A 113,808-nucleotide genomic window follows, 5' to 3' on the forward strand; every position below is an offset into this window, starting at 1 on the left:
ACGGGAACAGGCAGCGGAGCGGGCCAGGATCCGCCGGCTCCAGAGCGCCAAGGCAGCCGCCGTAGGAAAGGCCGCGCACCAGGCCGTGGCCTTCCTCGACGTCTCAGTCAACCGTGCCGGCCGCGCCCGGAACGCTGCTGACGAGGTACGGTCCGCGTGGGAGGCCGAGCTCGCCGGAGTCCGCGCTCGCAACGAGTCGCTGATGGAAGAGCTGGCGGAGTTGACCGATTCCGTGCACCGGGATGAATTGGCCCGCGCCCAGCAGCGGCTGAGGATCGAGGCACTTCAGAACCGGGCTATCGATGAGCTGGGGCTCACTGCGGATCACCTGGTCGCCGAATTCGGACCGGACCAACCCGTTCCGGCCCCCGCGCAGCCGGCGGACAAGTGGGCGGAGCTGCACGTGGCCGTGGACGACGACGGCAATGCCATCCGTGAGGGCGTGCCGTATGTCCGCGGAGAGCAGGAGAAGCGCCTCAAGCGGGCCGAGCGGGATCTTTCGGCGCTCGGCAAGGTGAATCCGCTGGCGCTGGAGGAGTTTGCGGCGCTCGAGGAGCGTCACCAGTTCCTCAGCACCCAGCTGGAGGACCTCAAAGCCACCCGTAAGGACTTGCTGGACATCATCCGCGAGGTCGACGAGCGCGTGGAACAGGTGTTCACCGCCGCCTACCGGGACACTGCGGAGCAGTTCGAGCGCGTGTTCGGTCGTTTGTTCCCAGGCGGCGAGGGCCGGTTGGTCCTGACCGATCCGGAGGACATGCTGACCACTGGCATCGAGGTCGAGGCGAGGCCGGCGGGCAAGAAGATCAAGAGGCTCTCACTGCTGTCCGGCGGCGAAAGGTCACTCACCGCCGTCGCACTCCTGGTGGCGATCTTCAAGGCCCGCCCCTCCCCGTTCTATGTGATGGACGAGGTGGAGGCGGCACTCGATGACACCAACCTTGGCCGGCTCATCACCATCTTCGAGGAACTGCGGGAGTCAAGCCAGCTCATCGTCATCACCCACCAGAAACGCACCATGGAGGTGGCGGACGCGCTCTACGGCGTGACGATGCGCGGCGATGGCGTGTCTACGGTGATCAGCCAGCGGCTGGTGGACGCCTGACGGACAGGTCCGTATCGACCAGCGTCTCGCGTGCCGCCGTCCACATCAGGAAAGCGGCCAGGGCCGTCACGCCGGTGAGCCCGAAGGCCCAGCCGTAGGAGAAGGCATCGACGAGCAGCCCGGCCAGGATCGGCCCGAAGATGGCTCCGGTATCGGTGCTCATCTGGAAGGCGGCCAGCACCTTGCCGCCGCTCCTGTCGTTGCCGATGACGTCGGCGACAGCCGCCTGCTGTGCCGGGTTGAGGATGCCTGCGCCGATGCCCGCGACCACTGAGACGGCGAGGAATGTCGTCACATCCGTGGTGAGGCCAAGGCATGCCATCGCGGCGCCGTTGACGGCCAATCCGGTGAGTACGAGCGGTTTCCGGCCGAGTGAATCGGCCAGCCTGCCGGAGACTGTCAGAGCGAGTGCAGTCCCGCCGGCGAAGAAGGCGAGGGCGATTCCGGCCACCTCCGGGCCTGCTCCGAGCACTGCCGCTGCGAACAGCGGCACGAGCGCCATGCGCACGCCGAAGGACGCCCAACCGTTTGCGAAGCCGGACACGAGCGCGGCCCGGTACGCCGAATCCCGGACGGCTTTTCGCACGGTGAGGGCCGGCTGGGCGGCAGCTGCCGTGCGGGTGCCCAGCGTGGAGTCCTTGAGCTGGAAGAAGACGACGGCGGCCGCAATCAGCAGCGCGCCCGCATACACAAGAAACGGAACCCTCAGGCCGAACCCGGCCAGCAATCCGCCCAGGAACGGGCCGGCAATGCTTCCGAGGAGAAACGCCGAGGCATAGGCGCCCGTCACCCGTCCCCGCATCCCAGCCGGCGCAATACGGACAATGAGACCCATCGCCGAGATTGTGAACATGGTCGAGCCGATGCCGCCAAGGCCGCGGAAGACCAGCAACTGCCCGTAGTCAGCTGCGAACGCGCATGCCGCCGTCGACAGCGCGACAATCAGCAGGCCGGCCACATACACCGGACGCTCACCGAGGCGTTCGACCAACTTGCCGCCGGCGGGCGCAAAGACAAGCCGGGTGAACGCGAAGGCGCTGACGATCACGGCAGCCGCTGTCGCCTCCACGCCGAAGCTCTGGGCGAACTGCGGGAGCACCGGCGCAACGAGCCCGAAGCCGATCGCGATGACGAAGGCCGCGGCGATGAGTACCTTGATCTCGCGCGGCAGGCGCGGGCGTTCTTCAGCGGCGGAGCCGGGTTTCGTGCGCCGGGGAAAGTTTCTGAAAGCAACCACGATTCATGATTCTCCCAGTTTCTGCGCGCCCCAACTGCCGGGCGGCCGTGTGAGAAGCTTGGAAGCGTGAACGAGATCCTCCCGATAGTTATTTACATAGTCGTCGCCCTGGCTGTTCTGGGTTCGCTTGCAGCCCTGTTGGTGCGTTCCCGCCGCACCCCGCCGGGTACCTACTCCACCACGCGGGACCCGGATGACGACGGCGGTACCGCCGCACGCGGCGTCGGAACCGACACTCTGGAGAGGCCCTCCGGCCTCGATACCGGGCCGGACGTCGTCGTGCCTGATGACCTCAGGGATCTTGAGGACACCCCCACCGGCGTCGAGACCGTACCGGTCGAGACTCCAGATCCTGTGCAGGGCCGCCTGGCCAGACTGCGCGCCAGACTGGCGAAGTCCAACAATGCGCTCGGTAAGGGACTTCTGGCGCTGTTGTCCCGCGACCGCATCGATGAGGACGTCTGGGACGAGATCGAGGAAACGCTGCTCCTGGCGGACCTCGGAACTGAACCGACCACCGAACTTGTCGATGCTCTTCGCGAACGCGTGAAAATCGCGGGCAGCCGCAGTCCGGAGGAGGTCAAGGGGATGCTCCGGGAGGAGCTGATCAAGCTCGTTGACCCCACGATGGACCGGTCGCTTGCCACCGACCGCCACGCTGACCGCCCCGCCATTGTGATGGTTGTCGGAGTGAACGGCGTGGGAAAGACCACCACGGTCGGCAAGCTCGCCCGTGTGCTCGTGGCAGAGGACAAGGACGTGCTGCTCGGTGCAGCAGACACCTTTCGCGCAGCCGCTGCGGAGCAGCTGGCCACCTGGGGACAGCGGGTCGGGGTGCCCACGGTGAAATCAGATGTCGACGGCGCAGATCCTGCCTCCGTGGCCTTTGAGGCGGTCAAGGCTGGAATCGAAGGTGAGGTCGACGTCGTCATGATCGATACCGCCGGCCGCCTGCAGAACAAGGTTGGCTTGATGGACGAACTCGGCAAAGTCAAGCGCGTCATTGAGAAGCAGGGCACCGTCGACGAGGTGCTGCTCGTTCTTGACGCCACTACCGGTCAGAACGGTCTGAACCAGGCCAAGGTGTTCTCAGAGGTTGTCAACATCACGGGAATCGTCCTGACCAAACTGGACGGTACCGCCAAGGGCGGCATCGTCGTCGCAATCCAGCGCTCGCTGGGGGTACCGGTCAAGCTGATCGGTCTGGGTGAGGGCGCTGATGACCTCGCGCCGTTCGAAGCCGAGGAATTTGTCGACGCGCTCCTGAACTGACCCAAGGACGGCGGTTCAAGGTTCCGCTCCACCCGCGAAACACGGCGGAAACACCGGGGACACGCACTCTTTACGTCAGTGCGTCCGGCGTAACCTCCCGGCAACACAGTTCCCAACGTGCTGAAACACGTCGTTGCAAGACTTCTCTGCAGCGGGAAGTGCCCGCCACTCGCGAGAGGACGTAACGATGGATCTGACAGCAGGTCACGTCTGGGTCATGGTTTCCGCCGCCCTGGTATTGCTGATGACCCCCGGACTGGCATTTTTCTACGGCGGCATGACCCGTGCCAAAGCAGCACTGAACATGATGATGATGAGCTTCATCGCCGTCGGACTGGTGGGTATCGTCTGGGTGCTGTGGGGCTACTCGATGACGGGGGGCGACGGCGTTGCCCAGCTCTTCGGGAATCCGTTTTCCTCCTTCGGGCTTGAGGGCCTCATCGGAACAGAGGACATGATCGGCGCAGGCTACGGCGTTACGTTTGCGATCATCACGGTGGCCCTGATCAGCGGCGCAATCGCGGACCGCGCCAAGTTCGGCGCCTGGTCGCTCTTCGTGCCCATCTGGGTCACAGCGGTCTACTGCCCGCTGGCCTTCATGGTCTGGGGCGGCGGACTGCTCAGTGCCGAGGGTGCTATCGGAAGCACCGTCGGTGAGGCCATTGACTTCGCGGGCGGCACCGTCGTCCACATCAGCGCCGGCGTCGCGGCACTGGTACTGGCCATCATCCTCGGCAAGCGGCAGGGATTCGGCAAGGACCCGGCACACCGGCCGCACAACGTCCCGCTGGTCATGCTTGGCGCCGCCCTGCTGTGGTTCGGCTGGTTCGGTTTCAACGGCGGTGCCGCAAGTACTGCCGAAGAAGCAGGGCTGATCTGGGTCAACACCATGGCCGCGCCCGCAGCAGCAATGGTCGGCTGGCTCGTCCTCGAGCGTTTCCGCGACGGCCGGCCCACATCCCTCGGAGCAGCCTCGGGCATCGTCGCCGGCCTCGTTGCCATCACGCCGGCCTGTGCAAGTGTCAGTCCCATCGGAGCGGTCGGGCTGGGTCTGGTATCGGGTGCCGTGTGTGCGCTGGCAGTCGGTTTGAAGTACAAGCTCGGCTTTGATGACTCACTCGATGTGGTCGCAGTGCACCTGGTGGCGGGCACCCTGGGAACCATCGCGATCGGCTTCATTGCCCTGCCTGTCGACGGCGAAGGCGGCGGGTTGTTTTATGGCGGCGGCAGCGGTCAGCTTGTCGCGCAGATCGTCTCTGTCCTGGTAGCCGTAACGCTGTCTGCGGTGATGACGGCCGTGATCGGGCTGGCGATCCACAAGACCATCGGATTCCGGGTTACTGCAGACAACGAAGTCTCCGGCGTCGACCTTTCCGAACACGCAGAAACTGCCTACGAATTCGGAGGGCTCGGCGTTGGAGGACAGTTCCACCCATTCCACGCAACTGCCAAGGTCTCCGTTGCCGATCCCGGCCAGCAGAAGGTGACGTCATGAAACTGGTTACTGCCATTGTTCGTCCGGACAAACTGGACAGCGTGAGGGGAGCCCTGGAGAACTACGGCGTTCAGGGCCTTACCGTCAGCCAGGCGAGCGGTTACGGCCGCCAGCGCGGGCACACGGAGGTTTACAGGGGAGCGGAGTACACCGTCGACCTCCTCCAGAAAGCCCGCGTAGAGGTGCTCGTGTCGGACGCCTCGGTCACCGACATCGTGGACGTGCTGGTCTCAACAGCAAACACGGGCCGGGCTGGCGACGGGAAGGTGTGGGTCCTCCCGGTGGAAGATGCCGTCCGCGTCCGTACGGGCGAACGCGGGGAAGCGGCGCTCTAGCGTTCCAAGGATGTTTTGTGCAGCTGTGGCGGGATGGGATCGGCCTATCCCGCCATAGCTGCACTATTTTTCGCCTCCCACTTCGGCTGTGCTCCAGTTCGACGGACCGGCCGATCCCGCTGGATATTCGTCCATCGGTACATCGTTTGCTTTCCAGGCCTCCAGCACCGGTTCCACGATGCGCCAGCAATCCTCAGCCGTGTCGCCGCGTACGGACAGCGTGGGGTCACCGGACAGCACGCCGTCAAGAACTTCACCGTAGGGCAGGAGTTCCGAGGCATTCAGTTCCGCCTGCAGGGTTGCCCGGTCCAGGCAGAACACGTCGCCGGGACCGTTCACATCAAGGTCCAACTCAAGGGTGTCCGGACCGAAGCCGATGCGCAGCCGCGTAGGGGAGTCCACTCCTGTGAAGCCGTCCGGAAGGTGGTTAACCGGCTTGAAGGTGATCACTGCTTCCTTGCGGGTCCGGCCGAGGGACTTCCCTGACCGCAAGCGGAATGGAACTCCCGCCCACCGCTCGTTGTTGATTGACACTACAATTTCGGCGAGCGTCTCGGTGCCACGGGAGGGATCGACGCCGCTCTCATCCACATAATTTGGAACCTCGCGCCCGTCGATGCTTCCCGCGGTGTAGCGGGCGCGTCGGGTACTGGAACGGAAATCCGGGTGCACCGAGCTGGCCCTCAGCACGGTTCCGATATGGTCCCTCAGGTCCCGCTCGTGCAGCGTCGAGGGCGCATTCATTGCGATGAGAGCCATCACCTGCAGCAGGTGGCTTTGGATCATATCCTTCAACGCACCAGCGCCGTCGTAATAGCGCGCACGGTTTTCGAGCGTCAGCTTCTCGTCGAAGACAATGTCTACCGAATCGATGTGGAGGCTGTTCCACACCGGTTCCAGCAGGCGGTTCGCGAACCGCAGTCCAAGGATGTTCAGCACCGTCGCCTTACCGAGGAAATGGTCCACCCGGTGGATGTGGTCTTCAGGCACCAACCGGCCCAGAATCGTGTTCAATCGGGTTGCCGATTCCCTGTCGGTGCCGAACGGTTTCTCCATCACCAGGCGTGATCCGTCCGGGAGGTCCTCAGGTTCGAGTGTGGCGCAGGCCTTCTCGCTGACGGCCGGCGGCAGTGCGAAATAGATCGCGACCGGCGGCTGGAGGCCGGCAATCAGCTCTGCCAGTGAACCCTCCGCTGTGACATCAACCTGATGATAAGTACTGCCCGCGCAGATCTGTTCAAGGGCGCCGTCATCGTTGCGGGTACCGGTATCCGGCGATGCAGCGGCGAAGGACGTGGCGAGGCGCTCCTGCCAATCCTCAGTGCTCCAGGCGTCCGAGCCGGCTCCGACCAGGGTTATCCCTTCGGCTTTCCCGTGTCTCACTAGCCGCGCCAGCCCGGGCAACAGCAGGCGGCCGGTGAGGTCGCCAGAGGCGCCGAGGATCAGCAACGTCTTGATGGCCTGCCCCTGGAATTGGTGTCCGGAAGCCTGTTCGTCAATCGCATGAGTAGTCACCCTTAACACCCTGCCACTGCAAGGGGGTAGCTGTCTGCTGCCTGTTGGAGCGAACCCAGTTGCTACCCTAGATAGTTGAATCCACTTGAGTTCGAGGAAAGCAGTTCACGCACCGTGTTCAATTCACTTTCAGACCGGTTGACAGCGACCTTCAAGAACCTGCGCGGAAAGGGCCGGCTGTCGGAGGCAGACGTCGACGCAACGGTTCGCGAAATCCGTCGCGCCCTGCTTGACGCGGACGTTGCTGTGCCGGTGGTTCGCGCCTTCACAGCGCAGGTCAAGGAACGCGCCCTTGGTCTTGAGGTCTCACAGGCCCTCAACCCCGGACAGCAGATCGTCAAGATTGTGAACGAGGAGCTGGTGGGCATCCTCGGCGGCGAGACCCGACGCCTTCGACTCGCCAAGAACCCGCCCACGGTCATCATGCTTGCCGGTCTTCAGGGTGCCGGCAAAACCACCTTGGCGGGCAAGCTCGCCAAGTGGCTCAAGGGCCAGGGCCATAGTCCTCTGCTGGTTGCCTGTGATCTCCAGCGTCCCAACGCGGTCAAGCAGCTGCAGGTCAACGGGCAGCGCGCAGGCGTTCCCGTGTTCGCTCCACATCCCGGTGTGAGTTCCGAATTCGAGGCGTCGACCGGCAATCCTGTGGATGTTGCCCGACAGGGCGTCGCCGAGGCACGAACCAAGCTCCACGACATCGTCATTGTCGACACCGCCGGCCGTCTCGGCATCGATGCCGAGCTCATGCAGCAGGCGTCGGACATCCGTGATGCCGTCAACCCGGATGAAGTGCTCTTCGTTATTGACGCGATGATCGGCCAGGATGCGGTGAATACCGCACAGGCCTTCAACGAGGGCGTCAACTTCACCGGTGTGGTTCTGACCAAGCTGGACGGCGACGCCCGCGGCGGCGCCGCCCTTTCTGTGGCGTCGGTGACCGGCAAGCCGGTTATGTTTGCTTCCACAGGCGAGGCCCTCACCGACTTCGAGGTCTTCCATCCGGACCGTATGGCATCCCGCATCCTCGACATGGGAGACATCCTCACCCTGATCGAGCAGGCCGAGAAGGCATGGGACAAGGACGAGGCCGCCCGGATGGCGAAGAAATTCGCCGACCAGGAGGATTTCACCCTCGATGACTTCCTTGCGCAAATGCAGCAGATCCGCAATATGGGCTCCATGAAGAAGATGCTCATGATGATGCCGGGCGCCGCGAACATGCGTGAGCAGCTGGAGAACTTCGACGAGCGCGAGATTGACCGCGTAGAAGCGATCGTGCGTTCAATGACCCCTCATGAGCGGGTCGCGCCCAAAATCATCAACGGCTCGAGGCGCGCCCGCATCGCCCGCGGCTCCGGCGTCCACGTCTCTGAGGTCAACGGGCTGCTCGACCGTTTCGGGCAGGCACAGAAGATGATGCGCAAGATGGCTGCCGGTGGCGGCATTCCCGGCATGCCCGGTATGCCAGGTCCCGGCGGCTTCAATGGCGGTGCACGGAAGGGCAAGGCAAACGCCAAGGGAAAGAAAAAGCCCCGCTCGGGCAACCCGGCCAAGGCTGCCCAGGAGGCTGCTGCCGCAGAAGCGCGTCGGAACGGTCAGCGCACATCCGTGCCCACCGGTGCCGCTTTCGGCCAGCAGGAAAACTTCGATCCCTCGTCACTGAACTTGCCCAAAGGTTTCGAGAAGTTCCTCGGGAAATAGTTCGATCGGGACGGTGGAACGCCAACCGGACGGGTTTGTCGGAGGCGGCAGCTAGGTTGAGGTCATGAAAAGTGATCGCGTTGTCTTCGTACATGGTGCCGGGACTTTTGGTGCAGCTGCCTGGCCCAGACAGCACGGAATGGCACGTGAGTTCGACTGCCTGTTTGTACGCCGTCATGGGTTTGATCCTGTTGCTGCTCCGCTCCCGACAGATTTCGAGGCGGACCAGCAGATCGTCGAGGAGGCACTGGGGCGAGGCGGTCATCTCGTAGCGGCGTCGCAAGGAGCCGTGTCGGCAATGATGTTGGCCGTCGAGAGGCCGGATCTTGTCCGGTCCCTGGTTCTGGCTGAGCCGGCCTGCCTGTCCCTTACCAAAGAACTGCCGGCAACAGCAGCACACCGGGAGCGGGTGGAGCCGCTTTTCATGCGCGCTGCCGAGCTGACTGATGAGGACTTCAACAGGGAGTTTGCCCGGGCGGTTTTCGGTTCTGAACCCCGGCCCCTGAACACCGCCGAAGATCGTGACCGCGCCCGGCGTCTCAGGATGCAGGCGCCTCCGTGGACGGCTCCGCTCGCTATAGTTCCCGGCGTGCCCACCCTCGTCCTGACCGGTGGTTGGGAGCCGCTCTACGAAGAGGTCGCTGAGTACCTCGCCGGGACTGGGGCGGTGCATCGCGTTGTTGGCGGAGGGCATCGTCCGCAGGACACTGAGGAAGGGAACACCATCCTTCGCCGGTTCATCCGAGACCATGCGGAAAAAGGCCCTGAACTGGGAGTTGATGCTTGACCGTACAGTGTTGCTGGGAATAACTTTAAGCTTCAAGTAGTTGGATCGAGTGAACCACACACTTGGAGGAATCATGATGACCGACGACCTGCTTCCCGCGGATACTGCAATGGGCACTGTGATGCTGAAGGTCGGAGATCTTGACCGGATGGCGAACTACTACCGGAGCGCACTTGGCCTGGTCGACACCGCAGAATCCGACGGCGGGCTGTACCTGGGACGAGCCGGCGAACGGCTGATTCACCTTGCTCCAGCCGCCGGCTTGAAGTTGCCCGATCCTACTGAAGCGGGGCTGTTCCATACCGCACTGCTTTTCAGGGACCGCGCCGATCTTGCCGCAACCGTGGCATCCGCGGCTCATGTCGCGCAGTCCGCAGAAGGCCGGTACGTGGGAAGCGCAGACCATCTGGTCAGTGAGGCGTTCTACTTCTCTGATCCCGAAGGCAACGGGATCGAACTGTATTTCGATAAGCCGCGGGAAACCTGGGACTGGACCATCAGCCAAGGAAAGCGGACCGTCGTCATGGACAATGCTCCACTTCCTGCGAGGCAATACCTGGAAAGTAACCTGACAGAGGAGTCGGTGACCAAACAGCAGCAGGCGGCCGCCGACGTCGGGCACGTCCATCTGCAGGTGGGGGATGTGCAGACGGCAGAGCAGTTCTATGTGAGTACCCTCGGGTTCGAGCGCACTGCCGGCTGGCATGGGCAGGCGCTGTTCGTCTCCGCCGGAGGTTACCACCATCACATGGCGATGAACGTCTGGAACAGTCGTGGCGCAGGCCCGCGCAAGGACACACTGGGGCTCGGGGAAGTCCTTATCCGCGTACCTACTGCGGATGAAGTCGGGGCACTGGCTGAGCGCTTGAAAAGTGCAGGTATCGAGCACCATCACACCGGCCAGGAACTGCGGTTCGACGACCCGTGGCGAAACAAGCTCAGGGTTTCAGCGAGCTGAACGTGTGCCAGGTCGCCGGGAAGCATCAACTTCTGGCACAATGGATTCGTACCCAATCTGCGCAGCCCCTCTCTCTGCGTGCGTTGTGTCCTTCAGAGCTCCCAAACGTATGGCCCGCCCCACGGGTGCAGAAACCGGAGTTCGCCCTTTTGATCAACAAGGAGTGACCACACAAGTGGCCGTAAAGATTCGTCTGAAGCGCTTCGGCAAGATGCGCGCACCGTACTACCGCATTGTCGTCATGGACTCCCGCGCCAAGCGTGATGGCCGTGCCATTGAGGAAATCGGCAAGTACCACCCCACCGAGGAGCCCTCGTTCATCGAGGTCAAGTCGGATCGTGCACAGTACTGGCTCGGCGTGGGCGCACAGCCTTCCGAGCAGGTCGCCGCGATCCTGAAGATCACCGGTGACTGGCAGAAGTTCAAGGGTATCGAGGGCCAGGAAGGCACCTTGAAGACCAAGGCTCCCAAGGAGACCTTCACGGCTCCTGAAAAGGGTTCCGTCATTGTTCCCGAGGCAATCACGCCGAAGAGCAAGAAGGCCGACGAGCCTGAGGCTGAAGCTACCGAGGCTGAGTAAGTTGCTTGCTGAAGCGCTGGAGCACCTCGTCCGCGGAATCGTGGACAGCCCTGATGATGTGCAGGTTTCCTCCAAGTCGAACCGTCGCGGTGAGACTCTGGAGGTTCGTGTGCATCAGGAAGACCTCGGCCGTGTCATCGGTCGGCAGGGACGCACGGCACGCGCATTGCGCACCGTCATTTCCGCTCTTGCGGATGGCGAGCCGGTGCGGGTAGATGTCGTGGATACCGATCGCCGCCGCTGATCAGCAGCACCTATGCCTGAAGTCCGGCCCCAACTCTCAAGGCGTTGGGGCCGGACTTTTTACTGTTTCGACACGCTCTCTACCTACCGGAGAATCCATGGATCTGCAGGTCGCCCGCATTGGAAAGCCCCACGGTATTCGGGGTGAAGTAACCGTTCAGCTCTTCACGGACGCCCCTGAGGAGCGGTTCGAGCCCGGCGCCGTCTTCCGGGTGGAGCCGGAAGCTCAGGGACCGCTCACCTGTTCCAGCGCCCGTTGGAACAAGGACATCCTGATCCTCGGATTCGAGGAGGTTCCGGACCGCAACGCTGCCGAGCTGCTGAGAGGTGCGAAGCTCTTCATCGAATCCGGTGGCACTTCAGACGACGACGGCGATGCCTGGTATGAGCACGAGCTGGTGGGACTCGAGGTGCGTGTAGGAGACGCCGTCGTCGGCCGGGTCAGCGCTCTGCGCACCCTGATGGTCCAGGACCTGCTCATCATCGAAGGCTCCGATGGTGAAGAGATTCTGGTGCCGTTCGTTGAGGAGATTGTTCCCGAGGTCGATGTCGAGGGTGGCTTTGTTGTCCTGACCCCTCCAGAAGGCCTGCTTGAGCTGAACCTCCCTGGATCGAACCAGGCAGAGTCCGATTCTGCGGAGGGCGGCAACGCTGAAGGAAAGGCAGACCGCAACTAGTGCGTATCGACGTCGTCAGCATTTTTCCGGAGTACCTGGAAGCACTCAATCTTTCACTGATCGGGAAGGCCCGGAATGACGGTCTGCTGACGCTCGAGGTCCATAATCTTCGAGACTTCACCACCGACCGCCACCGGACCGTCGATGACACACCGTATGGCGGTGGGGCCGGTATGGTGATGAAACCGGAACCGTGGGCACAGGCTCTTGAGACAGTGCGGGAAAATAAACGACCGGTCCTCATCGTCCCATCACCGGCTGGAACGGTCTTCACTCAAGCGATGGCATCGACACTGGCTCAGGAAGACCACCTGGTGTTTGCCTGCGGACGCTATGAAGGAATCGACGAGAGGGTGCTCGACTGGGCCGAAGGTTCGTTCGACGTGCTTCCGCTCAGCCTGGGCGACTACGTGTTGAACGGCGGCGAGGTTGCTGTGCTCGCGATAGTGGAGGCAGTGGCCCGGCTCTTGCCCGGAGTTGTTGGCAACCCGGAATCCCTCGTCGAAGAATCGCACTCGGATGGCTTGCTGGAGTACCCGGTGTACACGAAGCCCTCCTCCTGGCGGAACCTGAATATTCCTGAAGTTCTCCTCAGCGGAAACCATGCGCGCATTGCGCGTCACCGGCGTGACGAGCAGCTGCGCAGGACGGCGCTGCGACGGCCGGACCTCCTCGAGAAGCTCGACCCGGCAGGCCTGGACGCGGCAGACCGCGCCGTACTCACGATGCACGGTTTCGCCGTCGTGGAGGGGAAAGTGGCACGTGCCGCCACGTCCTCGCCGCACTAGTCGCCGGATTCCGGCTGTCCCCGTCGTTGTGGCATAATTGAAGCTTGTGTCAACTGGTACGCACCTGCCACAGGGGGAGCGTAGCCAACAGTATGGCACTCCGGAATGCGCCAAAGGGCATGACGGTATCTAATCTTCAACGGCAACTGCCTGCATGCAGGTCTTGGTCGTTGTGACCAACGTGAGGGACCTGTGGCGTTCACCAGGAGCAATTTCATGCATATTCTCGACAATGTGGACGCAGCATCGCTGCGTAATGACGTTCCCGACTTCCGTGCGGGTGACACGCTCAAAGTTCACGTCAACATCATTGAAGGCAAGAACACGCGTGTTCAGGTCTTCCAGGGCTTCGTTCTCGGCCGCCAGGGCGACGGCGTTCGTGAAACCTTCACGGTCCGCAAAGTCAGCTTCGGGGTCGGCGTGGAGCGTACCTTCCCGGTGCACTCCCCGGTTATCGACAAGATCGAGGTAGTCAGCAAGGGTGACGTGCGCCGCGCGAAGCTGTACTACATGCGCAATCTTCGCGGCAAGGCTGCCAAGATCAAGGAAAAGCGCGATCCAAAGACCGCCAAGTAACTTTCTTCCTGTCTATGCCTGAATTTTCCGACGGACGGAAGCCCTCCAGGCAGCCGCCGAAGCGCTGGCCCGGTATCACGGGCCGGCGCTTCGCCTTTTGTGCCGTGGCTTTCGTCTGTGTTGCCGTAGTCGCCGTCAGGGCACTGCTCGCCGATATCTTCTACATACCCTCCGGTTCAATGGAGCCGCTGCTCGAAGAAAATGATCGTGTCCTGGTTTCAAAAACCGACTACGTCTTCGGCGATATCAAGCGAGGCGACGTCGTCGTCTTTGACGGCAGGGGATCGTTCGCACCGCTAGGCGAGGGCGGACTCCAGCAGGCAATATCGGATGCAGCGCACTTCTTCGGTGTCGGCGTCTCCGGGACAAACTACGTGAAGCGTGTGATCGGCACGAGTGGAGATACCGTGGTGTGCTGCGATTCTGCAGGGCGACTGTCCGTCAACGGGAACGCCATTGCGGAGCCTTACGTTTTCCCCATGGACGAGCCGAGTGATACGCAGTTCGAGGTCGCAGTTCCAGAGGGTAAATTATGGCTCATGGGTGATCACCGTTCGGAGTCCTTTGACTCGCGCGGGCTGTTGGGCGCACCAGGCGGCGGGCTTGTCTCCCAGGAACGGGTTATTGGCCGTGCAACCCACGTGCTGTGGCCTTTCGACCGTTTCACCGCAATACCGCGCCCTGCGGATTCTTCATCGTCGGCCCGACTTTCTCCGAACGCACAGCAGAGGAACAGCAAATAATGGCTAAAGCCCACTCGGGGGCGCCGAACGACGGCGCGGGAGACCCCGCAGAGACTTCCCGTTCCACCTCCCCGGACAAAGAGGTTGCTTCCGGTGGGTCAGCCGCCCGCAGCCTCGGCAGCTGGGCGAAGGAAGTACTCATCATCGTCGCAGTTGCTTTGCTGCTTTCGTTCCTCATCAAGACGTTCCTCTTTCGCGCGTTCTTCATTCCGTCAGGGTCGATGGAAAACACCCTTGAAATCGACGATCGCATCTTTGTGAACCAGCTTGTGCCTGAGCCTTTCGAGCTCAAGCGCGGCGACATCGTCGTCTTTCGCGATACCCAGGGCTGGCTGCCCGAACCTGCGGCTGGAACGACGGACAGCAACTGGTTCAAGGATGCGCTCATCTTCGTCGGCCTCGTGCCCGATGAGTCCCAACAGCATCTCGTCAAGCGTGTCATCGGTCTGGAGGGTGACCGTGTAATCTGCTGCGATGCCGAAGGAAGGATCACGGTCAACGGGGAAGCCCTAGACGAGCCGTACCTGTTCCCGGGTGCCAGCCCGTCGGACGTGCCGTTCGACGTCACAGTGCCTGAAGGAAAGATCTGGGTCATGGGTGATCATCGGAACGCTTCGGCGGATTCACGAGCCAACACGGACAAGCCCGGTGGTGGTTTCATCGATGTGGATGACATCGAAGGTAAGGCTTCCGTGATTGCATGGCCGCTGGACCGAATGGGCTTCCTGGGAAACTACCCCGACGTGTTCGCTGACGTTCCTGAGGCACCCCAGAGCAGCACCGGGCGGGAACAGTCGGCGCCGTGACCGGAAAGGCTCCAACGCTGCGCTACGAACGCTCCTTCCTGGCCGAGGGCCACCGCTTCCTCGCCGGCTGCGACGAAGTGGGGCGAGGCGCACTGGCCGGGCCGGTGACTGTTGGCCTGGTGGTGGTCGACCTGACGACTGTGAAAGGCCTGCGGGGGGTGCGGGACAGCAAGCTTCTGAGTGCGCCTGACCGCGAAGCGCTGGTGCCAAAGATCCAACGCTGGGCGGCCTCATACGGGGTTGGGCATGCTACAGCTGCGGAGATCGACGCTACGGGTCTTATGGCGGCGCTCCGCGCCGCAGGCAACCGCGCCTGGTCGCAGGTGATACGCGAAGTACGCCCGGACGCCGTCATCCTGGACGGAAACCACAACTGGCTGGCGCCTGTTTCACAGGGATCACTTTTTGGTGACGCAGAAACTTCTTCCGAAGTCAGTTGCGATGCCCCTGTGCACACCCGGATCAAAGCCGACCTGCAGTGCTTGAGCGTCGCTGCTGCGAGTGTCCTTGCCAAGGTGGAACGGGATCGGCTGATGATCGACTTCGCGCAGGATTATCCGGGGTACGGCTGGGACGTCAACAAGGGATATGCAACGTCTGCTCACCGCGCCGCGATTGACGGGCTGGGTCCATGCGTCGAACATCGTCGGACGTGGCGTCTTGGCACCGCTATTGCGGGTCCCGGCGTGGCTGCCGGCGATATTGGGAGATGATGGGGTCATGAGTGCCGAAGATCTCGAAAACTACGAAACCGACATGGAATTGCAGCTCTACCGTGAGTACCGCGATGTCGTCAGCCTCTTCAACTACGTGGTCGAAACGGAGCGCCGGTTCTACCTTGCTAACCACGTTGACCTTCAGGCCCGTTCGGCGGAGGGGGAAATCTACTTCGATCTCACGCTGAATGACGCATGGGTGTGGGACGTTTACCGCTCGGCCCGGTTCGTCAAGACCGTGCGTGTCATCACGTTCAAGGACGTAAACGTCGAGGAGCTGGCCAAGACCGATGACATCCCACTTCCGAAGGACGGATCACTGGGGGCCTGACTCCTGCTCCACAACCGGGCAGGTTTAGTGCAGTTGCCCACATAGGAATGTAGCCGAGCGCCACCGGTAGTCAGTTGATCCACGCTGGTACCGGAGGTGTTTTCATGAGACACAAGGACGAGCTCGGCAAACGGGGAGAAGCCCTCGCGGCGCGCTATCTTGAGGACGCAGGGCTGCGGATTATTGATCGCAACTGGCGCTGTACGCTCGGCGAAATTGACCTTGTAGCGGTGGACGGCGCCACTCTGGTGGTTGTTGAGGTCAAGACCAGGTCCTCTGAGGCATACGGTCATCCGTTAGAGGCAATCACCCCGGGCAAACTGGAACGGCTGTATCTTCTGGCATCGCGCTGGGCGCGGGCACACGACCTCCGGTTCTCCGGCTTCCGGGTGGACGCCGTAGCGATCGTGGATGGCGGCGTGGAAGAACCGGTCATCGAGCACCTGCGGGCGGTGAGCTGATGCCGCTCGGCCGCTCCTATGCTGTTTCCCTGGTGGGATTGAACGGCTACATCGTTGAAGTTGAGTCTGATATTGGTCAGACACTTCCAGCTTTCGTTCTGCTCGGGCTCCCGGATGCTTCACTGTCTGAAGCCAGAGAGCGAATTCGTGCAGCGGCGCGCAATGCCGGCCTGCCCCTCACCCGCCGGAAGATCACAGTCAACCTGGTTCCGGCGTCGTTGCCGAAGCGAGGCTCAGGTTTCGATCTCGCAATCGTCATGTCCGCTTTGGCAGCGGCGGGGGATGTGCGCAATTGTGGGCGAACCGTGTTTCTTTCCGAACTCGGCCTGGACGGCAGGCTTCGGCCCATTCGTGGAGTGCTCCCGGCAGTCATGGCTGCCGTGGAGGCCGGCTTTACGAGCGTCGTCGTCTCCAGTGGGAACGCCGCAGAAGCGGCCCTCGTCCCGAGTGCCGAGGTGAGAAGTTATGACTCACTCGCTGAGGTCGCGTTGGCGTTCGGCGCGGATCCGGCGTGTGTCGAACTTCCTGCCCCGCAGCTGTCCGAGGCTTCAGCGCGGGCAGACCAGCCCGGCGCCGTAGTCATACCGAAGGACATGTCTGACGTAGCCGGCCAGTCCGAGGCTCGTTTCGCGGTGGAAGTGGCTGCCGCCGGAGCACACAACCTGATGATGGTGGGCCCGCCAGGAGCCGGGAAGACCATGCTGGCCGAGCGCATGCCCGGCATCCTCCCGGACCTCACCGACAAGCAGGCTATGGAGGTTACCGCCATACATTCCCTGGGCAGCAGTGAATTCTGTCGGGAGCTGCAACGGCGGCCGCCGTTCGAAAGTCCGCATCACACCGCCAGCGCGGCATCGATCATCGGTGGAGGCAGCGGCATACCCCGTCCGGGTGCGGCCTCCCGCGCCCATCGCGGGGTTCTGTTTCTTGACGAAGCACCGGAATACCAGCGCCGCATTCTGGATGCGCTTCGCGAACCGCTGGAGAGCGGCGAACTGGTCCTCCACCGCGCGGCAGGAACTGCCACCTATCCGGCACGCTTTCAGCTGATTCTCGCCGCAAATCCCTGCCCCTGCGGACAAGCTACAGGTAAGGGAATCGGCTGCAACTGCTCAGCTCAGCAACGCCGGCGCTACTTCGACCGCATGTCCGCTCCGCTCCTCGACCGCGTCGACCTGCAATTGGCTGTACACCGGGTCGCCCTGCAGGATTTCTCCGGCACAGCCACAGCGGATTCATCCGCTGCGGTGGCCACACGCGTTGCGGCTGCTCGAGCCGCTCAACACGAGCGGCTCAGCAAGTGGGAGCTTTCGACCAACGCGGAAGTTCCCGCGCCACTGCTGCACAACGACCTCCGGCTCACCCGAAAGGCGACTGTCTCGGTGGATAAGAAGATAGAGAAGGCAGCCATCACCAAGCGTGGCTATGACCGTGTGCTCCGCGTTGCGTGGACAATCGCTGATTTGGCGGGAAGGTCCTCGCCCAATGCAGACGACGTCACCACGGCACTGCTCTTTCGAACCCAGGAGGAGCCGGCATGACCGGCTCCGTGTGGAGCGACGAGCAGATTGCCCGCGCCGCACTGGCTCGGCTCCTCGAACCATTGGACAATGTCGGTCTGGCCCTCGTGGCCGCGGCAGGACCCGTGGAAGCACTGCAGATTGCCACGGGCGCGACAACGTGTGGTCCCCAGGTACACCGCGCGTTCCTCGAGGTGCTGGACGCAAGCGGACACCGGGTGAGGACGGATGTCCTCATCCAGGCGATCGCCCGCTGGCAAACTCGCGTCGGCGCACTCGCACCCCTCAGGGATCTGGAAACGGTTCGCAGATTTGGAGGCACCCTGCTCATCCCCGAGTCGGACTGGTGGCCGAAAGCCCTCGCGGATCTTCAGCTTGAAGAACCAATGTGCCTGTGGGTACGCGGAGACAACCCCGCGCCGATCCCTTCGCAGGAACGCGTAGTGGCGGTCGTCGGGTCACGGGACAGCACCAGTTACGGATTGGAGGTGACCGGAGATCTGGCAGCCGGTCTTGTCGCGCGCGGGTACACCGTCGTTTCCGGGGGTGCCTATGGGATTGACGCGCGAGCTCACCGTGGAGCGCTGAAGGCAGCACGGGAGGATCACCCGCTGCCGACCCTGAGCGTCCTTGCCTGCGGCATCGACCGATACTACCCCGCCGGAAATGAGGATCTGCTGCGTGAAGTAGCTCGTGAGGGACTGCTCGTGTCGGAGGTCCCACCGGGGTCCTCGCCCACGCGTTACAGGTTCCTCCAACGGAATCGGATCATCGCTGCGCTCAGCTCGGTCACAGTGGTGGTCGAGGCACGATGGCGTTCGGGAGCGCTCAGCACAGCTCATCACGCGGCCGGCCTGGGCCGCTCGGTCGGAGCGGTGCCCGGTTCTGTCCATTCCGTCAATTCAGCTGGATGTCATCGGCTCCTCCGGGAGGGTAGCGCCATCTGTGTCACAGACGCCGCGGAGGTGGCGGAGCTGACTGGCCCCCTGCTCGCCGAGCTTGAGGAAAAACGTGAGGACAAGCCGGCGCTGCACGACGGACTGGTGGTCGAGGACCTGCTGCTTCTGGACGCTCTCCCGGTTCGCTCGTCCTCAACAGTGGACAAGCTTGCGACGGTCGCCGGTCTCAGTGTTCCCGGCGTTCTTGCGGGGCTCGGCCGCCTGGAGACCGACGGGCTCGCCCAGCGAACTGACGACGGCGGATGGCGGAAGCGCTCCCGGTGAATCGTCAGCGATTCCCGCCGCAAAGCATCGCAACCCTGCAGTAATGAATCATCAAGAGAGGAAACAACCATGAACATCTTCACGATCATCGACAGTCCGATCGGGGGACTGGTCCTCGTGGCCGGGAACGACTCGCTCGTTGGGGTCTACCACGAGTATCATTCGCCGGAGCCCTCTCCGGTTCTGCTTGGATTGCCCATCCAGGCGGACTCCCAGCACCGCTCTTCCTTGAAACCTGCTCCGGAGGAGCCGCCCGCCATCAATGAAGAAGCTGCGTCCGAGGTGTTCCTTAGGACGAGTGACTGGCTTCGCGGGTACTTCAGTGGAACCGTTGCCGAGCCTTTGTCGTATGGTCTGCCCGCCGGGACGGAGTTCCAGCGTGCCGTCTGGGGAGCCGTTGCTGATATTCCGTACGGAGAAACCCGCACCTACAAAGACATCGCAGAAGGTCTGGGCAATGAACTGATGGGGCGGGCAGTTGGTGCTGCGGTACGCGCCAATCCGTTGTCCCTGGTCATACCAGGGCATCGTGTAGTGGGCGCCGGCGGAGCAATCACAGGCTATGCGGCGGGCGTCGCCGTCAAACGTGCGCTGCTCGAACTGGAAGCTACGGTTGCAGCCGGAGCGGCCGCCTGAATTCCTGCCGCGAAGGTAACGGAGCAACCAGCAGCGCCGCTTCTTTGTTCTGGGCAATTGCACTCCGCGGCGGAGAGCCTCCTTGAGAGCCGACGCATCCTGGCGCAGACTGAACCCGCTGGATCATGCGTCGCAGACGGAGCACGTCACAGACAGAACGGAGAGGGAGGCCATGAGCGGACTCTCTGGAGATAGCCTTCCACCTCCTTTCACCCGTGAAGCGGAGGGATTCATCGGCTACCTCTCCAGGGAGCGGAATCGTTCAATCCACACTGTGCGCGCTTACCGGGGAGACCTTGCGGAATTTGCATCTTTCGCGGCCGAGCGGGGTATCGCGGATCTCACGGAGGTGGATTTGAGTTGCCTGCGGGCATGGCTTGGTTCACTCGATCAGCACGGGCTCTCCAGGGCAACCATTGCCCGCCGTGCAGCAACGGTCCGCAATTTTCTCGCCTGGGCTACCCGTGAAGGTTACTTGCAAGACAACCCCGCACTCCGGCTGAAAGCGCCTCGCCGTCAGAACGGTCTACCTGACGTCCTGTCGGAATCCCAGCTGCAGCCCTTGCTGGCATCCACGCTAGAGGCGGCGCTGGAAGGCGACCCCGCAGCGCTACGCTCCCGTGCTGTGCTTGAGTTGCTGTACGGGTCCGGCATCCGTGTCGGTGAATTGGTTGGCCTGGACATCGACGACCTCGACCACGATCGACGCACTGTCCGTGTGCTCGGCAAGGGCAACAAGGAGCGCACCGTGCCGTATGGCGTGCCGGCGGCTCACGCACTCAACGACTGGCTCACACGCGGAAGAAGGCTCTGGATCGGTCCCGACAGCGGGACCGCTCTGTTCCTCGGACCAAGGGGGCGCCGCCTCGACCAGCGTCAGGCCCGGTCCATCGTGGAAAGATTGCTCGCGTCGGTCGATGGCACCGGCGCCAGAGGCCCGCACGCTCTGCGGCATACGGCCGCTACCCATCTGCTCGACGGCGGCGCGGATTTACGAGCAGTGCAGGAACTTCTCGGGCACCAAAGCCTGGCAACCACTCAGTTGTATACCCATGTCTCAGTAGACCGGCTTCGCCGAAGTTACGAGCAGGCTCACCCTCGGGCATGACCGCAGGCAATTTTTCCCATGGCGCGCTATGGATACTGCGGAGGTAAGTACAGTGGCGCCGTTCGCTTTCATAGGGCAGAATGATGCTAGTTCAATACTCGTGGACTGAGAGCCCCAGTGAAACGTCACTGAAAATCATCGCCACGCTGCAACTCAGGCGCTACCACCTGTAACTGAAGGTCGTTGGGGAAGACGTACCTACAGCTATGGAGGATGGAATGTCTGTTGTGATGGCGCGCGGTGTTTTGTATCTACACTCAGCCCCTTCTGCGTTGTGCCCTCATATCGAGTGGGCCGTCGGATCGGTCATTGACCAGCGCGTGGATTTGCAGTGGTCTCCGCAGCCTGCTGCGCCCGGAATGTTCCGCGCGGAACTCTCCTGGGTTGCGGCGCAAGGGTCCGGGGCTAAGCTGGCTTCTGCCCTGCGGGGGTGGGCGCACCTCCGTTACGAGGTAACCGAAGAGCAGAGCGCCGGCGCTGACGGCGGCCGCTGGTCGCATACCCCGGAGTTGGGCATCTTCCACGCGACCACCGATGTCCACGGCAATGTCATGGTCACCGAAGATCGCATCAGGTATGCATACGAGGCTGGTGCCGGTGATCCGGCGGCCGTCTACCACGAACTTTCGCTTGCACTGGGTGAATCATGGGATGAGGAACTGGAACCGTTCCGGCATGCCGGAGAGGGAGCTCCAGTCCGCTGGCTGCATCAAGTCGGCTAACTGATTCGCTTGCGCTTCGAGGCAATGCGGCCCGGGTACCAGTTGGTACCCGGGCCGCATTCCTGCTCTGCGTCACTTCCCGCAGGTTAGACGTTCTTCACCACGATGACCGCATTGTGGCCGCCGAAACCAAAGGAGTTGCTGAGCGCCACGACATCACCCGAGGGCAGATCGCGTGCGGAGGTGACCACGTCCAGCGGAATCTGCGGGTCCTGGTTCTCGAGGTTGATGGTAACCGGTGCCCGTCGCTCATAGACGGCGAGCACGGTCATAACCGCCTCAACAGCACCGGATGCTCCAAGCAGGTGCCCTGTCTGCGACTTGGTAGCCGAAACAGCCACTGACTCCACCTGGTTGCCCAGCGCGGTCTTGAGGGCGACATACTCCGGCTGGTCCCCGACAGGCGTGGATGTGGCGTGTGCATTGACATGCACAATATCGGACGGCTGAACACGCGCGTCGAACATCGCTGCCTTCAGAGCCCGGGTAGCACCGAGCCCCCCGGGATCCGGCGCAGTGATGTGATACGCATCCGCGGTGACGGATGTTCCCGCCAGTTCCCCATAGATTTTTGCGCCGCGCGCAAGAGCATGCTCCTCCGCCTCGAGTAGCAATGCTCCTGCGCCCTCGCCCATGACAAAGCCGTCGCGGTCCACATCATAGGGGCGGGAGGCGTGCTCGGGATCATCATTGCGGCGAGACAGAGCCTGCATGGAAGCAAACGCCGCAATCGGCATCGGGTGGATAGCGGCTTCCGCGCCACCGCACATGACCACGTCGGCTTTTCCGGACCGGATCAGTTCAAGTCCCTGATGAAGGGCTTCGGTTCCGGATGCGCACGCGGACACGGGAGTATGTGCCCCCGCGCGGGCCCCCAAATCAAGACTGACTGCTGCTGCCGGGCCGTTGGGCATGAGCATGGGAACCGTCATCGGCAGGACTCGCCGCGGTCCCTTGGCCCGGAGGGTATCCCAAGCATCCAGGAGGGTCCACACGCCTCCGATTCCGGTAGCGAAAGCCACGGCGAAGCGATCGTGGTCAACCTCTTCGATCCCGGAGTCGCGCCATGCTTCACGCGCAGCAATGACCGCGAACTGGGTGGAGGGGTCCATTCGCTTGGCCTCCACGCGGGAAAGGACTTCGCTTGCCGGAGTCGAAACCTGGGCGGCGAAAGTGACCGGTAGCTCGTACTCGGCGACCCAGTCGGCCTCGATGGTGCGCGCGCCGGAGACGCCCTTCAGCGCGTTTGCCCACATGGTGGGAACATCGCCGCCGATGGGGGTGGTGGCGCCCAAGCCGGTGATGACTACTTTGCGTGCCATGGTTCACTCTCTGATGCGTCGTTGTTTCCGTGTGGAAAATGTGCCTGATGAGGCGGCGATGGCGACTTCAGGAAGCCACCGCCGCACGCCACTAGGACTGTGCGTTGGCGATGAAATTCACTGCATCGCCGACGGTCTTGAGGTTCTTGACTTCCTCGTCCGGAATGCGCACGCCGAACTTCTCCTCGGCGTTGACAACGATGGTCATCATGGAAATTGAGTCAATGTCCAGGTCGTCGGTGAAGGACTTGTCCGTCTCCACGGACTCGGGCGCCAAACCGGTCTCTTCGTTGACGATTTCTGCCAGTCCTGCGAGGATCTCTTCGTTGCTAGCCATGATGGCTCCTTTTCTTTGAGTCCGGTGTATCCGGATCGATTCGATCAGACCGCACGGTGCGGGCTGAAGTGGAAAACTACGGGAGCACAACCACCTGGGCTCCAAAGACGAGCCCGGCCCCGAACCCAATCTGCAGGGCAAGACCTCCGCTAAGGTCTGGGTTCTCGGACAACAGGCGATGCATTGCAAGGGGAATCGAAGCAGCGGAGGTGTTGCCGGCATCGACAATATCCCGAGCGACAGCCACATGCTCGGGCAGTCCCAACTGTTTCACCATCTCGTCAATGATCCGGATGTTCGCCTGGTGCGGGACGAAGGCAACGAGGTCCTCTGCTCGGATTCCGGCGGCGTCGAGCGCCTGCTGCGCCACTTTCGCCATTTCCCAGACCGCCCACCGGAAAACGGTCGGGCCGTCCTGGCGCATGGTGGGCCAGATTGCGGATTCCGCGGCTGAGGCCAGCGCTTCCGGGCCGCCCGAAAGCGCCGCAGAAGAGAGTTCACGCACATCGAGCAGCGAATGCGTCATACGAATCGATTCGTGCTTGCTGCCGTCCGAGCCCCATACAGAAGGGCCGATGCCGGGCGAGTCCGAGGGACCAATGACAACTGCTCCGGCTCCATCACCAAGCAGGAAGGAAATAGTGCGTTCCGTGTTGTCAATGAAATCGGAGAGCTTCTCCACGCCAACCACGAGTACGTAATCGGCAGTTCCCGCGTGCACCAGAGCATCGGCCTGGGCAATGCCGTAGCAGTAACCGGCGCAGGCCGCCGAGATGTCATACGCCGGCGCAGGGGTAGCCCCCAGGCGGTCAGCCAGTTGCGCGGCTGCGGACGGGGTTGCGTACGGATGTGTGACGGTCGAGACCAGCACAGCGCCCAGCTGCGAGGCTTCGATACCTGCATCCGTGAGAGCGGCCCGCGCTGCTGCTTCTCCCATATCGATGACACTGGTGTCCTTGTCAGCCCGGTGACGCGTGACGATCCCCGTTCGTTGACGGATCCATTCGTCGGACGAATCGATCCACTGGCAGATGTCCTCGTTTGTGACAATTACCTCGGGACGGTAGATGCCCAGGCCGTGAATGCGGGTGTGCTCGCGCAGTGTGGACTGTTTGAGGGTAGGTGTAGTCACGCGTTTCCTTTGACGATGGGGGCGTCCGCCGGGGGAGCGGTGCGCGAATGCTCTTCCATAAAGTCCCGCGCGTTGTCGATGTCCTCAGGCGTTTTGACTGCGAGGCTGGCTGTGCCGCGCATCCCGCGTTTCGCCAGCCCTGTCAGCGTACCCGCGGGCGGAAGCTCAAGCACTCCCGAGACGCCCATGTCCTGAAGCCGCTGCATGCACAGGTCCCATCGAACGGGACGGGAGATCTGCGCGATCAGGCTATCAAGGTTCAGCTCCCCGGAGGCGACTGGTTCGCCGTCGTAGTTGGAAAGCAGCGTGGCGAGGGGAGCCGTGGGTGAAAGTGAGGGCCGAAGAGCTTCAAGGGCTTCTACCGCGGGAGCCATGTGGTGGGTATGGAAGGCACCCGCCACCTTGAGTGGGATTACGCGCGCTCTCTGTGGCGGGTCGGCAGCAAGTGAAGCCAGCTGATCGAGTGTGCCGGCCGCAACAATCTGGCCGCCGCCATTGGCGTTCGCAGCGGTAAGTCCGTGCCGTTGCAAAGTGTCAGCGACATCGGCGGGCTCCCCGCCCAGAACAGCGCTCATACCGGTCGGCGTGGCGGCGGCTGCCGCCGCCATTGATTGCGCACGGGTGCGTACCAGCGCGACTGCGTCCTGCTCGGTCAGTGCGCCCGCGACGGCGGAGGCGGTCAATTCACCCACCGAGTGCCCGGCCACGACTGTGGCGGAGGTCAACGGTGTAGTACCGAGAAGCACACGGACAGCGACCAGGCCAGCAGCAACGATGAGCGGTTGTGCCACTGCCGTATCCCGGATGGTTTCTTCGTCAGAAACAGTGCCGTGCCGCACCAGGTCGACACCGGCGGATTCGCTGAGAGCCGCCAGATGCTCGCGTACACCCGGGAGATCGAGCCAGGGATTGAGGAATCCGGGGGACTGGGAGCCTTGTCCAGGGCAGAGAATTGCAAGCACGTATCAAGCTTTCCAAATGGGCGGTCAGAAGCAGGGTGTTCGGGTGCACGAAGCTCCCCGAGCCACTTTGTAGGAAGTCTACAACGATGCCGTCCGATCCATTCGTGTCGACGGACGCTCCGCTGCACCTCTGGGCGGCGGAGAGAGACGGCCGATGACGAGGGCCGTCTGGAGAACAAAAGCCTCGCGTGGAAGCAGCGGATCCCACCCCGTGATGTCGCACACGCGCCGCAGGCGGTAACGCACCGTATTGGCATGGACGAACAGTTCGCGGGAGGTAGCTTCCAGGGAATGTCCGAGGGCGATGTACGCCGAGAGCGTCTCCTCAAGACCGTTCTGCGCACTGGCAAGAGGGCGGTAGATGTTTCGCAGCAGCGCCTTGCGGGCCGTTTCGTCGCCGGAAATGACGCGTTCCGGCCATAGATCGTCGGCAGCTACCGGACGTGGGGCCGACGGCCACGCGCGCGCGGCCGTGAGCCCCGCGAAGGCGGCCTGGGCGGAACCGCTGGCGGCAACGAGGGAAGCTGATTCAGGCCCATAGACTACTGGGCCCGGTCCGAAAAGCTCGCTCAGCCTGGAATAGGAGTTATCGCGGTCCTGGACGCCTCCGAGGACAAGGATGAGGCGATCCCCCTGGATACCTACCAGGGTGTCTTCCGCCAGCCGGCCTGTTGTGCGGCGTAGCTCATTAAGGAACATGGCGTTCGGTTCAGCGGGAGAGCTGCCAACCATGACCGTGATCGGTGCCTGGGACTTCCAGCCCACCGCAGCGATCCGGGAGCGCAGTGCGTCGGAGCTTTCTCCCCGCAGAATGGCGTCCACCACCAACGCTTCAAGCCGCGTATCCCATGAACCGCGCGTTTCGGCCGCCCGGGCATAGACATCGGCTGCCGCAAAAGCGACCTCTCGGGAGTACCTGAGCACGGCCTCCCGAAGCGGCCACTGGTCGGCGTCCGCGGCAAGGTCAGGAACCTGATCCTCCACTACCTGCACGACGACGCGAATGAGCTGGAGAGCTTTCTGGAGACTGATGGAACGCGTGAGTTCGGTGGGGGCAGTCCCGAATACATCACTGAGGACCCAGGCAGGGGAGACCGGCTTCTGATACCAGTTGACGAAGGATGCGATGCCCTTCTGGGCGACCAGGCCAAGCGCGGACCGCTCGTCGGGACGCAGATTGCGGTACCAGGGAAGGGAAGAATCCAATTGTTTCAGGGTGGCCGTCGAAAGCGCGCCGATCTGTGTCCGCAGCCGGTCTACCGTCGCCGGATCCGGAATGGGCAGGGATGTTCCGCGCGGCGGAGTGGGCGATGCCATTGAACGAGCATACGGCTCTGCCACCCAAGGCTCCATTTTGTACGAAGGCTACAAAGGAACGGCTTAAAATACGAGCAGGATCCGCCGGGCTCACATGGATGCCGGCGGACCCTGCTCGAACAGAAAGGGTTAGGAGTCTCCGCCCGCGTTGCCCGTTGTTCCCGCGTTGACGTCAAGGAGCGCGTACTTCTCGATTGCCTGGCGCGGAGCGTCTGCGTCTACCTCTCCCCGCTTCGCGAGGAGCTCAAGAGTGCGTACGACGACGGAGTGGGAGTCGATCTTGAAGTACCGCCTGGCTGCGGCGCGTGTGTCTGAAAAGCCGAACCCGTCCGCTCCGAGTGTGGCGAAGTCCTGCGGCAGGAACTGGCGGATTTGATCCGGAACAGCCTTCATGTAGTCGGTGACGGCCACGATCGGTCCGGGTGCGTCGCCGAGCCGCTTGGTGACGAAGGGAACGCGGGCCTCTGCATCGGGGTTGAGGAACGCCTCCTCCTCGGCGGCGAGTGCGTCACGCCGCAGCTCCGTCCACGAGGTCACCGACCACACATCGGCGGAGACATTCCACTCCTCGGCAAGAATGCGCTGCGCCTCGAGCGCCCACGGGACGGCCACGCCGGAGGCCAGGATCTGTGACCTCGGAGTATTCTCCGCGGAATGCCCGTCCTTGAGCTTATAGATGCCGCGGAGCAGCCCGTCCACATCGAGGTTCTCCGGCTCTACCGGCTGGATGATGGGCTCGTTGTAGACAGTGAGGTAGTACATGACGTTGGGATCGGCCCCGGAGACTGCGTTGCCGTTACCGTACATCCGCTCGAGGCCATCGTGGACAATGTGCCCGATCTCGTATCCGTAGGCCGGGTCGTAGGTGATGACGGCGGGGTTGGTGGAGGCAAGGATGGGTGAGTGTCCGTCGGCGTGTTGGAGGCCTTCGCCGGTGAGGGTGGTGCGGCCTGCGGTGGCGCCGATGATGAACCCGCGGGTCATCTGGTCTCCTGCTGCCCAGAAGGAATCTCCCGTGCGCTGGAATCCGAACATTGAGTAGAACACGTAGATCGGAATCAGCGGCTCGCCCTGCGTGGCGTACGCCGTGCCAGCCGCGGTGAACGCAGCAACTGATCCGGCTTCATTGATGCCGGCGTGGAGGATTTGGCCTTGAATCGATTCCTTGTACGCGAGGACCAGGTCGCGGTCTACCGAGAGGTAGTTCTGGCCCTTGGGGTTGTAGATCTTCGCTGTCGGGAAAAAGGCATCAATGCCGAACGTCCGGGCCTCGTCCGGAATGATTGGCACCACCCGCTTGCCGAACTCCTTGTCCCGCATGAGGTCCTTGAGGAGGCGGACGAAGGCCATCGTGGTGGCGGCCTGCTGCTTCCCCGAGCCGCGCTTGGCCACTTCATAGGTCTTGTCTCCCGGGAGGGCGACCTCTGAATGCTTGGTACGGCGTTCCGGTAGGTACCCTCCGAGGGCCTTGCGGCGTTCGTGGAGGTATTTGATTTCGGGGGAGTCGGGTCCGGGGTGGTAGTAGGGCGCGTTGTAGAGGTCGGCTTCGAGTGCTTCGTCGGGGATGGGGATGCGCAGGTGGTCGCGGAAGTCCTTGAGGTCCTGAAGGGTGAGTTTCTTCATCTGGTGGGTCGCGTTACGGCCCTCGAAGTGTGAACCCAACCCGTATCCCTTGACCGTTTTGGCCAGAATCACGGTTGGTTTGCCCTTGAACTCGGTGGCGGCCTTGTACGCCGCGTACACCTTCCGGTAATCATGCCCGCCGCGCTTGAGTCCCCACACCTGCGCATCTTCCATATCCGCCACGAGGTCCTTGGTGGCCGGGGTCTTCCCGAAGAAGTGATCGCGCACAAACCCACCGGATTCTGCCTTGTAGGTCTGGTAGTCCCCGTCAGCGGTCTCGTTCATGATCTTCACCAGATCCCCGGTGGTGTCTTTGGCGAGCAGGTCATCCCACTCCCGGCCCCACACCACCTTGATCACGTTCCACCCGGCACCGCGGAAGAACGCCTCGAGTTCCTGCATGATCTTCCCGTTACCACGCACTGGCCCGTCCAGGCGCTGCAGGTTGCAGTTGATCACGAAGTTCAGGTTGTCCAGATTTTCATTGGCCGCCAACTGCAACAACCCGCGCGATTCGGGCTCATCCATCTCCCCGTCCCCCAGGAACGCCCACACCTGCTGATCACTGGTGTCTTTCAGCCCGCGGTTCTGCAGATACCGGTTGGACTGCGCCTGATAGATCGCGTTCATCGGCCCGATCCCCATCGACACCGTCGGGAACTCCCAGAACTCCGGCATCAACCTGGGGTGCGGATACGAGGACAACGCATGACCGGCCTTGGACTTCTCCTGCCGGAACCCGTCCAGATCCTCCTCGGTCAGCCGGCCCTCCAGGAACGCCCGCGCATACATCCCCGGCGACGCGTGGCCCTGGAAGAACACCTGATCTCCACCACTGGGGTGGTCCTTACCCTTGAAGAAATGATTGAACCCCACCTCATACAGGGTCGCCGCACCCGCATACGTGGAAATATGGCCGCCCACACCGATCTCCGGACGCTGCGCCCGATGCACCATCACCGCAGCATTCCACCGCATCCACGCCCGGTACTTCCGCTCGATCTCCTCATCCCCGGGGAACTCAGGCTCCTCATCGACCGGAATCGAGTTCACATAATCAGTAGTCACAACACTGGGAAGACCCACCGACCGGCCACCAGCACGCGCCAGCAAACGCCCCAAAACATCACGGGCACGATCAGAACCACGCTGATCAATCAACTGATCAAAGGACTCAATCCACTCAGCCGTCTCCTCAGGATCCGAATCCCCACCAACACCCGAACCCACAATCCCCTGATCAGCAACCATGCCAAACCCTCCCAATCCGCAGATTATGTCTGCGACGTCTACGACTTCGTGCTTCGGGCCGTTGCTCGTCGAAGCGGTCAGAATCCGGTCGGCGTTCGCCGCACCTATGGATTCACTGTGACACTCTAGCCCCGCGGGCTGTTTGATGCGTAGCTGAACGGGTACCGGTGGGGCCAGGTTACGCCCTCACCGAACACCCCTCTCTTTCCTCTGCTCACCGGCTGTTTCCGGCTGGCGAAGGTCCGGGCGCGGGCGGACGGGCCGTCGTCGTTGTGCTGGCGGCGCGGAAAGCGCGGGTTGAAGCGTGGCGCTTAAGGGTGTTGGCTGGTAATAATGCATATCAACGTACTGTGGATCCGGGGCCAGAGGCACCACCGAGACAATCGCAGTGACAATCGCAGCCTTTCGGAAGGAAAAAAGTGAGCGAGGCCGAAGCCGCCACAGCAGGAAGCGTGGCGGGCAAACTGGGTTTCAAGGACGGCGACCTTGTTCAGGAACTTGGGTACGACGAGGATGTTGATTTCGACTTCCGTGCGGATCTGGAAGATGAGATCGGATCGGAACTGCTGACGGAGGACGATCAGGATGTTGTCGACGGCGTAGTCCTATGGTGGCGTACTGATGACGGCGATCTGGTGGATGCGCTGGTGGATTCACTGACTTCGCTCGATGATGGCGGCGTGGTCTGGCTGCTGACACCGAAGTCGGGCCGGGACGGGTATGTCCCGCCGTCTGAAATCCAGGAGGCAGCGCCTACTGCCGGACTTCATGCCACGTCTTCAGCCGGAGTCTCCCGGGACTGGGCGGCAACCCGGCTAGTGGCCCGTCGCAAACAGTAGGTGACAATGCAGCCGGCGCCCGGCCACCTTGCTCCGGGGTTTGAACTCCCCAACCAACACGGGGAGCCGGTCAGTCTGAGCGCGCTGCGCGGTACCGCCGTCGTGCTGGTGTTCTACCCGTTCGCGTTCTCCCGCGTCTGCACCGATGAACTGGATGAACTACAGGCGAATCTGGGGGAGTTCCGGAGCCGCAGCGCGAGAGTGCTGGCCGTCTCGATCGATCACCGGTATGCCCTGCGCACTTACGCAGAGCAGAGGGGATACGGGTTCGACCTCCTCTCTGACTTCTGGCCGCACGGTGAGGTGGCTGAACAGTATCGTGTGCTGAATTTGTCAGAGGGATATGCGCGTCGAAGTACTTTCTTCATCGATCCTGCCGGACTCATCAATTCGCGCGTGGACGCTCCTCTGGGAGAGGGCCGGGCCTTCGAGACCTACCGTTCCGCTCTCCTCAGTCTTTCCCAACACACCGCAGAATCTCCGCGATGACATCTTCGCCGCTGCCGCACGCATCGTCGCTCCCAGGATTCGGAACAACAGGATTCGTCCGGGGTGAGCCTGCCGCGGCAAGCTCTCTGACGGCTTCGCAGCTGACGAGCCTGCGTGGGGTGGCTGATCTTCTTGCGCATCTGCGCCTCACTGTTCTGACTGGCGCAGGTTTGAGCACGGATTCCGGTATCCCGGATTACCGCGGACCGAATTCCGTCCCCCGGAATCCCATGACGTACCAACAGTTCGTGGGCGACGACGCACTAAGGCGGCGCTATTGGGCACGTAACCATATCGGCTGGCACCACCTGCGTCGGGCGCACCCGAACGACGGCCACCGTGCCCTGGTGCGGATGGAGCAGCGGGGGCTGCTGACCGGCTTGATCACACAGAATGTGGACCGGCTGCATTCGTCGGCCGGCAGCACGAAGGTTGTGGATCTGCACGGAACGTATGATCGCGTGGTGTGTCTGAGCTGTCGTACCTTGTTCAGCCGCCAGGACATCGCGGGGCTGCTTGAGCGGCTCAATCCCGGGTACCTCGAGCGCACCGGCAACGCCGGTGACGTTGCACCTGATGCAGATGCCGATGTTGACGACACCTCCGACTTCATGGTTGCGCCTTGCCCGGTGTGCGGCGGCATGCTCAAGCCGGACTTCGTCTACTTCGGTGAAAACGTACCCAAGGATCGCGTGGATCGGGCGTATGCGATGGTGGATGACGCCGGCGCCCTCCTGGTTGCGGGCTCGTCACTGACAGTCATGAGCGGCCTGCGATTTGTGCGCCATGCGGCCAAGCAGGCAAAACCGGTTGTCATCATCAACCGGGGTGCAACCCGAGGAGACGACTTCGCGTCGTTGAAGCTTGAACTCGGCGTCTCGGAATCGTTGGCGTACCTCGCGGACGCCTTACCCGGGGCTACGACCGAGGAGGTGGGACCAGCGAGACGCTGATTGGCATTGCAGAGCGTCGATCCGGTACAGTAATTCCTCGTGGTGGAGAGCAGGTCAGTCCAGCCCCGCCGTGTCAAGGGTCTTTAGCTCAGCTGGTAGAGCGCCACGTTTACACCGTGGATGTCATCGGTTCGATCCCGGTAGGACCCACCAAGAAAAACCCCGTTGTTCCCGGCCCTGCGGCCTGGGCAGCGGGGTTTTTCGCGTGTCTGTTCTTGTTCGTATCCGGTGCTTTCTGCTCGACGCTTCCATGCACGAATGTTTCGACGGATTACCTCAGCGCGGAAGCGCCGTCTGGCTTCGAACATGACGCCGGTAATAGGGTGGGAGAGCCAAGGCGCACAGGGGCGTCGCTAAGTGATGTGTCCCTGACCACGGGGGCAACCTGCAGATGGAGACTTGATGAGTGCACAAATCGGCGTGACCGGCCTTGCCGTCATGGGAGCAAACCTGGCACGGAACCTCGCACGCAACGGGTACACCGTAGCCCTTCACAACCGCTCGGTTGAGAAGACCGATGCTTTGCTTGAGAAGCACGGAAGCGAGGGCGATTTCATCCGGACGGAGTCCCTCCAGGAACTGGTTGACTCGCTGGAGAAGCCGCGCCGGGTGCTCATCATGGTAAAGGCGGGCGCTCCGGTGGACTCCGTCATCGAGCAGCTCGAACCGCTGCTGGAAGCGGGGGACATCATCATTGATGCCGGCAACTCACACTATGAAGACACGCGCCGGCGGGAAGCGGCGCTTGCGGAGAAGAATCTTCACTTCGTTGGGGTCGGTGTTTCCGGTGGCGAGGAGGGAGCGCTGCTCGGACCCTCCATCATGCCCGGTGGCTCACGTGAGTCCTATGACTCGCTTGGTCCCATGCTGGAGAAGATCTCTGCCAAGTACAACGGCGAGGCGTGCTGCCGGTGGATCGGCACCGACGGCGCCGGGCACTTCGTCAAGATGGTGCACAACGGCATTGAGTATGCCGACATGCAGGTTATTGGCGAGGCCTATGATGTCCTTCGCACTGCTGCTGGGATTGAGCCGGCAGACCAGGCAAAGATCTTCAGCGAATGGAACACCGGAACACTCTCGTCCTTCCTGATCGAGATCACGGCTGAAGTCCTCGCCCACACCGACGAGCGCACCGGCAAGCCGTTCGTCGACGTCGTCGTCGATTCAGCGGGCCAGAAGGGTACCGGCCGCTGGACTGTCGTTTCGGCACTTGAACTCGGTAGCCCCACCTCAGGCATCGCGGAATCCGTGTTCGCACGCGGCCTCTCCTCACAGCGGGGTCAGCGTGAGCTTGCACAGGGCATTCTTGAGGGTCACGAGGGCACAGTTGAATTGCCCGAGGGTTTCGTTGAAGACGTTCGTCTCGCGCTGTACGCGTCGAAGCTGGTCAGCTACGCCCAGGGCATTGACATGCTGACAGCGGCTGCAACGGAGTACGGCTGGGACCTGAAGCTCGACGAGATCGCTTCACTCTGGAGGGCCGGTTGCATCATTCGCGCCGAGCTGCTCGACGACATCATGAAGGCTTACGCGGGAGATGAGAGGCCGGCTAACCTGCTCCTGGCTCCGGCGTTCGCTGAATCCATTGCAGGTGCGGTTCCCGCATGGCGCCGCGTCGTTGCAACTGCGGTCCAGCTGGGCATCCCGGTTCCGGTGTTCTCCTCGTCCCTGGCCTACTACGATGGCCTCCGCCGCAAACGACTGCCTGCCGCACTCACCCAGGGCCTCCGCGATCTCTTCGGAGCCCACACCTATAACCGCGTGGACGCTGAGGGCACATTCCACACGCTCTGGGGCGAAGACCGCTCGGAAGTCGAAGCCGTCGACACACACTAGGAAACCTGAAGCACGAAATAGCGCCCCAGCGGAACAATCCGATCCGCCGGGGCGCTATTTGTCGTTCTCGCCAGCTTTGGCTAGATATACAGGGCCGGGTCAATGTACTCGGCTGGATCCACCGCAGGCAGCGTTTCGCGTGCGGAGTCCCGGTGACGGAAAGTCGCGGGAATGCCGGTGATGATGGAGTCGGGCGGCGTATCCTTCACAACGACGGCGTTGGCACCCACCGCGCTGCCCGCACCGATGGTGATCGGACCAAGAACCTTGGCGCCGGCCCCGATCGTGACGCGGTCGCCGATGGTTGGGTGCCGCTTGACCTTCTCCAGGGACCGCCCGCCGAGGGTCACTCCCTGATACATCATGACGTCGTCGCCGATTTCAGCGGTGCCGCCGATCACCACACCCATACCGTGGTCTATGAAGAAGCGCCGGCCGATAGTAGCCTGCGGGTGTATCTCGATACCCGTCAGGAACCGGGCCGTCTGGGCGAGGATCCGGGCCGGAAACCGTAGCGGTGGAACCCGCCACATACGATGCGTCAGGCGGTGTACCCAGATGGCGTGCAGCCCTGAGTACACGATTCCGTTCTCGACGTCCCCTCGGGCTGCCGGATCATGGGCGCGGGCGGCCTCGAGGTCTTCTCGCATTCTCGCTAGGAAGCTCACAAACCACCCTCTGTTGAAGAAATGACTAACCCCGGATGTCGTCGAACAGTACGGTGGAAATGTAGCGCTCTCCGAAATCGCAGACGACGGCGACAATGAGCTTACCTGCGTTTTCAGGACGTTTGGCCAACTCCAGTGCTGCCCAGACGATGGCTCCGGAGGAGATACCGCCGAGGATGCCTTCCTGGGTACCCAGTGCACGTGCTACACGGACGGAATCTTCGACGCTGGCATCCATGACCTCGTCGTAGATGGAGGTATCGAGAATCTCGGGAACGAAATTGGCCCCAAGCCCCTGGATCTTGTGGGGACCGGGCGCGCCACCATTGAGGATTGCGGAATCCGCCGGCTCCACGGCCACAATCTGTACGCCCGGCTTCCGGTCCTTGAGTACCTGCCCGACGCCGGTGACGGTCCCGCCGGTCCCGACTCCGGCGACGAAGATGTCCACCTTGCCGTCGGTGTCATTCCACACTTCCTCGGCAGTGGTTTCGCGATGAACTGCCGGGTTTGCTTCGTTAGCGAACTGACGGGCCCAGATGGCATTGTCGCTGGCGGCTACGATTTCCTTCGCGCGATCTACAGCTCCACGCATGCCCTCGGAGCCGGGGGTGAGAACGATCTCCGCACCATAGGCCCGCAGCATCACCCGGCGCTCGGTGGACATGGTCTCCGGCATGGTGAGGACAACCTTGTAGCCGCGGGCAGCGCCCACCATGGCCAGTGCGATACCTGTATTACCCGAAGTGCCCTCGACGATCGTGCCGCCCGGCTTCAAAGCCCCCGCTTTCTCGGCGGCATCGATGATTGCGACGCCGATGCGGTCCTTGACGCTGTTGGCGGGGTTATAGAACTCAAGCTTGACCGCTACTTCCGCATCCAGCCCTTCGGTCAGGCGGTTCAGGCGCACCAGCGGAGTGCGTCCTACCAACTGGGTGACGTCGTCGTAAATCGGTGCCATGAGATTCCTGTCTGGGTTAGGTGAAGGAGTTGAAGCAAAACTGTGCTCAGCCTAGTCAGCGGCCGGAAGCAGAACTATGCCATGAGCCATTCAGCGTAATATTTCCGGGCTTTGGCAAGCTTCGGATTGATAATCACCTGGCAGTAGCCCTGCTCCGGGTGCTTGGCGTAGAAGTTCTGGTGATACTCCTCCGCTACGTAGAACCGCGGAAGGCGGACCACCTCGGTCACGATCGGGTTTGCCCAGTCCTCCTGATGCCGCTCGATGGCGCGCTCGAACAGCTCCTTTTGCTCAGCGTCCTGGTAGAACATTGATGAGCGGTACTGCGTGCCGACGTCGTAACCCTGGCGGTTGAGCGTTGTCGGATCATGTGAAGCAAAGAAGATGCCGAAGATCACTTCGACGGGCACCACCGTCTCATCGAAAGTGACGGCAACGACCTCCGCGTGACCGGTGATGCCGGAGCACACGGAATCGTAGTTGGGTTCGGGGTCGTGGCCACCGGTATAGCCGGACACGACCTCTGTTACACCCTGGGTTTTTTGGTAGACGGCATCGAGGCACCAAAAGCAGCCCCCGCCCAGCACGAAAGTCATCATGGTGTTAACAATGCTTCGATCAGCGCGATGATTCCCGTCGCACCGCACCAGGGAACAGCGAGTTGGCGCCGAAGCCTGACCGGGCTTTTGGAAGCTGGTAGAACTAGGGCTATGGAAGCTGACGAAGAACACTCCCCAGCAGTGGACGAGGCGAGTGACTCGAGACCCACTGTCGGCGACGTCCTGCTCGCAATCGAAGAATTGTGGCCCGAGTCGCTGGCGGAGGGATGGGACGCCGTCGGCCTTGTTGTCGGTCGTCCGGATCGGGAGGTTTCGACGATTGTCTTCGCTGTGGATCCCTCGGAGGCTGTCGTCGGCGATGCCAGGAAACTTGGAGCGGATCTCATCGTTGCGCATCATCCGCTCATGTTGAAGCCGGTGAATTCGGTGGCGGCCACCCATGCCAAGGGCGCGGCCGTCCACGGGCTCATCGAGGCAGGCTGCGCGCTGGTTACTGTGCACACAAATGGGGACAGCGCGGTTGGCGGCGTTTCGGACGTCCTCGCTGACGCATTCGGACTGACCAATGTGGAACCGCTCGCAGGTTCAGCCGATGGGCTGCCTGAAGAAGGTATCGGCCGCGTCGGCGATCTGGCAGAGGTGACTTCGCTTGGAGAATTTGCGGAGCTGGTCTTCGGTCTGCTGCCCGCTGTTGCCGGCGGAATGCGGGTGGCCGGTGATCGTCACGGTCTTGTCCGGCGGGTAGCTGTCTGCGGCGGGGCGGGGGACAACCTGTTCGATCAGGTGCGTGCAAGCCAGGCTGATGTCTACGTGACCGCGGACCTCCGGCACCACCCGGCACTGGAAGCGCGGGAAGCCGCAGTGAACGGGCGCCCGTACCTTATTGATGTGTCCCACTTCGGCAGTGAGTGGCTCTGGCTGACGCCCGCGGCGAACGCGCTGTCCAACGTCCTGTCCGATCAGGGATTCACCGTTGACGTCCGGGTCAGTGCCGTTAATTCGGACCCCTGGGATTTTGTGCTCACGCCCGGTGAAGGCTAGCAGGCCGCACAAAATTGCCGACGCGCGGTGTGCTCAAGCGCGTGCCATAAGGTAGACGGACAACGAAATTCGGCGACGGCGGAGGACTATCGGTGGCAAAAGCACCTCAGGCGGAACAACTACGGCTTCTTGACCTGCAGGCCAGTGATTCCAAACTCAATCAGTTGCAGCGGCAAGCGGCCACCGTCAGCGCTAATCCTGAGTTGGTCGCGCTGGCAGCGCAGGTAGCGGACGCCGAGTCCGCACTGGTGTCTGCAGCCACAAACCTCGGGGATGCCGAGCGGGATCTCACCCGCGCGGAGGATGACGTGCAGGCAGTCGTCACAAGGCTGGAGCGTGATGAGCAGCGCTTGAACAGCGGCTCCGGCACGTCGAAGGACCTCACGGCGCTTCAAAGTGAGGTCACCTCGCTCACCCGGCGCCGCTCGGACCTTGAGGATATCGAGCTCGAGGTGATGGAGCGGGTCGAAGCCGCGAGGGCAGCACGGGATGATGCCCGCAAAAGGTCGGAGACAGTCCGGAGTCAGCTCGGGGAACTTGAGCGGGCTCGGGACGAGGAACTGGGCCGGATCGATGCCGAGCGCGCCGAGGTCCAGGCCGCACGCGATCAACTGGCGGCTTCTTTTGAGCCGGCCCTTCTCGCAATCTACGAGAGGACACTGGCCAAGCGCGGAGTCGGCGCGGCTCGTCTCTTCCACGGCCGGTCCGAGGGATCAGGCATGGAGCTCAGCCCCGGTGATCTCGCCGACATCTCACGCGCCGCGGCAGACGACGTCGTCTTCTGCCCCGACTCTGGCTGCATCCTTGTGCGTTCGTCCGAGTGGGGAAGCTGAGAAAGTGCAGGACTCCGCCGGAACACTGTTCGACGACGCATTTCCCTCCGCCACCGACGAGAGCCCTGACGGCCCTGCCCGTGACCTCCTGATCGTTGAAGCTGACGGCGGCTCCCGGGGAAATCCGGGCCATGCGGGCTACGGTGCGCTGGTACGTGATCCAAAGACGGGCGCGATCCTCGTGGAGAAAGCCGGCTACATCGGTATTGCATCCAATAACGTGGCGGAATACTCGGGGCTCCTCGCGGGCCTCACATTGGCGGATGAAATTGACTCCGGCTGTCGAATCCTTGTCAAGATGGATTCGAAGCTTGTCGTCGAGCAGATGAGCGGACGCTGGAAGATCAAGCATGCGGACATGCAGAAGCTGGCCGGGCGGGCCCGCCGCATCGTGGATTCCCGCCGCGTCCAGTACGAGTGGATTCCCCGCGAGAAGAACAAGGACGCAGACAGGCTCTCGAACGAGGCTATGGATGCAGGAATGGCAGGGGTTGAGTGGAAGCCCAAGAGCTCCCCGAGCCCGCAGGAAGATTCTAGGCCGGGCGAGAATGCCGACGTCGGTGGTCCACGGATAGCGTCAGGGACCCTGCATCATGTCGAGATCTGGATTCAGGATCTTAATGCCGCGCGCAGCAGTATGGGGTGGCTATTCGAACGGTTAGGGTTCCTTCCCAAGGACAGCTGGGAGAACGGCGCAAGCTGGGCAGGCAACGGTACCTACCTCGTGCTCGAGGCCGGCCCTGATGTCCTGTCGGGGCCACACGAGCGGCGCCGGCAAGGCGTCAATCACCTCGCCTTCAACGCCGGTACGCGAGCGCAGGTGGACCTGCTCGCGCGCCGGGCTGGAAGCCATGGATGGACCCTCCTGTTCCGTGATCGGCACCCCTACGCGGGTGGGCGGGAGCATTACGCAGCCTACCTGGAGAACGCAGAGGGGTTTGAGGTTGAACTCGTTGCGGACCAGAACGCGCAATAGCCCCGGACCAGGACGAGTCAGGCGGAGTGTGCCAGGACAACGTTCAGTTGAGCCGCTTTCCTACTGGTTGCAGGCACGAGGTCGCACGTCCATCGCTCCGATGCGGCCCGGAGTAATTGCTCTGGTGTCGCCGGCGGTTTTCCCCTGCGGGTGAGTAGGTGACGAGCCAGTTCGCCGCGGGTCTGTTTGGCGAAGTGGGAGACGGCCGTCCTCACTCCCTTGCGTTGCTGGAACACGTTCACTGCGACCGTTCGCTCCGGCACTCCGGACCACACGGTGGCGTAGGTGCTTGAGCGGCAGTCGACGATGAGTGAATCGCCGGCCCGCTCATCGAGGACGGACCGGAGCCGTTGCCGCCAGAAGGATGCCAGCCTGCCCGTGCCAGGCAGGTCAACTGACATCGAGAGCCGGTAGGCCGGCACTGCATCGGTGAACCCGACGGCACCCCACAGTGCAGAAACGACGACGACGGCGGAATCCGCCTTTCGCTTTTGCGTGGGGGTCATGCTGCGGTATCCCAGGGCATCATAGAGCACTCCGGAGTAGATGGAGTGGGCCGGCGCGGCGGGAACGTGGCGCAATTCGGTATTGCGGCGTACTTCCGCCGCGAGGGAATTCCCCACTCCGAGAACAGCATGTGCGTCATGGTGGGCGCTGGTCTTCGCAAGTGCGGCCAGCACTTCCGACCGGGCATCAGTCAACCCCGGAAATGCAAGCGAAGCCAGATCGAGGGGGCGCCCTTTGACTGCAGCCGTTTTTCCTTCAGAGGGCGGGAGCAGAATAAGCACCTCAACACTCTACCGTCGAGGGATCAGCGAAATGCTGCACACCAGGTCCGCGGCACATACGGCGTCTCCCGGCGCGTAGAATCGGAATGGATGGGTTGGCCAGGCGGCCGCGTGTGAAGCGCTTTTCGTGCTTCTCCCGAGGAACGTCCGGGCTCCGCAGGGCAGGGTGGTGGGTAACGCCCACTCGGGGTAACCCGCAGGCAAGTGCCACAGAGAATAGACCGCCCCGCTGGTTCGCCCAGAGGGGGTAAGGGTGAAACGGTGGTGTAAGAGACCACCAGCGCACCGGGTGACCGGAGCGGCTAGGTAAACCCCACCCGGAGCAAGGCCAGACAGGACACGGTTGAGGGCTGCCCGCCCGAGTGTCCGGGTAGGCCGCTGGAGGGCGCCGGCAACGGCGTTCGTAGATGGATGGCCGCCACTGCAGCTCCTCACGGATCCGCAGGACAGAACCCGGCGTATCGGCCAGCCCATCCACTTTCCGCAGGTTTTGCTCCACCGGCTCTGCATAATCCGTGGGAAGCGGTGTTTCGTCAAGAGTGCGGGCCCGTTCCCGACCAGTCATCCACAACCGGGCTTATCACCAGAGACGTTCCATTACGCTAAGGGAATGGCCGAGACGACTGCACCCAGAGCTTCCCTGGTGAGTCGCAATCCTAAGTTCAGGGCTCTGTGGTTATCGGCTACGGTAGGCGTTTTCGGCACTGCCGTTGCAGCTGTCGCCCTGCCGATCATTGCGGCGGTTGAGCTCGCGGCCAGCGACTTTGCGGTGGCGGCCCTTGCCGGCATGGCGTTCCTGCCCTGGCTGCTTTTCGGCCTGCCTATCGGAGTATGGGTTGACCGCTGGAAGCGCAAGCCTGTCATTGTCTGGTCCCTCGTGGCACGGATAGCGTCGCTCGCGACACTTCCGGTTGCGTACTGGTTTGGAATGCTTACGGTCACCCACCTGTTCGTTGTCGCATTCATAGCCGGTTTGTCATCGGTTTTCTTCAGCCTCGCCGATCAGGCGTTGGTGCAGCAGGCGCTCTCGGGGGATGAGCTGGTCGAGGGGAACGGCATCATCACCGCGTCCGGCGCCTCCGCAGACGCGGCGGGCAGGGGTATCGCGGGGTGGCTCACCGTGGTGATGGGAGCCTCCAACACACTTCTTGTGCAGGTGGGGGCGTCGCTCGCCTCTCTCGCTGCAATCTCGTCGTTGCGCATCGAAGAAAAGCCGGTCGCTGTTCGGGAGCGGCGCATCTTCGTGGAGATGATGGACGGGCTGCGGTACACCTTCAGCACGGCGCCGCTCCGGGCAATCCTCTTCAACGCTGCACTGTGGAACCTGGGCGGCAGCATGGTCGCCTCGCTGATGGTGCTGTTGGTTGTCCGGGTGCTGCAGGAGTCGGAAATCTGGCTCGGTCTGTTGATGGCTGCAACGTCGGTGGGAGGGGCTGTAGGCGGGCTAAGCGCCAAACGGCTTACCGAACGACTGGGTTCCGGACCGGTGTGGCGGTGGTCCATGGTTCCGGGCGTGCTTGGGTACGCGTCGCTCCTCATCATGACTCCGGGTCCAGGAATGGTGATCGGACTGGTCGGGATGTTCGTTATGGGTGTATCGATCGCGCTGAATATCGTTGTCGGCACAAGCTTCCGCCAACGTGTCTGTCCGCCGGCAATGATGGGAAGGCTGGGAGCTGCAACGAGGATGGTCAGTTGGGGGATGCTCGGCATCGCCAGCATCCTCGGCGGAGTCCTCGCCGAAGTGTTCGGCATTACCTCAGCCGTGCTGGTGGGTGTACTGCTGGCTGCTACAGCTCCAATGGTGGCGCTGTTCGGATCGCTTCGTTCGGTGGACCGTCTCGAAGACCTCGCGCGCGAGCCGCTGCCGGCTGACTAGTGGCCGAATGGGTCCGGATCGACACCCGGCATCCAGGTCAATCCCGGCTGACCCCACCCGTTGACCTTGGCGGCTTTCCTTGCTTTCCGCGAGTACTGCGCATTCAGCCGGTCAACATACAGCGTGCCGTTCAGATGATCGAACTCGTGCTGCATGCAGCGCGCAAACCACCCGGTTGCCTCGAACTCGACCGCGTTGCCCTCGCCGTCATACCCGTTGACCTTCGCCCACTCTGCGCGCTTGAGCGGGAAGGACTCTCCCGGGAATGAGAGGCACCCCTCCGACTCTTCCTCGTCCGGTTCGGCGCCGGAAACCTTCGTGGTGACCAGTGTGGGATTGACCAGGACTCCACGAGGGGGAACGTCGTCGTCATTCGCCATTCCGTAAACAAAGATGCGCAGACCCACCCCGATCTGCGGTGCCGCGAGGCCAACACCGTTCGCCTCGTCCATCGTCTCGTACATGTCTGCAATGAGGGAGCGCAGCTCATCGTCGAATTGTTCGACGTCGACAGCGCGCCGGTGCAGCACGGGTTCGCCGGCGATGGTGATGGGACGGACAGGCATAGGGACTCTTCCTTGCTCCGGTGGCTAGCGGGCGATATGGCGGCCGACGGTTTCGCGCATGATCTCACTCGTGCCGCCGAAAATGCTCAGGAGACGGACAGCGAGGAAGGCCTGCGCGATCGGGTATTCGAGGATATAGCCGTAGCCACCGTGGAGTTGCAGGCAACGATCCGTAACCCACTTCACCCGTTCGCTGGCCCATAGTTTGACCCGGGCGGCGCTGACGGCGTCCAGCGCTCCTTCATTGAACGCCACGACGGCCCGATCAACATAGGTTTCCAGAACCTCGACCTCGGTCTGGATGTCCGCAAGTTCAAACCGGGTGTTCTGGAAGTCGATGATCCGCTCGCCGAAGGCATTGCGTTCCTTCGCGTAGTGCACGGTTGTCTCATACATGGTCCGCGCCACGGCCGAGGATGCAACGGCAATCGCCAGACGCCCCTGCGGCAACTGTTCGGCCACGTACCGCAGCCCGTGCCCGGCCTCGCCGACGAGGTTCGCCTCCGGTACTCGCACGCTGTCGAAGAAGAGCTCGGACGTATCGGAGGCCTTCAGCCCCATCTTGTCCAACTGCTTCCCGGTCTCATATCCGGGACCCTTCTCGACCATGAACAGGGAGAAGGACTCGCTGCCGCCGCGTCCGGTGGAGCCATCCGTGCGGGCGAGGACCAGCGAGGCATCACCGCTGATCCCGTTTCCAATGAAAGTCTTCTGTCCGTTGATCAGCCAGCCGTCGCCGTCGCGCACGGCCTTGGTCCGGACGCCCCGCAAGTCACTGCCGGCGCCAGGCTCAGTCCATGCCACGGACGTGATCTTTTCGCCGGTGACCATGCCGGGCAGCCACTGCTGCTTGAGCTCGTCCGAGCCGTAGGCGAGCAGGTGGGGAAGGACCATGTCGTCGTGCAGGTGAAGAGCCAGCGCTGCGCCAAGGTGGTTGGCCCGGGCAAACTCTTCGTCGAGGACTACCCGGAAGCGGTAATCGGGCATGCCGGCTCCACCAAATTCCTCGGGCACGGCCAGGCCAAGCAGCCCCTGTTGACCGGCGGCGCTCCACATGCTGCGCGGCATAATGCGTTCCCGGTCCCACTGCGCGTAGTGCGGGGCAATCTCCCGTGCGTTGAACTCCTGCGCCACGTCCCGGAACAGTTCGTGGTCCTCCTCGAACAACGCCCGTTTCATACAGTTTTCCCTTCTGCTGATCCCCGTTTCGCGCAGCTCTAAACGAAGCGAGGAAATGCCAATGGCCGCCCCGAAATTACAGGACGGCCACGGAAGCCTGCGGCTACTGCCGGCGGGCGAAATGGGGTGAGTAACGGGGTTTGAACCCGCGACCTCCTGGACCACAACCAGGCGCTCTGCCAACTGAGCTATACCCACCATGCGACTCGGTAAGCAACCCGAGCGTGCACCGCACGGGGGGCGGGCTTGCTGGGGCTGAACGAGGCAGCGCAAACAATTCTACACACTTTTCGGACCACTTTTTCCAGGCACTCGGAACCCCAGCGCCCTGGACCGGTGACGCCTAGCTTCCGGCGGTGAGATTCCGCGCTGCCGTGCGGCTGGTCTCCGAATCGGGTCCGGGACCAGGAACAAAGATGGTGCTCCGGTAGTACTGCAGTTCCCGGATCGAATCCCTGATGTCGCCCAGCGCCCTGTGGTTGCCGATCTTCTCCGGAGCTTGGAAGTAGGCGCGTGGATACCAACGACGAGCCAACTCCTTGATGGTGGACACGTCCACCACCCGGTAATGGAGGTGTTCAACCACCAGAGGCATGTCGCGGGCAAGGAACACCCTGTCGGTTCCCACGGAGTTGCCACCCAGTTGTGCGCGGCGCGGTTCCGGCACATGCGCGGTGATGTACTTGAGTACGCGGTCCTGGGCTTCCTGCATGGTGACTCCGGACGGCAGCTCTTCCAGCAGGCCTGAAGCGGTATGCATGTTGCGCACGAAGTCGCCCATGGACTCCAGTGCGCCGGGAGGCGGTGCAATGACGACGTCGACCCCCTCACCGAGAATATTCAGTTCAGCGTCGGTGACGATGACTGCCACCTCAATCAGGGCATCCGCGACGGAGTCCAGGCCCGTCATCTCGCAGTCGATCCAGACGATGGGCTCACTAGTTATCGGCACCCGACAAATGTACCGGGTTATCGGTTGACCCCGGTCTATGTGTACAACCGTTCGGCGGCGTCCGGGCAGGTGAATGCTAAAATCGAGCGACCTCGATTCCTCCTCGCCGCCCTGTCAGACTGACGATCGGACCCTCCCGCAATGACCGCCCCTGCGCCTGCTTCCGTTGCGACCGCGCACATCGGGCGCCCCAGGATTGCGATCATTCAGGGCTTCATTGGCTCAATGCTCATGCTTGTCGGATCGTTCGGCGTAGGCTGGCTCTCGCTCGCTTCCAGGGAACTCCGGCAGGTGCAGGTGATCATCTGGCTGCGGTTCGAACCTGCCGGCGCTGTCCTTTCCGTCATTCTGCTTGCGTTGGGAGGGATGCTCCTGGTCAGGTCATGGCTGAGGCTCGGTCAACGTCTGCAGGGGTGGGGACCGGAGACGCATCGGACAATCCTGACCGCAATCCTCGCCTGGGCTGCCCCTATGTGCTTCGCGCTGCCCCTGTTCAGCAGGGATGTTTTCGCTTATATCGCTCAGGGCCAGGTCATGGTCGCCGGGCTTAACCCGTACGAAGACGGCTATTCCCAGATCTCCAACTATCTGCAGATCGGAGCGGATGATCTGTGGGCACAGAGCCCAACTCCGTACGGTCCTATTTTTCTCTGGATGGAAGAGCTGATAGTCCGTGCGACCGGAGGGCAGCCTGACCTGTCCATCCTGCTCTTTCGCCTGCTGGCGCTCGTGGGCGTTGCCTTGTGCATCTATTACGTGCCGCGACTCGCAGAACTGCATGGAGTGAATCCACATCGAGCGCTGTGGCTCACCGTTGCCAACCCGCTCTTCCTGACCAATTTCGTAGCGAGCATCCATAACGACTCCCTTATGGTGGGCCTTGCAGTGGCCGGACTCTATTTCGCAGCGAAGGGACGTTATGTCACGTCGGTTCTCCTGGTCACACTGTCCATCGGTATCAAGCCGATCACGCTGATTTTCCTCCCGTTCATCGGCCTGATGTGGGCAGGCCGGGATGCAAGTTGGCCGCGCAAGATCCTCTACTGGGCCATCACGGCGGGGATGTCCCTCGGAATCCTTTGGATTCTGGGAATCATGAACGGTTTCGGCTTCGGGTGGGTCGGCGCGCTCAGCACACCCGGCAGCGTGTGGATCTGGTATGCACCGGTCGGGTTCCTGGGCATGGTCGTGGCAGTGACCGGAGACGCCCTCGGTTTCGACGGCTGGTCATGGGCGAATGTTGTCCACACGATCGGCACTTTGGTGTCGCTGGTACTGATCACCTGGCTCATTTTCAAGGGGGACCATGCGCACCTCGTCCGCCGGCTGGCGCTGGCGCTCACCGCCGTCGTACTCCTAGCGCCAATGATCCAGGCCTGGTATGTCGTATGGCTGATTCCGTTGTTTGCCGTGACCGGGATCAGGGATGACTGGCAGGTGAAGGTGCTGTACTTTCTGGTGTCCTTTTTCATGATTTATGCGATCTCCGACCAACTGGACATATTCCCCTATATCGAACTTGACCTTGGAACTGCCCGCCAGATTGCCGCAGTGGTCGGGGTGGCGTTTGCGACCTATCTCGTGCTGTTGGATCCGCGAACGAAGACCCTCTTTCGAGGGTCGCGATCAACGGATCAGCTCCCTCTTAGCCGATAAGCACCGGTCCAGCGAACATGCGAAGCGTGCCTGATGACGCAATACTGGAAGGATGAGCGAACTGCAGGAACAGGTTGTCCGGGCCGCATTTGATATCTCGCAGTGGGAACCTGAGTCATATTCGGTGGAAGGCGCTGACAGTGAACTGACGCGTGTTCGCGCGACGAAAGAGTTCGCCGGAGACATCGAAGGTTCTTCGGTTGCTGAACTGCTCATGGCCGGCAATAACAGGGGAGCCGGTTATGTGGCATCAGAAGTCTTCACGGGTAGCGTTCTTGGGCGGCGCGGTAGCGTGATCGTCCAGCATTGGGGGCTGGCTGAAGGAAACGCAGCGGCGAGTTCCGGACACATCATTCCCGGGTCAGGGACTGATGAACTGGAGGGTATCGCTGGCCGGGCAGAGTACTCGCAGGACGTTGCGGGCCAGCACTATCTCGAACTGAGAGTGACCTTTCCCGAATGATTCGGTGCCCCCGGCGCGACTCGAACGCGCAACCTACGGATTAGAAGGCCGTTGCTCTATCCATTGAGCTACGGGGGCCTGGCGGGCGAACTGCCCACATGAGTTTAGCGGTTCCTAGTCTGCGTTATCTCCTCCACAGCGGACAAATTGCACTGCACTTTCGCACATAGCCGCATCCACAGGCCACTGGGCAAGCGATCCCGTCACAGACTGGAATCAGCCGACGCACCGGTGTCGGTTCTCGTTTTCTTGAAGGGACGCATGATGAGCAACTATGTGACAATCCGCGGTTTTGTGGGTACCGAGATCAAGTGCGCTGTAGCAGGTAGTGGGCTGCCGATCGCCAAATTCAGGCTGGGTAGTTCTGATCGCTACTTCGACAAGAAGACCAACGCGTGGGTGGATGGCGACACCAACTGGTATTCAGTGTCAATGTTCCGGCAGTTGGCCACCAACGCCGGCGTAAGCCTGCAGAAAGGCGACCGCATCATTGTCACGGGCAAACTAAGGGTTCGCACCTGGATCACTGACGAGGGTAAAAGCGGCACCACCGTTGAAATTGATGCGGATTCAGCCGGGCATGACCTCGTGTTCGGCACAGCCAGTTTCCGGAGATCAAGTGCAGATCGGAATGACTCTGCGGTGCAGGAAGGTGCAGATGAGGGTTTCGATGGCGTGAACTACGCCACCGGCGAGATTTCCACACCCGGTTACGGGGCGCCCGGTACAGCCGTTGAGGAGTCGCCCGAGCCATCGGATGACCCGGCGGAGACGGAGGTCGGCGGGGACCGGGAATTGGCGTCGGCGCCCTTCTAGACGAATTCCCGGCAGCGCCATGACAGAATTGCTGCATACGGAGACCGGTGAGGGGCAAGGATGGACATCAGGACAGTACGATCGGCTGCGCTGTCGTGCATCCTGTGTGTGGGCATCGGAATCGGCGCCAGCGGCTGCGGGACGGGCGCTGCCGGAAGTGAACCCCGGGCTATCCGAATGGCACCGGCAGCGCAAAGCCCCGGTACTGCAGTATCGACCGCCCCCAATCCCTCCGATATCGGCGCACTTACCTCCAGTCTCAAGGACTCCTTGAGTTCGTTGGCAGCTGAGACAGATGACCCGGATGCAGAAGCGCTGCTGGCTGCCTTCGAGGCGGCGGGAGCGGACCAGCGTTCCGTCGAGGTGTCCATTGATACCACTCCAACCGGTCTCGAAGTAGACGCGATGACCGCCGGCGTGCCGCTTGGAGACACCTGCGTCTTCGGGCACATCCGTGATGGCTCTTCAACAGTCACTCAACTTCCCGTCCTCGCCAGCGGCAGGTGCTTCGTCGGGGACCAGCGGTAAAAGCCCACAGCCGGGCGCACCAACGGGACGCCGTCGAATATGTTCTAGGCGTCCTCACGCCGTAGCCTTGGACTATGGCGGAATTTATCTACACAATGACCAAGGCCCGTAAGGCCGTTGGGGACAAAGTAATTCTCGACGACGTAAGTATGTCGTTCTACCCGGGCGCCAAAATCGGTGTCGTGGGGCCCAACGGCGCGGGAAAGTCCACCATCCTGAAAATCATGGCTGGTTTGGATACTCCCTCGAATGGCGAGGCACGGCTTAGCCCTGGATACACAGTTGGCATCCTCCTCCAGGAACCGCCCCTGAACGAGGAAAAGACGGTTCTCGGCAACGTGCAGGAGGGCGTCGGAGAAATCTATGGCAAGATCCAGCGCTTCAACGAGATCTCCGAAGAAATGGCCAACCCTGACGCCGATTACGATCGGCTGCTCGATGAAATGGGCAAGCTCCAGGAAGCCATTGACGCCGCAGACGCCTGGGACATCGATTCCCAGCTCGAGCAGGCGATGGATGCCCTGCGCTGCCCACCGCCCGAGGCTGACGTGTCGATACTCTCCGGTGGAGAGCGGCGCCGCGTTGCGCTGTGCAAGCTGCTGCTCCAGAAGCCGGACCTGCTGTTGCTGGACGAACCGACCAACCACCTTGACGCTGAAAGCGTGCTGTGGCTCGAGCAGCATCTGTCTGCCTACCCCGGCGCAGTTCTCGCCGTCACTCACGACCGCTACTTCCTTGACCATGTCGCTGAGTGGATTGCGGAGGTTGACCGCGGACATCTCTACCCCTATGAAGGCAACTACTCCACGTATCTGGAGAAGAAGCGTGCGCGGCTCGAGATTCAGGGCAAGAAGGACCAGAAGCTTTCCAAGAGGCTTACTGAGGAGCTTGAATGGGTGCGGTCAAACGCGAAGGGTCGCCAGACCAAATCCAAGGCGCGTCTTGCCCGCTATGAGGAGATGGCATCGGAAGCAGAGCGGACCAGAAAGCTGGACTTCGAAGAAATCCAGATTCCACCCGGCCCGCGCCTCGGCAGCCAGGTGATTGAAGCACATGATCTCCGGAAGGGTTATGACGATCGCATCCTCATCGATGGACTGTCCTTCTCTCTGCCCCGGAACGGTATCGTCGGAGTAATCGGCCCGAACGGCGTCGGAAAGACCACCCTGTTCAAGACCATCGTCGGTCTGGAACCGCTCGACGGCGGAGAACTGAGGATCGGCGAGTCCGTCAAGATTTCCTATGTGGACCAGTCCCGTGGCGGGATCGATCCCAATAAGTCGCTGTGGGAAGTAGTGTCGGACGGCCTTGACTACATTCAGGTCGGCCAGGTCGAAATGCCGTCCCGTGCTTACGTGTCCGCGTTTGGTTTCAAGGGACCCGACCAGCAGAAGAAGGCGGGAGTGTTGTCCGGCGGCGAGCGTAACCGGCTGAACCTCGCGCTGACGCTGAAGCAGGGTGGAAATCTGCTCCTCCTCGACGAGCCCACCAACGACCTCGATGTCGAGACTCTTTCCAGCCTGGAAAACGCGCTGCTCGAATTCCCAGGCTGCGCCGTTGTGGTCTCGCACGACCGGTGGTTTCTGGACCGGGTAGCTACCCACATCCTGTCTTACGAGGGCACTGAGGAAGACCCGGCGAACTGGTACTGGTTCGAGGGTAACTTCGAGGCGTATGAGGAAAACAAGGTTGAGCGGCTTGGCCCTGATGCCGCCAAACCTCACCGTGTGACACACCGGCGTCTCACCCGCGACTAGAAAAGCGAGCTGACATTGACTGAGGGAGCGTGCGGACCGCGCGCTCCCTCAGTCAGTTAAGCACGGATCTCAATTCTTCCAGCGACGCATCTTCTGGTCCATCAGCTTTTTCTGCACGGCACCCTTCAGCTTGCTGCCTGCGTCGTCAGGCACGCGGATCATGCCCTCCTGCGCGACTGTGGCAACGAGATGGCCGGAGCGGTTATAGATTTTTCCTAACGCCAGCCCGCGGGCACCGGAAGCGCTGGGTGATGCCTGGATGTACAGCAGCCATTCATCGACCCGAACCGGGCGATGCCACCACATGGCATGGTCTAGACTCGCCACGCTCATCCCCGGGTGAATCCAGGTAAGGCCGTGCGGGCGCAGGATCGATTCGAGCAGCGTGTAGTCGCTCGCGTACGCAAGAGCCGCCTGATGCATCGCGGGATCTGCGGGCATCGCTCCGAATGTTTTCATCCAGACGGCGTTCACAGGTTCATCCGATCCGGTGTTCTCGACATAGAGCGGGGAGTCGATATGGCGGATGTCGAACGGGCGATCATAGGCCCACGCTTTCGCGACCGGATGATCGAAGCGTCCCAGGAGATCCGCCGTCGAGGGGAGCGACTCCGGCTCCGGGACGTCGGCCGGCATGGACTCCTGGTGCGTGATTCCCTCATCAGGTTGTTGGAAGGAAGCGATCATTGACAGGATGGGCACGCCGTTCTGGTATGCGTGAACCCGACGCGCCGAGAATGACCGTCCGTCGCGCAGCCGCTGTACCCCGAAGGTGATGGGCAGGGCGGCATCGCCGGCCCTCAGGAAGTAGCCGTGCATTGAGTGCACAAAGCGCGCCGATTCCACGGTGCGGATAGAAGCCATCAGAGCCTGGGCGAGCACCTGGCCTCCGAACACACGCTTGCCCGGTTGCTTCACCGGAGTAGCCACGAAGATCTCCTCGTCCGTCTGGGCTCCTGCGGCGCTGTCCAGGTCGAGAAGGGTGACAAGCGCGGCTGTAGGGTCCTGTGAGGGCTGGACGGACATGGTGATGGTTGGCTCCTTGTACTACACGGCGCTGTGCCTGGACGGCTCCCGGCTCATCCGGCAGCATGCCTTCAGTGGAACCATCACCGACATTAGACTGCGCGGCGTTCAGCCTCAACTGCGCGGATGAGAGAATTGCACCATGTCTCAACCCTCCACCATGTCCCGAGAACTCTCACTTGCCGATCCACAGGTGATGCTGGACCTGCGCACTTACGTGGGACGCGCACGCGCAGCCGAGGACGGAGCAGTCCGTCTCCAAGCCAGCGGGAAGGTGCTGGCGGCGTACGTGTGCATCCTCGCCCCCCGCATTCTCGGCGAGGCGACGCCGACGGTCCTCGGCCTGCGCACCATTCCGCTCGCGGAACCGGGACAGCTGGACACAACGGTGGCTTTAGCGTCCGTGTCCGACCGGCTGGCCCGCATGACGGAGAACGACGTCGTTCTGCCGGTGCCGCCGACAACGGTCACTGAAATCTGGGCTGGAGTTCTGCCGCCGCGGGCCGGCTGGGAATCGAAAGGCTCGATGTCAGCTGACCTGCTGCTCGCCGCTGCCTCGGAGGGTATCCGGGAAGTGGCTCAATCAGTGCCGCAGTCTCCCGGCGCCATCGTTGTGAACAACGCACGCGGCATCATTTGGGGACGCCCGGTTGCAGAGGCACCGGCGGATCTGCCCGCAGGGGCAGCTTTTGGTGCGTTTGTCCTCGGTTTCCTGAAACCGGGCGAGCGGGCAAGCATCTTCACCAACAACCGTTGGACGCGCCTGAGTACGGGAACCGGGCACGTCCTCGTACGCCAGGCCGCTGTTCTCTAAACCGCAGCAGGGCTCTGCAGACCTCAGGCTGAATTGACCATGGAATGTGCCGCCCGATCCAGATAGTCCCATAGCGTCGCCTCGTGCAGCGGTGAAAGTTCAAGGGAATCGACGGCGTCGCGCATATGCGTCAGCCAGCGGTCGCGGGCAGCCGGTGTGACGTGGAAGGGCTGGTGGCGCATCCGCAGACGGGGGTGGCCACGAGTCTCACCGTAGGTTTTCGGTCCGCCCCAGTACTGCTCAAGAAACAGCAGGAGGCGTTCCTTGGCTGGACCCAGATCCTCTTCCGGGTACATGGGACGCAGCAACTCATCCGATGCCACGCCGGCGTAAAACACATCGACCAGGCGGACGAACGTTTCATGCCCACCGACGGCCTCGTAAAAGTTGTCGGTATAAGACGGCTGGTCAAAACGCGGCCCCACCGGGGTCAACTGGGCAATCGGTTCACCGAATCTCGACGGGATGGGAATCGGACCGGGTGTTTCACTGCTCATTGGCTTTTTCCACCTTTTCGTCATCTGCTGCGGGCGGAACGTAGTTGCCCTGTGTCCTGTTGCCTACCTTCATGATGTCACCGTTTCGGATGTACCAGATTGCACCGTTCTCATCCACCATGCGTGTGATTCGCAGTCCGACGGACTGCACAACCCCGACGGTATCTCCCACCTCGATGACGTCGCCGATGCCGTACTGATCTTCGATGGTGATGAAAAATCCCAGGAACGCGTCCCGGATTACTTCCCGGGCTCCGAAACCGATGGCAATACCGACGATCCCGACGCTTGCGAGGATAGGACCGATGTTGACTCCGAGCTGCTCGATTGCGGTCATGAGCGCGATGATCGCGATCGTGACCGCCGTCGTGCTGCGCAGTAGCGCACCGATGGTCTCGGCTCGTTGCATTCGCCGCTTGTGGTCAAGTGTGCGCAACACCGGCTGCGCCCACTGGAAATGCGGTTTCTTGAACATCTCATAGCCGTTCTGCACACGCTTCACCATGCGGTTGATCAACGCGCGAAGTATGAGCCAGAGTATGAGAGCGGCCAGCAGGATCAGCGCGGCGGCGATGATGTTTCCGCCGTAACCGAGCTGGTCAAGAAACTGCATGGGAATACCTTTCATCGGGCTGTACGCGGCCGGGAACATTCAGGGCTCGTCGGGCAGCTCAAGATTACCCGTCGTCGGCAGGCGCGAGCGCACACTGGTTCCCGGCGGCAATCGCGCTGCGCCGCTTAGATTAGCTGGTCAGGCGGTGGTCTTCTGGCGGGAAAGCTCGGTGACCGGGTTCGCTGTGCCGCCAACCATGACAACCGGTTCATGCAAGACGGGGAAATTGACTGATCGTCCGATGAAGCAGGCCGCAGCCGCGTCGGTGTGGATTGACTGGGCCGTATGTTTGACCGTGCTGTCCGTGATGGTGACCCGAGGCTTCAGTATGACGCCGGTGAACTCACCACTGCCATCAGCGTTGAGCCGCATGGTTCCCTCGGCCGCATCTTCATAGGCAGTCACGACAATGCCGTTCTTGACCGCCATATGAAGATAGGACAGCATATGGCACTGCGAAAGAGCGGCAAGGAGGAGCTGCTCCGGGTTCCAACGTTCGGGATTGCCGTGGAACGTCGGGTCTGCCGACCCGGGAATGATGGGGACGCCGGCTGATGCCACCTCGTGATCGCGGGTGTAGGACCGGTAGGAGGATGTGCCGGCACCGCGGTTCCCCGTCCACACCACGCGTACCTGATAGTGATGCTCAGAGAGGTTCATAGCCACAAAGTACACCCGTTGGCCGATAACCGTAGTGCGCGGACCGGCCAACGGGTGCAACCAGCGGCTTCTTCGCTACTTATCTGCTGCCTGCGCCCTGAGAGCGCGTGCCACGCCGTCCCGGTTTTCCAGAACGAGCCGGCGAAGCGAGGCAAGGTCCGGATCCAGAGTTGCCAGGAACTCGTCAGTGGCCGCGAGTGTGCCCTGCGTAGTCAGTCGCGATGGATAGAGGCCGACAATAATCTGCTGGGCGATCTCATGCGTGCGGTTTGCCCACACATCCTTCGCCGAAGCGAAGTACTTCCCGGCGAAAGGTTCCAGAAGATTCGTGTCATGGACCCGTGTGAAGCCGGCGATCGCCGAACGCTGTGCAGCGTTAGGCATGTCTGAGCGCTCCACGATGGCCGTCCAGGCTTCCTCCTTTGCCTCAGCGGTCGGGATGGCTGCCTTCGCCTGCGCAGCGGCAAGGGCGCCGGTGGCCGTGGCGTCCTGCTCGAGTTCGGCGTCAATATCCCTCTGGGTCTTCCGGCCACCCACCACGAGGCTGGTCAATAGCTCCCACCGCAGGTCAGCATCCACAGTGAGTCCCTCTGGTGCAGCGGAACCGTCAAGGATCCGTTCGATGATGTCGAGCTGTGGTCCGGTTTGAGCGTGAACGGCGAACGCCTTCACGAACTGTAGCTGCGAGTCCGACCCGGCGTCAGCACCCTCCGCCAACTGCCACAGGCTGTCCGCGGCAGCTATCTCCATTGGCTGCCGGTCAGCCGGACTCACGTAGAGGGCGAGAGTGGTTGCGAGTTGCCGCAGGAGCACCAGAACCACTGAGGAGTCAGACTCTGAGGCGATGTTCTGCAGGATCAGCTCGACGTAATTGCGTGCAGGTGTCTCTCCGTCGCGGGCTGCATCCCAGGCCGACGCCCACACCAGCGTGCGGGGCAGGGACTCGCTGAAGTCCTTCAGATGACGGGTAGCGGTTCGCAGCGACCGGTCGTCAAGCCGGATTTTCGCGTAGGCGAGATCGTCGTCGTTGAGCAGCACAAGATCCGGCTGCTGCAACCCGATGAGTTCATCGACAGCCGTGCGTTCTCCCGCAATATCGAGTTCAACCCGGTGCGAGCGCTCAAGCTGCCCGTTGCCTGTCAAATCATAGAAACCGATCGCCAAGCGGTGCGAACGGATCGTCGGAAAGTCCGCCACCGCGGACTGTTGGACCGCGAAGGAGGTGATAGCGCCGTCGTCGTTGGAAGTGATCTCCGGACGGAGGGTGTTGACACCGGCCGTTTCCAGCCACTGGGCTGACCACTCCTTCAGGTCACGGCCGCTTGCTTTCTCAAGCTCGACGAGCAGGTCGGAGAGCTCGGTATTGGACCAGGCGTGCTTGCCGAAGTATTCCCGCACTCCCTGCATGAACTTGTCCTGACCGACCCACGCCACCAGCTGTTTGAGCACGGAAGCGCCCTTGGCATAGGTGATGCCGTCGAAGTTGACCTGCACGTCCTCCAGGTCATTGATCGGAGCCACGATGGGATGGGTGGAGGGCAGCTGGTCCTGACGGTACGCCCAGGCCTTCTCGAGGGATGCGAACGTGGTCCACGACTGTGTGAACTTCGTTGCCTCCGCGGACGCCAGGGTGGACATGAACTCTGCAAAGGACTCGTTGAGCCACAGGTCATTCCACCAGCGCATGGTCACCAGGTCACCGAACCACATGTGGGCGAGTTCATGGAGGATAGTGATAGCGCGGCGTTCAATGGTGGCTTCGGTCACCCGGGAACGGAACACATAGCTTTCAAGGAAGGTCACCGCGCCGGCGTTTTCCATCGCTCCCGCGTTGAACTCGGGAACGAACAGCTGATCGTACTTCTCGAACGGATAAGGGGCGCCGAACTGCTCTTCGAAGAACTCGAAGCCCTGGCGGGTCAGCTCGAAGACGTTCTCGGCGTCGAGGTGTTGCATGAGCGACTTGCGTGCAAAGACGCCGAGGGGGATGGTCCGTCCGTCTGAGCTCGTGAGTTCACTGCGCACGGACTGGTACGGCCCGGCGATGAGGGCCGTGACGTAGGAAGAGAGCACCGGTGTTGGCTCGAAGGCCCAGGTGGAGCGTGCCCCGCCTTCATCAGCCGAGCCGGCTTCAGCGGGCTGGGGCGTGGGGGAGTTGGAAATGACATCCCAGTGCGACGGCGCAGTCACGGTGAATCGGAATGTCGCCTTCAGATCCGGCTGCTCGAAGACGGCAAAAACACGACGGGAATCCGGAACCTCGAATTGCGTATAGAGGTACACCTCATTGTCGACTGGATCGACGAAGCGATGCAGGCCCTCACCGGTGTTCATGTAGAGCATGTCGGCATCGATCACGAGCTCGTTGGACACAGCAAGGTTATCCAGACGGATGCGCACGCCGTCAGAGACATCCGCCACATCAAGGTCTACACCGTTGAGCGTCACCCGGTGGACCGATGCGGTGACGGCGTCAATGAACGTCGATGTACCCTGCTCGGCGTCGAAGGACACTACGGTGGTTGACCCGAAGATCGAGTCACCACGGGTCAGGTCAAGATTGATGGCGTAGCTGTGGACGCTGACTATGGCCGCGCGCTGGCGTGCTTCGTCCCGCGTCAGGTTCATACCTGGCAAGGTGATGCCTCCGAGAGTGGGGGAGTGGTACCGCGCGGTAACGCGGTGTGATCCACCTTACGCAGAACGGTGCACCTTCACCATTTCGCCGTTGCCCTTGCGCGGGCGATAGCGCTGTCCGGTTGAAGGCCGAGCTCAACCTGTTCACAAGGTCCCTTCCTTACCGTTGCATCAGCACGCAGTCGTGCAACGTCCCGCCACCGGTGGCGGTTTGGCGATGCGGCTGTCCGGATTGCATAGGAGTGTGAATATGTCCTCGAGATGGAGCACTGCGAGGGTCACCGCGATAGCGTCGGCGCTCGCGATTGGTGGCACAGCGATGGTTGCAACGCCAACGCTCGGCGCCCCCGGCGATGCGGATGCGTCGGCCGTGAAACTGCAACTGTCGCTGGAGTTGGGCCGCTCAATCCTGCTGGACGTAGACGCAGGTGCAGCAATTGAGGCGACGGGCGAAGTTGCCATACCGGACCTCTCAGCGCATCTCGGTGCGCTGACAGGAGCCAGCGTGGCAGGTACCGCTGCGCTCACGACGACGTCAGGCGCGGAAGGAACAACCAGCTCGGTTCTCGTCGAGGATCTGTCGGTTTCAATGTTCGGCTTGGCAGCGGTAGAGGCAAAACAAGTGGCGTCCTCCGCGGACTGCCTCCCCGGAACTTCCCCCGCAGCCGAGACGGATTCCCAGGATGTGACCATTCTGGGAACACCGGTTGACATGGACGAGGTGCCAGTGGAAGGGCAGAGGATCGCAGCAGCGGCGACCGTGCCGGGGATGACAGCCGCTGAACTTGTCGCCAGAGTTCTACCGGCCACAGCCACCCAGAACGCCTCTTCAGCCACAGCTTCGGGCTTGACTGTCAATCTCTCGCTCACCGGGTCAGCTCCCGAGGTGGGCAAGATCGCTACAATCTGGCTTGGCCGCATCTCAATTGGAGACGTGAACTGCGAGCATCTGGAGGCACCGGAAGCGCCGACGGCGGAAGAACTGCTGCCGGCAAATGGCGTCAGTACCGGGGGAGACGCGGTGACGCTCCGAGGGTCCGGTTTCACAGCGGACACAACAGTTGCCATTGGTGGGACCGAAGCACGCGGAGTCGTCGTCGTGTCCGACAGGGAACTCACTTTTACTACTCCGGCAGGCACCGCTGGCCCGGCAGTGGTGACTGCAACGACTCCCTCCGGAACAACCAACGGGCTCGAATTCACCTATGCCGAACCTGCTCCCGAGGCCCCGGAGGTTGAGGAAGTCGATCCGGACGATACGGCATCGACCGGAGGCGAGGAGGTCTGGGTGTTCGGATCGGGATTCGTCAGGGGACAGACAAGCGTCACCGTCGGGGACACTGTAATTTCTCCGGACGACGTAGAGGTAATGAACACAGGAACGCTCATTGTGAATGCGCCGGCCCATCCGGCAGGGATTGCACCGCTGAGCGTCACCACTCCGGTTGGCACGAGCGGCACCGTGGATCTGACCTACATTGCAGCGGCTGCGCCTCCAGTCATCACGTCCATCACTCCGGACACAGGTCCGCTGGAAGGTACCACCGTGGTCACGTTACGAGGCGCGGGCTTCCTATCCGACGCAACCATGGTGACCATGGGACCTGCATCATTCCTTGATGATGACGTCACCGTCGTGTCCGACACGGAGCTGTCCTTCACGGTCGAAGCGAATACAGCGGGACCGGTTGCGATCTTCATTACGACGCCGGCCGGCGTCTCCAATGAGGTGACCTACACCTACACCGCGGCGGCGCCCACACCGGATCCGACACCGACACCGACGCCCACACCGGATCCGACACCGACACCGACGCCCACACCGGATCCGAGACCGACACCGGATCCGACACCAACCCCGACGCCGGTGCCGGTGCCGGACGGATTGGATGGCCATGATTTCTCCGGTGACGGGAACGTGGATGTGTTGGCGAGAAGTGCCGACGGCAAGCTGTGGTTGTACGCCCGCAATGCTGCCGGTGGCTGGGATGCACGGGTTCAGGTCGGTACTGGCTGGAACGGTATGACCAGCATCCTGGCTCCGGGTGATTTCGACGGTGACGGAAATCCGGACGTCCTCGCTCGGGACGGCCTGGGCAAGCTGTGGCTGTATCCAGGCAATGGTGACAGCGGTTGGAAATCGAAGGTTCAGGTCGGCAGTGGTTGGAGCGGTATGACCAGCATCCTGGCCCCGGGTGACTTCGACGGCGATACCAACGTTGACGTCCTTGCCCGTGATCGGGACGGTCGGCTGTGGCTGTACCCCGGAAACGGTGCAGGCAGGTGGTTGGCAAAGGTTCAGGTCGGCAACGGTTGGCACACCATGACCAGCATTGTCGGTCCGGCTGACTTCGACGGCGACACCAACGTTGACGTCCTTGCCCGTGATCGGGACGGCAGGCTGTGGCTGTACCCCGGCAACGGGAACGGCGGATGGCTCAAGAAAGCTCAGGTCGGCACTGGTTGGCACACCATGACCAGCATCGTCGGTCCGGGCGACTTCGACGGCGACACGAACGTTGACGTCCTTGCCCGTGATCGGGACGGCAGGCTGTGGCTGTACCCCGGCAATGGTTCCGGCGGGTGGCTCAAGAAGGTCCAGGTCGGCTCCGGCTGGAATGGTATGACCAGCATCCTCTAACCACTACGCCTCCAACATGGGAAGGTCACCCGCGCCGCTTGCAGCACGGGTGACCTTCCCATGATCTTTCCTCGGGGACGGGCAGGGCGCCGGCCGTCGCAACGTCGACCAGCCCAAGGTAATCGCAGGCTCCACTCGGCACAGTTGCCCCAGGGCAAGTTTTACCTCTGCCTCACCCGGGAGCGGTCTCGTTCGTCGGGGGACTCGGAAACCATCAGGGAGACGATGATGAAATCGAACGGAACGCATACCGCGGCAGGGGCAACCCCGCGCGCAAACAGGATGTGGAGGGGGACTGGTATTGCTGCTTCAGCCGTTGTGCTCCTGTCCACTTTCGGTCCACCACCAGCTGGGGCAGTACCTCAGCTGTCGGCCGCAATACTTCCGGCAGCTATAGCAACGGGCACGCAGGGAAGCGTCGGTCCAGTGAACCCCGAAACTGGCTACCCATACTGGTACGGCGACAACAACGGTGTTCGGCTGGAGCTGTGCATTGACGTAGCCACGGTTTGCCCAGTGGTCGGAGAAGCCTACAATCCGACGCTGCCGCTGGCGATGCCGAGCAACTTCCCGGAGGAGTCGTTCTGGTACTCAGCAGAAGCGTCTCTGCCATTGCCAAACAACGAAGAGGCTCGTCTCATCATGGCCACGGAAGCGGCGTTCGGCGGAGCCGGTGACGTTGCTCAGGGTCAGCAGAACGCGTTCGCCCGGATGCGTATCCGCTTTGATGGTGCCCAACCATTGGAGACCTACACGGCGACCACGCCGTACGGCGTCTTCCGCGTCACTGCAGACGACCGGGGACGGGTGCGCTTCACGGAGGATCTTGGGTGCCTTCAGCAGCCATGTGATTGGACCGAGCCGCTCGACGGGAAGATCGGCCCGTTCCTCACGTGGGACTCTGATCTTCCAGAAGGATCGGCATCGATCGGCGATCCGAACGTTGAGCACACCGTAACCGGAAGTCCCTCCAATACGAACTTCTTCCGCCTTGAAGGGCCAGGCTTCCCCGACTCTGGGGTCGAAACAAACCTCTTCGCGGTCCAGGGCAAAATCGCCACCTTGCGGGTGAACGTGGATAAGCCCGGTGGAATCTACAAGAACGCCACGACCGTAAATATCCAGACCTCCTTCCCCGACGAGGCGAAGGTCGTCTATACGACCGACGGCACTGAACCCGTAGTGGCCGCGGACGGAAGCGTCAGCAACGGACTAACCTGGACGCCTTCAGCCACGGATACTGACGTTGCACCGGTCACTCTGGCCATCCCGGGTGCGAACACACTGAAGTACATGGCCGTCAGCCTGGCTGAACCGACCCAGCGGACCGGCGTTCAGTTCGAGACCTATAACCTCGACGCCTCCAGTCCGTGGATCGCTGCGTCACCGGATGCGACACAGCTGTCCCATCCGGGTCCACAACAGGTGACACTCACCGGAACTACCGCGGAGGGTGCGGGACCGGCGCGGATTTATTACACGTTGGACGGATCCGATCCCACCGTCGATGACAGCGGGAACCCGACCGCCGCCACGGTGGAGTTCACTGACACTCCCATCACAGTGGGCAGCACCACGCTGATCCGGGCGATGTCGGTTGATGCAACAGATAGGGCCGGCGAAATCCGGGACTTCCGGTACGTCATACATAACCTGAAAACCGTAGGTCCCGTTGCAGTTTCCGGAGACGGTCAGCACGGCTATCCCTCATTCCTTGAGGACAATGGGTGGGCAGCTAGTGACGGCGTGGCCGCACAGGACCCAGTGAAGCTGGAATTGTGCCTCAACGATCCGCTGTGTCCCATCATCGAAGAACTGCCGTTCCCCTTGGACCCACTGCAGTTCCCGCGGAACTTCCCCGGTGAGTCCTTCTGGTGGGCTGCTGAGGCGTTCCTGCCGGTCGGCGACGAAGAGGTGCGCCTGACGCTCGCCCTGGAAGCAGCATTCACGGGCGAAGGCGCCGCGGTGGGAGATGAAGTCGCTTTCGGTCGCATCCGCGTTCGGGGTGACGCAGTGTTCGAAAACGGCGCCACCTACGAGATCACCCATCCGTACGGGAAGTTCCAGGTTGTCGCTGATGACACCGGAAGCCTGCGCTACACGGAGGACCTCGGAAGCATGAACGGCAACGGGGACTTCTCGCCGTTGCTCGAAGCGAAGATTGGACCGTTCCTGCGGTGGACTGAAGGGGCGCCCGCGGGCTACCTTGGAGATGGCAGTACACCTCACGCCGTCGTCGGCAGCCCCTACGACACCAACTATTTCGAGATCCACAAGGTCTTGACGATCGACGACGAGCCGGTTCGGGAGCAGATCGGAACAAGGACCACGGACTTCGTTGTCCAGGGCAAGACTGTCGGTGCTACGCCTCCGGAAGCTCCGACGGTAGCGGCCAGCGTTGCAGGAGCAGTGTTCAATGCGCCGCAAACCGTGACGCTTACATCCACCCCGGGTGACTTGCCGATCTTCTTCACCACTGACGGCACGCCTCCCGAGCCCGATGGCAACCTATACACCGGACCCATCACCATCAATGCGGACACGGTTCTGCAGTTCATCGCAGTGAATCAGGGAGTCGCATCGCCAATCGTTTCGGAGACGTACACGATCGATACGGTGGCTCCGGAGCTGACAACCACAACGCCGGGCGGTACGTTCACCGCAGTGACGACGGCGACACTCGCGGCGAGCGAAGGCGCAGCTATCCGTTTCACCACGGATGGGACTGAACCTACGGTGGCCAGCACGCTGTACACCGCGCCAATCGCAATAGCTCAGACCACAACGCTCCGTGCGATTGCAGTTGACGCTGCCGGCAACATCAGTCCACTCGGGCAATGGGTGTTCACCATCAACGCTCCCACTCCGCCGGTCGTTGATCCTCCGGCTCCGCCTGCAGCCGGCATCGACGGCCACGACTTCTCCGGTGACGGGAACGTGGACGTGCTCGCAAGGAGCACTGACGGCAAGCTGTGGCTGTACGCCCGCAATGCTGCCGGTGGCTGGGACACGCGGGTTCAGGTCGGTACTGGCTGGAACGGTATGACCAGCATCCTGGCTCCGGGTGACTTCGACGGCGACACCAACCCCGACGTCCTGGCACGGGATGCTAAGGGTCTGCTGTGGCTGTATCCAGGCAATGGTGACAGCGGTTGGAAGACGAAGGTCCTGGTCGGTTCCGGTTGGAATGGCATGACCAGCATCCTGGCCCCGGGTGACTTCGACGGCGACACGAACGTTGACGTCCTTGCCCGTGATCGGGACGGTCGGCTGTGGCTGTACCCCGGAAACGGTGCAGGCAGGTGGTTGGCAAAGGTTCAGGTCGGCAACGGTTGGCACACCATGACCAGCATTGTCGGTCCGGGTGACTTCGACGGCGACACCAACGTTGACGTCCTCGCTCGTGATCGGGACGGCAGGCTGTGGCTGTACCCCGGCAACGGGAACGGCGGATGGCTCAAGAAAGCTCAGGTCGGCACTGGTTGGCACACCATGACCAGCATCGTCGGTCCGGGCGACTTCGACGGCGACACGAACGTTGACGTCCTTGCCCGTGATCGGGACGGCAGGCTGTGGCTGTACCCCGGCAATGGTTCCGGCGGGTGGCTCAAGAAGGTCCAGGTCGGCTCCGGCTGGAATGGTATGACCAGCATCCTCTAACCGCCGACGGGGCAGTCCCGCCCCTGGATAAGAAAGGCCTCCCGCGCCCTGTACGGCGCGGGAGGCCTTTCCCTTGTCTGATCGCTCTGCCCGATCCTTGTTGCGGAGCAGCCGCAAGCTATGGCCTCCCCGCGGCTGTCGAGCTGCCCACCGGCAGCGGACACCTGCACCGCCGTCGTCGGCCTGCTCTGCACGCAGACTCAGGGAACGAATACCGGAGACGTTCGCCGTGGCCTCCAAGGAACACGCAGCCGCAGCATTGGCCGGGCGATAGCGGAAGGCGCCCAATCGCCGTCGTGCGCTGTGCCTGATGAAGCCTGGTCCCTCCGGGAGCGTTCCATTGTGCACGCACACCTACCGCAGTCCGTATCCACCCACAGAAAAGTCCAGGCGGCCTTCCCTTTGCCGGGAATGCCGCCTGGACTGAGATGCCGAGGCGGAGGGCTTACTCGCCGTCCCAGAAAGCTGGTGCGGCCTTCATCGGATCGTTGAGGTCCACATCGCCCGGCTTCAGGCCCACGCTGAACTGGGTCATCATGTCGTGGTCCTCGTGCGGCAGATTGTGGCAGTGGATCATGTACTTACCGCGGTGCGGCCCGAACTTCATGAGCAGGCGAACGGTTTCCCCTTCGCCCACATACACAACGTCCTTCGGGCCCATTTCATAGGAGAAAGGTGCACGACCGTTGCGGCTGAGGATCTGAAAGTCGATGAGGTGGATGTGGATCGGATGGAACCACCCGCCGGAACTGTTCTCGAACTCCCAGATCTCGGTGTCTCCTAGGCCTGGATCAGCGCATACCCGGCGATACCCGCTGGCAATGATGTCTGCCCACGAATCTTCCCCGATGACCCAGACGCTGTCATCTCTCTTCACACGGAACTTGCGGACGCGGGTATCGCGGGCTGGGCGCAGATTCATCACTTCGTGTGAAACCAGCGTTTCGGGGATCGTCTTCCAGGTGTGGTCCGCGGTGTCCACCGGCTGGTCCGTGACATCGAAAGCCATGATCCGATCGGTGAAGTCGTAGTCAACGTTGTTCTTGTTCGACAGGTTCCGCAGCTCCACGCGCTGTCCGGGCTGATAGCCCGAGAAGTCCACCAGGATCTCGTAGCGCTCGGCGCCGGCATGGCGCCAGGACTCAACCGCCTGCGTCTTCGGCATCAGTCCGCCGTCAGTGGCCACGACATAAACAGGTTCACCCGTGCTGAGCGTCGGGCGGAAGGAACGTGAAATGGACGCGTTCAGAATGCGGAAGCGGTAAACGCGTCGCTGGACCTTCATTACCGGCCACGGCTTGCCGTTCACGAGGATGACGTCGCCCCACAGTCCCGAGTGGGAGTTGTCGTCATAGGCGAGACCCCCGTCCGCGGCGAACATGGCATCAGAGAGCGTCAGGGGAACATCGAACTCGTTCTGCGGGAGTAGATCGCGCTCCGCAGGATCATGCATGCAGAATTGCGCTGACAGACCGGAGTACGCGTTCTCCGCGGTGGTGTGCACGTTGTGATCGTGGTACCAAAGCGTACGAGCCGACTGGAAGTTCGGATACTCGTAGTTCTTCGCAAATCCGGGAGGCGTCACGTCACTGGCATACCCATCGAACTGGGGGAGCGAGGCTGACCCGTGCAGGTGGGTCGACGTCGAAAGGGTGTGCCCGTGCCGGGGGTGAACCTGCGGCAGCTGGTTGCGGATCTTGAGCACCGCCCGCGTTCCCTGAAGCAGGTCGATAGTGGGACCGGGAAAGATTCCGTTGTAGCCGAGAATCGGCGTGGTCAGCCGCGGAAGTATCTTTGCGAGACCGGCCTTCTGCGTGACGCTGTAATAATGGACCTTCGCACCGTCCGGCGCGCGTCCCACCGCATAGGGCTCCAAAATCGGCGGGACCGTAAGCGGTACGCGGTACGGCAGCGGCATGTCACTGTCCGCCAGCTTGCTGGCGGACTTGGCGCTGACGGAGCTGAACGGAACGGCCAGCGCCCCGGCTCCAATTACCCCAAGTCCCCCCATTGTGAGGACCTGTCGCCGAGATACAGACATCGGTCTTCCTTCCCTTGGATGTATGAAAAGGATGTACTTCGCTACTTGGAGAAAACTAGGACTCCAGGGTTCAGCAGCGATAGCCGGGCTTGCTGCGGCACCGCCGCTCGGCAGGCACTAATCTGGGAGGGAAACCTGCAACCTTCCTGGAACGGACCCCTACATGCGCGTTCATATTGCAACCGACCACGCCGGCATGGAGCTCAGTGCGCACCTCGTTACTCATCTGAGCGCGAAGGGGCACGAGCTGATCGACCACGGTCCCTCCGTCTACGATGCAGAAGACGATTACCCTTCCTTCTGCATAAGAGCGGCGCTGGCAGTGGTTGACGATCAGCTTTCGGGCGTCGAGGCGCTCGGCATCGTGCTCGGCGGTTCAGGCAACGGGGAGCAGATTGCTGCGAACAAGGTCCGTGGGGTACGCGCAGCATTGGCCTGGAACCTGGACACTGCCAGGCTTGCGCGCGAACACAATGACGCGAACGTGGTGGCGCTGGGCGGGCGCCAGCACTCTCTCGAAGAGGCCACCGCCATTGTCGAAGCCTTTCTGGAGGAGCCTTTCAGCGGTGCTGAGCGGCACGTACGGCGCATCAGCAAGATCGCTGCCTACGAGACCACCGGCGAGATTCTTCCGTAGTGCCGGAGGGACATTCCATCCACCGGCTCGCACGCCAGTTCACCTCGGTCTTCGCCGGTGAGGCGCTGAGGGCGAGCAGTCCGCAGGGCCGTTTCGCCGAAGGCGCGGAACGTATCGACGGAGCTGTCCTGACCCGCGCCCGCGCACACGGCAAGCAGTTGTTCCTCGAGTTCGACAATGACCTGGTAATGCGTGTTCACCTCGGTCTGTATGGTGCGTGGAGCTTCGGTGGTGACAGTCGGTTCCGGGGAGCGTCCAGCATCGGCGCACCCCGGCGCGTTGGGGAGAGGGAAACCGCCGACGACGACGCCCCCGCCGTTTATGCCGGCCCACCACTGCCCGTGGGAGCAGTCCGCGTGAGGCTAGTGTCCGCACACGGTTGGGCGGACTTGCGCGGGCCGACAGCCTGCGAAGTCATTACCGGCGCGGAGCGGGATGCAATCATTGCCAGGCTTGGACCGGATCCGTTGGACCCGGACACTCCTCCGGCGGAATTCATTGCACGGGTACAGCGGACCCGCACCGCCGTGGGCCTGTCGCTCATGAATCAAGCCGTGATCGCCGGAGTCGGCAACGTCTACCGCGCCGAGGTGCTCTTCCGGCGTCGTGTGCATCCATGGCTCCCGGGCCCGGCGCTCGGGGATGCTGGCGCGTTGGCACTGTGGGAAGACCTGGTTCTACTGATGAACGAGGGCGTGCGTGCAGGACGCATTATTACGACGACGCCGAACCATCGGTCTTCCGGCGCAGGGAACGGCTCCGCTGTGCCCGCTGAGGAGGCCCACTACGTCTACAAAAGGACCGGGCAGGAATGCCGAATCTGCGGCACGTCGGTGGCGATGGCAGAGATGGGTGCTCGCAAGCTGTACTGGTGTCCATACTGTCAGGCTGCCTGATCCAGATGCGGAAGGGGCCGGAGAGCTGGGTATGGGGGAGGTGGAGGGGATGACGGGAATCGAACCCGCGTAATCAGTTTGGAAGACTGAGGCTTTACCATTAAGCTACATCCCCGTGACAACCTAAGGACTGGATCGCAGTGCAAGCTGTGCGATTTCCGGGTTGGTCTGGAACGCATATAACTACACCATAAGGGCGTCGAATTCTCAAAATGTGCAACCTTGCGGTTTCTTTCGTAGACTTGCCTCTGCACTTCAACGGGGTGTAGCTCAGCTTGGTAGAGCGCCTGCTTTGGGAGCAGGAAGTCGCAGGTTCAACTCCTGTCACCCCGACTCTGTGTTCAACGGTGCAGAAACCTGCACCAAACAGTGCAGACATGATCCTTCGCGGGATACGTATACCCGGTGCAGAACCGATCCCTATCATTCAGGAGAACTAGGCTGTGAAGAGCGCTGTCGAAAACCTCACTCCCACGCGAGTGAAGCTCAACGTGGAGGTCCCTTTCGAGGAACTCAAGCCGAACATCGAAGCTGCCTACAAGACCATCGCCACCCAGGTGCAGGTTCCGGGTTTCCGCAAAGGCAAAGTCCCCAACAAGCTGATTGACCAGCGGGTAGGGCGCGGTTACGTCATCGAGACGGCCATCAACGACGGCCTCAATGGCTTCTACCAAAGTGCCGTCCAGGATATGAAGATCCGCCCGCTGAGCCGGCCCGAGGTGGAAATCACCGAGGTTCCCGACCCCACGGCGCAGGACGGCCAGCTCCTCTTCACGGTTGAGCTCGATATCCGCCCCGAGATTGAACTTCCGGAGTACTCCGGGCTCGAAGTCACCGTTGAGGCTGCGAAAGCTTCTGATGAAGACGTCGTGAAGTCACTTGACGAGCTGCGCGGACGCTTCGGCACCCTCAAGGATGTGGACCGCCCCGCTACCGACGGTGACTTCCTGACCCTTGATCTGACTGCCAAGATCGACGGCGAGGAAGTGGACTCCGCTGTCGACATCTCTTACCAGGTGGGATCCGGCACCATGCTGGAAGGCATGGATGAAGCCGTGACCGGCCTGAGTGCTGACGAGTCGTCGACCTTCGAGACCACGCTCGCCGGCGGCGAGCACACCGGTAAGGCTGCCGAGGTTACGGTTTCGGTGAAGGCCGTGAAAGAGCGCGAGCTCCCTGACGCCAACGATGATTTCGCTCAGCTCGCCAGCGAGTTCGACACCATTGATGAGCTGCGTGCTGATCTGGCGAAGCGCTCTTCAGAAGACAAGCTCGTTGAGCAGGGCGTGGAAGCGCGCGACAAGGTGCTTGAGAAACTGCTGGAACTCGTCGAGGTTCCGGTGCCTGAATCCGTCATCGAAGAGCAGCTTGAGCAGCACTTCAATTCGGAGAGCAGCCACTCGGCCGGCGCGGACCACGACACCGAGGAACACCGCGCAGAGGTTCGCGGGAACACCGAGCAGGCATTCCGCAATGAGATTGTCCTGGATGCGGTCGCCGAGAAGGAAGAAATCGGTGTCAGCCAGAACGAGCTGATCGACTACATCGTTACGTCGGCAAGCCAGTACGGCATGGAACCAAACCAGTTCGCGCAGATGCTTGACCAGAGCGGACAGGTACCGATGATCGTCGGTGAAGTCCGCCGTCGCAAGGCCCTGGCCAAGGTTCTGGAGCTTGCAGTGGTTACCGATACCAACGGCGAAACTGTCGACCTTTCGGACTTCGTTCGCCCGGCCGGAGATGTTGAGCAGGCGGAGAGCGAGACAGCGGCTGAGGAGGCCTCCGAGGAGGCAGTCGAGGCGTCGGCTGTCGAGTCCGATGCTCCCGCTTCAGACACTGATGAAGCGGATGCGGAGTCCACGAAGGCTTAGCTCGACCTAGCGGAAACAGATGCCGTCAGCGCCCTGCTGGCGGCATCTGCCGTTAAGCCTCCCGCTTCCTAACGCCGTCAGCGAACAGCTCACGGCACGGGAGCAAAACAGTACGCAAACAGGTTAGTGTCCAGTGAGAGAAAAACCTGAGTGAGAGGTCAATCAGCAATGGCATCCGAATCCACCACACCGACCATGGCAACCGTTGATCCTGCCAGCCGTGACGACTACATCTACAACCGGCTTCTGAAGGAGCGGATCATCTGGCTCGGATCTGAAGTGCGGGACGAAAACGCTAACGCCATCTGCTCGCAGTTGCTCCTGCTGTCGGCGGAAGATCCTGAGAAGGACATTTTCCTCTACATCAACTCACCCGGCGGATCAGTGACTGCGGGCATGGCCATCTATGACACCATGCAGTTCATCCCGAACGACGTCGTCACAGTGGCTACGGGCCTTGCAGCTTCGATGGGTCAGTTCCTGCTGTCCTCCGGCACCAAGGGCAAGCGTTACGCCACCCCGCACGCCCGCATCCTGATGCACCAGCCGTCCGGCGGGATCGGAGGCACCGCTTCTGACATCAAGATTCAGGCAGAGCTGATCCTGCACATGAAGCGCGTTATGGCCGAACTCACCGCCGAGCAGACCGGACAGTCGGTGGAGACCATCCTCAAGGACAATGACCGGGACAAGTGGTTCACGGCGCAGGATGCCCTGGAATACGGGTTCTTTGACCATATTTCGGCGCATGCCGGATCCGTCTCCGGCGGCGGCGGAACCCAGCGCGACTGACCCGCATCACGCCCACTCCCATAGACCTGCCACACAGGAGGCACCATGAACCACGATTTCCAGGCCGCAGCCGGCGGCCGGGCTCCCCAGCTGCCGACAAGCCGTTATGTCCTTCCGCAGTTCGAAGAGCGCACGCCCTACGGTTTCAAGCGCCAGGACCCCTACACGAAGTTGTTCGAGGACAGGATCATCTTCCTTGGCGTTCAGGTGGATGACGCTTCCGCGGATGATGTGATGGCGCAGCTGCTCGTTCTTGAGTCCACTGACCCCGAGCGCGACATCACGCTGTACATCAACTCTCCCGGTGGATCGTTCACGGCGATGACCGCCATCTACGACACCATGCAGTTCATTCGTCCCGAGATCCAGACCGTCTGCCTCGGTCAGGCTGCCAGCGCGGCAGCCGTGCTGTTGGCCGCTGGTGCCCCCGGCAAGCGCCTTGCGCTTCCCAACGCCCGTGTGCTGATCCACCAGCCGGCACTCGGCGGCGGCCAGGGCGGCCAGGCTTCGGACCTCGAGATCCAGGCCAACGAGGTCATGCGTATGCGGGCCTGGCTTGAGGACACCCTCGCGCTGCACAGCGGAAAGACCTCCGAGCAGGTCAACATTGACATCGAGCGGGACAAGATTCTGACCGCCGAAGATGCAAAGGCCTACGGTCTCGTGGATGAGGTACTCACCTCACGCAAAATCACACCGCCGAAGATCAACAAGCCGTAGCTGGTGACAGTGGCGCCCGTGGTCCCTCCAAATGGGGAAAGACCACGGGCGCTATATTGCTGATTCGGGGCACCAAGTGGCCTAGAGTGGAACCTAGTCGACGCATGGAGACCGTCCCATTGCAGCAGTTGGCAGCGGCCAAAGATCTAGACGGAACACTCCAGGACCACGTTAGGGGACTGACACATGGCTCGCATTGGTGAGAGCACCGATCTACTCAAGTGCTCTTTCTGTGGCAAAAGCCAGAAGCAGGTCCGGAAGCTCATTGCGGGCCCGGGCGTATATATCTGCGACGAATGCATAGAACTGTGCAATGAAATCATCGAGGAAGAGCTTTCCGAAGTTGCTGACCTCGGTACATTCGAGTTGCCGAAGCCCCGTGAAATCTTCGACTTCCTGCAGGAATACGTCATCGGACAGGAGCCGGCCAAGCGATCGCTGGCTGTGGCTGTCTACAACCACTACAAGCGGATCCAGTCGGGCCACACGCCCCGCGCCTCGGCTAACCTGTCGGATGCGTCTCCGGCTGAAGATGTCGAGATCGCAAAGTCGAACATCCTGCTGATCGGACCCACGGGCTGCGGCAAGACGTACCTCGCGCAGACCCTCGCAAGGCGGCTGAACGTGCCGTTTGCAGTTGCTGACGCCACTGCACTGACCGAGGCCGGCTACGTAGGTGAAGACGTAGAGAACATCCTGCTAAAGCTCATCCAGGCAGCTGACTATGACGTCAAGAAGGCTGAGCAAGGCATTATCTACATCGATGAAATCGACAAGATTTCGCGTAAGAGTGAGAATCCGTCAATCACCCGGGATGTCTCGGGTGAGGGTGTCCAGCAGGCGCTGCTGAAAATCCTGGAGGGAACGGTGGCATCCGTGCCGCCGCAGGGCGGACGCAAACACCCACACCAGGAGTTCATCCAGATCGACACCACCAACGTGCTCTTCATCGTTGCAGGTGCTTTCGCAGGGCTGGAGGAGATTATTGGTTCGCGGGCAGGGCGGAAGGGCATCGGCTTCGGCGCACCGCTCAGTTCGCTCACGAACGAGGAAGTCAGCTACGGCGATGTCATGCCGGAGGACCTCCTCAAGTTTGGTCTGATTCCGGAGTTCATTGGACGCCTGCCAGTGATCACCACCGTCACGCACCTTGACCGGCCGGCCCTGATGCAGATTCTGACGGAGCCCAAGAATGCGCTGATCAAGCAGTATCAAAAGATGTTCGCCCTGGACGGTGTGGAGCTGGTCTTCGAACCACAGGCACTGGAAGCAATCGCCGACCAGGCTCTCGAGCGCGGAACCGGCGCCAGGGGACTGCGCGCCATCATGGAAGAGGTCCTCCTTCCTGTGATGTTTGACCTCCCAAGCCGGGAAGACATCGCAACCGTGGTCATCAGCGGAGCAGTTGTCGACAAATCGGCCGAGCCCACACTGATCTCCCATGACGTAGTGGCCAAGCGCCGTAACAAGTCCGCCTAGGAGTTTTGTTCATGATTACTGCCAACCAGACCGCAAAAAAGGCCGACTTCTGGTTTGATCCGGTGTGCCCGTTCGCCTGGATTACCTCCCGCTGGATGGGAGAGGTCGAAAAGGTTCGCGAGGTCTCAGTTGACTGGCATGTGATGAGCCTGTCTGTCCTCAACGAAGGCCGGGACCTTCCTGAGGATTACGAGGAGCTAATGAATCGTGCCTGGGCTCCGGTGCGGGTGATCATCGCCGCCTCCGAGCTACACGGGCGGGAGAACATCAAGAAGCTCTATGACGCCATGGGCACCCGCATCCATAATGGCGGCGCCTCCGATTACGAAGCAGTGATCCGTGAGGCACTTGAAGAGACCGGTCTTCCCGCTTCTCTGTCCGAGTACGCCACCAGCGATGACTTTGACACCCAGTTGCGGGAATCGCACCAGGAGGGCATCGATAGGGTCGGCGACGAGGTTGGAACCCCAGTCGTTGCATTCGACGGAACGGCTTTCTTCGGTCCGGTTCTTACACGCATTCCCCGCGGAGAGGAAGCCGGGCGCATCTTCGACGGCGCGGTCATGATGGCGGAATTCCCCGAGTTCTTCGAGCTGAAGCGATCCCGCACGTCCAGCCCCTCCTTCGACTGAGACAGATCGTGGCTGAGTAGACCGGAATAACGAACGCCAAAGCCCCTCCGCCATTGCCTGGCTGGAGGGGCTTCTGCATGGTGGACCAGGCAGGGTCAGGCCGGGGCCGAGGGTTCCTCCGGCGGCGCCAGTCGGACGTCGCTCACGGAAAGGTCACCGTCGGAAACGCGGAGTTCAAGGCCGCTCGCATTGCCGGCGGCGCTCAGATCGGAAAGCGCTTCCTCAAGCTGCCGGACCTGCGCTTCTGAGCCGCTGATGACCGCCGACAGCACCTGTGTGCGCTGCTTGACCTTTGCTTCCGACTTGGCCTTTCGAAGACCACCCAGCGCAGCGCCCACGGTTGCGAGCATTCCGGTATCGGCGTCAAGAGCCGCGGAGGCCAGCATGCCTGCGGCAGGCCAGGCCGACCGGTGCACGGACCCGCGGCGCCACCAGCTCCACACTTCCTCCGTAGCGAACGGAAGAACCGGGGCAAAGAGGCGAAGCAGCCGGTCAAGGGTTGTTGCCAGGGCCGCGAGCACAGATGCTTTCTCGGAATCTCCCGCGCTACCGTACGCGCGGTCCTTGATAAGCTCGACGTAGTCGTCCGTGAATGACCAGAAGAACGTCTCGGTGAGCTGCAGAGCGCGCGCGTAGTCGTACTTCTCAAAGGCAGCCGTGGCCTGTTCAACCACCTCATCGAGGGAGGCCAGGAGCGAACGGTCAAGCGGATTGGTAACCGCCGCTGCGTCCTGGGAGATGATGTCTGCTTCTGTGGCGCCAAGGTTGAGCACGAACTTGGATGCGTTGAGCAGCTTGATGGCCAACCTTCGGCCAATCTTCATCTGCGCGATTTCGTAGGCGGTGTCCGCACCTAGCTTGGCTGACGCCGCCCAATAGCGGACTGCGTCCGAGCCAAACTGATCAAGTGCATCCGTGGGAACAACGACATTGCCCTTGGACTTGGACATCTTCTTGCGGTCAGGATCAAGAATCCAGCCCGAAATGGCGGCGTGCTTCCACGGCGCGGAGTCGAGCAGCGAGTCAGCGCGAACCACCGAAGAGAACATCCAGGTGCGGATGATGTCGTGTCCCTGCGGGCGTAAATCGAAAGGGTAGACCTTAGCGAACAGGTCCTCGTCCCGTGACCAGCCGCCGATAATCTGTGGCGAGAGCGACGACGTCGCCCAGGTGTCCAGAACGTCGGGGTCTCCCATGAAGCCGCCCGGCTGATCCCGCTGCGCTTCGTCGAACCCCGGCGCCGGCTCTGCAGCCGGGTCAACGGGCAGCATGTCATCGGACGGGATGACCGGGTTCTCGTAGTCAGGTGTTCCGTGCTCATCGAGGGCGTACCAGACCGGGAACGGCACCCCGAAGAACCGCTGGCGGGAGATCAGCCAGTCACCGTTGAGGCCCTCGATCCAGTTCTCATACCTACTGCGCATGAACGATGGGTGGAAGTCGATCTCGCGGCCGCGTGCAATGAGGCGTTCACGACGGTCGGCATCCCTGCCGCCGTTGCGGATGTACCACTGTCGGCTGGTGACTACTTCGAGCGGTTTGTCGCCCTTTTCGAAGAAATTCACGGGGTGGGTGATCTTCTTGGGCTCCCCGTCGAGCAAATCTGCTTCGTTGAGCATCTCCGCTACGGCTTCCTTCGCGGAGAAGACGGTCTTACCGGCGATGCGGGAGTAGTTGTCCCGGCCGGCCGTCGTCGTAATCCAGTCCGGGGTGTCCGCAAGAATCCGGCCGTCGCGGCCAACGATCGCGCGGGTGGGCAGTTCGAGCTCGCGCCACCAGGTGACGTCGGTGAGGTCTCCGAACGTGCAGACCATCGCAATGCCGGCGCCCTTGTCCGGCTTGGCCAGGGGATGCGCCTTGACCTCGACCTCCACGCCGAAGAGGGGTGAGGTGACCGTGGTACCGAAGTAAGGCTGGAAACGCTCATCATCCGGGTGTGCCACCAGGGCGACGCACGCGGCGAGGAGTTCGGGTCGCGTGGTTTCGATGTGGATCCGGGTGCCGTCCGCGGCCTCGAAGGGATAGCGGTAATACGCCCCCGGAACTTCGCGGTCCTCGAGCTCGGCCTGCGCAACGGCGGTCCGGAAGGTCACATCCCAGAGGGTGGGTGCCTCAGCGAGGTACGCGTCACCCTGCTTGAGGTTGGCCAGGAAGGCACGCTGGGAGACGGCGCGGGAGGTTGAATCGATGGTGCGGTAGGTCAGGTTCCAGTCCACGGACAGGCCGAGGGACAGGAAGAGGTTCTCGAAAACCTTCTCATCCTCCACGGCGAGTTCCTCGCAAAGCTCGATGAAGTTGCGGCGGGAGACTACGTCGAAATCCCGCTGGTTCTTCGCGGCCTGAGCCGGCGGACGGTAGTCGGGGCTGTATGGCACGGAGGGATCGCAGCGGACCCCGTAGTAGTTCTGCACGCGCCGCTCGGTGGGCAGGCCGTTGTCATCCCAGCCCATCGGGTAGAAGACGTTCTTGCCCGTCATGCGCTGATAGCGCGCCATGACGTCGGTCTGCGTGTAGGAGAACACGTGGCCCACATGCAGGGATCCGGATGCCGTGGGAGGCGGGGTGTCGATGGAGTAGACGTTCTCACGCGACGTCTCAGGATTGAAGGTGTAGGTTCCCTCGGTGCGCCAGCGCGTGTTCAGCGCGGCTTCCAGGCCCTCGAGCGCGGGCTTGTCGGGAACGTTGATGGGCGCCGGTGTGGGCGTGTCTGTACCCTCGTTGATGTTTGCCATGCATCGATTGTTTCATGCTGGCCGGATACACCGACTTCTGGGCCTCCATGGGCTAGTTTGGGTCAATGACTTCCAGAAAGAACAGGGCCGCAGTTGTCACAGGAGCAAGCTCCGGCATCGGTGAGGCCACCGTGCGCCGGTTGACGGCTGATGGTTGGCGTGTCTGGGCGGTTGCCCGCCGTCAGGATCGCCTGGAACAGCTCGGCGGGGAAACCGGAGCAGTGCCGGTAGCGCTGGATATCACCGACGACGACGGCGTTGCCCGCCTGGTCCGCGACGTTACCGAAGCAGGCGGCATCGACACCCTGATCAATATTGCCGGCGGGGCACGGGGCGCGGACTGGGTGGCGGATGCGCGCACCGAGGACTGGGAGTGGATGTACGGCGCGAACGTTATCGGCAGCATGAAGCTGATTCGTGCGTTCCTGCCGATGCTGCGGACGCATGGGGAGGGCACCGTCGTGAACCTGACGTCAACAGCGGCATTGGTTGCCTATGAGGGCGGCGCCGGCTACAACGCCGCGAAAGCAGCCCAACGGGCCATGACCAGGGCGCTCCGCCTTGAAGAGGTTGAGAACAATGTGCGCGTCGTCGAGGTTCTTCCCGGCATGGTGCAGACCGAGGAGTTTGCCCTGAACCGGCTCGGCGACGAGGAGGCCGCAGAGAAGGTGTACGCCGGTGTTGAAAAGCCGTTGACGGCTGCGGATGTCGCGGACGTTATCGCCTATGCCGTGTCTGTGCCGCATCACGTGAACCTTGACGAGATTGTAGTGCGGCCGTTGGCCCAGGCAGCCGTGCACAAGGTGGTCCGCCGGCGCTGAGCGGCGGGAGGCCGTGCAGGTGGCGGATGGTTCGCCCGATTGAGCGCAGCCGGTTAGAATTGGTGCAACAGCTGTGACCCGGCCATCACCGGTGAGCTTCCGGAAGAACGCCCGCAGATGAAGTTTCGCGTCCCGCGGGTCAGTAGAACCGGACGGGTAAGCCCGTAACAGCAGACATGAAGCGGCTTGCGCTGTTCGGCCCGTATCCGGGCGGAGTAGGGCAGGCAAGCGAGGTGGTACCGCGGATTACTCACCGGGCTTTCACTGCCGGCAGGGGGATTCGTCCTTGCAGAATGGTTGTTACTGCCCGCCGAACGTCGCCAGCTTCAGGACACACCTCATGTCACAGATTTATCCCAAGGCCTCCGCCGCGGACCCGGCTGTCTCCGGCTCTGCCTCGCCCAGATTCCCCGAACTCGAGGAACGCGTCCTGTCCTATTGGGACGGGGACGGCACGTTTCAGGCGTCCATTGACCAGCGCGACGCCGGTGAGAACGGGACCAATGAGTTCGTCTTCTATGATGGACCGCCCTTCGCCAATGGCCTGCCGCATTACGGACACCTTCTGACCGGCTATGCCAAGGACCTCGTGGGTCGCTACCAGACCCAGCGCGGCCGCCGTGTTGAGCGGCGGTTCGGTTGGGACACACACGGGCTTCCCGCTGAGCTGGAGGCCATGAAGCAGCTCGGCATGAGCGACAAGCAGCAGATCGAAGCCATGGGCATCGACAAGTTCAATGACGCCTGCCGCGCTTCGGTGATGAAGTACGCGGGGGAGTGGCGTGACTATGTCACCCGCCAGGCGCGCTGGGTGGACTTCGAGAACGACTACAAGACCCTGAACGTCGAGTACATGGAGTCGGTGCTCTGGGCCTTCAAGACCCTGCACACAAAGGGTCTGACCTACAACGGATACCGTGTGCTGCCGTACTGCTGGAAGGACGAGACTCCGCTGTCCAACCATGAGTTGCGCATGGATGACGACGTCTATCAGGACCGCCAGGACCAGACAGTCACTGTAACGTTCCCGATCACGGCCGGGGAGTCCGCCCTGTCGAAGGAGCTTGCCGGCGTCGAGGCCCTTGCCTGGACCACCACACCCTGGACGCTGCCCACCAATGCGGCCCTCGCGGTCGGGCCGGAGATCCACTACGTCGTCATCCCCGGCGGGTCGACGGAAGCCGGGGACCTGGAGGGACGCCGCTTCCTCATCGCCGAGGAACTGCTGTCCGGGTATGCAAAGGACCTGGGATATTCCTCCGCTGAAGAGGCGCGTGCCGCCGTCGTCGGAACGCACCGCGGCACGGAGCTGGGCGGACTGCAGTATGAGCCGCTCTGGGACTACTTCGTCGATCCTGAACGCGGCGGCTACCGCAAAGCGTTCCGGTTCCTCGTTGCCGACTACGTCACGACGACGGACGGCACCGGTATTGTGCACCAGTCGCCGGCGTACGGCGAAGAGGACCAGAAGATCTGCGAGGACGCTGGAATCCAGGTGATCCTCTCGGTCGACGAGGGCGCGCGCTTCCTGCGCACCTTCGAACAAGGCCCCCTGGCCGACATCGTCGGATTGCAGGTCTTCGACGCGAACAAGGCCATCACCCGCGTGCTGCGTGATAGCGGCAGGCTGGTGCGGCAGGCAAGCTACGTGCACAGCTACCCGCACTGCTGGCGCTGCCGCAACCCGCTCATCTACCGCGCCGTTTCGTCCTGGTTCGTCGAGGTCACGAAGATCAAGGACCGCATGGTCGAGCTGAACCAGCAGATCAACTGGATCCCGGACAACGTCAAGGACGGCCAGTTCGGCAAATGGCTCGAGAACGCCCGGGACTGGTCGATCAGCCGCAACCGCTACTGGGGCAGCCCTATCCCGGTCTGGGTGTCGGATGATCCGAACTACCCACGTACTGATGTCTACGGTTCCCTGGCGGAGATCGAGCGCGACTTCGGGCGCCTGCCGCGCAACGCAGCGGGCGACGTAGACCTGCACCGCCCCTTCATCGATGAGCTGACCCGCCCCAACCCGGATGATCCACGGTCCCCTGAGGAGGGCCAGTCGACTATGCGCCGCGTGGCGGACGTTCTTGACGTATGGTTCGATTCCGGTTCCATGCCGTATGCACAGGTTCATTACCCGATGAAGAACCAGGACTGGTTCGAGTCCCACAACCCTGCCGACTTCATTGTCGAGTACATCGGCCAGACACGCGGTTGGTTCTACACGCTGCACGTCCTGGCCACCGCGCTGTTTGACCGGCCGACGTTCAAGAACGTCATCAGCCACGGCATCGTCCTCGGCTCGGACGGTCAGAAGATGTCCAAGAGCCTGCAGAACTACCCGGACGTGTCCGAGGTTCTGGACCGGGACGGCTCGGATGCCATGCGCTGGTTCCTGATGGCCTCACCCATCCTGCGCGGCGGCAACCTCGTGGTGACCGAGCAGGGCATCCGGGATGGAGTCCGGCAGGTCATCCTGCCGCTGTGGAACGTGTGGCACTTCTTCCGCCTGTACACGAATGCCGCCGCCGGTGGAGCAGGCTATGAGGCCAGAACGGTGACGGCCGAGGCCGCCGAGGCCCTTGCGGACCCGCTGGACCGCTATATCCTCGCCTACACGGGGAACCTGGTGGAGGACATGACGGCCTCCCTTGACGCGTTCAACATCAGCGACGCCTGCGAGTCGCTGCGACGCTACCTGGACACGCTGACCAACTGGTACGTCCGCCGCGGCAGGCAGCGGTTCTTCGACGAGGACACAGCGGCTTTCGACGTGCTCTACACCTGCCTGGAGGCGGTCACCCGCGTTGCGGCTCCGCTGCTGCCGCTGGTCACCGAAGAGATCTGGCGCGGCCTGACCGGCGGGCGCTCGGTGCACCTGACGGACTGGGCGTCGCCGTCGTTGTTCGCTGCAGCGCCGGAACTGGTGGAGCGGATGGAACGCACCCGCCAGATCTGCTCCACGGGATCGAGCCTACGGAAGGCAGCGAACCTTCGCGTGCGCCTGCCGTTGGCCGAGCTGACCGTCGTGGCACCGCAAGCCGGGGAGCTGGAGGGCCAGTACCGGGCAATCATCGCTGATGAGCTGAACATCAAGTCCGTCCGGCTGATCGATTCCGCGGATGTCTCGCCGGAGGAGTTCGGGATCTCGCAGCGGTTGGCTATCAACGCCCGCGCCGCCGGACCGCGTCTGGGCAAGAACGTCCAGAGTGCCATCAAAGCAGCGAAGGCGGGGGACTGGTTGGTGGACGACAACGGTGCCGTCACTGCGGGCGGCCTGGCTCTGGAGCCGAGCGAATACACCCTCGAGACGGTGGTCGACAGGAACGACGACGCCGGCGCAACCACCGCCGTGACGGTGCTGCCCGGCGGGGGCTTCCTTGTGCTCAACACGGAAGTCACGCCCGAACTCGCAGCGGAAGGTACGGCCCGGGACATCATCCGGTCCATCCAGCAGGCGCGCCGGGACGCTGATCTCCATATCAGTGACCGGGTGGTGACCACCGTGGAGGCGGACGCCCAGACCCTGTCCGCACTCGAGGCACACGCCGAGCTGGTCAAGCAGGAAACGTTGACAGACGAACTGGAACTCGTTACTGCGGCCACCTCCGGGACGGATGGAGTATCAGTGAAGGTGGAGAGGCAGGCATGAACGCTGGAATGAACGCTGAGGGCTTTCCAACCGGAAGCGAACGGGGAATCGATCAGTTCTCGGTCGAAAGCGTGTATGCCGAATTGTTGAGCCGTGCGCCGGAAAACAAGATGGAGCCCCGGATGGCTCCCTTGTTCCGTGCGATGGAAATCCTCGGTGAACCTAATCGGGCAGTTCCGATCATCCACATCACCGGGACCAACGGAAAGACCTCTACGGCGCGGATGATCGAGGGCCTGCTGCGGGCGCACGATCTTCGCACGGGCCGCTACACCAGTCCGCATCTGGCCCGGGTAACGGAGCGGATCAGCATCGACGGGGAACCTGTTTCGGACGAGACGTTCGTGCGGGTCTGGGACGAGATCCGGCCATATCTGGAGATGGTAGACGCTGAGCTGGACGCCGCTGGCGACCCGCGGCTGACCTACTTCGAATGCGTCACGATCCTCGCGTTTGCCGTCTTCGCCGACGAGCCGGTGGATGTAGCTGTCATTGAGGTGGGACTTGGCGGCATCACGGACGCCACCAACGTGGGTGACGGCGCGGTCGCCGTCGTCACACCCATCTCCCTCGATCACACCGAGTTGCTCGGTGACACTCCGGGGGACATCGCGCTGGAGAAGGCTGGAATCATCAAGCCGGGCGGATTTCTGGTCAGTGCTGCTCAGCCGGCGGATGCAGCGCAGGTGCTTCTGGAGAAGGCGCGTGATACCGGCGTCGAGTTCCGTTTCGAAGGAGTGGAATTCGGAGTGGAGGACCGGCGCATTGCCGTCGGCGGGCAACAACTCACGGTGGCGGGCATCGCCGGCCGTTATGAGGACCTGCTTCTGCCACTTCACGGGGAACACCAGGCGCAGAACGCCGCGGTCGCCGTTGCGGCGGTAGAAGCGTTTCTCGGCGGCGGGTCACGGCAATTGGATGACGACGTCGTCCGCGATGGATTGAACGCCGTCACCTCACCCGGCCGGCTGGAACTGGTAAGGACCGCCCCCAGCATTCTTGTGGATGCCGCCCACAACGCGGCCGGCGCCCGTGCTGCAGCGAAAGCAATCAACGAAGCGTTCGAATTCACCAAGCTCGTACTCGTTATCGGCGTCCTCAAGGACAAGGATGCAGGAGCGATCCTGAGCGAGCTGCACGAGGAACTCGGCGGAGTGCTCGAGGACGTCTGTCTCACCCAGTCCACCTCGCCGCGGGCCATCCCGGCGGAGGAACTGCGGCGGCTGGCGGTGATTGCCGGCTTTGCGGACAATCGCGTCCATGTTGCCGAGCGGCTGGACGATGCCCTCGAGTGGGCCGTCCTGACTGCCGAGGAGGGCACAGAGCTCGGCGGCGCAGGTGTCCTCGTCACAGGATCAATCACTGTGGTGGGCGAAGCCCGCACGCTGCTGGGGAAGTAAGGGGAACGCAGATGGCTCGCCAGACGAAAGCGCAGCGCGAGTGGCGGCCGGGTATGCCGAAGAAGCGGCGCTCGGTCAAGGTCATGTTCGCGTCAACGGTGCTCCTGCTCGAAGCCTTCGTTGTGCTGTTCGCCACGCTGGTGGTGTTCGGCCTGCGCTCGGACACCATCCCGGTGGGCGTGATCCTCGGCGTCGGGCTTACCCTGAGCTCGGTGCTCATTGTCTCCTGCGCGCTTCTCACGAAGCCGTACGGAATTCTGATCGGGTGGATTCTGCAGGTGCTCATCATAGCCACGGGCATAGCTGAACCGATGATGTTCCTTGTGGGTATCCTGTTCGCGTTGACCTGGCTGTACGGGATCCGCACCGGCGCTCGGCTCGACCGGGAGAACGCCCAGCGGGACCGCGAACAGGCTGAATGGGATCAGGCGAACAAGTCCGAAGGCGACAACGGCCAGCAACCCCTTTAGTAGAGTCAACGATGGAACTCGCCGGGTATCCGGCCAACTGATCTCAATCGGAGGAAGAACATGAGTGCTGAACGAACCCTGATACTGGTCAAGCCCGACGGCGTTGCCCGCGGACTCAGTGGAACCATCCTTGCCCGCGTCGAGGCAAAAGGCTACAAGCTGGTCGATATGAAGTTTGTGCACGCTACCCGGGAGATCCTGGAAGCGCACTATGCCGAACATGTGGGCAAGCCGTTCTATGAACCACTCGTTGAGTTCATGCTGAGCGGCCCGGTGGTCGCAGCCGTCTTCGAGGGAGAACGCGTCATCGAGGGCTTCCGATCGCTCGCAGGAACAACAGAACCGACAACGGCCGCGCCCGGCACCATCCGCGGGGACTATGGTCGGGACTGGGGGCTGAAGGTGCAGCAGAATCTCGTGCACGGCTCTGATTCGGTCGAATCTGCTGAGAAGGAAATTTCTATCTGGTTCGGCTGAACCTGGTGTGGCTGAAGGCCGGCTCACCGAGTTGATAGCCTTGGGCAATGACTGAATATCGCAGACTTGGCACATCAGGACTGAGCGTGTCGGTGATTGGCCTGGGGTGCAACAATCTGGGCCGGCCCGGAACCGCCTCAGAATCGCAGCGCGGTGCCGCTGCCGTCGTCAGTGCCGCTCTGGAAGCCGGAATCACCCTCTTCGATGTCGCGGATTCCTACGGACGCTCTCCCGGTGTCAGTGAGGAACTTCTTGGCCGCGCGCTGGGGAGAAACCGCGATGATGTGGTGGTTGCCACCAAGTTCGGACTGGACCTCAAAGGGGTCAACGGTCCGGACTGGGGAGCGCGCGGTTCACGGCGCTACATTCTGAAGGCCGTCGAATCCTCGCTCAAGAGGCTCAACACCGAGTGGATTGATCTCTACCAATACCATGCACCGGATGCCGCGACCCCGATCGACGAGACGCTCGCAGCGCTGGACCAGCTCGTGCAGAGCGGCAAAGTGCGTTACATCGGGCATTCCAACTTCGCCGGCTGGCAGGTCGCGGAGGCGGAGTATGTGGCTCGCCAGTTGGGTACTGCCCGCTTCATATCCGCGCAGAATCACTACAATTTACTCGAGCGGGCGCTCGAGCTGGAGGTGGTTCCCGCCGCACAGTCCTATGGGCTTGGACTTCTCCCATACTTTCCGCTGGCCAACGGGCTGTTGACCGGCAAATACGCGGCGGGTCACGCGCCGGCGGGGAGCCGGTTGACGCACTCGCGCACTAATCTGCTCGATCAGGCTGACTGGGAGCAGCTCGCAAACTTCAGCGCCTACGCGCGCGCACGCTCCCTTTCAGAGTTGGAAGTTGCGTTCTCCTGGCTGGCCAGCCGTCCCGCCGTAGCCAGCGTCATCGCCGGGGCAACGAAGCCGGAGCAGGTTCGGCAGAACGCAGAAGCGGCCCGGTGGATTCCTTCCGGGGCTGACCTCGAAGAACTCGAGCACATCTTTCCGGCAAGTTCCTAACGGCGCCGAAGCGCCCCAACCGCGTCGAGCGGGCAGTTGGCCTCCGAAGAGAAGAACTGCCCGCCGAAGCGGTTGTACAGATGAATCAGTGGAAGGATTTCCCGTTGACCCGTGTCGATGCGCCGACCCTGTCCAGATAGGGCGTGATGCCGCCAAGATGCATCGGCCAACCGGCACCAAGGATCATGCACAGGTCAATGTCCTCCGGTGCAGCGACCACTTCCTCCGCGAGCATGCGGCCGATCTCATCGGCCAGGGCGTCCTGCGTTCGTCGCAGGACCTCCTCGCTGGAGGACGGTGATGAGCCGAAACTGAGCAGCGCGAGCGTGGATTCGGACGCTACCTCCGTGCCGGCGTCGTCCTGCTCCCATAGTCCCTTCCTTCCCGCGTCGATCAGGATCTGTTGATTCCTGGACAGGTAGAAGCGGTCGCCGAAGGCCGTGTTCAGTGACTCCTGCACGTGCTGACCCACAGGCAAACCCACCAGTGCGAGCAGCTTGAAGGGTGTCATCGGCAGCCCCATGGGCCGCAGCGCCCTGTCCGCGGTGGCAGCGTCGGTTCCCTCATCAAAAGCCGCAGTGATTTCGCCGAACATGCGCCCCAGTATCCGGTTCACAACGAAGGCGGGGGCGTCCTTGACCAGCACTGCGGTTTTCTTGAGTTCCTTGCCGACCGCGAAAGCTGTTGCCAGGACCTCGTCCGCGGTGCGCGGAGCCTTCACAATTTCCAGCAGCGGCATGGCGGCCACCGGATTGAAGAAATGAAAACCGACGACGCGCTCGGGATGCAGGAGATCCTCAGCCATGGCGGCTACAGAGAGCGAAGAGGTGTTGGTCGCCAGAACGCATTCAGCCGAGACCACTTGCTCCACCTCTGCGAACACTGACTTCTTGATGTCCAGTTCTTCGAAAACAGCTTCAATCACGAAATCGGCGTCGGCGAAGGTTTCCTTCGACACCGAGCCGGATACGAGTGCCTTTATGCGGTTTGCCTTATCCGGGGAGAGACGCCTCTTCGCCAGCATCTTGTCGACTTCCGAGTGGACCCAGCCGACTCCCTTGTCTACCCGCGCCTGATCAATATCTGTGAGGACAACGGGGACGCTCAGCTGACGGGCGAACAGGAGCGCGAGCTGGCTGGCCATGAGTCCTGCACCCACCACGCCCACTTTTGTCACCGGCCGGGCAAGCGAGCGGTCCGGTGCTCCCGCCGGGCGCTTGGCCCGCTTCTGCACTAGATCGAGGAATGCGTAGACCGTGTCATGAAATTGCGGGGTGAGCATCAGTTCGGTCAAGGCTGCACATTCGGCCGCAGCAGATTCCGCCTGGGTCCGGGTTCGAGCAGACTCGAAGAGGTCCAGGACCTTTCCGGGCGCGGGCGCGGCGTTCGAGGTTTTCGCCTCGACGAAAGCCCGGCCGGCCGCGGCGGCCGCTTCCCAGTCGCCGTCATCATATGCAGACAAGGCGGCGCGGCGGTCGTGGATGCCTGACGCGTTCTTCAGGACGTCCGCCGCCCAGCGGATGGACTGCTCGAGGAAATCTGCGGGTTCGAAGAGCGCGTCAGCGATGCCGATCTCGTAGGCGGCCTGCCCATTGAGGGTGCGGTTGTTGCTGAGCGGGTTCTCGATCATGACCTTCACCGCCGCGCGCGGGCCGGTTAGCCGAGGCAGGCGGTATACCCCTCCCCAACCGGGAACCAGCCCGATGAACGCTTCGGGTAGCCCGATGCCGTTTGCACCGGTCGAGACCGTCCGATAGTCGGCAGCGAGTGCGATCTCGAGTCCGCCGCCGAGGGCCACTCCATTGATGAAGGCGAAGCTGGGAACACCGAGCGACCCGAGCAGATTGTAGGCGGCATGGCCGAGCTCTGCCATCAGGCGGCCATGTTCGGACGCTTTCAATGACTTGACTGTGGAGAGGTCTGCACCCGCCGCCAGGAAATAGGGCTTCCCTGTCAACGCTACGGCGGTGATCTCGCCTAGCGCCGCACGGTCTTTCAGGGTTTCGAGGGTGCGCCCGAACTCGATGAGCGTGGCCGGTCCCAGGGTGGTGGGCCTGCTGTGGTCCAGCCCATTGTCGAGGGTGATCAGTGCCATGGTTCCTGCGCCGCCGGGAATCGGCACATCTTCCACGAGTGAGTGCGTGACGACCTCGCCCGGCACCAGCGCGGACAGTTCCTCAAAGCGGTCGAAACTCATGCTGCTTCCTCCGTGATGTGTCCTGAGTAGTCGGCGTGATGCGGGTTTTCCCAGATGACGGTTCCGCCCATGCCCAGCCCAACACACATGGTGGTGATTCCGTACCGGACCTGCGGGTCTTCCTCGAACTGCCGGGCCAGTTGAGTCATGAGGCGCACCCCGGACGAGGCGAGGGGATGGCCTACCGCGATGGCTCCGCCATAGCGGTTCACACGCGGATCATCATCGGCGATGCCGAAGTGGTCGAGGAAGGACAGAACCTGGACGGCAAAAGCCTCGTTGATCTCGAAGAGACCGATGTCGTCGATGGTGAGGCCGGCCTGGCTCAGGGCCTTTTCGGTAGCGGGTACGGGGCCGATGCCCATGACCTCCGGCTCCACCCCGGCGAACGAGTAGGCGACAAGGCGCATCTTTGCAGGAAGACCCAGTTGGTGTGCGGCCTCAGCCGAAGCAAGCAACGCGACTGTGGCTCCGTCATTGAGTCCGGCTGCGTTGCCGGCCGTGACCCGCCCGTGCGGGCGGAACGGGGTGCGAAGCGCGGCGAGGTCCTCGAGAGTGGTGCCGGGCCGCGGTGGCTCGTCCTGCTGGCTGAGCGTCCAGCCTGAGTCCGGCTTCCTTCCGGCGACGGGAACGAGATCCGGCTGGATCTGGTTTCGCCCGTACGCTGCAGCGAGCTTCGTCTGGCTGGCCACGGCGTAGGAATCCGCGCGATCCTTGGTGATGGCGGGAAAGCGGTCGTGAAGGTTCTCTGCCGTATTGCCCATATTCAACGCTGCGGGATCCACGAGACGCTCCGATAGAAAACGCGGATTGGGATCGGTGCCTGAGCCCATGGGGTGGTTGCCCATGTGTTCCACGCCTCCGGCGATTACAACATCGTAGGCGCCGAAGGCGATGCCTGACGCAGTGGTTGTCACCGCGGTCATGGCACCGGCGCACATGCGGTCGATGGCGAACCCCGGGACTGTTCGCGGCAGGCCCGCCAGCAGGGCAGCGGTTCTCCCGATGGTGAGTCCCTGATCACCCGCCTGCGTGGTCGCGGCGATAGCGACGTCGTCGATCCGCTCTGGAGGAAGGGAAGGGTTGCGGCGCATCAGCTCGCGGATGCACTTGACGATCAGGTCATCGGCCCGCGTGCCGGCGTGAATCCCTTTGTCTCCGGCCTTGCCAAAGGGTGTCCGGACGCCGTCGACGAAGACGACGTCCCTGATCTGTTGCCGTGCTGCTGTGGCTGGTGTGGGCACAATCGCTCCTCATTGAGTTCGGGAATCCGACGCCTATGTTACTCGCGGGTAACATTGTGCCGCAACATGCCGATCTGTTATTGCTTCGGCGCTTTCGGCTGCTTCGGCTGAAGTGGGTCGGGATCAAGAAACGCTACGGTGAGCACTGCGGCAACGTGCTCGATCTGCCAGCGGCGTGCGCCGAGGTCAGCAAGGGAGGCGGCGATCGACTCGAGATCGAGCGGCTCGGGCGGACGCCACGCCACCCTCCGCAGGAAGTCGGGAGTCAGGAGGTTCTCCACCGGCATAGTCAACTTCTCCGCGACCGCAGCAATCCGCGGTTTGGCGGTTTGCAGGCGTGCTGCTGCCGTCGGGTCTCTTTCAGACCAGACACGAGGGGGCGGAGGAGCGTTCGTGGGGAGCTGCAGTTCGGGGAGATCGCGGGTGGTCCGTGCCATCGAAAGACACCGAAGCCACCGTGGCGCCTCGCGTTGTGCGGCCCGACCATGGAACCCGTTGACGGCCAGCAGCTGGGGGACCGTTTGCGGCATTGCTTTCGCGGCCGCCACGATTGCGGCATCGGGAATCAGCCGGCCAGGCGCGACGTCGCGTTTTTGGGCCAGCAGTTCCCTTTCCTCCCACAGCTCGCGGACGGCAGCCAGCTGCCGTCGGTCGCGAATCTGGTGAACCCCGGACGTCCGCCGCCACGGGTCTGTTTTCGGGGGTGCCGGGGGGCTGGAGCGAATGAACTCGAACTCTTCCTCGGCGAAGCGCAGTTTGCCGTCCTCGCTGAGTAACTCAATAAGGCGGGCGCGCAGCTCAATCAATACTTCGACGTCGAGCGCTGCATACCGGAGCCACGGTTCAGGCAGGGGACGCTGGGACCAGTCCGCTGCAGAGTGTTCCTTGGCCAGCGTGAATCCGAGCAGGTGTTCGATCACAGCGGCCAGACCAACGCGCGGGAGTCCGGCGAGCCGCGCTGCAAGTTCGGTGTCGAAAAGTTTGTCCGGCCACATGCCCAACTCAGACAGGCAGGGAAGGTCCTGGGTTGCCGCATGCAGGATCCATTCAACGCCGGAGAGTGCCTCGTTGATGATGCGCAGATCAGGAAATGGTTCCGGATCGATGAGCCAGGTTCCTGCGCCTTCCCTGCGGATCTGCACGAGGAAAGCCCGCTGTCCGTACCGGAAGCCCGATGCCCGCTCGGCATCCACCGCCGCTGGTCCGTTGCCGGCGGCGAGCTCACGGGCGGCGCGCTCCAAACCTGCCGGTGTGTCGATGACGTAGGGAACGCCGTCCTGGGGTTCGTCAAGAAGCGGCAGGACTGCTATGGAGCCCTGTCCGGACGCGTCGTCGTTGTGGGCGCGGCTGGCAGGCTCGGATTGCACGGTCATGATGATTCCAGTCTAGCCGGGCACGTCCGGGGATGCCGGGGAAGTGGAATTTCGACGCCGGTGCAGCTGTCGGCATGCACGGGAAGAGACTGAAGGTTAACTTCGGCGCCGGTTCGGGAGCGCTGCAACTCCCTCAGGAAGCGGCGGAAGACCGGCAAAAGTGCACACCATGTCCGCCCATGCCTCCAGATGTTTCTGGACACTGTCCGAATCCGGCGTCCAGGAAGCTCGCAGCTCGATGTCGATCGTGTCTACTCGGTCGGCGAGTGATCCGTAGCTTTCGGAGAGAATGCGCGTGGCGGTGCCGCCCGCGGACCGATACCCGGCGTCGTGTGTCTGCAGGGCCTCCACCAACCACGTCCACGCCACGGATCCGAGGAGGGCGTCGTTGCCCATATCGGGTTCGAGTTGGGCGCGGATATAGGTAACGATACGAAAGGTGCCATCCCAGATCTCGGAGCCGTCCGGGTCATAAAGGAGTATGAAGCGGCCGGTGGCAAGTTCTTCGGCGTGATTGTCCGCGAAAGCAGCCCGTGCAGGTCCATGCACCGGCAGGGGGCCCGGCTGGGCGCTCTGAAGGACTTCAGCTCCGAGAGCCACCGCATAGGGCGCAAGGCGGGAAGGAGCCGGAATCTCGTCGAGGCGAAGTTCATTACGGCATCTCGCCTGCCTCAGCCCGGCCAGGGCGTTCAGGAATTCAGGGGGAACCTGCGAGAGGTCACCAATTGCACTCACTCTCGCAGGTTATGCCCCAATCGCACCCGCGGCCGGGCAGCCACGCCGGGTGCAGGGGCATCTGTCCAACGGCCTGAGTGCTCAGGAAGAGCGGGTTTCGCGTCGGATGGCCTCCGCAAAGGCATCTACATCTTCGGCGGTGGTGTCGAAGGTGCACATCCAGCGCACCTCGCCGGTCGACTGGTCCCAGTCGTAGAAGCGGAAGTGTTCGCGGATTCGGTCTGCCACGCCAGGAGCGAGGGTAGCGAACACGGCGTTGGCCGCCGTCGGCTGGGTAAGCTGGACGCCGTCGATTCCGGAAACCGCCGCGGTGAGCCGTGCAGCCATGGCGTTTGCGTGACTCGCCGAACGCAACCACAGGCCGTCTTCAAGCAGCGCCACGAGCTGAGCGGACACAAACCGCATCTTCGAGGCGAGTTGCATGTTCATCTTCCGGAGGTACTCCAGACCGGTGGCAGCAGCGGGATTCAGGACAACAACGCACTCGCCGAACATGAGCCCGTTCTTGGTCCCGCCGAACGAGAGAACGTCGACGCCCGCGTCGCGGGTGAAGGCGCGCAGCGGCACGCCGAGAGCGGCTGCCGCATTGGCAATCCGTGCTCCGTCCATATGCAGGTGCATGCCCCTGGCGTGAACGTGATCGGCGATGGCGCGGATCTCCGCGGGAGTGTAGAGCGTCCCCAGCTCGGTGGTTTGAGTGATCGATACGGCGAGAGGCTGTGCCCGGTGCTCATCTCCCCATCCCCAGGCTTCCTGATCGATCAGCTCCGGCGTGAGCTTGCCGTCCGGTGTAGGAACGGCCAGTAGCTTCATCCCGCCGATTCGCTCGGGCGCCCCATTTTCATCGACGTTGATATGCGCGGTCTTGGCACAGATGACTGCGCCCCAGCGGGGTAGCAGCGATTGGAGACTCAGTACGTTGGCGCCGGTTCCGTTGAACACCGGGTAGGCGATGGTGTCAGCTCCGAAGTGCTCCCGCATGAGTTCCTGGAGCCTTCGGGTGTACACGTCCTCCCCGTAGGCAACCTGGTGGCCTTCATTGGCGGCTGCCAGCGCGGCGAGTATCTCGGGATGCACGCCGGAGTAGTTGTCCGACGCGAAGCCGCGTACCTGGGGATCGTGGAGACGGGCGGGAGCGGAGATGGTGTCAGTCACTGGTCCATTATCTCGTATCGGGAAGCAGGGTAAGTTGTCAGGACGCGGGGTTGACCCTTTGCCCGTTGATTGCCGCCGCATCGAGCTCGAACAGGCCGGCCAGAGTCGCGGCGAGATCACGAACATGGGTGTACCCCGGGAAGCGGCGTTCGGGACTCTCAGCACGCATTTTTTCGTCGAGAAGAGCCTTGACCACCACGATCGAGGCAGCGGCACGGGCTTGCCCGTTCGGGTGCGCCGCTGCGAACTCCCGCCCCACAGCGCGCACCCACGTCTCAGCCGCCGCTTTGATCGCTGCATATGAAGCGCTGGAGGCAGTAGGTGAATCGACCGCCGTCGCTGACACGATCGCAAGCCTGCCCCGCTGTGACCGTTCCAGGTCGCCGGCGAACGCCCTCGAGGTATTGCGAAGGGTGGTGAGGATTGAACGATGAAGGAAATCGTAGTCCTCGTCGGATTGCCCGGCGATGCCTGAGCCGCCGCGCCAGCCGCCTACCAGATGAATCAACCCATCCACCATGGTTCCAGCAGCGCGCAGGTCGTTCGAGAGCGACAAAACGGCGGCGAAATCCGCGAGGTCACAGGTTCTCAATTCCGCACCTGACAGATGGCCAAGCGCTCGTTCAAGGCGCGTGGAGTCTGATCCGACCGCAATGACGCGCGCGCCGGCCGAGGTGAAGGCTTCGGCAGCCGCTATACCCGCCTGGCTGGTTGCTCCCGCAATGAGAACGTTCAGACCTGACAGGCCGGGAGACTCCGTCACGCGGTAGCCCCGGTGATCCCCGCGGTGGACGCGATGACGTCCTTCATCTTCTTGTCCAATGCCTCGAAGAACATTGAGAGGGGGAATTCGTCATCGAGAACCGCATCGGTCAGGCCGCGTGGAGGACCCTCCAGAGGCAGTGCGTCGGCTCCCTTGGCCCACACTGATGCCGGATGCGGGGTCACTGTTTCGGAAACCAGCTCGTAGGCTGCAAGCCAGTGTGCGATCTTCGGCCGGTCGATCGAGCTCCAGTAAAGCTGCTGAATCTTCTCGCCGAGTGCAATAACGACGCCGGGAACTTCCTCCCAGTCGATGGTCAGCGTGGTGTCGGTCCAGTGGAGAACGTGGTTCTGGTGTAGCCAGGCGAACAGCAACTGTCCGCCCAAGCCGTCATAGTTCCGCACCCGGCTGCCGGTGATGGCGAAGCGGAAGATGCGGTCGAAAATAACTGCATACTGCACGAGGCGTGCGTGGTGGCGGGCCTCCTCGGAGGCGTCGTCGTCGGCTGCAATCCTCACCGATTCGCGGAAAGCGGTGAGATCGCATCGCAGTTCCTCAAGTGAATACAGGAAGTACGGCATGCGCTGCTTGATCATGAAGGGATCGAAGGGGAGATCACCGCGCATGTGGGTGCGGTCGTGAATCAGGTCCCACATGACAAAGGTTTCCTCCGCCAGCTGCTGGTCCTCGACGAGTTGCCGGGCTTCATCCGGCAAGTCCAGGCGCGTGATCTCTGCGGCTGCGGTCACGACGCGACGGAAGCGTGCCGCTTCGCGGTCCGCGAAGATGGCGCCCCAGGTGAACTGGGGCGTCTGCCGCACAGCGACGGTCTCCGGGAACAGTACGGCGGAGTTTGTGTCGTAGCCCGGCGTGAAGTCCAGGAACCGGATCGGTACGAACAGCTTGTTCGAGTATTCTCCCGCCTCAAGCTCGGCAATGAAATCGGGCCACACTACTTCGATCAGCACTGCCTCGACAAAGCGGTTGGAGCTGCCGTTCTGCGTGTACATCGGGAAGACCACAAGGTGCTGCCGCCCGTCCACCCGATCCAGCTGAGGCTGGAATTCAACCAGTGAATCGAGAAAATCGGGAGCGCCCAGGCCTGCGGCTTTCCACCGGCCGAAATCTTCCATCAAAGCTTCGTGGTAGGCGGCGTCATGGGGGAAGAGGGGAGCGAGTTCCCTGATGGACCGCACGATTGTATCTACGTGCGTTCCGGCTCCGGTCACCTCCGACGCATCGGCGATGGATCCATCCTTGGCCTGCAGGTTCTGCAGGGAGGCAGCCGCGCTTTTGAGCGCCAACCAAGCATCATGATGGTGCGGGCTCTGAGTAGTTTGGGTCCGTACGTGGGAGTCGAGGGTCTGGGTCACGATTACTCCTCATGGTGGTGGGCTGTTGGTTTCCACGAGCGTAACAACGGAATAGCACACCTGATCCTCAAATGGATGCGACCTAAGGAACTCTAATGCTCGGACTGCCTCGGGTCTCAGGGAGGCACAGCACTGCTGTAGCCCTGTCGCCTGGGTGGGTCGCTGTGAAGGGCGTCAGTCCTTCGGAACGAGCCTCATGGACACCGAATTGATGCAGTAGCGCTGATCAGTGGGAGTGCCGTAACCCTCGCCCTCGAACACGTGCCCGAGGTGTGAGTCGCAGTGTCCGCAGCGAACTTCGATCCGTTCCATGCCGAGGGCCCGGTCCTTGATGTAGCGGACCCTGTCTTCGGCCAGCGGCGCCCAGAAAGACGGCCAACCGCAGTGTGAGTCGAACTTCTCGTTGCTGGTGAACAATTCATGACCGCATGCCCTGCACTGGTAGACCCCCTGCGCATGGGTGTCGTGATACTCACCGGTGAAGGGACGTTCGGTTCCCGCCTGTCGAAGTACGTAATACTCCTCCGGGGTCAATTCCCGGCGCCATTCCTCATCACTCTTCTGGATGGGGGAGTTGTCAACATGCGGCAGTGATTCTGATGTACTCATGTTTCCTTCAACGCCTAGGAGTCACCGATAAATCCCGAGCCCGCATAGAGGTGGAGAACGGGGACTCCGAGTTTCTCCTGAGCGCGGTTGGCCCAGTCCCGGTGAAGGGTGTCAGCGACCGCATGCGGCCGCGTGATGACCACTGCCTGGTGTGCGCCGCGTTCCCTCACGGCATTGACCATCGCCTCCACCGCGTTACCCTGGGCGGTGAAACCATCGGCCCTCAATCCCGCCCCTATCAGGGCCTCAAGTGAGCCTTGAAGAGCCTGATCGGCCGAGATACGGACCTCCTCCTCGGTGGGCCGGTGGGACAGTCCCTGCACTGCCTCGCTGAATTCCAGGAGGCTCAGATGATGGAGGAACTCCCCGAGCACGTTTGTGTGCCGGTCTTCCGGAATAACCACTGTGTACGTAGAGTCACCTCCATCGACCAGCGACGACAAATGGGTGGCGTCAGCGGCTGTCAACGGCACCTCAGCGAGCACAACGATTGTTTCCTCCATGTGCCAACAGTAGTCGCCGACCCACCCGCCACCTAGGAGCGGCTCGACACTCCACGCAGGGGGGCAGTCCGCTGCTGCGCCGCTCGCATAGGCGAGAATGTAGCCATGCCTCTCAGCTTCCCTCCGGCCGAAGCGGACCGTCAGACATGGCTTCGTTGGGCAGTCCTCGGACTTGGTTCCGGCGTCGCCGTCAGTTCCGTCATCGCTGGTGCCGCCTCCGCTTTGGCAGCGCACTTCGCTAAAGAGGTGGTTACACCGCGGAAACGAGACGAGAACCTGGAGATCTTCGCCGTGGTACAGACGGGCGGAGGCCTGGAAGTGATTCTCCCGGCGAACGAGGACACCACCGTGGACGGCACCTACAGTCTGTACTTCGACGAGGGCCGCGGGCATGCCCGGATAGGAGCGATCCGTTCGTTCGTCCCCCGGGAGGGCACAGTTCAGCGTGAGGTGGAGGCGGTCTACTCGGGTGACATCAGAACGGCAATACGGGGCTGGTGGAGCGGTGCCGTCTACCCCACACCTTCGGCCCTCGGCTTCGCAGACGAACACGTGGACGTACCTGTTGCCGGCGGCACCGCGCCCGCCTGGCTGGTGCGTGCTGAAAATCCTGCCGCTACGTGGGCGATCATGGTGCACGGTAGGGGAGTGCAACGCTCCGAAGGTCTGCGCGCAGTGCACACAGCACGCGAACTCGGTATGACGAGCTTGCTGGTTTCCTACCGCAATGACGGCGAAGCGCCTTTTGCTGCTGACGGAAAATACGGGCTGGGCATGACCGAGTGGCAGGACATCGAGTCCGCGATGGAGTACGCCTTTGACCAGGGTGCACAAGATGTCGTGTTGTTCGGCTGGTCCATGGGAGGCGCAATCTGCCTGCAGGCGGCGGATGTGTCCGGGTACCGCTCGAGGATCCGGGCGTTGGTGCTTGACGGCCCGGTGATTGACTGGATGAATGTCCTGACCCACCAGGCAGAGCTGAACCGTATTCCCGCTCCGGCCGGCAGGCTGGGCCAGTGGCTCATCTCGAACAGCTTCGGACGGATTGTGACCGGGCTGTCTACACCGGTGGATCTCAAAAGCATGGACTGGGTGTCCAGGGCGGACCAGGTGACCATCCCCGTCCTGATTCTGCATAGTGAGGATGACGAGTTTGTCCCGGTAGGACCCTCCGCTGAGCTTGCCGAGCGCAACCCCGGGTTTGTCACGTTCGAGCGGTTTTACCGCGCACGCCATACCAAGGAATGGAACGTTGACCCTGCGCGGTGGCACTCGGTGACAGCGGATTGGCTCCTGCGCGAGGTGTTCGGCCGCGTGGAACCGAAGCGGGCCCTAAGCCGCCCCTGATTCCCGAATCTTGCGCTTGATCCGCCCCAGCATCGCCGCCATGCCGCGCATGCGCAGGGGAGTAATGGCACGTGTGAGGCCGAGCCTCTCGGGAACGTCATCCGGAACAGCAAGGATCTCCGCTGCAGGCAGCCCGTCCAGGCCTTCCCGGAGCACGCCGGCGAAACCACGGGTAGTAGGAGCTTCCTGAGGCGCCGAGAAAAACAGGGATACGGATTTTTCGGTGTCATCGGCAATATCGAGCGTCAAGAAGAGCGGGCTCTGGCACTCCACAACCTGCTCAAGAAGCTCAGGGTGGTCGGTGAGCCGCTCCGGCAGCGGAGGCAGTCCCCTGGAAAACTCAAGGAGCAACTGGAGCCGGTCAGGTTCGGACAGAGCCTGGAAATCTTCCACGATCTCGGCGAGCTGCTGGGGTAATGCGCTTGTTGTCACTGTCATCCTCACGATTGCCCCGGGACCGTGACCCCGGGGCTTCTTCAGTCAGTCTGGGTTTGTTCTATCGCTGCCGGGCGGGAACAGGGGCCACGCCGGGCTCCGACCCCTTAACGATCGGCACGCGTACTACGTTGCCCCACTCGGTCCATGAGCCGTCGTAGTTGCGCACATTCTCGAAACCGAGAAGGTGCTGAAGAACGAACCAGGTGTGGCTGGAACGCTCACCGATTCGGCAGTAGGCAACGACGTCGTCCCCTTCATTCAATCCTGCCTCGCCGCGGTAGATCGCATCCAGCTCACCCCGTGTGCGGAAGGTTCCGTCATCAGCAGCGGCACGTGCCCAGGGCACAGACACAGCTGACGGGATGTGCCCGCCGCGCAGCGCGCCCTCTTCCGGGTATGCCGGCATATGGGTGCGCGCGCCGGTGTACTCGTCAGCGGACCTGACATCGATCAGCGGGTTACCGAAGTGGCCCAGAACATCAGTCAGGTAGGCCCGGATGGGAGCGTCATCGCGCTCGACCACGGGATATTGAGTTGTTTCGGGCCGGGGTACGTCCGTGGTGAGGGAACGGCCCTCTGCAATCCACTTGTCGCGTCCGCCGTCGAGCAGGCGTACGTCCTCGTGCCCGAACAAACTGAAGACCCACAGCGCGTAAGCGGCCCACCAGTTCGATTTGTCACCGTAAATCACGATGGTGCTGTCCCGGGAGATGCCCTTGGCGGACATGAGACGAGCAAAGGCTTCGCCGTCGACATAATCGCGGGTGACCTCATCATTGAGGTCCGTATGCCAGTCGACTTTCACGGCCCCCTCGATGTGGCCTGTCTCGTAAAGAAGCACGTCCTCGTCCGATTCGACAATCACGAGACCCGGCGTGCCGAGATTGTCGGCAAGCCACTGGGTTGAAACCAGGCGCTCGGGGTGGGCGTACTGGGCAAACTTCTCATTCGAATCTGTTGCGACACTCATCCGTTGGAGCCTTCCTGCGTTGGTGATAGCTCTTTCCTACCTACCCTAACCACGCGTCCTACCAATTGTTTCCGGGCAGGTCACGGGGCGCCATATAAAGTTGGATGAGGGGTCCGGCTACCTTGAACGGGAGTTGACGCGGCCCGCTGTCAGAGGTCCGAATGGGCCGCTGGGGCTGGCCCGGCTGCTGACGTATCCTTGCCTAGCACGGCTCGCAAAGGCCTGCTTGTAGATCACCGACGAAAGACGCACTCATCTGTGGCCACCATTGAGCACCTGACCCAACGATCGCCGCAGGTATCTGTGGATGAACTGCTGGACGGCTTTTTCCCGTCACAGCGCTTCGGAGCCGTATCTTTCGATTCCTATCAACCCGATCCGGGGCAGCCGTCGCAGACCGCCGCGGTCAAGGCCCTGCGCCACTTCGCAGCAGCCGTGAACACCCCCAAGCCAAGCGGCCTTCGCAAAATCTTCGGGGCAAAGCGCGAGGAGAGCCGCGCAGGCATCTATCTCGATGGCGGCTTCGGGGTGGGCAAAACGCACCTCCTTGCTTCCCTCTGGCATGCCAGCGAAGGAAAGAAGGCTTTCGGAACCTTCGTGGAGTACACAAATCTGGTCGGTGCTTTGTCCTTCAGGCGTACAGTGGACGCGCTGAGCACATACCAACTCGTCTGCATCGACGAGTTCGAGCTGGATGACCCTGGTGACACAGTGTTGATGTCACGGCTGATGCGGGAGCTGGCGGATGCTGGGGTGAAACTTGCAGCAACATCGAACACGCTGCCGGGTTCCCTGGGGGATGGCCGGTTCGCGGCCGTTGACTTCCAGCGCGAGATCCAGGTTCTTTCGGATCAGTTCGACGTGGTCCGGATCGATGGCGAGGATTACCGCCACCGTGGACTTCCGGAAGCCCCCGCACCATTGACCGAACAGCAGGTGCGACGCCGGGCTAGGCATCTGCCGGACGAGGTCACGGTTGCCGAAGACAACTTCGGCGATCTCATCAAGCACCTGGCGGGTGTTCATCCCAGCCGGTACCGGCAGCTCATCGATGGGATAGACGCCGTTGCCTGGCACGAGGTGTACACCATCACCGAGCAGGCGGTGGCACTGCGCTTTGTCGTGCTGGCTGACCGCCTGTATGACCGGGATGTACCGATCCTCGCCAGCGGTATGCCGCTGAGTGACCTTTTCACACCGGAAATGATGTCTGGTGGCTACATGAAGAAGTACTATCGCGCTGTTTCCCGCCTGACCGCCCTGGCCCGCCAGGGAGCGGAAGCAGGCGGCTGAAGCGACCGCGAAGGTTTCCGGCGCGACTTCCGGGATGACAAAGGCGCCGACGCTGTCTCTCGGCAGGGTCGGCGCCTTCTTGTCGTGCTAAAGGCTGACTATCAGGCCGAAGCGTTGGGTGATTCAGCCGGCCGGTCGATGTCCTGACCGTCAATCTCAAGTCCGGTTGCTTTGTCCTTCAACTCTCCGGCCCTGCCTTTGAGCCCGTCAACTACAGACACAGACACCTCCCTTCTTTCCCGTGGAACCTGTTGTTCCACCCACTTTCATCATCATAAGGAGCAGAGAGGAGCCAGCCAAGGGTTTGAGCTTTCGCCCTGAGCGTGATCCGTCTTGCTGGGGGTGCAGCAGTGTGCGAATCTGAAGCGGCCAAGCAGGCACCCGGACGAGGTGCGCCGTACCCGGCCAGTGACAAGACGGCGCTGGAGGAGCGAGCAGACCATGGCGTGGTTTGTACTGGTTGTTTCAGGAGTGCTTGAGGCCGTATGGGCCACCGCGCTTGGGAAGTCTGAGGGATTCAGCAAGCTATGGCCGACGGTGATTTTCGCCGTGGGACTGGTGTTGAGTATGGCTGGTCTTGCATGGGCCATGCGAACGTTGCCGACCGGAACGTCCTACGCGGTATGGGTGGGCATCGGCGCTGCCCTGACGGTCACTTATGCAATGATCTTCGACGGCGAGGCGGCCTCGCTGCTGAAGGTCCTGCTTGTCCTTGGGATAGTCGGCTGCGTTATTGGTTTGAAAGTTCTTCATTGAGCCGAACAGACCCGAGGACAAGGACAGGCTCCCTCCAAAAGGAGGAAGCCTGTCCTGTCGCTGCATGAGAGCGGACGACGGGATTCGAACCCGCGACATCCACCTTGGCAAGGTGGTGCTCTAGCCAGCTGAGCTACGTCCGCGAAAAAGCGCCCCCGTGGAGGCGCTTTGTGTGGGCGATACTGGGATCGAACCAGTGACCTCTTCCGTGTCAGGGAAGCGCGCTACCGCTGCGCCAATCGCCCAGGTCTTGCAATTCACCGTATGGAGGTGGGGACGGGATTCGAACCCGCGTATACGGCTTTGCAGGCCGCTGCCTAGCCACTCGGCCACCCCACCGTGACCCGCCGAAGCGGGATCACCAGCCGGAGCCAGCGAATACAGTGACTTGCGAGCGGACGACGGGATTCGAACCCGCGACATCCACCTTGGCAAGGTGGTGCTCTAGCCAGCTGAGCTACGTCCGCAGAGAAAATTTGCCGGGACTGAAATGAGTTTCCCCACGGTGCCCTGCGTCTTTCCAACGAATAAAAACAATATCGGAGGAACCGGGCTTCGTCCAATTGAGCGGACTTCGGAGCGCCGCGCCCTGCAAGGGGTAGTTCTACGATATAAGCACAGATCAAGCACGCACTTCACGCTCCAGAGCAGGAGTACCCGCGAAGAAGTGTCGGACCGGGATGACACACTTGTTGCATGACCGAGCCGCTCCTCGCACACGCCACCGAACGCGGGCGTATGTATTCCCGATCCGTCACGAGTGATCCCCTGGTTCCTTCGATCACAACCGTCATCTCGCAGGCTCAGAGTTCCTCGCTGGATGGCTGGTTCGGATACATGGCCGCCAGTGCCCTTGCACAGGATCCGCGCCTGGCGTCCTCGCTCGGCAACCCAAGCGAAATGCGGGCAGTCATCAAAGACGCTTCGAAGGCAGCCGAGCGCTACCGTGATGATGCCGCGCGGCGCGGAACACGTGTCCATTACTACTGTGAGCAGGTTGCTCTCCGCGACCTCGGACGGTCCCACCGCCTCGACGAGGCCCGCACGGATCTTGCCCAGCATGGGGAGGATGCCTTCGCTGCCCGTTTCGATGAGTGGTGGGATCTTTACCAGGTAAAGCCGATCGCACCCGAAATTACCGTCTGGAACTCGGAACTGGGCTATGCCGGGACCCTTGACCTGGTGGCCACGATCGCCGGACGCTTATGCGTCGTCGATTTCAAGACCCGCGCCACGGATCGCGATGGCATGGTGAAGCCGTTGGACGAGAAGGTAGTCATGCAGCTCGTTGCTGGTATGAAGGCACAGGAGTCGTTGGTGGACCCGCATGCAGGCACCTGGGAACCCTGGAAATACGGGGAAGATCCTGTTCTGCTGGGTGTGGCGATCGGCCAGACCGAAGTCCGGGCGCATCGGGCAAATCCGGATGTCCTCAAAGAGCACTGGTTCAAGTTCTGCGCCCTGCGGCGGGCGTGGGAAGCCGGCAGCAATGCGGCCGGCGCGGGACGCCCGCTCCTGACCGTTCCTCCGCCGCCGCGGGCCGCTGTTGGGGTGGCTGCGACCAACAGGTTGGAGAGCTCAACCGGCAGTGGCAGCGCCGGACGTCCCCCAGAGGAAGGGAACCGCGACTACGCGCCTCAGGGCGGGGTTCCAGGGCATTCGATGGAGGGTTGAGGATCGCCCTGGCCTAGAATTGACCAGGCATTCTGGACAGAAGGGCGTGGTCGGCGGCTTTCCATTCCCGTCCATGGCGTCGCAGACAATTTCCCAAGCACAGATGAGGATGTTCAACCGGATGACGGTTCTGAGTATCAGAATGATCGGTGATCCCGTACTACGGACGCCTGCGGCGGAAGTGACCGAGTACGGTCCGGACCTGGCGCGGCTGGTGCAGAACATGGTTGAGACCATGCATAGCGTGCGGGGTGCAGGGTTGGCGGCGCCCCAGGTCGGTGTCGGCTTGCGGGTTTTCACTTATGCCGTTGACGGAGAAGAAGGTCATGTCATCAATCCGCGGCTGACGGCTTCCGGCGGGCTGCAGACCGACGATCAGGAGGGCTGCCTCTCTGTGCCGGGCATCGGGTTCCCACTTCCGCGCGCCGAGGAGGTCCTGCTCAAGGGATTCAGCGTGACCGGAGAACCGGTGCAACTCAACGCCACGGGGATGCTTGCGCGCTGCTTCCAGCATGAAACCGATCATCTTGATGGGCGTCTTTACATAGATCGTCTGGCGGGCGAGGACCGCCGCAGCGCCATGCGCGCTATCCGTAACGGACGCTACAGCGACGTCACTCTCGACACCGTATCCAAGCGGTCCGGAAACGTCGGATCAGCGTTCGGCATGAAAGCGTCCCTGCCGGGCAGCCAGGGCGCCGGCGCATGAGAATACTTTTCGCCGGAACGCCTCAGGTGGCAGTGCCGTCCCTGAATGAGCTTCGTTGGGCCGGCCATGAGGTCGCCGCCGTGCTCACACGGGCGGATGCCCTTGTGGGGCGGAAGAAAGTCCTCACGCCGAGTCCCGTTGCCCAGGCTGCAGCCGAGGCAGGTCTGGAGATCATCAAGGCAAACCGTATCGACGAGCCGGTTGTTGAGCGCTTGAAGGCGCTGGACCTGGATGCTGCGGTGATCGTCGCATACGGCGGCCTTGTTCCACCCGCAGCGCTGCAACAACCCCGGTTTGGTTGGATCAACCTCCACTTCTCCCTGCTGCCGTCCTGGCGGGGTGCGGCACCCGTGCAGCACGCGCTGATCAACGGGGATGACATCTCGGGGGCATCCACGTTCCTTCTCGAGGAGGGCCTGGACACCGGGCCGGTGTTCGGGACAGTGACGGAGCCGGTCCGTTCCGAGGACACTAGTGGCGTCCTCCTGGAACGCCTGTCTCAGAGCGGCGCGGTACTTCTTTCCCAGACGCTGGCCGCGCTCGAGCAGGGACGCGCAGTCCCTGTTCCCCAAAGCGGCGAAGTGTCCCTCGCTCCCAAGCTCTCGAGCGCCGACGGAAGAATCCGTTGGTCTGATCCGGCCCTCGCAATCAAGCGCCGGATCAGCGGTGTGACACCGGAACCCGGTGCATGGACCTTGCTGGACGGACAGCGCGTCAAGCTCGGAGTAGTTCTTCTTCATCCCGACATCGGAGAGATTCCTTCGGGCCGCGTTCGTGAAAGGGACGGGGCCGTGCTCGTGGGGACAGGCTCGCATGCGGTCCAACTGACGGAGGTTCAACCTGCAGGCCGTTCTATGCTCGCCGCTGCCGAATGGTTCCGCGGAACTCGCCGAGAGGATCTGATTTTCGAATGACACCTGAATACCGGTCCGGAGAATCAAGCCGTCGCAATGAGCGGGGACGCGAACGCAACAGGTCAGGTGAGCGTAAGTTCTCCGCGACCGCACCGGGAGAACGCACCCGGCGGGCGGATCCGGCCCGCCTCGTGGCTTTCGAAGTCCTGCGGGCTGTCGCGGCCGACGACGCCTATGCGAACCTCGTGCTGCCGACCAGCATCCGCAAGCATCGCCTTGGCCGTCAGGACGCAGGCTTCGCCACCGAATTGGCTTACGGGGCTCTTCGCGGTCAGGGCACGTATGACGCCATCCTCTCGCTGTGTGTCGATCGTCCGCTTGCGCAGCTTGATCCGGCTGTCCTTGATGCGCTAAGGCTAGGCGTCCACCAGTTGATGGCAATGCGCGTCCCCCCGCACGCAGCACTTGACCAGACGGTGGGGCTTGCCAGAGCCGTCATTGGAGCCGGACCATCTTCCCTGATCAATGCCGTACTTCGGAAGGTTTCCCGCAAGTCCTTTGCTGAGTGGCTAGACATGCTCACAGAGGGGGTTGAGGACCCTGTCCGCGTCAGTTCGCTGCGCCATAGCCACCCGGAATGGATCGTCCGCACCATGCGGCAAAGCCTCGTGAATCACGGGCGTTCCGTCGTCGAGATCGACGACCTGTTGGCTGCAGACAATGCCGCGCCCGTCGTCAACCTGGTTGCATTGCCGGGTATCGGAGAACTTGACGAAGCGCTGGAAGCCGGTGCCCGCGCAGGCGAGCTGGTGGCGGATTCAGCGTTGTTCGCCGCCGGCGACGTCGGCCGGCTTGAGTCAGTTCGATCCGGCCGAATCAGAGTGCAGGACGCCGGATCCCAGCTGGTCGCGCGTGCCCTGGCCGCCGTCGAGGTTGATCATCCTCCGGAAGACGGCGAAGAGTGGCTTGACCTGTGTGCCGGTCCGGGTGGTAAGTCGGCCCTGCTGGCCGCGATCGCCGCCCAGCGCGGTTACAGGCTCGTAGCAAACGAACCAGCCGAACACCGTGCAGCGCTCGTCCGGCAAGCCCTTGCCGCAGTGGATCCGGCCGTATGGAGCGTACGTGTGGGTGACGGGCGCAGCATCGGGGAATCCTACCCTGGGGGATTCGACCGCATCCTTGTCGACGCGCCGTGCACCGGTCTGGGTGCGCTCCGCCGCAGGCCTGAGGCCCGTTGGCGCCGCCAGCCCTCCGATCTCGCGGAACTCGGACCCCTGCAGCGGGCTCTGCTCGCGGAGGCCCTCGAAACGGTTCGTCCGGGCGGTGTGGTGGCCTATGTCACCTGCTCGCCGCATCCCGCAGAAACTACGGCCGTCGTTCAGGACAGCCTCCGCGGCAGGGACGGTTACGTGCTTCTGGACGCGGGCCAGGTGCTGGATGGCGTGAGCAAGAGCGGTTCACTCCACGCGGGCCATGAGTCAACGGCGCAACTGTGGCCGCACGTACACGGTACCGATGCCATGTTCCTCGCCCTGATTCGACGGGCAACCTAGCGTTCGAGTCCCGACGGTTCACCCCCAAAGAAAGGTCGAACATTGAGAACCTGCTGCATTCACCCAAGCATCCTGTCGGCGGACTTCGTCAACCTGCAGTCCGAACTCGGACGCATTTCCACTGCGGACGCCGTGCACGTGGACGTCATGGACAACAGCTTCGTTCCCAACCTCACGCTCGGGCTTCCAGTTGTGAAACGGATTCAGGCAGTGAGTCCCGTCCCGCTGGACGTGCACCTCATGATTGACGACGCCGACCGCTGGGCCCCTGAGTATGCCGCCGTGGGTGCCGCTTCAGTCACATTCCATGCCGAAGCGGCTCGGGCACCGATCAGGCTGGCACGGGAATTGCGTTCAGCAGGCACACGCGCGGGTATGGCTCTGCGCCCCGCTACCGCCGTCGAGCCCTATCTGGACATGCTCGGCGAGCTGGACATGCTGCTCATCATGACAGTGGAGCCCGGCTTCGGGGGACAGTCTTTCCTTGATGTGACGCTTCCCAAGATCCGGCGGGCGGCCGAGGCCATCCGCGGCTCAGATTTGCCGCTTGTCATTCAGGTCGACGGGGGTATCACGAAGGACACCATAGTCCGCGCAGCCGAAGCCGGAGCTACGGTTTTCGTGGCGGGGTCTTCGGTCTATGGTGCAGAAGATCCCGCGGAGGCCATCGCGGGGCTCCGGCGGGCAGCGTCTGACCAGCACACCCGGTAGGCATTAGGGCTTAGGCCGGCGGTATGCCGGTCAGGGTGATACGCAGCGCCCGCGTGTCGGCAGCCGCCTGGCGGAGCACGTCCTGGCGTGGGTCGGGTACGGGCAGGAGAGGCAGGCGGGGGAGACTGCGGTAGGCAGCCAGTCTCGCGTGCCCAAGGCACTCGGAGAAAAGCTTTGCGTCGCCGCCCGGCTGTAGGCAGGCAGGATGGTCCGCGTCGAAGAGGACAGCCGCCCGCTCTGCTGCGGTATCGACCAGTGCATCAGCCTGGTTGGCCCTTCGCCGGGCGAACCGCTGCTGGGACCAGCCGCCGGCGGCGGTACGTGACTGGACATAGCGGGTGCCGTTCTTCGAAGCGATGAGGGCTCCCTCCCTTGCAATCCCGACGCCGTAGCCGCCGCGCCGGATCAGGAGCACACCTACGGTGACTGGAACCGACGAAACCCGGATCAGTGCTTCAATCGCCGGCTGCGGCTCGGACGGCATCGGTTCACTGAAGACCTCACTCCGGCTGAGAACAGCAAGGGGAGCGGCGATCTCGGCCCTGCACCCATTTGCGGCCCGCAGGACCACAACGCCGGCCTTGCGATCGGCGTGTTCTGCAGAGAAAGTTCCGTTTCGCTCGCCGAAGCGCTGCACCCAGCCGGCCAGGCGCTCGGGCGTGACCAGCACCGACCGTTTGTCCTGCACGTCGCTTCCTTTCGGACCTGTGGGCATTGGGTGTCAGAGGTTCACAGTAGCCTTGGCACTGTGAACGACCTATTCAGCCTCGACTCCGACGGCTATGGCGAGCCGGCTACCGCCTCGGGGACGGAACGCAACCGGCCACGCAGCCCGCTGCCGGTGCGGATGCGCCCGCGCACGGTCGATGAAGTGGTTGGGCAGCAGCACCTCCTCGGTGTGGGGTCTCCGCTTCGGACCTTGGCGGCAGGGGAGCCGGCCGCACGCACGGGAGCTCCAACGTCCGTCATCCTTTGGGGGCCGCCCGGTACAGGAAAGACCACGCTGGCGCATGTCATTGCGCGCGGTCAGGGCCGCAAATTCGTCGAACTGTCTGCAATAACCGCAGGCGTCAAGGACGTCCGCCGGGTGATGGATGAAGCCCTGTCCAACCGGGACCTGCACCGCATCACAACAGTTCTTTTTCTGGATGAGATCCACCGTTTCAATAAGGCGCAGCAGGATGCGCTGTTGCCCGGCGTCGAGAACGGCTGGGTAGTACTCATTGCGGCCACTACGGAGAACCCGTCGTTCTCGGTTGTCTCCCCGCTGCTGTCCCGTTCCCTTCTGCAGACGCTGAAGCCGCTCACTGAAGAGGACATCAGTGCACTGCTGCAACGCGCCGTGGAGGACCCGCGCGGCCTGGCAGGAGAAGTCGCGCTCGAGGAGGATGCGCTGGCGCACCTGGTGAGGTTAGCCGCCGGCGATGCCCGTCGGGGACTGACGGCACTTGAGGCAGCTGCCGGCGTCGCATGCTCCGCGGTATCGGAACAGGGACCGGACGAGGATGAAGACGAGGAAGCGGAAGAGGCATCGGCGAGCGAAGGAGCCCACCCTGGACCTGTCCGCATCACGCTCCAGCATGCCGAAAAAGCTGTTGACGTCGCTGCCTTGCGCTATGACCGCGCAGGGGACCAGCACTATGACGTGGTCAGCGCCTTCATCAAGTCCCTGCGCGGTTCAGATGTGGATGCCGCGCTGCACTACCTGGCCCGCATGCTGGAATCCGGCGAAGACCCCCGCTTCGTGGCACGCAGACTGATGATCTCCGCGGCGGAGGACGTCGGGATGGCAGATCCCACTGCGCTCCAGACAGCGGTTGCAGCGGCACAGGCCGTTCAGCTGATTGGAATGCCGGAGGGCCGCATCATCCTCGCGGAAGCTGTCGTGCATATTGCCACCGCACCGAAGTCAAACGCCGCCTACAACGGAATCAATCGGGCTATCGCCGATGTTCGGGCGGGAAAGGGGCAGGGCATACCCGCGCACCTTCGGGACGCCCACTATCCCGGCGCACGGCAACTGGGCCACGGGAAAGGGTACGTTTATTCACATGATGAACCCCATGGAATCGCGAGCCAGCAGTATGCACCGGATGACCTCGTGGGCACCGACTACTACGTTCCGACTGACCGGGGTACCGAACGGACAGTTTCCGCGCGGCTGGAGAAACTTCGCGCCATTATTCGGAACCGCTGAGCACTGCTAGGATAGTGCGTTGACTGGCAAGTCGCGGCTCATCCATGCCCGCTACCCGCAGATCTGAATTTTCTCAGATCCCTTGGGCAGCAGCACCAGTGAGAACCCGCGGACTGTAGTACCGGAAAAGCGGCCCCTTCCGGCTCTCCGAACGTGGAGGCCAGCGACACCAAAGAGCTCGCGGCGTTCGCCGTCGTGAGCTGCTTCGCCGCAAAACAGTGAAAGGTAAACGTGGCTAACAACACACGTGCCCGCCGCAAGGTCCGCATCTCGCGGGCCCTCGGCATTGCTCTGACCCCGAAGGCCGAGAAGTACCTGGAGCGTCGTCCGTACGCACCGGGACAGCACGGCCGCTCCCGCCGCAAGCAGGACAGCGACTACGCAGTACGCCTGCGCGAAAAGCAGCGTCTGCGCGCGCAGTACGGTATCCGCGAAGCGCAGATGGCCCGCGTCTTCGAAGAGGCCCGCCGTACAGCTGGCCTGACCGGTGAGAACCTCATCGAACTGCTCGAAATGCGCCTTGACGCACTTGTGCTGCGTGCGGGTTTCGCACGCACCAGCGCCCAGGCACGCCAGCTCGTGGTTCACCGTCACATCATGGTCGACGGTGCACGCGTGGACCGTCCGTCGTTCCGCGTCAAGGAAGGACAGCTCATCCACGTGCACAGCCGCAGCGAGACCATGGTTCCGCTGCAGGTTGCCGCAGCAGGCGCTCACCGCGATGTGCTTCCGGCAGTTCCCGCGTATCTTGACGTTCAGATTGAGAAGCTCCAGGCCCGCCTGGTCCGCCGCCCCAAGCGCTCGGAGGTCCCTGTGACCTGTGAAGAGCAGCTCGTGGTGGAATACTACGCCCGCTGATCCAACGCCGAATTCGGCGTGTCGGCAGTACAACTGAACATCAGTTACCCAAGAGCCCGCGGCGCACGCCGCGGGCTCTTGAGTAGGTAAGGTACATAGGGAATCGCGGGCGCCTGCCCGCTCTGCGCGAGGACTAAGGAGTTGTTCACGAATGTCAGGTGGAGATATCGCCGGGCTGATTGCCGCCGGAGTCTTTGCGATCCTGGTCGCGCTGCTTGCCATCCCGGTGTGGAAGCTTGGCAAGGTTTTCGATGAGCTTCGCCAGGCCATCCGGTCCGTGAGCGAGGGCACCACTCCGCTCATCGATGAGGTCACCAGCACGGTGTCGACAACCCATCAACAGTTGAAGAACGTTGACGGGATCACCTCAAATGTGTCGGACGCCTCGGCCAACATCTCCGCGCTGTCGTCGCTGGTCGCAGCCACAGTGGGATCCCCGCTCATCAAGGTGGCGGCGTTCTCCTACGGGGTGCGCAACGCATTCGCCTCAAGACGGAAGCCGGCCTCCCGCCGTCGTAGTCGTTGATCGATACCTCACCTACAAGACGCACTTACAACAGACGAGGAATTCTTGATGATCAAGAGGGTTTTCTGGCTCGCGGCAGGTGCCGCTATCGGGGTCATAGCGGTACGCAAGGTATCTGCGATGAAGTCGGCTGTCGGTCCCGAGGGACTGAACCGTGCTGTCGCGCAGCTGACTGACAGCGTCGCCGACTTCGCCGACGTATTCCGGCAGGGAATGCTGGAGCGCGAGACCGATCTGCGTGCTGCGCTAGGCGTTGATACCGAGCACCGTTCCTGATCCCTGAATCACCCGAAACCGCCGCTGCGCCCGTCCGCGCGCAACACCGAAGGATTCCCATGAAGTCCCAAGAGATCGCCCGCCGCTGGCTCGACTACTTTGAACGCCAGGGACACACCCGCGTGCCGTCGGCCTCCCTGGTGTCCAGCGACCCGTCACTGCTGTTCACTGTTGCCGGTATGGTTCCCTTCATTCCCTACCTGACTGCACGCGAGGTGCCACCCTACAACCGAGCGACGAGCATCCAGAAGTGCATCCGTACCGCGGACATTGAGGAAGTGGGCAAGACCGCCAGGCACGGCACGTTCTTTCAGATGTGCGGAAACTTCTCCTTCGGCGACTACTTCAAGCAGAACGCCATACGCATGGCGTGGGAGCTGCTGACAAGCAGTGTGGAAGACGGCGGCTTTGGACTGGCTGCCGACCGGTTGTGGGTCACGGTGTACCAGGACGACGACGAGGCCCTGGCCATCTGGCGGGACGAAGTGGGATTCCCAGCCGGACGAATCCAGAAGATGGGGAAGAAAGACAACTACTGGAACACCGGCCAGCCTGGCCCCGGCGGGCCGTGCTCTGAAATCTTCTACGACCGCGGGCCGGAGTACGGCAGGGACGGCGGACCGGAGGCGGACGAAGACCGTTACATCGAAATCTGGAACCTCGTGTTCATGCAGTACCGGCTCTCGGCCGTGCGCAGCAAGGATGATTTCGACATCGCGGGTGAACTGCCCAAGAAGAATATCGACACCGGCCTGGGCCTGGAGCGCCTGGCAATGGTGCTGCAGGGCGTAGAAAACATGTACGAGACCGATCAGGTTCGCCCTGTATTGGACAAGGCTGCGGAACTGTCCGGCCGCGAGTACACCAGTGCAGAATCCGACGACGACCCGCACCACCAGGACGACGTGCGGATGCGTGTCGTGGCCGACCACATCCGTTCAGCCCTGATGCTGATCACCGACGGTGTGACGCCGTCCAATGAAGGCAGGGGCTACGTCCTTCGACGGCTGATACGCCGGGCGGTGAGGGCGATGCGCCTGCTGGGGGTTGAGAAGGCGTGTCTGCCGGAGCTCCTGCCCGTTTCCCGGGACGCCATGAAGGGTGTCTACCCGGAGGTCGAGCGGGACTTCGAACGCATCAGCCGGATCGCCTATGCGGAAGAGAAGGCGTTCCTGCGCACCATCGCTTCCGGCACGGCCCGCCTCGAGGAAGCCGTCCGCGAGTCAAAGAGCGCGGGCCGGAACCTGTCCGGCGAGGACGCATTCAGCCTGCATGACACCTACGGGTTCCCCATCGATCTCACCCTTGAAATGGCTGAGGAAGCCGGCGTGAAAGTCGACGCCGAAGGGTTCCGCGCACTGATGCTCGAGCAGCGCGAGCGGGCGCAGGCTGACGCGCGCGGCAAGAAGGCCGGGCACGCTGACATGACGGTTTTCAACGAGCTGCTCACAACTGGTGAGACGGTATTCACCGGGTACGACGAATTGACCAGTGAGGCTGTGGTGCGGGGCATCATCAGCAACGGAGCGTCAATTCCCGCCGCGCGTCAGGGCGAGGAAATCGAACTGATCCTCGACCGGACCCCGTTCTACGCCGAGGCCGGTGGACAGGCCGCGGATGTCGGCCTGATCACGGGGAACGGCTTCACCGTGGAGGTCACGGACGTCCAGAGGCCAATCAAGGGATTGAACGTTCACCGTGCGCTTGTCCGCGAGGGCGAAATCACGCAGGGTGCGCCTGTTACCGCAGCCGTGGACCGTCAACGTCGCCATGCGGGTGAACAGGCACACTCGGGAACACATATTGTCCACGCTGCGCTCCACCAGGTCCTCGGCCCCGACGCGCTGCAGCGCGGTTCGTTCAACAAGGCCGGATACTTGCGGTTCGACTTCTCCTGGGGAGAGGGCATCAGCACGGCAGCCCGCTCTGAGATCGAAGAAGTCTCGAACCTCGCTATCCGCAGCAACCACACCGTCGAAACGAAGGTGATGGGCCTCGATGAAGCCAAGGCACTAGGCGCAACGGCGCTGTTCGGGGAGGCATACGGAGACAGGGTGCGCGTCGTCGAAATCAATGGCGAGTGGTCGCGCGAATTGTGCGGCGGCACCCACGTCGACTCAACGTCGCTCATCGGTACGTTGACACTGCTCGGGGACCAGTCGGTGGGATCCGGCAACCGCCGTGTCGAGGCCCTCGTCGGCATGGACGCTTTCCGGCACGCTGCCGCTGAGCGCGCTCTGGTTACCGAGCTCTCGGAAATGTTGAAGGTGCCCTCCCCGCAGCTTCCGGAGCGCCTCGGCGCAACCCTGAACCGGCTCAAAGCAGCCGAGAAGGAACTGGAGCGCCTGAGGAAGGAACAGCTGTCGAACGCCGCCGCCTCGCTCGTCGCTACCGCCCAGGACCTTGCCGGCGTGCGCTTAATCATCCACGACGCCGGCACCGTCGGCAGTGCGGACGATCTCCGCAATCTCGCGCTCGATTTGCGGGGACGCCTCGGCTCAGGAGCCGCTGCGGTTGCTGTGGCCGGAGTCAGCAAGGACCGTCCGGTGGTCCTCGTCGTCACCAACGAGGAAGCACGCGCAGCAGGGGTGAAGGCCGGTGCGCTCGTGCGTACCGCTGCAGGTATCCTCGGCGGCGGGGGCGGCGGCAAGGACGACATGGCGCAGGGCGGCGGATCCGATCCGGCTAAGGTTCAGTCGGCGCTGGAGTCCATCCGCGCCGCCGTGGCGGCCAGGTAGCAGGACCTCCTTCCATCGTGGCATCCGGAGAGTACCCTCGAGGGGTCAAGATCGGCGTGGACGTCGGCATGGTTCGCGTGGGAGTTGCGGCCAGTGACAGAGACGGTCTGATCGCCACGCCCGTCTGCACTCTCAATCGGGATTCGCGGAAGAACAGGGACTTGCGCCTGCTTCTCAGGAACATTGTGGAGCTGGCAGCCGTTGAAGTATTCGTTGGGCTGCCACGCAACCTGAGCGGGACCGAGTCCGCGTCAACGGCCATGGCACGCAGTTACGCGGCGACCCTTGCCGGCATGATCTCCGAAGCCCACATGGACGTGCCGGTGCGATTGATCGACGAGCGGCTCTCCTCCGTTTCGGCCCATAGGTCGCTTCGGCAGGCTGGCTTGAACAGTCGTCAACACCGTAAGGTAGTAGATCAGGTGGCAGCCGTGGAGATCCTTCAACATGCCATCGACATGCAACGTAACCTTGAGCGGGATGTGGGGGAGCCGGTCGTTCAGGACCGGCGGCGAAGTCTTGATCCGCCGTCGGCCTCATCTGAGGAGTCAGACATTTCGCAAACCTACAGTGGGAGGAAAGAGGAGCAGTGAGCCATCGTCATCCTCCTTTCCCGGCAGCAGACCACGGAGCTGAACAGCACCCCGACGATCATTTCGAGGAGCATTACCCGGTGCACCCCGAGCCAGTCGAGCAGTTTTTCGAAGCAGACCTCCCGTCCCGCCGCAACCGCCGGCCCTCCAAAGCGCGCCAGCGCCGCCGGAGGCGCAGGACCATCGTCATGCTGGTGGTCGTCCTTGGATTCGTCGGAGTAGTGGTCGCCGTCGCCATGTTCCTCAGGAGCCTCCTCGGTGTAGGGGAAGTTACTGATTACGCGGGCCCGGGAACGGGGTCGGTGACCTTTACAGTCGACGCCGGCGCCGGACCGCTGCTCGTCGGTAACAGTCTGGAGCAGCAGGACATCGTTGCCAGCGCAGACGAATTCCTCAACGCTTTTTCCTCTGTTGCCGACGGTCGCGTGATCCAGCCCGGCGACTACGAGTTGAAATACCAGATGAGTTCCGAGGAAGCAGCGAAAGCGCTGCTTGCAGACGCTGATTCCAAGGTGCACTATGCTGCCGTGGCCAGGGATTTGAGGCAGAACGAGGTCTTCGACATCCTGGCCGAGTCAACCGGGATACCGCGTGAGGAATTTGAGGCGTTAGCCGAGGATCCAACACAGTTCGGCATTCCCGAACAGTCACCCAGCCTGGAAGGGTATCTCTATCCCGGCGAGTACCGCTTCGATCTTGATGTAACCGCCACTGAAGTGATCCAACAGATGGTCGACAACACCAAGGCGGCCCTTGAGGATGCAGGAGTCACCGACCCAGCCGAGCAGTACCGCATCCTGACTATCGCGAGCATCGTCCAGGCCGAGGCCGGCCAGGCCGATTACGCGCAGGTAGCCGGCGCCATCATGAACCGACTGGGTCCGGACAATACGGAGACAAACGGTCTGATCCAGTCTGATGCGACCGTGACCTATGGGCTTGGACGCAAGAGCTACAACCTGACGCCTGAGGAAAAGGCCGACACCTCGAACCCCTACAACACGTACGCCAACGAGGGACTGCCTGTCGGTCCTATCGGGTCACCCAGCGCGGAAGCGATCGAGGCTGCGGTCAACCCAGCCGATGTGCCCTACTACTACTGGGTAACCGTCAACCTGGACTCCGGAGAAACCAAGTTCTCGGAAACGCTTGCCGAACATGCACGGTATGTCGCGGAGTACCAGGCGTGGTGCGCTGACAATGTCGGAAGGTGCGAATAGGTGGTTCCCGATCAGACGCCGGCCCAGTACCGGGCCGGCGTTATCGGCCAACCCATCGCGCATTCGAAATCACCGCTCCTTCACAGCGCTGCCTACGCCTTCCTGGGTCTTGACTGCAGTTACACGGCAATCGACACTTCGCCGGATTCGCTCAAGGACAGGGTGGCTGAGGTCAGGGCGAATCCTGCCTGGCGCGGGCTGTCTGTCACCATGCCTCACAAGGCTGCTTCCCTGCCGCTTATGGATGAGCTTGGGCCAGGGGTCGCTGAACTCGGGGTAATCAATACCGTGCGCGCTGTTGGGGCGGGCCAACAGCGGCGTCTGATCGGCTACAACACCGACATCGACGGGATCGTCCGTGCGGTACGCCACGCCGGCGCCGGGTCCCCGAAGGAGGCCCTGGTGCTCGGTGGCGGCGGGACGGCCTCAGCGGCTGTCGCTGCGCTGGCACGCATGGGAGTCGAGCGGGCGCAGATCTGCGCCAGATCACCGCAGAAGGCAGAATCCCTGGCTGAACTCGGTCGGCGGCTCGGTATCGCCGTGAAGCTCAGCGGGTTCAGCGAAGCCGCAGAGCTCTGCGGAAGCTCGTCGCTGGTGATCTCTACGCTGCCGCCGCACGGGGCGGATGAGCTTGCCGGCGCACTGGGTGCGGCAGCAGCGCGAGACGATGCTGGACTGCGGAGTGACTCCGACCCTCGCGTACTTCTCGACGTGGCCTACGACCCTTGGCCCAGCGCCCTGGCCCGGGCGTGGTCCTCGCTTGGCGGCGTCATTGTTCCAGGCCTTGAGATGCTCCTCTACCAGGCTGTGGAGCAGGTGAAACTCTTCGCCGGGGATGCCTTTCGAGAGGAGTCCGCTGTCATAAATGTGATGTGTGACGCGGTGGGGGCGCCCCGGCGCTAGCGGCGCCCTTGGGCCGTGGCAGGATGGACGTATGTTGCGTTGGTTGACGGCCGGGGAATCCCACGGCCCTGCTCTGGTCGGAATCATCGAGGGAATGCCCGCGGGCGTTGAGATCACCAGTGAGGCTATCCAGTCCGCTCTGGCCCGTCGCCGGCTCGGCTATGGCCGCGGCGCCCGCATGAAATTCGAACAGGACGAAGTGCGGATTGTCGGGGGAGTCCGCCACGGACTGACCCAGGGTGGCCCGGTGGCCATCGAGGTGGGAAACACCGAATGGCCCAAGTGGGAACAGGTCATGTCGGCGGATCCGGTGGATGCAGGAGTACTGCAGGAATCCGCGCGTAACGCACCTCTAACCCGGCCCCGGCCCGGCCACGCGGATTTCACCGGCATGCAGAAGTATGGTTTCGATGAGGCGCGGCCGGTGCTTGAACGCGCCAGTGCAAGGGAGACGGCCGCTCGCGTAGCGTTGGGCGCCGTTGCAGCCCAATTCCTGTCGTCCCTCGGCATCGAGCTCGTCAGCCACACCGTCGGTGTGGCGTCCGTCGCCGTTCCGGAAGGATCCGAACTGCCGGGCCCCCGGGACGTCCTGGCACTGGATGAAGATCCCCTGCGCTGCTTTGACCGCGAAACCTCAACCGCAATGGTGGCCGAAGTGGATGCCGCCCACAAGGACGGGGAGACACTCGGTGGGGTGGTCGAGGTGCTCGCCTACGGGCTTCCCCCCGGACTGGGAAGCTATGTCCACTGGGACCGCCGGCTCGACGCCCGCCTCGCGGGTGCGCTGATGGGTATTCAGGCCATCAAGGGCGTTGAGGTGGGCGACGGCTTCGAGACTGCCCGGCGGCGGGGCTCGGCGGCGCATGATGAGATCGTGCGGGAACAGTCCGGGCGGATCGGGCGCACAACCAACAGGGCAGGCGGGATCGAGGGCGGTATGAGCATCGGTGATGTCCTGCGCGTGCGAGCAGCCATGAAACCCATCGCAACGGTTCCGCGAGCCCTCCAGACAATCGATGTAAGTACCGGTGACGCCGCCAGGGCTCACCACCAGCGTTCCGATGTGTGTGCTGTGCCCGCGGCGGGTGTAGTCGCCGAAGCCATGGTTGCCCTGGTCCTCGCAGAAGCCGTGACGGAGAAGTTCGGGGGCGATTCTGTGGCGGAAACGAAGCGCAACGTCAATTCATACCTGGAGAGTATCCCGGCGTCCCTGAATTCGGTTGCGCCCTGATGCATCCGGCGGCCCATAAACCGCTGGTGCTCATCGGGCTCATGGCCACGGGAAAATCGACCGTCGGGCGTCGGATCGCTTCCAGGCATGGCTGGCGATTCGTCGATACGGACGCAGCGATCGTCGACCGCCATGGCCCGATTCCCGCCATTTTTGCTGAAGTCGGCGAACCGGGCTTCCGGCGACTCGAGGCCGGCATCGTGTCTGAGGTCCTCACGGCAGCGGAACCAGGCACAGTCATTTCCCTCGGGGGAGGAGCGGTCCTCAACGAAGGGACGCGGCGGCTTCTTGGATCAGCTTTCGTGGTCTTCCTCGACGCGGACCTTTTGACCGTCCTGCCGCGGCTCAGCGGCGACACCGGCAGGCCGTTGCTGGCCCAGGACCCGGGCGAGACCTGGGCGCGGCTTGAGCAGGAGCGCCGTCCTCTCTACGAAGCTCTGGCAGACACGGTGATAGATACTCGGAATGCGTCCGAAGAAGCAGTTGCCGACCGTCTCGAAATCCGCCTGCGAAACCACATTCTTACTGAAGATAAGGACCAACGGCCATGACCGCTGAACCTACTGCCATCCGCATCTCGGGAAGTTCCGCGGCGGAGAACTACGACGTCGTCGTCGGGCATGGCCTGCTGGACCGGCTCTCACCGCTGCTCGGCGAGCGGGTCCGGCGTGTCCTGGTGGTTCACCCCCGCGCCCTGCGATCCACAGGAGATACCGTTCGGGAGCAGTTGGCCGGAGATGGATTCACTGCGGTCACAGCAGAGATTCCGGACGCCGAAGAAGGCAAGCACATCCAGGTGGCCGCATTCTGCTGGCAGGTACTCGGCCAGAACGATTTCACGCGGTCCGATGCCATCGTGGCTGTCGGTGGAGGTGCGGTCACCGACGTCGCCGGCTTCGTTGCCGCGACCTGGCTGCGCGGGGTCAAGGTCGTGCACCTGCCCACCACCCTGCTCGGCATGGTGGACGCCGCCGTTGGCGGTAAGACCGGGATCAACACCGCCGAGGGCAAAAACCTGGTCGGGTCCTTTCATCCGCCGGCGGGAGTTTTCGCCGATCTGGACGCTCTTCAGACACTTCCGGCCAATGAATTGATCACCGGCATGGCCGAGGTTGTGAAGTGCGGATTCATTGCGGACCCCCGAATCCTCGAGCTGCTGGAGTCGGACCCCGAAGCGGTCAAGGACCCCATCAGCGGCGCCGTACGCGAACTCGTAGAGCGTTCAATCGCTGTGAAGGCTGCTGTGGTTTCCGAGGACCTCAAGGAGTCCGGCCGGCGCGAATTCCTGAACTACGGGCACACGCTGGCGCACGCAATCGAACTGGCGGAACGCTACTCCTGGCGGCACGGAGCCGCCGTCTCGGTAGGCCTCGTCTTCGCAGCGGAACTGTCTCGGATGGTTGGCCGCCTGGATGATGCCACAGCAGACAGGCACCGCTCGATCCTGGAAACGCTTGGCCTTCCCGTGACGTACCGGCGTGACCGCTGGGCAACGCTTTTGGACGGCATGCGGCGGGACAAGAAGGCGCGGGGTGACCTGCTGCGGTTCGTGGTGCTCGATGACGTTGCCCGGCCTGGAATTCTTGAGGTCCCGGACACATCACTCCTCTTCGCC

At 62.5% G+C, this 113,808-nt stretch carries 104 protein-coding genes, 9 tRNA genes, 1 other RNA gene and 1 riboswitch (1 of these 115 only partly in view); of the genes, 73 read left to right on the plus strand and 41 right to left on the minus strand.

Annotated elements, in window-relative coordinates:
* Positions 1-1,105, plus strand: a 1,105-nt coding sequence (locus tag P4U43_RS02010; RefSeq protein ID WP_277357236.1) for an AAA family ATPase, incomplete at its 5' end; no start/stop codon positions are given.
* On the opposite strand, the gene P4U43_RS02015 is transcribed toward P4U43_RS02010, so the two are convergent.
* Positions 1,080-2,342, minus strand: a complete 1,263-nt coding sequence (locus P4U43_RS02015) for an MFS transporter (RefSeq protein ID WP_404800683.1) — start codon at positions 2,340-2,342, stop codon at positions 1,080-1,082. The two genes, P4U43_RS02010 and P4U43_RS02015, sit on opposite strands and share 26 nt — an antisense overlap.
* A gap of 66 nt (positions 2,343-2,408) precedes the next feature.
* Here P4U43_RS02015 and ftsY point away from each other — a divergent pair, with 66 nt between their 5' ends.
* The 3 genes from ftsY (at position 2,409) to P4U43_RS02030 (ending at position 5,444) form a co-directional block, all read left to right on the plus strand.
* The gene (gene ftsY / locus P4U43_RS02020; protein WP_277357237.1) at positions 2,409-3,614 is read left to right on the plus strand and encodes a signal recognition particle-docking protein FtsY; all 1,206 of its coding nucleotides are present in this window, start codon (positions 2,409-2,411) and stop codon (positions 3,612-3,614) included.
* Positions 3,615-3,801: 187 nt separating this feature from the next.
* Positions 3,802-5,109, plus strand: coding sequence for an ammonium transporter (locus tag P4U43_RS02025; RefSeq protein WP_056548300.1), 1,308 nt, complete (start codon positions 3,802-3,804; stop codon positions 5,107-5,109).
* The gene (locus P4U43_RS02030; protein WP_277357238.1) at positions 5,106-5,444 is read left to right on the plus strand and encodes a P-II family nitrogen regulator; all 339 of its coding nucleotides are present in this window, start codon (positions 5,106-5,108) and stop codon (positions 5,442-5,444) included. The genes P4U43_RS02025 and P4U43_RS02030 overlap by 4 nt, the downstream gene beginning before the upstream one ends.
* A gap of 63 nt (positions 5,445-5,507) precedes the next feature.
* Here the strand turns inward: P4U43_RS02030 and P4U43_RS02035 are convergent, their stop codons facing one another.
* On the minus strand, positions 5,508-6,959 hold the full coding sequence (locus P4U43_RS02035) for a glucose-6-phosphate dehydrogenase (RefSeq protein WP_277357239.1): 1,452 nt from the start codon (positions 6,957-6,959) through the stop codon (positions 5,508-5,510).
* A gap of 114 nt (positions 6,960-7,073) precedes the next feature.
* On the opposite strand from P4U43_RS02035, the gene ffh reads away from it, so the two are divergent.
* From ffh to P4U43_RS02125, 18 genes are all read left to right on the plus strand, one after another.
* Complete coding sequence (gene ffh, locus P4U43_RS02040; protein ID WP_277357350.1) at positions 7,074-8,657, plus strand: signal recognition particle protein; 1,584 nt, start codon at positions 7,074-7,076, stop codon at positions 8,655-8,657.
* A gap of 64 nt (positions 8,658-8,721) precedes the next feature.
* Positions 8,722-9,444, plus strand: a complete 723-nt coding sequence (locus P4U43_RS02045) for an alpha/beta fold hydrolase (RefSeq protein ID WP_277357240.1) — start codon at positions 8,722-8,724, stop codon at positions 9,442-9,444.
* 73 nt (positions 9,445-9,517) lie between these two features.
* Positions 9,518-10,402 (plus strand): VOC family protein, encoded by an 885-nt coding sequence (locus P4U43_RS02050; protein WP_277357241.1) that lies wholly within the window; start codon positions 9,518-9,520, stop codon positions 10,400-10,402.
* 175 nt (positions 10,403-10,577) lie between these two features.
* Complete coding sequence (gene rpsP, locus P4U43_RS02055; protein ID WP_056548307.1) at positions 10,578-10,982, plus strand: 30S ribosomal protein S16; 405 nt, start codon at positions 10,578-10,580, stop codon at positions 10,980-10,982.
* 1 nt (position 10,983) lies between these two features.
* Positions 10,984-11,226, plus strand: coding sequence for an RNA-binding protein (locus tag P4U43_RS02060; protein WP_026543804.1), 243 nt, complete (start codon positions 10,984-10,986; stop codon positions 11,224-11,226).
* Between the two features lie 97 nt (positions 11,227-11,323).
* Positions 11,324-11,902, plus strand: coding sequence for a ribosome maturation factor RimM (gene rimM, locus P4U43_RS02065; protein ID WP_277357242.1), 579 nt, complete (start codon positions 11,324-11,326; stop codon positions 11,900-11,902).
* Entirely contained in the window at positions 11,902-12,690 is a 789-nt protein-coding gene (gene trmD, locus P4U43_RS02070) for a tRNA (guanosine(37)-N1)-methyltransferase TrmD (RefSeq protein WP_277357243.1), read from the plus strand. Before rimM ends, trmD begins: the two co-directional genes overlap by 1 nt.
* A 216-nt stretch (positions 12,691-12,906) precedes the next feature.
* A complete protein-coding gene (gene rplS, locus P4U43_RS02075; RefSeq protein ID WP_056548310.1) occupies positions 12,907-13,266 on the plus strand; it encodes a 50S ribosomal protein L19 in 360 nt (119 codons plus the stop codon).
* Positions 13,267-13,370: 104 nt separating this feature from the next.
* A complete protein-coding gene (gene lepB, locus P4U43_RS02080; RefSeq protein ID WP_277357244.1) occupies positions 13,371-14,009 on the plus strand; it encodes a signal peptidase I in 639 nt (212 codons plus the stop codon).
* Positions 14,009-14,815, plus strand: a complete 807-nt coding sequence (gene lepB, locus P4U43_RS02085; protein ID WP_277357245.1) for a signal peptidase I — start codon at positions 14,009-14,011, stop codon at positions 14,813-14,815. Before lepB (P4U43_RS02080) ends, lepB (P4U43_RS02085) begins: the two co-directional genes overlap by 1 nt.
* Positions 14,812-15,528: a ribonuclease HII gene (locus tag P4U43_RS02090; RefSeq protein ID WP_277357246.1), complete on the plus strand. Its 717-nt coding sequence runs from the start codon at positions 14,812-14,814 to the stop codon at positions 15,526-15,528. The genes lepB (P4U43_RS02085) and P4U43_RS02090 overlap by 4 nt, the downstream gene beginning before the upstream one ends.
* Positions 15,529-15,535: 7 nt before the next feature.
* The gene (locus tag P4U43_RS02095; protein WP_056548317.1) at positions 15,536-15,862 is read left to right on the plus strand and encodes a DUF2469 domain-containing protein; all 327 of its coding nucleotides are present in this window, start codon (positions 15,536-15,538) and stop codon (positions 15,860-15,862) included.
* A 104-nt stretch (positions 15,863-15,966) separates the two neighbouring features.
* A complete protein-coding gene (locus P4U43_RS02100; RefSeq protein WP_056548318.1) occupies positions 15,967-16,323 on the plus strand; it encodes a YraN family protein in 357 nt (118 codons plus the stop codon).
* On the plus strand, positions 16,323-17,864 hold the full coding sequence (locus P4U43_RS02105; protein WP_277357247.1) for a YifB family Mg chelatase-like AAA ATPase: 1,542 nt from the start codon (positions 16,323-16,325) through the stop codon (positions 17,862-17,864). The genes P4U43_RS02100 and P4U43_RS02105 overlap by 1 nt, the downstream gene beginning before the upstream one ends.
* Positions 17,861-19,066: a DNA-processing protein DprA gene (gene dprA / locus P4U43_RS02110; RefSeq protein WP_277357248.1), complete on the plus strand. Its 1,206-nt coding sequence runs from the start codon at positions 17,861-17,863 to the stop codon at positions 19,064-19,066. Before P4U43_RS02105 ends, dprA begins: the two co-directional genes overlap by 4 nt.
* 69 nt (positions 19,067-19,135) lie before the next feature.
* Positions 19,136-19,702 (plus strand): methylated-DNA--[protein]-cysteine S-methyltransferase, encoded by a 567-nt coding sequence (locus P4U43_RS02115; protein ID WP_277357249.1) that lies wholly within the window; start codon positions 19,136-19,138, stop codon positions 19,700-19,702.
* Positions 19,703-19,874: 172 nt separating this feature from the next.
* Positions 19,875-20,810: a tyrosine recombinase XerC gene (locus tag P4U43_RS02120; RefSeq protein ID WP_277357250.1), complete on the plus strand. Its 936-nt coding sequence runs from the start codon at positions 19,875-19,877 to the stop codon at positions 20,808-20,810.
* Between the two features lie 218 nt (positions 20,811-21,028).
* The gene (locus P4U43_RS02125; RefSeq protein ID WP_056548325.1) at positions 21,029-21,532 is read left to right on the plus strand and encodes a DUF3145 domain-containing protein; all 504 of its coding nucleotides are present in this window, start codon (positions 21,029-21,031) and stop codon (positions 21,530-21,532) included.
* 86 nt (positions 21,533-21,618) lie between these two features.
* Here the strand turns inward: P4U43_RS02125 and fabF are convergent, their stop codons facing one another.
* The 6 genes from fabF to aceE all read right to left on the minus strand — a co-directional run bounded on the left by fabF (position 21,619) and on the right by aceE (position 29,476).
* Positions 21,619-22,854, minus strand: coding sequence for a beta-ketoacyl-ACP synthase II (gene fabF / locus P4U43_RS02130; protein ID WP_056548327.1), 1,236 nt, complete (start codon positions 22,852-22,854; stop codon positions 21,619-21,621).
* 91 nt (positions 22,855-22,945) lie between these two features.
* Positions 22,946-23,191 carry an acyl carrier protein gene (locus P4U43_RS02135; protein ID WP_056548330.1) on the minus strand — a complete coding sequence of 82 codons (246 nt, stop codon included), beginning with the start codon at positions 23,189-23,191 and terminating at the stop codon, positions 22,946-22,948.
* A 76-nt stretch (positions 23,192-23,267) separates the two neighbouring features.
* Positions 23,268-24,323, minus strand: a complete 1,056-nt coding sequence (locus tag P4U43_RS02140) for a beta-ketoacyl-ACP synthase III (RefSeq protein WP_277357251.1) — start codon at positions 24,321-24,323, stop codon at positions 23,268-23,270.
* Complete coding sequence (locus tag P4U43_RS02145) at positions 24,320-25,285, minus strand: ACP S-malonyltransferase (RefSeq protein WP_277357252.1); 966 nt, start codon at positions 25,283-25,285, stop codon at positions 24,320-24,322. The genes P4U43_RS02140 and P4U43_RS02145 overlap by 4 nt, the downstream gene beginning before the upstream one ends.
* A 78-nt stretch (positions 25,286-25,363) precedes the next feature.
* A complete protein-coding gene (locus tag P4U43_RS02150) occupies positions 25,364-26,602 on the minus strand; it encodes a PucR family transcriptional regulator (RefSeq protein WP_277357253.1) in 1,239 nt (412 codons plus the stop codon).
* A gap of 129 nt (positions 26,603-26,731) precedes the next feature.
* A complete protein-coding gene (gene aceE / locus P4U43_RS02155) occupies positions 26,732-29,476 on the minus strand; it encodes a pyruvate dehydrogenase (acetyl-transferring), homodimeric type (RefSeq protein ID WP_277357254.1) in 2,745 nt (914 codons plus the stop codon).
* A 419-nt stretch (positions 29,477-29,895) separates the two neighbouring features.
* Here aceE and P4U43_RS02160 point away from each other — a divergent pair, with 419 nt between their 5' ends.
* The 5 genes from P4U43_RS02160 to gndA all read left to right on the plus strand — a co-directional run bounded on the left by P4U43_RS02160 (position 29,896) and on the right by gndA (position 33,596).
* On the plus strand, positions 29,896-30,315 hold the full coding sequence (locus tag P4U43_RS02160; protein ID WP_056546830.1) for a DUF3052 domain-containing protein: 420 nt from the start codon (positions 29,896-29,898) through the stop codon (positions 30,313-30,315).
* Between the two features lie 6 nt (positions 30,316-30,321).
* Positions 30,322-30,804: a redoxin domain-containing protein gene (locus P4U43_RS02165; RefSeq protein ID WP_277357351.1), complete on the plus strand. Its 483-nt coding sequence runs from the start codon at positions 30,322-30,324 to the stop codon at positions 30,802-30,804.
* Positions 30,801-31,757, plus strand: a complete 957-nt coding sequence (locus P4U43_RS02170; RefSeq protein WP_277357255.1) for an NAD-dependent protein deacetylase — start codon at positions 30,801-30,803, stop codon at positions 31,755-31,757. Before P4U43_RS02165 ends, P4U43_RS02170 begins: the two co-directional genes overlap by 4 nt.
* A 77-nt stretch (positions 31,758-31,834) precedes the next feature.
* A tRNA-Val gene (locus P4U43_RS02175) sits at positions 31,835-31,910 on the plus strand.
* Positions 31,911-32,159: 249 nt separating this feature from the next.
* Positions 32,160-33,596: an NADP-dependent phosphogluconate dehydrogenase gene (gene gndA / locus P4U43_RS02180; protein ID WP_277357256.1), complete on the plus strand. Its 1,437-nt coding sequence runs from the start codon at positions 32,160-32,162 to the stop codon at positions 33,594-33,596.
* 80 nt (positions 33,597-33,676) lie between these two features.
* Here gndA and epsC read toward each other — a convergent pair whose 3' ends face one another.
* The 3 genes from epsC to msrA all read right to left on the minus strand — a co-directional run bounded on the left by epsC (position 33,677) and on the right by msrA (position 35,824).
* Positions 33,677-34,264, minus strand: a complete 588-nt coding sequence (epsC, locus tag P4U43_RS02185) for a serine O-acetyltransferase EpsC (RefSeq protein ID WP_056546842.1) — start codon at positions 34,262-34,264, stop codon at positions 33,677-33,679.
* A gap of 25 nt (positions 34,265-34,289) precedes the next feature.
* A complete protein-coding gene (cysK, locus tag P4U43_RS02190) occupies positions 34,290-35,225 on the minus strand; it encodes a cysteine synthase A (RefSeq protein ID WP_056546844.1) in 936 nt (311 codons plus the stop codon).
* A gap of 74 nt (positions 35,226-35,299) precedes the next feature.
* Positions 35,300-35,824, minus strand: coding sequence for a peptide-methionine (S)-S-oxide reductase MsrA (gene msrA, locus P4U43_RS02195; protein ID WP_277357257.1), 525 nt, complete (start codon positions 35,822-35,824; stop codon positions 35,300-35,302).
* Between the two features lie 111 nt (positions 35,825-35,935).
* On the opposite strand from msrA, the gene P4U43_RS02200 reads away from it, so the two are divergent.
* The 3 genes from P4U43_RS02200 (at position 35,936) to P4U43_RS02210 (ending at position 38,635) form a co-directional block, all read left to right on the plus strand.
* Positions 35,936-36,826 carry a Nif3-like dinuclear metal center hexameric protein gene (locus P4U43_RS02200; protein WP_277357258.1) on the plus strand — a complete coding sequence of 297 codons (891 nt, stop codon included), beginning with the start codon at positions 35,936-35,938 and terminating at the stop codon, positions 36,824-36,826.
* A 92-nt stretch (positions 36,827-36,918) separates the two neighbouring features.
* The gene (locus tag P4U43_RS02205) at positions 36,919-37,659 is read left to right on the plus strand and encodes a zinc ribbon domain-containing protein (protein ID WP_277357259.1); all 741 of its coding nucleotides are present in this window, start codon (positions 36,919-36,921) and stop codon (positions 37,657-37,659) included.
* A gap of 4 nt (positions 37,660-37,663) precedes the next feature.
* Positions 37,664-38,635, plus strand: a complete 972-nt coding sequence (locus tag P4U43_RS02210) for a reverse transcriptase-like protein (RefSeq protein WP_318532996.1) — start codon at positions 37,664-37,666, stop codon at positions 38,633-38,635.
* Between the two features lie 17 nt (positions 38,636-38,652).
* On the opposite strand, the gene P4U43_RS02215 is transcribed toward P4U43_RS02210, so the two are convergent.
* Entirely contained in the window at positions 38,653-39,423 is a 771-nt protein-coding gene (locus tag P4U43_RS02215) for a YaaA family protein (protein WP_277357260.1), read from the minus strand.
* A 91-nt stretch (positions 39,424-39,514) separates the two neighbouring features.
* On the opposite strand from P4U43_RS02215, the gene rnpB reads away from it, so the two are divergent.
* Both rnpB and P4U43_RS02225 read left to right on the plus strand, forming a co-directional pair.
* Positions 39,515-39,900, plus strand: an RNA gene (gene rnpB, locus P4U43_RS02220) — RNase P RNA component class A.
* 133 nt (positions 39,901-40,033) lie between these two features.
* On the plus strand, positions 40,034-41,302 hold the full coding sequence (locus P4U43_RS02225) for an MFS transporter (protein ID WP_277357261.1): 1,269 nt from the start codon (positions 40,034-40,036) through the stop codon (positions 41,300-41,302).
* On the opposite strand, the gene def (P4U43_RS02230) is transcribed toward P4U43_RS02225, so the two are convergent.
* The 4 genes from def (P4U43_RS02230) to orn form a co-directional block, all read right to left on the minus strand.
* Positions 41,299-41,868 carry a peptide deformylase gene (def, locus tag P4U43_RS02230; protein WP_056546858.1) on the minus strand — a complete coding sequence of 190 codons (570 nt, stop codon included), beginning with the start codon at positions 41,866-41,868 and terminating at the stop codon, positions 41,299-41,301. The two genes, P4U43_RS02225 and def (P4U43_RS02230), sit on opposite strands and share 4 nt — an antisense overlap.
* A 24-nt stretch (positions 41,869-41,892) precedes the next feature.
* Entirely contained in the window at positions 41,893-43,047 is a 1,155-nt protein-coding gene (locus tag P4U43_RS02235) for an acyl-CoA dehydrogenase family protein (protein ID WP_277357262.1), read from the minus strand.
* Positions 43,048-43,169: 122 nt separating this feature from the next.
* Positions 43,170-43,245, minus strand: a tRNA-His gene (locus P4U43_RS02240).
* Positions 43,246-43,390: 145 nt separating this feature from the next.
* Positions 43,391-43,999: an oligoribonuclease gene (orn, locus tag P4U43_RS02245; protein WP_277357263.1), complete on the minus strand. Its 609-nt coding sequence runs from the start codon at positions 43,997-43,999 to the stop codon at positions 43,391-43,393.
* A gap of 141 nt (positions 44,000-44,140) precedes the next feature.
* Between orn and mptB the strand changes: the two genes are divergently transcribed.
* Positions 44,141-45,655, plus strand: coding sequence for a polyprenol phosphomannose-dependent alpha 1,6 mannosyltransferase MptB (mptB, locus tag P4U43_RS02250; RefSeq protein ID WP_277357264.1), 1,515 nt, complete (start codon positions 44,141-44,143; stop codon positions 45,653-45,655).
* Positions 45,656-45,707: 52 nt separating this feature from the next.
* The gene (locus P4U43_RS02255; protein ID WP_277357265.1) at positions 45,708-46,118 is read left to right on the plus strand and encodes a DUF3224 domain-containing protein; all 411 of its coding nucleotides are present in this window, start codon (positions 45,708-45,710) and stop codon (positions 46,116-46,118) included.
* 5 nt (positions 46,119-46,123) lie between these two features.
* On the opposite strand, the gene P4U43_RS02260 is transcribed toward P4U43_RS02255, so the two are convergent.
* Positions 46,124-46,196: transfer RNA gene (locus P4U43_RS02260), tRNA-Arg, on the minus strand.
* A 183-nt stretch (positions 46,197-46,379) separates the two neighbouring features.
* On the opposite strand from P4U43_RS02260, the gene P4U43_RS02265 reads away from it, so the two are divergent.
* The 3 genes from P4U43_RS02265 (at position 46,380) to ettA (ending at position 49,219) form a co-directional block, all read left to right on the plus strand.
* Positions 46,380-46,934 (plus strand): single-stranded DNA-binding protein, encoded by a 555-nt coding sequence (locus tag P4U43_RS02265; protein ID WP_277357266.1) that lies wholly within the window; start codon positions 46,380-46,382, stop codon positions 46,932-46,934.
* 60 nt (positions 46,935-46,994) lie between these two features.
* Positions 46,995-47,462: a DUF6993 domain-containing protein gene (locus tag P4U43_RS02270; RefSeq protein WP_277357267.1), complete on the plus strand. Its 468-nt coding sequence runs from the start codon at positions 46,995-46,997 to the stop codon at positions 47,460-47,462.
* A gap of 74 nt (positions 47,463-47,536) precedes the next feature.
* On the plus strand, positions 47,537-49,219 hold the full coding sequence (ettA, locus tag P4U43_RS02275) for an energy-dependent translational throttle protein EttA (RefSeq protein WP_277357268.1): 1,683 nt from the start codon (positions 47,537-47,539) through the stop codon (positions 49,217-49,219).
* Between the two features lie 69 nt (positions 49,220-49,288).
* Here the strand turns inward: ettA and P4U43_RS02280 are convergent, their stop codons facing one another.
* Positions 49,289-50,245 carry an acyl-CoA thioesterase gene (locus tag P4U43_RS02280; protein WP_277357269.1) on the minus strand — a complete coding sequence of 319 codons (957 nt, stop codon included), beginning with the start codon at positions 50,243-50,245 and terminating at the stop codon, positions 49,289-49,291.
* A 142-nt stretch (positions 50,246-50,387) separates the two neighbouring features.
* Here P4U43_RS02280 and P4U43_RS02285 point away from each other — a divergent pair, with 142 nt between their 5' ends.
* On the plus strand, positions 50,388-51,059 hold the full coding sequence (locus tag P4U43_RS02285) for a hypothetical protein (protein WP_277357270.1): 672 nt from the start codon (positions 50,388-50,390) through the stop codon (positions 51,057-51,059).
* Between the two features lie 23 nt (positions 51,060-51,082).
* Here the strand turns inward: P4U43_RS02285 and P4U43_RS02290 are convergent, their stop codons facing one another.
* The 4 genes from P4U43_RS02290 to pepN form a co-directional block, all read right to left on the minus strand.
* Complete coding sequence (locus P4U43_RS02290; RefSeq protein WP_277357271.1) at positions 51,083-51,556, minus strand: globin; 474 nt, start codon at positions 51,554-51,556, stop codon at positions 51,083-51,085.
* The gene (locus tag P4U43_RS02295) at positions 51,546-52,169 is read right to left on the minus strand and encodes a mechanosensitive ion channel family protein (RefSeq protein WP_277357272.1); all 624 of its coding nucleotides are present in this window, start codon (positions 52,167-52,169) and stop codon (positions 51,546-51,548) included. Before P4U43_RS02295 ends, P4U43_RS02290 begins: the two co-directional genes overlap by 11 nt.
* A 138-nt stretch (positions 52,170-52,307) precedes the next feature.
* Positions 52,308-52,829: an OsmC family protein gene (locus P4U43_RS02300; protein WP_277357273.1), complete on the minus strand. Its 522-nt coding sequence runs from the start codon at positions 52,827-52,829 to the stop codon at positions 52,308-52,310.
* A gap of 75 nt (positions 52,830-52,904) precedes the next feature.
* Entirely contained in the window at positions 52,905-55,457 is a 2,553-nt protein-coding gene (gene pepN / locus P4U43_RS02305) for an aminopeptidase N (protein WP_277357274.1), read from the minus strand.
* A gap of 259 nt (positions 55,458-55,716) precedes the next feature.
* Here pepN and P4U43_RS02310 point away from each other — a divergent pair, with 259 nt between their 5' ends.
* Both P4U43_RS02310 and P4U43_RS02315 read left to right on the plus strand, forming a co-directional pair.
* Positions 55,717-58,107 carry an IPT/TIG domain-containing protein gene (locus P4U43_RS02310; protein ID WP_277357275.1) on the plus strand — a complete coding sequence of 797 codons (2,391 nt, stop codon included), beginning with the start codon at positions 55,717-55,719 and terminating at the stop codon, positions 58,105-58,107.
* A 426-nt stretch (positions 58,108-58,533) separates the two neighbouring features.
* Positions 58,534-61,767 carry a chitobiase/beta-hexosaminidase C-terminal domain-containing protein gene (locus P4U43_RS02315; RefSeq protein WP_277357276.1) on the plus strand — a complete coding sequence of 1,078 codons (3,234 nt, stop codon included), beginning with the start codon at positions 58,534-58,536 and terminating at the stop codon, positions 61,765-61,767.
* 445 nt (positions 61,768-62,212) lie between these two features.
* Here the strand turns inward: P4U43_RS02315 and P4U43_RS02320 are convergent, their stop codons facing one another.
* Complete coding sequence (locus tag P4U43_RS02320) at positions 62,213-63,808, minus strand: multicopper oxidase family protein (RefSeq protein WP_277357277.1); 1,596 nt, start codon at positions 63,806-63,808, stop codon at positions 62,213-62,215.
* A 163-nt stretch (positions 63,809-63,971) separates the two neighbouring features.
* Here P4U43_RS02320 and P4U43_RS02325 point away from each other — a divergent pair, with 163 nt between their 5' ends.
* Both P4U43_RS02325 and P4U43_RS02330 read left to right on the plus strand, forming a co-directional pair.
* Positions 63,972-64,445 carry a ribose-5-phosphate isomerase gene (locus tag P4U43_RS02325; RefSeq protein ID WP_277357278.1) on the plus strand — a complete coding sequence of 158 codons (474 nt, stop codon included), beginning with the start codon at positions 63,972-63,974 and terminating at the stop codon, positions 64,443-64,445.
* Positions 64,445-65,341, plus strand: a complete 897-nt coding sequence (locus tag P4U43_RS02330) for an Fpg/Nei family DNA glycosylase (RefSeq protein WP_277357279.1) — start codon at positions 64,445-64,447, stop codon at positions 65,339-65,341. Before P4U43_RS02325 ends, P4U43_RS02330 begins: the two co-directional genes overlap by 1 nt.
* Before the next feature lie 41 nt (positions 65,342-65,382).
* Here the strand turns inward: P4U43_RS02330 and P4U43_RS02335 are convergent.
* Positions 65,383-65,456: transfer RNA gene (locus P4U43_RS02335), tRNA-Gly, on the minus strand.
* Positions 65,457-65,600: 144 nt separating this feature from the next.
* Between P4U43_RS02335 and P4U43_RS02340 the strand changes: the two genes are divergently transcribed.
* The 6 genes from P4U43_RS02340 to P4U43_RS02365 all read left to right on the plus strand — a co-directional run bounded on the left by P4U43_RS02340 (position 65,601) and on the right by P4U43_RS02365 (position 70,835).
* Positions 65,601-65,674: transfer RNA gene (locus P4U43_RS02340), tRNA-Pro, on the plus strand.
* A gap of 110 nt (positions 65,675-65,784) precedes the next feature.
* Positions 65,785-67,212 (plus strand): trigger factor, encoded by a 1,428-nt coding sequence (gene tig, locus P4U43_RS02345; RefSeq protein ID WP_277357280.1) that lies wholly within the window; start codon positions 65,785-65,787, stop codon positions 67,210-67,212.
* A gap of 195 nt (positions 67,213-67,407) precedes the next feature.
* Positions 67,408-68,004 carry an ATP-dependent Clp protease proteolytic subunit gene (locus P4U43_RS02350; RefSeq protein ID WP_056549607.1) on the plus strand — a complete coding sequence of 199 codons (597 nt, stop codon included), beginning with the start codon at positions 67,408-67,410 and terminating at the stop codon, positions 68,002-68,004.
* A gap of 45 nt (positions 68,005-68,049) precedes the next feature.
* Positions 68,050-68,724 (plus strand): ATP-dependent Clp protease proteolytic subunit, encoded by a 675-nt coding sequence (locus P4U43_RS02355; RefSeq protein ID WP_056549360.1) that lies wholly within the window; start codon positions 68,050-68,052, stop codon positions 68,722-68,724.
* A 186-nt stretch (positions 68,725-68,910) separates the two neighbouring features.
* A complete protein-coding gene (gene clpX, locus P4U43_RS02360) occupies positions 68,911-70,203 on the plus strand; it encodes an ATP-dependent Clp protease ATP-binding subunit ClpX (protein ID WP_277357281.1) in 1,293 nt (430 codons plus the stop codon).
* A gap of 11 nt (positions 70,204-70,214) precedes the next feature.
* Positions 70,215-70,835, plus strand: coding sequence for a mycothiol-dependent nitroreductase Rv2466c family protein (locus P4U43_RS02365; protein ID WP_277357282.1), 621 nt, complete (start codon positions 70,215-70,217; stop codon positions 70,833-70,835).
* 95 nt (positions 70,836-70,930) lie between these two features.
* Here the strand turns inward: P4U43_RS02365 and valS are convergent, their stop codons facing one another.
* The gene (gene valS, locus P4U43_RS02370) at positions 70,931-73,567 is read right to left on the minus strand and encodes a valine--tRNA ligase (protein ID WP_277357283.1); all 2,637 of its coding nucleotides are present in this window, start codon (positions 73,565-73,567) and stop codon (positions 70,931-70,933) included.
* Between the two features lie 65 nt (positions 73,568-73,632).
* On the opposite strand from valS, the gene P4U43_RS02375 reads away from it, so the two are divergent.
* From P4U43_RS02375 to P4U43_RS02400, 6 genes are all read left to right on the plus strand, one after another.
* A complete protein-coding gene (locus tag P4U43_RS02375) occupies positions 73,633-74,388 on the plus strand; it encodes an SDR family oxidoreductase (RefSeq protein ID WP_056549367.1) in 756 nt (251 codons plus the stop codon).
* A 340-nt stretch (positions 74,389-74,728) separates the two neighbouring features.
* Positions 74,729-78,037, plus strand: coding sequence for an isoleucine--tRNA ligase (gene ileS, locus P4U43_RS02380; RefSeq protein ID WP_277357284.1), 3,309 nt, complete (start codon positions 74,729-74,731; stop codon positions 78,035-78,037).
* On the plus strand, positions 78,034-79,437 hold the full coding sequence (locus P4U43_RS02385) for a bifunctional folylpolyglutamate synthase/dihydrofolate synthase (RefSeq protein WP_277357285.1): 1,404 nt from the start codon (positions 78,034-78,036) through the stop codon (positions 79,435-79,437). Before ileS ends, P4U43_RS02385 begins: the two co-directional genes overlap by 4 nt.
* An 11-nt stretch (positions 79,438-79,448) precedes the next feature.
* Positions 79,449-79,907, plus strand: a complete 459-nt coding sequence (locus P4U43_RS02390) for a DUF4233 domain-containing protein (protein WP_277357286.1) — start codon at positions 79,449-79,451, stop codon at positions 79,905-79,907.
* A gap of 60 nt (positions 79,908-79,967) precedes the next feature.
* Positions 79,968-80,384, plus strand: a complete 417-nt coding sequence (gene ndk, locus P4U43_RS02395) for a nucleoside-diphosphate kinase (RefSeq protein WP_277357287.1) — start codon at positions 79,968-79,970, stop codon at positions 80,382-80,384.
* A 47-nt stretch (positions 80,385-80,431) separates the two neighbouring features.
* The gene (locus tag P4U43_RS02400; protein WP_277357288.1) at positions 80,432-81,394 is read left to right on the plus strand and encodes an aldo/keto reductase; all 963 of its coding nucleotides are present in this window, start codon (positions 80,432-80,434) and stop codon (positions 81,392-81,394) included.
* Positions 81,395-81,479: 85 nt separating this feature from the next.
* Here P4U43_RS02400 and P4U43_RS02405 read toward each other — a convergent pair whose 3' ends face one another.
* The 9 genes from P4U43_RS02405 to P4U43_RS02445 all read right to left on the minus strand — a co-directional run bounded on the left by P4U43_RS02405 (position 81,480) and on the right by P4U43_RS02445 (position 91,346).
* Positions 81,480-83,591, minus strand: coding sequence for a 3-hydroxyacyl-CoA dehydrogenase NAD-binding domain-containing protein (locus P4U43_RS02405; protein ID WP_277357289.1), 2,112 nt, complete (start codon positions 83,589-83,591; stop codon positions 81,480-81,482).
* Positions 83,588-84,835, minus strand: coding sequence for a thiolase family protein (locus tag P4U43_RS02410; protein ID WP_277357290.1), 1,248 nt, complete (start codon positions 84,833-84,835; stop codon positions 83,588-83,590). Before P4U43_RS02410 ends, P4U43_RS02405 begins: the two co-directional genes overlap by 4 nt.
* 77 nt (positions 84,836-84,912) lie before the next feature.
* Complete coding sequence (locus tag P4U43_RS02415) at positions 84,913-86,208, minus strand: HRDC domain-containing protein (RefSeq protein ID WP_277357291.1); 1,296 nt, start codon at positions 86,206-86,208, stop codon at positions 84,913-84,915.
* 96 nt (positions 86,209-86,304) lie between these two features.
* Positions 86,305-86,934 (minus strand): DUF3000 domain-containing protein, encoded by a 630-nt coding sequence (locus tag P4U43_RS02420; protein WP_277357353.1) that lies wholly within the window; start codon positions 86,932-86,934, stop codon positions 86,305-86,307.
* 90 nt (positions 86,935-87,024) lie between these two features.
* Positions 87,025-88,098 carry a threonine aldolase family protein gene (locus P4U43_RS02425; protein ID WP_277357292.1) on the minus strand — a complete coding sequence of 358 codons (1,074 nt, stop codon included), beginning with the start codon at positions 88,096-88,098 and terminating at the stop codon, positions 87,025-87,027.
* Positions 88,099-88,135: 37 nt separating this feature from the next.
* Entirely contained in the window at positions 88,136-88,861 is a 726-nt protein-coding gene (locus P4U43_RS02430; protein ID WP_277357293.1) for an SDR family NAD(P)-dependent oxidoreductase, read from the minus strand.
* Positions 88,858-90,234: a DUF6421 family protein gene (locus tag P4U43_RS02435; protein ID WP_404800685.1), complete on the minus strand. Its 1,377-nt coding sequence runs from the start codon at positions 90,232-90,234 to the stop codon at positions 88,858-88,860. Before P4U43_RS02435 ends, P4U43_RS02430 begins: the two co-directional genes overlap by 4 nt.
* 174 nt (positions 90,235-90,408) lie before the next feature.
* Positions 90,409-90,843: a peptide-methionine (R)-S-oxide reductase MsrB gene (gene msrB, locus P4U43_RS02440; RefSeq protein WP_277357294.1), complete on the minus strand. Its 435-nt coding sequence runs from the start codon at positions 90,841-90,843 to the stop codon at positions 90,409-90,411.
* A 14-nt stretch (positions 90,844-90,857) separates the two neighbouring features.
* Complete coding sequence (locus tag P4U43_RS02445) at positions 90,858-91,346, minus strand: hypothetical protein (RefSeq protein WP_277357295.1); 489 nt, start codon at positions 91,344-91,346, stop codon at positions 90,858-90,860.
* A 105-nt stretch (positions 91,347-91,451) separates the two neighbouring features.
* Between P4U43_RS02445 and P4U43_RS02450 the strand changes: the two genes are divergently transcribed.
* Complete coding sequence (locus tag P4U43_RS02450) at positions 91,452-92,693, plus strand: alpha/beta hydrolase family protein (protein WP_277357296.1); 1,242 nt, start codon at positions 91,452-91,454, stop codon at positions 92,691-92,693.
* Here the strand turns inward: P4U43_RS02450 and P4U43_RS02455 are convergent.
* Positions 92,679-93,131 (minus strand): SufE family protein, encoded by a 453-nt coding sequence (locus P4U43_RS02455; RefSeq protein ID WP_277357297.1) that lies wholly within the window; start codon positions 93,129-93,131, stop codon positions 92,679-92,681. The genes P4U43_RS02450 and P4U43_RS02455 overlap by 15 nt on opposite strands.
* Before the next feature lie 58 nt (positions 93,132-93,189).
* The gene (locus P4U43_RS02460) at positions 93,190-94,101 is read right to left on the minus strand and encodes a sulfurtransferase (protein ID WP_277357298.1); all 912 of its coding nucleotides are present in this window, start codon (positions 94,099-94,101) and stop codon (positions 93,190-93,192) included.
* A gap of 258 nt (positions 94,102-94,359) precedes the next feature.
* Between P4U43_RS02460 and zapE the strand changes: the two genes are divergently transcribed.
* Entirely contained in the window at positions 94,360-95,394 is a 1,035-nt protein-coding gene (gene zapE, locus P4U43_RS02465; protein WP_056549398.1) for a cell division protein ZapE, read from the plus strand.
* A 363-nt stretch (positions 95,395-95,757) separates the two neighbouring features.
* A riboswitch (guanidine-III (ykkC-III) riboswitch) is annotated at positions 95,758-95,820 on the plus strand.
* Between the two features lie 15 nt (positions 95,821-95,835).
* Positions 95,836-96,150 (plus strand): DMT family transporter, encoded by a 315-nt coding sequence (locus P4U43_RS02470; RefSeq protein WP_277357299.1) that lies wholly within the window; start codon positions 95,836-95,838, stop codon positions 96,148-96,150.
* 69 nt (positions 96,151-96,219) lie between these two features.
* On the opposite strand, the gene P4U43_RS02475 is transcribed toward P4U43_RS02470, so the two are convergent.
* The 4 genes from P4U43_RS02475 to P4U43_RS02490 form a co-directional block, all read right to left on the minus strand.
* Positions 96,220-96,293 (minus strand) — tRNA-Gly (locus P4U43_RS02475).
* Between the two features lie 30 nt (positions 96,294-96,323).
* Positions 96,324-96,395: transfer RNA gene (locus P4U43_RS02480), tRNA-Val, on the minus strand.
* A gap of 20 nt (positions 96,396-96,415) precedes the next feature.
* Positions 96,416-96,489 (minus strand) — tRNA-Cys (locus P4U43_RS02485).
* Positions 96,490-96,543: 54 nt separating this feature from the next.
* Positions 96,544-96,617 (minus strand) — tRNA-Gly (locus tag P4U43_RS02490).
* A 229-nt stretch (positions 96,618-96,846) separates the two neighbouring features.
* On the opposite strand from P4U43_RS02490, the gene P4U43_RS02495 reads away from it, so the two are divergent.
* The 5 genes from P4U43_RS02495 to rpe all read left to right on the plus strand — a co-directional run bounded on the left by P4U43_RS02495 (position 96,847) and on the right by rpe (position 101,651).
* On the plus strand, positions 96,847-97,824 hold the full coding sequence (locus tag P4U43_RS02495; RefSeq protein ID WP_277357300.1) for a cytochrome: 978 nt from the start codon (positions 96,847-96,849) through the stop codon (positions 97,822-97,824).
* A gap of 121 nt (positions 97,825-97,945) precedes the next feature.
* Entirely contained in the window at positions 97,946-98,533 is a 588-nt protein-coding gene (gene def / locus P4U43_RS02500) for a peptide deformylase (protein WP_277357301.1), read from the plus strand.
* Entirely contained in the window at positions 98,530-99,447 is a 918-nt protein-coding gene (gene fmt / locus P4U43_RS02505; protein ID WP_277357302.1) for a methionyl-tRNA formyltransferase, read from the plus strand. Before def (P4U43_RS02500) ends, fmt begins: the two co-directional genes overlap by 4 nt.
* Positions 99,444-100,940, plus strand: a complete 1,497-nt coding sequence (locus tag P4U43_RS02510) for an RsmB/NOP family class I SAM-dependent RNA methyltransferase (protein ID WP_277357303.1) — start codon at positions 99,444-99,446, stop codon at positions 100,938-100,940. The genes fmt and P4U43_RS02510 overlap by 4 nt, the downstream gene beginning before the upstream one ends.
* 42 nt (positions 100,941-100,982) lie before the next feature.
* The gene (rpe, locus tag P4U43_RS02515) at positions 100,983-101,651 is read left to right on the plus strand and encodes a ribulose-phosphate 3-epimerase (RefSeq protein WP_056549406.1); all 669 of its coding nucleotides are present in this window, start codon (positions 100,983-100,985) and stop codon (positions 101,649-101,651) included.
* Positions 101,652-101,661: 10 nt separating this feature from the next.
* On the opposite strand, the gene P4U43_RS02520 is transcribed toward rpe, so the two are convergent.
* Positions 101,662-102,339: an acVLRF1 family peptidyl-tRNA hydrolase gene (locus tag P4U43_RS02520; protein WP_277357304.1), complete on the minus strand. Its 678-nt coding sequence runs from the start codon at positions 102,337-102,339 to the stop codon at positions 101,662-101,664.
* Between the two features lie 60 nt (positions 102,340-102,399).
* Here P4U43_RS02520 and P4U43_RS02525 point away from each other — a divergent pair, with 60 nt between their 5' ends.
* The 11 genes from P4U43_RS02525 to aroB all read left to right on the plus strand — a co-directional run.
* Positions 102,400-103,848: a replication-associated recombination protein A gene (locus P4U43_RS02525; protein ID WP_056549409.1), complete on the plus strand. Its 1,449-nt coding sequence runs from the start codon at positions 102,400-102,402 to the stop codon at positions 103,846-103,848.
* 231 nt (positions 103,849-104,079) lie between these two features.
* Positions 104,080-104,706 (plus strand): 30S ribosomal protein S4, encoded by a 627-nt coding sequence (gene rpsD / locus P4U43_RS02530; RefSeq protein WP_056549410.1) that lies wholly within the window; start codon positions 104,080-104,082, stop codon positions 104,704-104,706.
* 151 nt (positions 104,707-104,857) lie between these two features.
* Positions 104,858-105,232, plus strand: a complete 375-nt coding sequence (locus P4U43_RS02535) for a DUF948 domain-containing protein (protein ID WP_056549411.1) — start codon at positions 104,858-104,860, stop codon at positions 105,230-105,232.
* A 48-nt stretch (positions 105,233-105,280) separates the two neighbouring features.
* On the plus strand, positions 105,281-105,508 hold the full coding sequence (locus P4U43_RS02540) for a hypothetical protein (RefSeq protein WP_056549412.1): 228 nt from the start codon (positions 105,281-105,283) through the stop codon (positions 105,506-105,508).
* Between the two features lie 59 nt (positions 105,509-105,567).
* Complete coding sequence (alaS, locus tag P4U43_RS02545) at positions 105,568-108,246, plus strand: alanine--tRNA ligase (RefSeq protein ID WP_277357305.1); 2,679 nt, start codon at positions 105,568-105,570, stop codon at positions 108,244-108,246.
* Between the two features lie 17 nt (positions 108,247-108,263).
* Positions 108,264-108,839 (plus strand): Holliday junction resolvase RuvX, encoded by a 576-nt coding sequence (gene ruvX / locus P4U43_RS02550; RefSeq protein WP_277357306.1) that lies wholly within the window; start codon positions 108,264-108,266, stop codon positions 108,837-108,839.
* Positions 108,836-110,059: an endolytic transglycosylase MltG gene (gene mltG / locus P4U43_RS02555; protein WP_056549416.1), complete on the plus strand. Its 1,224-nt coding sequence runs from the start codon at positions 108,836-108,838 to the stop codon at positions 110,057-110,059. The genes ruvX and mltG overlap by 4 nt, the downstream gene beginning before the upstream one ends.
* Positions 110,060-110,962 carry a shikimate dehydrogenase family protein gene (locus P4U43_RS02560; RefSeq protein ID WP_277357307.1) on the plus strand — a complete coding sequence of 301 codons (903 nt, stop codon included), beginning with the start codon at positions 110,060-110,062 and terminating at the stop codon, positions 110,960-110,962.
* Positions 110,963-110,993: 31 nt separating this feature from the next.
* Positions 110,994-112,193 carry a chorismate synthase gene (gene aroC / locus P4U43_RS02565; RefSeq protein WP_277357308.1) on the plus strand — a complete coding sequence of 400 codons (1,200 nt, stop codon included), beginning with the start codon at positions 110,994-110,996 and terminating at the stop codon, positions 112,191-112,193.
* A gap of 26 nt (positions 112,194-112,219) precedes the next feature.
* Positions 112,220-112,744: a shikimate kinase gene (locus tag P4U43_RS02570; RefSeq protein ID WP_277357309.1), complete on the plus strand. Its 525-nt coding sequence runs from the start codon at positions 112,220-112,222 to the stop codon at positions 112,742-112,744.
* Positions 112,741-113,808 carry the 5' portion of a 3-dehydroquinate synthase gene (gene aroB, locus P4U43_RS02575; protein WP_277357310.1) on the plus strand. 24 nt of this gene lie beyond the right edge of the window, so 1,068 of the gene's 1,092 nt are visible here — the first part of the coding sequence; its start codon is at positions 112,741-112,743; the stop codon falls past the right edge of the window. The genes P4U43_RS02570 and aroB overlap by 4 nt, the downstream gene beginning before the upstream one ends.

Source organism: Arthrobacter vasquezii, from assembly GCF_029455255.1.
In the GTDB taxonomy this organism is placed as follows: domain Bacteria; phylum Actinomycetota; class Actinomycetes; order Actinomycetales; family Micrococcaceae; genus Arthrobacter_D; species Arthrobacter_D parietis.

What these genes read in the sequence shown, in the direction of transcription:
- alaS (WP_277357305.1), top strand. Translation starts at nt 105,568, where the DNA reads ATGAAGTCCCAAGAGATCGCCCGCCGCTGGCTCGACTACTTTGAACGC.
- P4U43_RS02375 (WP_056549367.1), top strand. Translation starts at nt 73,633, where the DNA reads ATGACTTCCAGAAAGAACAGGGCCGCAGTTGTCACAGGAGCAAGCTCC.
- P4U43_RS02030 (WP_277357238.1), top strand. Translation starts at nt 5,106, where the DNA reads ATGAAACTGGTTACTGCCATTGTTCGTCCGGACAAACTGGACAGCGTG.
- P4U43_RS02355 (WP_056549360.1), top strand. Translation starts at nt 68,050, where the DNA reads ATGAACCACGATTTCCAGGCCGCAGCCGGCGGCCGGGCTCCCCAGCTG.
- P4U43_RS02270 (WP_277357267.1), top strand. Translation starts at nt 46,995, where the DNA reads ATGGACATCAGGACAGTACGATCGGCTGCGCTGTCGTGCATCCTGTGT.
- P4U43_RS02120 (WP_277357250.1), top strand. Translation starts at nt 19,875, where the DNA reads ATGAGCGGACTCTCTGGAGATAGCCTTCCACCTCCTTTCACCCGTGAA.
- fmt (WP_277357302.1), top strand. Translation starts at nt 98,530, where the DNA reads ATGAGAATACTTTTCGCCGGAACGCCTCAGGTGGCAGTGCCGTCCCTG.
- P4U43_RS02285 (WP_277357270.1), top strand. Translation starts at nt 50,388, where the DNA reads ATGTCTCAACCCTCCACCATGTCCCGAGAACTCTCACTTGCCGATCCA.
- P4U43_RS02385 (WP_277357285.1), top strand. Translation starts at nt 78,034, where the DNA reads ATGAACGCTGGAATGAACGCTGAGGGCTTTCCAACCGGAAGCGAACGG.
- mptB (WP_277357264.1), top strand. Translation starts at nt 44,141, where the DNA reads ATGACCGCCCCTGCGCCTGCTTCCGTTGCGACCGCGCACATCGGGCGC.
- P4U43_RS02045 (WP_277357240.1), top strand. Translation starts at nt 8,722, where the DNA reads ATGAAAAGTGATCGCGTTGTCTTCGTACATGGTGCCGGGACTTTTGGT.
- P4U43_RS02365 (WP_277357282.1), top strand. Translation starts at nt 70,215, where the DNA reads ATGATTACTGCCAACCAGACCGCAAAAAAGGCCGACTTCTGGTTTGAT.
- P4U43_RS02125 (WP_056548325.1), top strand. Translation starts at nt 21,029, where the DNA reads ATGTCTGTTGTGATGGCGCGCGGTGTTTTGTATCTACACTCAGCCCCT.
- P4U43_RS02105 (WP_277357247.1), top strand. Translation starts at nt 16,323, where the DNA reads ATGCCGCTCGGCCGCTCCTATGCTGTTTCCCTGGTGGGATTGAACGGC.
- P4U43_RS02025 (WP_056548300.1), top strand. Translation starts at nt 3,802, where the DNA reads ATGGATCTGACAGCAGGTCACGTCTGGGTCATGGTTTCCGCCGCCCTG.
- gndA (WP_277357256.1), top strand. Translation starts at nt 32,160, where the DNA reads ATGAGTGCACAAATCGGCGTGACCGGCCTTGCCGTCATGGGAGCAAAC.
- P4U43_RS02350 (WP_056549607.1), top strand. Translation starts at nt 67,408, where the DNA reads ATGGCAACCGTTGATCCTGCCAGCCGTGACGACTACATCTACAACCGG.
- P4U43_RS02265 (WP_277357266.1), top strand. Translation starts at nt 46,380, where the DNA reads ATGATGAGCAACTATGTGACAATCCGCGGTTTTGTGGGTACCGAGATC.
- P4U43_RS02320 (WP_277357277.1), bottom strand. Translation starts at nt 63,808, where the DNA reads ATGTCTGTATCTCGGCGACAGGTCCTCACAATGGGGGGACTTGGGGTA.
- P4U43_RS02300 (WP_277357273.1), bottom strand. Translation starts at nt 52,829, where the DNA reads ATGAACCTCTCTGAGCATCACTATCAGGTACGCGTGGTGTGGACGGGG.
- P4U43_RS02225 (WP_277357261.1), top strand. Translation starts at nt 40,034, where the DNA reads ATGGCCGAGACGACTGCACCCAGAGCTTCCCTGGTGAGTCGCAATCCT.
- clpX (WP_277357281.1), top strand. Translation starts at nt 68,911, where the DNA reads ATGGCTCGCATTGGTGAGAGCACCGATCTACTCAAGTGCTCTTTCTGT.
- P4U43_RS02100 (WP_056548318.1), top strand. Translation starts at nt 15,967, where the DNA reads ATGAGACACAAGGACGAGCTCGGCAAACGGGGAGAAGCCCTCGCGGCG.
- P4U43_RS02170 (WP_277357255.1), top strand. Translation starts at nt 30,801, where the DNA reads ATGACATCTTCGCCGCTGCCGCACGCATCGTCGCTCCCAGGATTCGGA.
- ettA (WP_277357268.1), top strand. Translation starts at nt 47,537, where the DNA reads ATGGCGGAATTTATCTACACAATGACCAAGGCCCGTAAGGCCGTTGGG.
- valS (WP_277357283.1), bottom strand. Translation starts at nt 73,567, where the DNA reads ATGGCAAACATCAACGAGGGTACAGACACGCCCACACCGGCGCCCATC.
- P4U43_RS02095 (WP_056548317.1), top strand. Translation starts at nt 15,536, where the DNA reads ATGAGTGCCGAAGATCTCGAAAACTACGAAACCGACATGGAATTGCAG.
- dprA (WP_277357248.1), top strand. Translation starts at nt 17,861, where the DNA reads ATGACCGGCTCCGTGTGGAGCGACGAGCAGATTGCCCGCGCCGCACTG.
- P4U43_RS02540 (WP_056549412.1), top strand. Translation starts at nt 105,281, where the DNA reads ATGATCAAGAGGGTTTTCTGGCTCGCGGCAGGTGCCGCTATCGGGGTC.
- fabF (WP_056548327.1), bottom strand. Translation starts at nt 22,854, where the DNA reads ATGGCACGCAAAGTAGTCATCACCGGCTTGGGCGCCACCACCCCCATC.
- cysK (WP_056546844.1), bottom strand. Translation starts at nt 35,225, where the DNA reads ATGGCACCGATTTACGACGACGTCACCCAGTTGGTAGGACGCACTCCG.
- P4U43_RS02445 (WP_277357295.1), bottom strand. Translation starts at nt 91,346, where the DNA reads ATGGAGGAAACAATCGTTGTGCTCGCTGAGGTGCCGTTGACAGCCGCT.
- P4U43_RS02235 (WP_277357262.1), bottom strand. Translation starts at nt 43,047, where the DNA reads ATGAAACGGGCGTTGTTCGAGGAGGACCACGAACTGTTCCGGGACGTG.
- P4U43_RS02290 (WP_277357271.1), bottom strand. Translation starts at nt 51,556, where the DNA reads ATGAGCAGTGAAACACCCGGTCCGATTCCCATCCCGTCGAGATTCGGT.
- def (WP_056546858.1), bottom strand. Translation starts at nt 41,868, where the DNA reads ATGCCTGTCCGTCCCATCACCATCGCCGGCGAACCCGTGCTGCACCGG.
- P4U43_RS02455 (WP_277357297.1), bottom strand. Translation starts at nt 93,131, where the DNA reads ATGACAGTGACAACAAGCGCATTACCCCAGCAGCTCGCCGAGATCGTG.
- P4U43_RS02050 (WP_277357241.1), top strand. Translation starts at nt 9,518, where the DNA reads ATGATGACCGACGACCTGCTTCCCGCGGATACTGCAATGGGCACTGTG.
- def (WP_277357301.1), top strand. Translation starts at nt 97,946, where the DNA reads ATGACGGTTCTGAGTATCAGAATGATCGGTGATCCCGTACTACGGACG.
- P4U43_RS02255 (WP_277357265.1), top strand. Translation starts at nt 45,708, where the DNA reads ATGAGCGAACTGCAGGAACAGGTTGTCCGGGCCGCATTTGATATCTCG.
- P4U43_RS02415 (WP_277357291.1), bottom strand. Translation starts at nt 86,208, where the DNA reads ATGACCGTGCAATCCGAGCCTGCCAGCCGCGCCCACAACGACGACGCG.
- aroC (WP_277357308.1), top strand. Translation starts at nt 110,994, where the DNA reads ATGTTGCGTTGGTTGACGGCCGGGGAATCCCACGGCCCTGCTCTGGTC.
- msrA (WP_277357257.1), bottom strand. Translation starts at nt 35,824, where the DNA reads ATGATGACTTTCGTGCTGGGCGGGGGCTGCTTTTGGTGCCTCGATGCC.
- P4U43_RS02150 (WP_277357253.1), bottom strand. Translation starts at nt 26,602, where the DNA reads ATGGCATCGCCCACTCCGCCGCGCGGAACATCCCTGCCCATTCCGGAT.
- P4U43_RS02495 (WP_277357300.1), top strand. Translation starts at nt 96,847, where the DNA reads ATGACCGAGCCGCTCCTCGCACACGCCACCGAACGCGGGCGTATGTAT.
- rplS (WP_056548310.1), top strand. Translation starts at nt 12,907, where the DNA reads ATGCATATTCTCGACAATGTGGACGCAGCATCGCTGCGTAATGACGTT.
- P4U43_RS02165 (WP_277357351.1), top strand. Translation starts at nt 30,322, where the DNA reads ATGCAGCCGGCGCCCGGCCACCTTGCTCCGGGGTTTGAACTCCCCAAC.
- P4U43_RS02115 (WP_277357249.1), top strand. Translation starts at nt 19,136, where the DNA reads ATGAACATCTTCACGATCATCGACAGTCCGATCGGGGGACTGGTCCTC.
- ndk (WP_277357287.1), top strand. Translation starts at nt 79,968, where the DNA reads ATGAGTGCTGAACGAACCCTGATACTGGTCAAGCCCGACGGCGTTGCC.
- P4U43_RS02400 (WP_277357288.1), top strand. Translation starts at nt 80,432, where the DNA reads ATGACTGAATATCGCAGACTTGGCACATCAGGACTGAGCGTGTCGGTG.
- P4U43_RS02450 (WP_277357296.1), top strand. Translation starts at nt 91,452, where the DNA reads ATGCCTCTCAGCTTCCCTCCGGCCGAAGCGGACCGTCAGACATGGCTT.
- P4U43_RS02310 (WP_277357275.1), top strand. Translation starts at nt 55,717, where the DNA reads ATGTCCTCGAGATGGAGCACTGCGAGGGTCACCGCGATAGCGTCGGCG.
- P4U43_RS02135 (WP_056548330.1), bottom strand. Translation starts at nt 23,191, where the DNA reads ATGGCTAGCAACGAAGAGATCCTCGCAGGACTGGCAGAAATCGTCAAC.
- P4U43_RS02390 (WP_277357286.1), top strand. Translation starts at nt 79,449, where the DNA reads ATGGCTCGCCAGACGAAAGCGCAGCGCGAGTGGCGGCCGGGTATGCCG.
- aceE (WP_277357254.1), bottom strand. Translation starts at nt 29,476, where the DNA reads ATGGTTGCTGATCAGGGGATTGTGGGTTCGGGTGTTGGTGGGGATTCG.
- msrB (WP_277357294.1), bottom strand. Translation starts at nt 90,843, where the DNA reads ATGAGTACATCAGAATCACTGCCGCATGTTGACAACTCCCCCATCCAG.
- lepB (WP_277357245.1), top strand. Translation starts at nt 14,009, where the DNA reads ATGGCTAAAGCCCACTCGGGGGCGCCGAACGACGGCGCGGGAGACCCC.
- P4U43_RS02200 (WP_277357258.1), top strand. Translation starts at nt 35,936, where the DNA reads ATGGAAGCTGACGAAGAACACTCCCCAGCAGTGGACGAGGCGAGTGAC.
- P4U43_RS02510 (WP_277357303.1), top strand. Translation starts at nt 99,444, where the DNA reads ATGACACCTGAATACCGGTCCGGAGAATCAAGCCGTCGCAATGAGCGG.
- P4U43_RS02535 (WP_056549411.1), top strand. Translation starts at nt 104,858, where the DNA reads ATGTCAGGTGGAGATATCGCCGGGCTGATTGCCGCCGGAGTCTTTGCG.
- P4U43_RS02470 (WP_277357299.1), top strand. Translation starts at nt 95,836, where the DNA reads ATGGCGTGGTTTGTACTGGTTGTTTCAGGAGTGCTTGAGGCCGTATGG.
- rimM (WP_277357242.1), top strand. Translation starts at nt 11,324, where the DNA reads ATGGATCTGCAGGTCGCCCGCATTGGAAAGCCCCACGGTATTCGGGGT.
- P4U43_RS02280 (WP_277357269.1), bottom strand. Translation starts at nt 50,245, where the DNA reads ATGTCCGTCCAGCCCTCACAGGACCCTACAGCCGCGCTTGTCACCCTT.
- P4U43_RS02460 (WP_277357298.1), bottom strand. Translation starts at nt 94,101, where the DNA reads ATGAGTGTCGCAACAGATTCGAATGAGAAGTTTGCCCAGTACGCCCAC.
- P4U43_RS02295 (WP_277357272.1), bottom strand. Translation starts at nt 52,169, where the DNA reads ATGCAGTTTCTTGACCAGCTCGGTTACGGCGGAAACATCATCGCCGCC.
- P4U43_RS02405 (WP_277357289.1), bottom strand. Translation starts at nt 83,591, where the DNA reads ATGAGTTTCGACCGCTTTGAGGAACTGTCCGCGCTGGTGCCGGGCGAG.
- P4U43_RS02325 (WP_277357278.1), top strand. Translation starts at nt 63,972, where the DNA reads ATGCGCGTTCATATTGCAACCGACCACGCCGGCATGGAGCTCAGTGCG.
- pepN (WP_277357274.1), bottom strand. Translation starts at nt 55,457, where the DNA reads ATGAACCTGACGCGGGACGAAGCACGCCAGCGCGCGGCCATAGTCAGC.
- ileS (WP_277357284.1), top strand. Translation starts at nt 74,729, where the DNA reads ATGTCACAGATTTATCCCAAGGCCTCCGCCGCGGACCCGGCTGTCTCC.